This window comes from Bradyrhizobium sp. (genome assembly GCF_049519115.1).
In the GTDB taxonomy this organism is placed as follows: Bacteria; Pseudomonadota; Alphaproteobacteria; order Rhizobiales; family Xanthobacteraceae; genus Bradyrhizobium.
The window spans coordinates 1-111378 of the sequence record NZ_JBEKRB010000001.1; the positions used below are offsets into that span (position 1 = coordinate 1).

General features: G+C 60.9%; 117 protein-coding genes (1 of these 117 only partly in view). 62 read left to right on the forward strand and 55 right to left on the reverse strand.

The window, feature by feature from the left end:
* On the reverse strand, window positions 1–413 hold a 413-nt coding region (locus tag ABSE61_RS00005; protein ID WP_423868994.1), incomplete at its 3' end, for a LabA-like NYN domain-containing protein.
* Between the two features lie 157 nt (window positions 414–570).
* Window positions 571–777, reverse strand: a complete 207-nt coding sequence (locus ABSE61_RS00010; RefSeq protein ID WP_423868995.1) for a hypothetical protein — start codon at window positions 775–777, stop codon at window positions 571–573.
* A gap of 24 nt (window positions 778–801) precedes the next feature.
* Here ABSE61_RS00010 and ABSE61_RS00015 point away from each other — a divergent pair, with 24 nt between their 5' ends.
* On the forward strand, window positions 802–963 hold the full coding sequence (locus ABSE61_RS00015; protein WP_423868996.1) for a hypothetical protein: 162 nt from the start codon (window positions 802–804) through the stop codon (window positions 961–963).
* A 27-nt stretch (window positions 964–990) separates the two neighbouring features.
* Here the strand turns inward: ABSE61_RS00015 and ABSE61_RS00020 are convergent, their stop codons facing one another.
* Both ABSE61_RS00020 and ABSE61_RS00025 read right to left on the reverse strand, forming a co-directional pair.
* Window positions 991–2280, reverse strand: coding sequence for a cytochrome P450 (locus ABSE61_RS00020; protein WP_423868997.1), 1290 nt, complete (start codon window positions 2278–2280; stop codon window positions 991–993).
* Window positions 2240–2899: an acyl-homoserine-lactone synthase gene (locus ABSE61_RS00025; protein ID WP_423868998.1), complete on the reverse strand. Its 660-nt coding sequence runs from the start codon at window positions 2897–2899 to the stop codon at window positions 2240–2242. The genes ABSE61_RS00020 and ABSE61_RS00025 overlap by 41 nt, the downstream gene beginning before the upstream one ends.
* 79 nt (window positions 2900–2978) lie before the next feature.
* Between ABSE61_RS00025 and ABSE61_RS00030 the strand changes: the two genes are divergently transcribed.
* Window positions 2979–3746: a helix-turn-helix transcriptional regulator gene (locus ABSE61_RS00030; RefSeq protein WP_423868999.1), complete on the forward strand. Its 768-nt coding sequence runs from the start codon at window positions 2979–2981 to the stop codon at window positions 3744–3746.
* A 475-nt stretch (window positions 3747–4221) separates the two neighbouring features.
* Here the strand turns inward: ABSE61_RS00030 and ABSE61_RS00035 are convergent, their stop codons facing one another.
* From ABSE61_RS00035 to ABSE61_RS00045, 3 genes are all read right to left on the reverse strand, one after another.
* Window positions 4222–4503, reverse strand: a complete 282-nt coding sequence (locus ABSE61_RS00035) for a phasin family protein (RefSeq protein ID WP_423869000.1) — start codon at window positions 4501–4503, stop codon at window positions 4222–4224.
* Window positions 4504–5171: 668 nt separating this feature from the next.
* Window positions 5172–5393: a hypothetical protein gene (locus tag ABSE61_RS00040; RefSeq protein WP_423869001.1), complete on the reverse strand. Its 222-nt coding sequence runs from the start codon at window positions 5391–5393 to the stop codon at window positions 5172–5174.
* Between the two features lie 187 nt (window positions 5394–5580).
* Entirely contained in the window at window positions 5581–6576 is a 996-nt protein-coding gene (locus ABSE61_RS00045; protein ID WP_423869002.1) for a hypothetical protein, read from the reverse strand.
* Between the two features lie 567 nt (window positions 6577–7143).
* Between ABSE61_RS00045 and glgA the strand changes: the two genes are divergently transcribed.
* Both glgA and ABSE61_RS00055 read left to right on the forward strand, forming a co-directional pair.
* Complete coding sequence (gene glgA, locus ABSE61_RS00050; RefSeq protein ID WP_423869351.1) at window positions 7144–8637, forward strand: glycogen synthase GlgA; 1494 nt, start codon at window positions 7144–7146, stop codon at window positions 8635–8637.
* 308 nt (window positions 8638–8945) lie between these two features.
* Window positions 8946–9455: a hypothetical protein gene (locus ABSE61_RS00055; RefSeq protein ID WP_423869003.1), complete on the forward strand. Its 510-nt coding sequence runs from the start codon at window positions 8946–8948 to the stop codon at window positions 9453–9455.
* Window positions 9456–9582: 127 nt separating this feature from the next.
* On the opposite strand, the gene ABSE61_RS00060 is transcribed toward ABSE61_RS00055, so the two are convergent.
* A complete protein-coding gene (locus tag ABSE61_RS00060) occupies window positions 9583–9729 on the reverse strand; it encodes a hypothetical protein (RefSeq protein ID WP_423869004.1) in 147 nt (48 codons plus the stop codon).
* Between the two features lie 344 nt (window positions 9730–10073).
* Between ABSE61_RS00060 and ABSE61_RS00065 the strand changes: the two genes are divergently transcribed.
* On the forward strand, window positions 10074–10364 hold the full coding sequence (locus tag ABSE61_RS00065) for a hypothetical protein (RefSeq protein ID WP_423869005.1): 291 nt from the start codon (window positions 10074–10076) through the stop codon (window positions 10362–10364).
* Between the two features lie 261 nt (window positions 10365–10625).
* Complete coding sequence (locus tag ABSE61_RS00070; protein ID WP_423869006.1) at window positions 10626–11552, forward strand: L,D-transpeptidase family protein; 927 nt, start codon at window positions 10626–10628, stop codon at window positions 11550–11552.
* Between the two features lie 25 nt (window positions 11553–11577).
* Here the strand turns inward: ABSE61_RS00070 and ABSE61_RS00075 are convergent, their stop codons facing one another.
* Window positions 11578–12150 carry a TIGR02281 family clan AA aspartic protease gene (locus ABSE61_RS00075; RefSeq protein ID WP_423869007.1) on the reverse strand — a complete coding sequence of 191 codons (573 nt, stop codon included), beginning with the start codon at window positions 12148–12150 and terminating at the stop codon, window positions 11578–11580.
* Between the two features lie 174 nt (window positions 12151–12324).
* On the reverse strand, window positions 12325–14664 hold the full coding sequence (locus ABSE61_RS00080; protein WP_423869008.1) for a Tex family protein: 2340 nt from the start codon (window positions 14662–14664) through the stop codon (window positions 12325–12327).
* Window positions 14665–14902: 238 nt separating this feature from the next.
* On the opposite strand from ABSE61_RS00080, the gene ABSE61_RS00085 reads away from it, so the two are divergent.
* A complete protein-coding gene (locus tag ABSE61_RS00085) occupies window positions 14903–16156 on the forward strand; it encodes an Hsp70 family protein (protein WP_423869009.1) in 1254 nt (417 codons plus the stop codon).
* 23 nt (window positions 16157–16179) lie between these two features.
* Here the strand turns inward: ABSE61_RS00085 and ABSE61_RS00090 are convergent, their stop codons facing one another.
* Entirely contained in the window at window positions 16180–16479 is a 300-nt protein-coding gene (locus tag ABSE61_RS00090; protein WP_423869010.1) for a UBP-type zinc finger domain-containing protein, read from the reverse strand.
* 295 nt (window positions 16480–16774) lie between these two features.
* Here ABSE61_RS00090 and ABSE61_RS00095 point away from each other — a divergent pair, with 295 nt between their 5' ends.
* On the forward strand, window positions 16775–17638 hold the full coding sequence (locus ABSE61_RS00095) for an aldose 1-epimerase family protein (RefSeq protein WP_423869011.1): 864 nt from the start codon (window positions 16775–16777) through the stop codon (window positions 17636–17638).
* A gap of 34 nt (window positions 17639–17672) precedes the next feature.
* Here ABSE61_RS00095 and ABSE61_RS00100 read toward each other — a convergent pair whose 3' ends face one another.
* Window positions 17673–18746: a LacI family DNA-binding transcriptional regulator gene (locus tag ABSE61_RS00100; protein ID WP_423869012.1), complete on the reverse strand. Its 1074-nt coding sequence runs from the start codon at window positions 18744–18746 to the stop codon at window positions 17673–17675.
* A 216-nt stretch (window positions 18747–18962) separates the two neighbouring features.
* On the opposite strand from ABSE61_RS00100, the gene ABSE61_RS00105 reads away from it, so the two are divergent.
* Both ABSE61_RS00105 and ABSE61_RS00110 read left to right on the forward strand, forming a co-directional pair.
* Window positions 18963–19439, forward strand: a complete 477-nt coding sequence (locus ABSE61_RS00105) for a flavin reductase family protein (protein WP_423869013.1) — start codon at window positions 18963–18965, stop codon at window positions 19437–19439.
* On the forward strand, window positions 19436–19930 hold the full coding sequence (locus tag ABSE61_RS00110; protein WP_423869014.1) for a flavin reductase family protein: 495 nt from the start codon (window positions 19436–19438) through the stop codon (window positions 19928–19930). Before ABSE61_RS00105 ends, ABSE61_RS00110 begins: the two co-directional genes overlap by 4 nt.
* Window positions 19931–19946: 16 nt before the next feature.
* On the opposite strand, the gene ABSE61_RS00115 is transcribed toward ABSE61_RS00110, so the two are convergent.
* Complete coding sequence (locus ABSE61_RS00115) at window positions 19947–21287, reverse strand: NtaA/DmoA family FMN-dependent monooxygenase (protein ID WP_423869015.1); 1341 nt, start codon at window positions 21285–21287, stop codon at window positions 19947–19949.
* A 341-nt stretch (window positions 21288–21628) separates the two neighbouring features.
* Here ABSE61_RS00115 and ABSE61_RS00120 point away from each other — a divergent pair, with 341 nt between their 5' ends.
* The 15 genes from ABSE61_RS00120 to ABSE61_RS00190 all read left to right on the forward strand — a co-directional run bounded on the left by ABSE61_RS00120 (window position 21629) and on the right by ABSE61_RS00190 (window position 34746).
* Window positions 21629–22513, forward strand: coding sequence for a branched-chain amino acid ABC transporter permease (locus tag ABSE61_RS00120; protein WP_423869016.1), 885 nt, complete (start codon window positions 21629–21631; stop codon window positions 22511–22513).
* A gap of 2 nt (window positions 22514–22515) precedes the next feature.
* On the forward strand, window positions 22516–23493 hold the full coding sequence (locus ABSE61_RS00125; protein ID WP_423869017.1) for a branched-chain amino acid ABC transporter permease: 978 nt from the start codon (window positions 22516–22518) through the stop codon (window positions 23491–23493).
* Window positions 23493–24314 (forward strand): ABC transporter ATP-binding protein, encoded by an 822-nt coding sequence (locus tag ABSE61_RS00130; RefSeq protein ID WP_423869018.1) that lies wholly within the window; start codon window positions 23493–23495, stop codon window positions 24312–24314. Before ABSE61_RS00125 ends, ABSE61_RS00130 begins: the two co-directional genes overlap by 1 nt.
* A complete protein-coding gene (locus ABSE61_RS00135; protein WP_423869019.1) occupies window positions 24301–25050 on the forward strand; it encodes an ABC transporter ATP-binding protein in 750 nt (249 codons plus the stop codon). The genes ABSE61_RS00130 and ABSE61_RS00135 overlap by 14 nt, the downstream gene beginning before the upstream one ends.
* 32 nt (window positions 25051–25082) lie before the next feature.
* Entirely contained in the window at window positions 25083–26225 is a 1143-nt protein-coding gene (locus tag ABSE61_RS00140; protein ID WP_423869020.1) for an ABC transporter substrate-binding protein, read from the forward strand.
* A gap of 95 nt (window positions 26226–26320) precedes the next feature.
* Window positions 26321–27604 carry a RidA family protein gene (locus ABSE61_RS00145; RefSeq protein WP_423869021.1) on the forward strand — a complete coding sequence of 428 codons (1284 nt, stop codon included), beginning with the start codon at window positions 26321–26323 and terminating at the stop codon, window positions 27602–27604.
* A 151-nt stretch (window positions 27605–27755) separates the two neighbouring features.
* On the forward strand, window positions 27756–29024 hold the full coding sequence (locus ABSE61_RS00150; protein WP_423869022.1) for an ABC transporter substrate-binding protein: 1269 nt from the start codon (window positions 27756–27758) through the stop codon (window positions 29022–29024).
* A gap of 49 nt (window positions 29025–29073) precedes the next feature.
* Window positions 29074–29958: a branched-chain amino acid ABC transporter permease gene (locus ABSE61_RS00155; RefSeq protein ID WP_423869023.1), complete on the forward strand. Its 885-nt coding sequence runs from the start codon at window positions 29074–29076 to the stop codon at window positions 29956–29958.
* 3 nt (window positions 29959–29961) lie between these two features.
* On the forward strand, window positions 29962–30975 hold the full coding sequence (locus ABSE61_RS00160; RefSeq protein WP_423869024.1) for a branched-chain amino acid ABC transporter permease: 1014 nt from the start codon (window positions 29962–29964) through the stop codon (window positions 30973–30975).
* Window positions 30972–31700, forward strand: coding sequence for an ABC transporter ATP-binding protein (locus ABSE61_RS00165; protein WP_423869025.1), 729 nt, complete (start codon window positions 30972–30974; stop codon window positions 31698–31700). The genes ABSE61_RS00160 and ABSE61_RS00165 overlap by 4 nt, the downstream gene beginning before the upstream one ends.
* Window positions 31693–32397: an ABC transporter ATP-binding protein gene (locus ABSE61_RS00170; protein WP_423869026.1), complete on the forward strand. Its 705-nt coding sequence runs from the start codon at window positions 31693–31695 to the stop codon at window positions 32395–32397. Before ABSE61_RS00165 ends, ABSE61_RS00170 begins: the two co-directional genes overlap by 8 nt.
* Before the next feature lie 2 nt (window positions 32398–32399).
* A complete protein-coding gene (locus ABSE61_RS00175; protein WP_423869027.1) occupies window positions 32400–33377 on the forward strand; it encodes an amidohydrolase family protein in 978 nt (325 codons plus the stop codon).
* A 1-nt stretch (window position 33378) separates the two neighbouring features.
* Entirely contained in the window at window positions 33379–33939 is a 561-nt protein-coding gene (locus ABSE61_RS00180) for an amino acid synthesis family protein (protein WP_423869028.1), read from the forward strand.
* A gap of 15 nt (window positions 33940–33954) precedes the next feature.
* Window positions 33955–34419: a RidA family protein gene (locus tag ABSE61_RS00185; RefSeq protein ID WP_423869029.1), complete on the forward strand. Its 465-nt coding sequence runs from the start codon at window positions 33955–33957 to the stop codon at window positions 34417–34419.
* A gap of 126 nt (window positions 34420–34545) precedes the next feature.
* On the forward strand, window positions 34546–34746 hold the full coding sequence (locus ABSE61_RS00190; protein ID WP_423869030.1) for a hypothetical protein: 201 nt from the start codon (window positions 34546–34548) through the stop codon (window positions 34744–34746).
* Between the two features lie 34 nt (window positions 34747–34780).
* Here the strand turns inward: ABSE61_RS00190 and ABSE61_RS00195 are convergent, their stop codons facing one another.
* Both ABSE61_RS00195 and ABSE61_RS00200 read right to left on the reverse strand, forming a co-directional pair.
* The gene (locus ABSE61_RS00195) at window positions 34781–34975 is read right to left on the reverse strand and encodes a hypothetical protein (RefSeq protein ID WP_423869031.1); all 195 of its coding nucleotides are present in this window, start codon (window positions 34973–34975) and stop codon (window positions 34781–34783) included.
* A 130-nt stretch (window positions 34976–35105) separates the two neighbouring features.
* Window positions 35106–35390: a hypothetical protein gene (locus tag ABSE61_RS00200; protein ID WP_423869032.1), complete on the reverse strand. Its 285-nt coding sequence runs from the start codon at window positions 35388–35390 to the stop codon at window positions 35106–35108.
* A 258-nt stretch (window positions 35391–35648) separates the two neighbouring features.
* Here ABSE61_RS00200 and ABSE61_RS00205 point away from each other — a divergent pair, with 258 nt between their 5' ends.
* The gene (locus ABSE61_RS00205) at window positions 35649–35834 is read left to right on the forward strand and encodes a hypothetical protein (RefSeq protein WP_423869033.1); all 186 of its coding nucleotides are present in this window, start codon (window positions 35649–35651) and stop codon (window positions 35832–35834) included.
* Window positions 35835–35913: 79 nt separating this feature from the next.
* Here ABSE61_RS00205 and ABSE61_RS00210 read toward each other — a convergent pair whose 3' ends face one another.
* Window positions 35914–36255 carry a non-heme iron oxygenase ferredoxin subunit gene (locus ABSE61_RS00210; RefSeq protein ID WP_423869034.1) on the reverse strand — a complete coding sequence of 114 codons (342 nt, stop codon included), beginning with the start codon at window positions 36253–36255 and terminating at the stop codon, window positions 35914–35916.
* Between the two features lie 126 nt (window positions 36256–36381).
* The gene (locus ABSE61_RS00215; protein ID WP_423869035.1) at window positions 36382–37566 is read right to left on the reverse strand and encodes an NAD(P)/FAD-dependent oxidoreductase; all 1185 of its coding nucleotides are present in this window, start codon (window positions 37564–37566) and stop codon (window positions 36382–36384) included.
* Window positions 37567–37769: 203 nt separating this feature from the next.
* Here ABSE61_RS00215 and ABSE61_RS00220 point away from each other — a divergent pair, with 203 nt between their 5' ends.
* The 7 genes from ABSE61_RS00220 (at window position 37770) to ABSE61_RS00250 (ending at window position 45961) form a co-directional block, all read left to right on the forward strand.
* Window positions 37770–39185: an aminotransferase-like domain-containing protein gene (locus ABSE61_RS00220; protein WP_423869036.1), complete on the forward strand. Its 1416-nt coding sequence runs from the start codon at window positions 37770–37772 to the stop codon at window positions 39183–39185.
* Between the two features lie 167 nt (window positions 39186–39352).
* Entirely contained in the window at window positions 39353–40693 is a 1341-nt protein-coding gene (locus tag ABSE61_RS00225; protein ID WP_423869037.1) for an MFS transporter, read from the forward strand.
* Between the two features lie 115 nt (window positions 40694–40808).
* On the forward strand, window positions 40809–41921 hold the full coding sequence (locus tag ABSE61_RS00230) for an amidohydrolase family protein (protein ID WP_423869038.1): 1113 nt from the start codon (window positions 40809–40811) through the stop codon (window positions 41919–41921).
* On the forward strand, window positions 41905–43332 hold the full coding sequence (locus tag ABSE61_RS00235; RefSeq protein ID WP_423869039.1) for an MFS transporter: 1428 nt from the start codon (window positions 41905–41907) through the stop codon (window positions 43330–43332). Before ABSE61_RS00230 ends, ABSE61_RS00235 begins: the two co-directional genes overlap by 17 nt.
* 51 nt (window positions 43333–43383) lie before the next feature.
* Window positions 43384–44448, forward strand: coding sequence for an amidohydrolase family protein (locus tag ABSE61_RS00240; RefSeq protein WP_423869040.1), 1065 nt, complete (start codon window positions 43384–43386; stop codon window positions 44446–44448).
* Entirely contained in the window at window positions 44445–45551 is a 1107-nt protein-coding gene (locus ABSE61_RS00245) for an amidohydrolase family protein (protein WP_423869041.1), read from the forward strand. Before ABSE61_RS00240 ends, ABSE61_RS00245 begins: the two co-directional genes overlap by 4 nt.
* Entirely contained in the window at window positions 45548–45961 is a 414-nt protein-coding gene (locus tag ABSE61_RS00250) for a Rieske (2Fe-2S) protein (protein WP_423869042.1), read from the forward strand. Before ABSE61_RS00245 ends, ABSE61_RS00250 begins: the two co-directional genes overlap by 4 nt.
* 64 nt (window positions 45962–46025) lie before the next feature.
* On the opposite strand, the gene ABSE61_RS00255 is transcribed toward ABSE61_RS00250, so the two are convergent.
* A complete protein-coding gene (locus tag ABSE61_RS00255) occupies window positions 46026–46685 on the reverse strand; it encodes a TetR/AcrR family transcriptional regulator (RefSeq protein ID WP_423869043.1) in 660 nt (219 codons plus the stop codon).
* Window positions 46686–46829: 144 nt separating this feature from the next.
* Here ABSE61_RS00255 and ABSE61_RS00260 point away from each other — a divergent pair, with 144 nt between their 5' ends.
* The 8 genes from ABSE61_RS00260 to ABSE61_RS00295 are packed head-to-tail and all read left to right on the forward strand — an operon-like array spanning window position 46830 to window position 54697.
* The gene (locus tag ABSE61_RS00260) at window positions 46830–48071 is read left to right on the forward strand and encodes an ABC transporter substrate-binding protein (RefSeq protein WP_423869044.1); all 1242 of its coding nucleotides are present in this window, start codon (window positions 46830–46832) and stop codon (window positions 48069–48071) included.
* Window positions 48072–48098: 27 nt separating this feature from the next.
* On the forward strand, window positions 48099–48974 hold the full coding sequence (locus ABSE61_RS00265; RefSeq protein ID WP_423869045.1) for a branched-chain amino acid ABC transporter permease: 876 nt from the start codon (window positions 48099–48101) through the stop codon (window positions 48972–48974).
* A 2-nt stretch (window positions 48975–48976) separates the two neighbouring features.
* On the forward strand, window positions 48977–49969 hold the full coding sequence (locus tag ABSE61_RS00270) for a branched-chain amino acid ABC transporter permease (RefSeq protein ID WP_423869046.1): 993 nt from the start codon (window positions 48977–48979) through the stop codon (window positions 49967–49969).
* Entirely contained in the window at window positions 49956–50720 is a 765-nt protein-coding gene (locus tag ABSE61_RS00275; protein ID WP_423869047.1) for an ABC transporter ATP-binding protein, read from the forward strand. The genes ABSE61_RS00270 and ABSE61_RS00275 overlap by 14 nt, the downstream gene beginning before the upstream one ends.
* Window positions 50717–51430, forward strand: a complete 714-nt coding sequence (locus ABSE61_RS00280) for an ABC transporter ATP-binding protein (protein ID WP_423869048.1) — start codon at window positions 50717–50719, stop codon at window positions 51428–51430. Before ABSE61_RS00275 ends, ABSE61_RS00280 begins: the two co-directional genes overlap by 4 nt.
* Window positions 51427–52284, forward strand: coding sequence for an amidohydrolase family protein (locus ABSE61_RS00285; RefSeq protein WP_423869049.1), 858 nt, complete (start codon window positions 51427–51429; stop codon window positions 52282–52284). Before ABSE61_RS00280 ends, ABSE61_RS00285 begins: the two co-directional genes overlap by 4 nt.
* Window positions 52281–53057 (forward strand): SDR family NAD(P)-dependent oxidoreductase, encoded by a 777-nt coding sequence (locus ABSE61_RS00290; protein WP_423869050.1) that lies wholly within the window; start codon window positions 52281–52283, stop codon window positions 53055–53057. Before ABSE61_RS00285 ends, ABSE61_RS00290 begins: the two co-directional genes overlap by 4 nt.
* A gap of 11 nt (window positions 53058–53068) precedes the next feature.
* The gene (locus tag ABSE61_RS00295; RefSeq protein WP_423869051.1) at window positions 53069–54697 is read left to right on the forward strand and encodes an AMP-binding protein; all 1629 of its coding nucleotides are present in this window, start codon (window positions 53069–53071) and stop codon (window positions 54695–54697) included.
* Between the two features lie 243 nt (window positions 54698–54940).
* Here the strand turns inward: ABSE61_RS00295 and ABSE61_RS00300 are convergent, their stop codons facing one another.
* The 7 genes from ABSE61_RS00300 to ABSE61_RS00330 form a co-directional block, all read right to left on the reverse strand.
* Window positions 54941–56422, reverse strand: coding sequence for an aldehyde dehydrogenase (locus ABSE61_RS00300; protein ID WP_423869052.1), 1482 nt, complete (start codon window positions 56420–56422; stop codon window positions 54941–54943).
* Window positions 56423–56486: 64 nt separating this feature from the next.
* A complete protein-coding gene (locus ABSE61_RS00305; protein ID WP_423869053.1) occupies window positions 56487–57188 on the reverse strand; it encodes a GntR family transcriptional regulator in 702 nt (233 codons plus the stop codon).
* Between the two features lie 134 nt (window positions 57189–57322).
* On the reverse strand, window positions 57323–58558 hold the full coding sequence (locus ABSE61_RS00310; RefSeq protein WP_423869054.1) for an ABC transporter substrate-binding protein: 1236 nt from the start codon (window positions 58556–58558) through the stop codon (window positions 57323–57325).
* A gap of 25 nt (window positions 58559–58583) precedes the next feature.
* Window positions 58584–59822 (reverse strand): ABC transporter substrate-binding protein, encoded by a 1239-nt coding sequence (locus tag ABSE61_RS00315; RefSeq protein ID WP_423869055.1) that lies wholly within the window; start codon window positions 59820–59822, stop codon window positions 58584–58586.
* 45 nt (window positions 59823–59867) lie between these two features.
* Window positions 59868–60575, reverse strand: coding sequence for an ABC transporter ATP-binding protein (locus ABSE61_RS00320; protein ID WP_423869056.1), 708 nt, complete (start codon window positions 60573–60575; stop codon window positions 59868–59870).
* Window positions 60562–62340 carry a branched-chain amino acid ABC transporter ATP-binding protein/permease gene (locus ABSE61_RS00325; RefSeq protein ID WP_423869057.1) on the reverse strand — a complete coding sequence of 593 codons (1779 nt, stop codon included), beginning with the start codon at window positions 62338–62340 and terminating at the stop codon, window positions 60562–60564. Before ABSE61_RS00325 ends, ABSE61_RS00320 begins: the two co-directional genes overlap by 14 nt.
* 4 nt (window positions 62341–62344) lie before the next feature.
* Complete coding sequence (locus tag ABSE61_RS00330; RefSeq protein WP_490338362.1) at window positions 62345–63280, reverse strand: branched-chain amino acid ABC transporter permease; 936 nt, start codon at window positions 63278–63280, stop codon at window positions 62345–62347.
* A 349-nt stretch (window positions 63281–63629) separates the two neighbouring features.
* Between ABSE61_RS00330 and ABSE61_RS00335 the strand changes: the two genes are divergently transcribed.
* Complete coding sequence (locus ABSE61_RS00335) at window positions 63630–64016, forward strand: carboxymuconolactone decarboxylase family protein (protein WP_423869059.1); 387 nt, start codon at window positions 63630–63632, stop codon at window positions 64014–64016.
* Window positions 64017–64121: 105 nt separating this feature from the next.
* Here the strand turns inward: ABSE61_RS00335 and ABSE61_RS00340 are convergent, their stop codons facing one another.
* The 3 genes from ABSE61_RS00340 to ABSE61_RS00350 form a co-directional block, all read right to left on the reverse strand.
* Window positions 64122–65459, reverse strand: a complete 1338-nt coding sequence (locus ABSE61_RS00340) for an MFS transporter (protein WP_423869060.1) — start codon at window positions 65457–65459, stop codon at window positions 64122–64124.
* A gap of 54 nt (window positions 65460–65513) precedes the next feature.
* Window positions 65514–66410 carry an NAD(P)-dependent oxidoreductase gene (locus ABSE61_RS00345; protein ID WP_423869061.1) on the reverse strand — a complete coding sequence of 299 codons (897 nt, stop codon included), beginning with the start codon at window positions 66408–66410 and terminating at the stop codon, window positions 65514–65516.
* Window positions 66411–66615: 205 nt separating this feature from the next.
* Window positions 66616–67650: an LLM class flavin-dependent oxidoreductase gene (locus ABSE61_RS00350; protein WP_423869062.1), complete on the reverse strand. Its 1035-nt coding sequence runs from the start codon at window positions 67648–67650 to the stop codon at window positions 66616–66618.
* Window positions 67651–67756: 106 nt separating this feature from the next.
* Here ABSE61_RS00350 and ABSE61_RS00355 point away from each other — a divergent pair, with 106 nt between their 5' ends.
* Both ABSE61_RS00355 and ABSE61_RS00360 read left to right on the forward strand, forming a co-directional pair.
* Window positions 67757–68569 (forward strand): tetratricopeptide repeat protein, encoded by an 813-nt coding sequence (locus ABSE61_RS00355; RefSeq protein WP_423869063.1) that lies wholly within the window; start codon window positions 67757–67759, stop codon window positions 68567–68569.
* Window positions 68570–68575: 6 nt separating this feature from the next.
* Window positions 68576–69091, forward strand: a complete 516-nt coding sequence (locus tag ABSE61_RS00360; protein WP_423869064.1) for a GrpB family protein — start codon at window positions 68576–68578, stop codon at window positions 69089–69091.
* A gap of 19 nt (window positions 69092–69110) precedes the next feature.
* On the opposite strand, the gene ABSE61_RS00365 is transcribed toward ABSE61_RS00360, so the two are convergent.
* From ABSE61_RS00365 to ABSE61_RS00405, 9 genes are all read right to left on the reverse strand, one after another.
* Window positions 69111–69818 (reverse strand): hypothetical protein, encoded by a 708-nt coding sequence (locus tag ABSE61_RS00365; RefSeq protein ID WP_423869065.1) that lies wholly within the window; start codon window positions 69816–69818, stop codon window positions 69111–69113.
* Between the two features lie 369 nt (window positions 69819–70187).
* On the reverse strand, window positions 70188–71981 hold the full coding sequence (locus ABSE61_RS00370) for an ABC transporter substrate-binding protein (RefSeq protein ID WP_423869066.1): 1794 nt from the start codon (window positions 71979–71981) through the stop codon (window positions 70188–70190).
* 76 nt (window positions 71982–72057) lie between these two features.
* Window positions 72058–72384 carry a DUF2160 domain-containing protein gene (locus ABSE61_RS00375; protein WP_423869067.1) on the reverse strand — a complete coding sequence of 109 codons (327 nt, stop codon included), beginning with the start codon at window positions 72382–72384 and terminating at the stop codon, window positions 72058–72060.
* A 66-nt stretch (window positions 72385–72450) separates the two neighbouring features.
* Window positions 72451–73257, reverse strand: coding sequence for a carbohydrate ABC transporter permease (locus ABSE61_RS00380; protein ID WP_423869068.1), 807 nt, complete (start codon window positions 73255–73257; stop codon window positions 72451–72453).
* Window positions 73257–74159: a carbohydrate ABC transporter permease gene (locus ABSE61_RS00385; RefSeq protein ID WP_423869069.1), complete on the reverse strand. Its 903-nt coding sequence runs from the start codon at window positions 74157–74159 to the stop codon at window positions 73257–73259. Before ABSE61_RS00385 ends, ABSE61_RS00380 begins: the two co-directional genes overlap by 1 nt.
* Window positions 74159–75244 (reverse strand): ABC transporter ATP-binding protein, encoded by a 1086-nt coding sequence (locus ABSE61_RS00390; protein WP_423869070.1) that lies wholly within the window; start codon window positions 75242–75244, stop codon window positions 74159–74161. Before ABSE61_RS00390 ends, ABSE61_RS00385 begins: the two co-directional genes overlap by 1 nt.
* A gap of 8 nt (window positions 75245–75252) precedes the next feature.
* Entirely contained in the window at window positions 75253–76392 is a 1140-nt protein-coding gene (locus ABSE61_RS00395) for an ABC transporter ATP-binding protein (protein WP_423869071.1), read from the reverse strand.
* A complete protein-coding gene (gene glpD / locus ABSE61_RS00400) occupies window positions 76389–77933 on the reverse strand; it encodes a glycerol-3-phosphate dehydrogenase (protein WP_423869072.1) in 1545 nt (514 codons plus the stop codon). The genes ABSE61_RS00395 and glpD overlap by 4 nt, the downstream gene beginning before the upstream one ends.
* A gap of 115 nt (window positions 77934–78048) precedes the next feature.
* Window positions 78049–78876, reverse strand: coding sequence for a DeoR/GlpR family DNA-binding transcription regulator (locus ABSE61_RS00405; protein ID WP_423869073.1), 828 nt, complete (start codon window positions 78874–78876; stop codon window positions 78049–78051).
* Between the two features lie 260 nt (window positions 78877–79136).
* On the opposite strand from ABSE61_RS00405, the gene ABSE61_RS00410 reads away from it, so the two are divergent.
* The gene (locus ABSE61_RS00410) at window positions 79137–80747 is read left to right on the forward strand and encodes a thiamine pyrophosphate-binding protein (RefSeq protein WP_423869074.1); all 1611 of its coding nucleotides are present in this window, start codon (window positions 79137–79139) and stop codon (window positions 80745–80747) included.
* A 125-nt stretch (window positions 80748–80872) separates the two neighbouring features.
* Here the strand turns inward: ABSE61_RS00410 and ABSE61_RS00415 are convergent, their stop codons facing one another.
* The 6 genes from ABSE61_RS00415 to ABSE61_RS00440 form a co-directional block, all read right to left on the reverse strand.
* Window positions 80873–81667, reverse strand: coding sequence for an HpcH/HpaI aldolase family protein (locus ABSE61_RS00415; protein WP_423869075.1), 795 nt, complete (start codon window positions 81665–81667; stop codon window positions 80873–80875).
* A gap of 33 nt (window positions 81668–81700) precedes the next feature.
* On the reverse strand, window positions 81701–82633 hold the full coding sequence (locus tag ABSE61_RS00420) for a hydroxyacid dehydrogenase (protein ID WP_423869076.1): 933 nt from the start codon (window positions 82631–82633) through the stop codon (window positions 81701–81703).
* Between the two features lie 41 nt (window positions 82634–82674).
* A complete protein-coding gene (locus ABSE61_RS00425) occupies window positions 82675–83703 on the reverse strand; it encodes an ABC transporter substrate-binding protein (protein WP_423869077.1) in 1029 nt (342 codons plus the stop codon).
* Between the two features lie 29 nt (window positions 83704–83732).
* The gene (locus ABSE61_RS00430; RefSeq protein ID WP_423869078.1) at window positions 83733–84599 is read right to left on the reverse strand and encodes an ABC transporter permease; all 867 of its coding nucleotides are present in this window, start codon (window positions 84597–84599) and stop codon (window positions 83733–83735) included.
* Window positions 84583–85419: an ABC transporter ATP-binding protein gene (locus ABSE61_RS00435; protein ID WP_423869352.1), complete on the reverse strand. Its 837-nt coding sequence runs from the start codon at window positions 85417–85419 to the stop codon at window positions 84583–84585. The genes ABSE61_RS00430 and ABSE61_RS00435 overlap by 17 nt, the downstream gene beginning before the upstream one ends.
* Window positions 85420–85563: 144 nt before the next feature.
* Window positions 85564–86457, reverse strand: coding sequence for a LysR family transcriptional regulator (locus ABSE61_RS00440; RefSeq protein WP_423869079.1), 894 nt, complete (start codon window positions 86455–86457; stop codon window positions 85564–85566).
* 140 nt (window positions 86458–86597) lie between these two features.
* On the opposite strand from ABSE61_RS00440, the gene ABSE61_RS00445 reads away from it, so the two are divergent.
* From ABSE61_RS00445 to ABSE61_RS00490, 10 genes are all read left to right on the forward strand, one after another.
* Window positions 86598–87950, forward strand: a complete 1353-nt coding sequence (locus ABSE61_RS00445; protein WP_423869080.1) for an acyclic terpene utilization AtuA family protein — start codon at window positions 86598–86600, stop codon at window positions 87948–87950.
* Window positions 87947–88264, forward strand: a complete 318-nt coding sequence (locus tag ABSE61_RS00450; RefSeq protein WP_423869081.1) for an AtuA-related protein — start codon at window positions 87947–87949, stop codon at window positions 88262–88264. The genes ABSE61_RS00445 and ABSE61_RS00450 overlap by 4 nt, the downstream gene beginning before the upstream one ends.
* A gap of 22 nt (window positions 88265–88286) precedes the next feature.
* Window positions 88287–89087, forward strand: a complete 801-nt coding sequence (locus tag ABSE61_RS00455) for an HpcH/HpaI aldolase family protein (RefSeq protein WP_423869082.1) — start codon at window positions 88287–88289, stop codon at window positions 89085–89087.
* Window positions 89084–90088 carry an ABC transporter substrate-binding protein gene (locus tag ABSE61_RS00460; RefSeq protein ID WP_423869083.1) on the forward strand — a complete coding sequence of 335 codons (1005 nt, stop codon included), beginning with the start codon at window positions 89084–89086 and terminating at the stop codon, window positions 90086–90088. Before ABSE61_RS00455 ends, ABSE61_RS00460 begins: the two co-directional genes overlap by 4 nt.
* Before the next feature lie 33 nt (window positions 90089–90121).
* Window positions 90122–91231, forward strand: coding sequence for an Ldh family oxidoreductase (locus ABSE61_RS00465; RefSeq protein WP_423869084.1), 1110 nt, complete (start codon window positions 90122–90124; stop codon window positions 91229–91231).
* Between the two features lie 9 nt (window positions 91232–91240).
* Entirely contained in the window at window positions 91241–91939 is a 699-nt protein-coding gene (locus ABSE61_RS00470) for a maleate cis-trans isomerase family protein (RefSeq protein ID WP_423869085.1), read from the forward strand.
* 7 nt (window positions 91940–91946) lie between these two features.
* Window positions 91947–92837, forward strand: coding sequence for an amidohydrolase family protein (locus tag ABSE61_RS00475; protein ID WP_423869086.1), 891 nt, complete (start codon window positions 91947–91949; stop codon window positions 92835–92837).
* Between the two features lie 45 nt (window positions 92838–92882).
* On the forward strand, window positions 92883–93887 hold the full coding sequence (locus ABSE61_RS00480; RefSeq protein ID WP_423869087.1) for an ABC transporter substrate-binding protein: 1005 nt from the start codon (window positions 92883–92885) through the stop codon (window positions 93885–93887).
* A gap of 198 nt (window positions 93888–94085) precedes the next feature.
* Window positions 94086–95114: an ABC transporter substrate-binding protein gene (locus ABSE61_RS00485; RefSeq protein ID WP_423869088.1), complete on the forward strand. Its 1029-nt coding sequence runs from the start codon at window positions 94086–94088 to the stop codon at window positions 95112–95114.
* 170 nt (window positions 95115–95284) lie between these two features.
* Entirely contained in the window at window positions 95285–95764 is a 480-nt protein-coding gene (locus ABSE61_RS00490; protein WP_423869089.1) for a nucleoside deaminase, read from the forward strand.
* Here ABSE61_RS00490 and ABSE61_RS00495 read toward each other — a convergent pair.
* The 6 genes from ABSE61_RS00495 to ABSE61_RS00520 form a co-directional block, all read right to left on the reverse strand.
* On the reverse strand, window positions 95761–96990 hold the full coding sequence (locus ABSE61_RS00495; RefSeq protein ID WP_423869090.1) for an MFS transporter: 1230 nt from the start codon (window positions 96988–96990) through the stop codon (window positions 95761–95763). The two genes, ABSE61_RS00490 and ABSE61_RS00495, sit on opposite strands and share 4 nt — an antisense overlap.
* 133 nt (window positions 96991–97123) lie before the next feature.
* Window positions 97124–97843 carry an ABC transporter ATP-binding protein gene (locus ABSE61_RS00500; protein ID WP_423869091.1) on the reverse strand — a complete coding sequence of 240 codons (720 nt, stop codon included), beginning with the start codon at window positions 97841–97843 and terminating at the stop codon, window positions 97124–97126.
* The gene (locus ABSE61_RS00505; protein WP_423869092.1) at window positions 97843–98598 is read right to left on the reverse strand and encodes an ABC transporter ATP-binding protein; all 756 of its coding nucleotides are present in this window, start codon (window positions 98596–98598) and stop codon (window positions 97843–97845) included. The genes ABSE61_RS00500 and ABSE61_RS00505 overlap by 1 nt, the downstream gene beginning before the upstream one ends.
* A gap of 8 nt (window positions 98599–98606) precedes the next feature.
* Window positions 98607–99440, reverse strand: a complete 834-nt coding sequence (locus ABSE61_RS00510; protein WP_423869093.1) for a branched-chain amino acid ABC transporter permease — start codon at window positions 99438–99440, stop codon at window positions 98607–98609.
* A gap of 2 nt (window positions 99441–99442) precedes the next feature.
* Window positions 99443–100321 (reverse strand): branched-chain amino acid ABC transporter permease, encoded by an 879-nt coding sequence (locus ABSE61_RS00515; protein ID WP_423869094.1) that lies wholly within the window; start codon window positions 100319–100321, stop codon window positions 99443–99445.
* Window positions 100322–100548: 227 nt separating this feature from the next.
* Window positions 100549–101772 carry an ABC transporter substrate-binding protein gene (locus ABSE61_RS00520; protein ID WP_423869095.1) on the reverse strand — a complete coding sequence of 408 codons (1224 nt, stop codon included), beginning with the start codon at window positions 101770–101772 and terminating at the stop codon, window positions 100549–100551.
* 157 nt (window positions 101773–101929) lie between these two features.
* On the opposite strand from ABSE61_RS00520, the gene ABSE61_RS00525 reads away from it, so the two are divergent.
* The 3 genes from ABSE61_RS00525 to ABSE61_RS00535 are packed head-to-tail and all read left to right on the forward strand — an operon-like array spanning window position 101930 to window position 105233.
* Complete coding sequence (locus ABSE61_RS00525; RefSeq protein WP_423869096.1) at window positions 101930–102523, forward strand: amino acid synthesis family protein; 594 nt, start codon at window positions 101930–101932, stop codon at window positions 102521–102523.
* Window positions 102524–102545: 22 nt separating this feature from the next.
* Complete coding sequence (locus ABSE61_RS00530) at window positions 102546–104024, forward strand: 4-hydroxyphenylacetate 3-hydroxylase family protein (protein WP_423869097.1); 1479 nt, start codon at window positions 102546–102548, stop codon at window positions 104022–104024.
* 12 nt (window positions 104025–104036) lie between these two features.
* A complete protein-coding gene (locus tag ABSE61_RS00535; RefSeq protein WP_423869098.1) occupies window positions 104037–105233 on the forward strand; it encodes an amidohydrolase family protein in 1197 nt (398 codons plus the stop codon).
* 224 nt (window positions 105234–105457) lie between these two features.
* Here the strand turns inward: ABSE61_RS00535 and ABSE61_RS00540 are convergent, their stop codons facing one another.
* Together ABSE61_RS00540 and ABSE61_RS00545 are read right to left on the reverse strand one after the other, a co-directional pair.
* Entirely contained in the window at window positions 105458–105838 is a 381-nt protein-coding gene (locus ABSE61_RS00540) for a cupin domain-containing protein (protein WP_423869099.1), read from the reverse strand.
* A 42-nt stretch (window positions 105839–105880) separates the two neighbouring features.
* On the reverse strand, window positions 105881–106411 hold the full coding sequence (locus ABSE61_RS00545; protein ID WP_423869100.1) for a flavin reductase family protein: 531 nt from the start codon (window positions 106409–106411) through the stop codon (window positions 105881–105883).
* A gap of 144 nt (window positions 106412–106555) precedes the next feature.
* Between ABSE61_RS00545 and ABSE61_RS00550 the strand changes: the two genes are divergently transcribed.
* Both ABSE61_RS00550 and ABSE61_RS00555 read left to right on the forward strand, forming a co-directional pair.
* Window positions 106556–107233, forward strand: coding sequence for a DUF2848 domain-containing protein (locus ABSE61_RS00550; RefSeq protein ID WP_423869101.1), 678 nt, complete (start codon window positions 106556–106558; stop codon window positions 107231–107233).
* Between the two features lie 89 nt (window positions 107234–107322).
* Window positions 107323–107928 (forward strand): MarR family winged helix-turn-helix transcriptional regulator, encoded by a 606-nt coding sequence (locus ABSE61_RS00555; protein WP_423869102.1) that lies wholly within the window; start codon window positions 107323–107325, stop codon window positions 107926–107928.
* A 21-nt stretch (window positions 107929–107949) separates the two neighbouring features.
* On the opposite strand, the gene ABSE61_RS00560 is transcribed toward ABSE61_RS00555, so the two are convergent.
* Entirely contained in the window at window positions 107950–109044 is a 1095-nt protein-coding gene (locus ABSE61_RS00560) for a D-alanyl-D-alanine carboxypeptidase family protein (RefSeq protein ID WP_423869103.1), read from the reverse strand.
* 84 nt (window positions 109045–109128) lie between these two features.
* On the opposite strand from ABSE61_RS00560, the gene ABSE61_RS00565 reads away from it, so the two are divergent.
* Together ABSE61_RS00565 and ABSE61_RS00570 are read left to right on the forward strand one after the other, a co-directional pair.
* The gene (locus ABSE61_RS00565; protein ID WP_423869104.1) at window positions 109129–109461 is read left to right on the forward strand and encodes a hypothetical protein; all 333 of its coding nucleotides are present in this window, start codon (window positions 109129–109131) and stop codon (window positions 109459–109461) included.
* A 212-nt stretch (window positions 109462–109673) separates the two neighbouring features.
* Complete coding sequence (locus ABSE61_RS00570) at window positions 109674–109895, forward strand: hypothetical protein (protein ID WP_423869105.1); 222 nt, start codon at window positions 109674–109676, stop codon at window positions 109893–109895.
* 77 nt (window positions 109896–109972) lie between these two features.
* On the opposite strand, the gene ABSE61_RS00575 is transcribed toward ABSE61_RS00570, so the two are convergent.
* The 3 genes from ABSE61_RS00575 to ABSE61_RS00585 all read right to left on the reverse strand — a co-directional run.
* The gene (locus tag ABSE61_RS00575; protein ID WP_423869106.1) at window positions 109973–110158 is read right to left on the reverse strand and encodes a hypothetical protein; all 186 of its coding nucleotides are present in this window, start codon (window positions 110156–110158) and stop codon (window positions 109973–109975) included.
* Complete coding sequence (locus ABSE61_RS00580) at window positions 110145–110390, reverse strand: hypothetical protein (protein ID WP_423869107.1); 246 nt, start codon at window positions 110388–110390, stop codon at window positions 110145–110147. Before ABSE61_RS00580 ends, ABSE61_RS00575 begins: the two co-directional genes overlap by 14 nt.
* 166 nt (window positions 110391–110556) lie before the next feature.
* A protein-coding gene (locus tag ABSE61_RS00585; protein ID WP_423869108.1) for an FUSC family protein crosses the window boundary here: on the reverse strand, window positions 110557–111378 show its 3' portion. The gene runs 288 nt beyond the window's last position; the window shows 822 of its 1110 coding nt (coding positions 289–1110); the start codon falls outside the window, past its right edge; its stop codon occupies window positions 110557–110559.

Below are 111378 nucleotides of genomic sequence, written 5' to 3' on the forward strand. Positions count from 1 at the left end.
GTCACCCGCACGCCCCGCCGCTGCACGGCTTCGACCAGCGAGCGGAAGTCGCCGTCGCCCGAGAACAGCACGATTTGATCGACGTGCTCGGCAAGCTCCATCGCGTCGACCGCAAGCTCGATGTCCATATTGCCCTTGACCTTGCGGCGCCCGCTCGCATCGATGAATTCCTTTGTCGCCTTGGTGACGACGGTGTAGCCGTTGTAATCTAGCCAATCGATCAGCGGCCGGATCGACGAGTATTCCTGATCCTCGATGATGGCGGTGTAATAGAAGGCCCGCACCAACGTTCCCCGACTCTGGAACTCCTTAAGAAGGCGCTTGTAGTCGATATCGAAGCCGAGAGTCTTGGCGGTCGCATAGAGGTTGGCGCCGTCGATCAACAGTGCAATCCTATCGGACGAAGATTTCATGTAGGAACTGACCTTTTGAAACGAATACCGATGCAAGGGATCGCGCATTCAGTGGCCACTTTTGATGGTTCGGTCGCCGGTTGAGATTGGGTCTCGCAATCTGAAGCGAAGCCATGATCATTTGCCGTCTGCAATCCATTGAGGGGCGTCACCCGTTCTATGTTGCCTTGGGTCTTTGCGGCGGCTTGCCGAAAGGCGCAGTAGTTGGCATACTGTCTCTGTTGTAATTAGTTGATTGATCAACTTCGAGGCGTGCTATATCCAGAATAAGGACGACGAGCGCTAAGCCCGCCTCGTCTGCACAGGCGATCGCTTCTTCAATAGCCTCGCGCAGCTGCTTAATTTTTGTATGCCGTTCCATCATTAGTGCCGCGTCAAAGAGTGTAAAATGACAGAATCTCGTCTTGCCGAATTACTTCGGATCAAGGAAGGGCGAACGATATCCCGCGAGGCTATCGAGAGCTGGCGGTTGCTCAAGATGTTCAACCAGCTGTCACCCGCCGAGCGCCTCGAAATACTCGAATTGCTCGAAGAATACCTGCGGCGCTGATGCCGCACTTGCGCAGCGATTTCGAGGTTATGCGACATGCCGCCATTTCCTTCCCTGAGTTAGAGGTCGCAATCGCAGTTTGATGCGAGGCGGCAACAACGTGACTTGAGGCGTTGGTTTACCCGCTGGAACACTGGATAGGATCTCCAGCTCGCAGGAAGAGGAGAGCTCCAACGCCATCAGTTGTAGTTCGAGCAAGCCGAGGCCAATGCCGACGCAAGCCCGCGGACCGAGCCCAAAAGGCATGAAAGCGGGCGTGTTATATGTACGGTCGAGTCGGAAGCTGTCGGGATCAGTCCAGTAGCGTTCGTTACGCTGCATTTGCCATGAGCTGATGATAAGTGAAGTTCCGCGCTTCAGCCGAATTCCGCCAAGCTCCTGTGGCGTGCGGACCTCTCGCGACAGCCAATAAAACGGCGGATAGAGCCGCAGAACCTCGCGTGCCACGCGAAGGCTGAGATCGGCCTTCGGCAGTTTCGACGGGTCGATCTCTCCGGAATCGCCCATCACGGCCTCCGATTCTTCGGCGAGACGGGTAGCAAGTCCTGGCTCGGTCGCGAGGTAATAAAGCAACCAGGCTGCGGCGTTTCCGGTGGTGTGGTGACCCGCCAGCAACAGCAATAGGATTTCGTCTCGCATATCGCCCGGAGATAAATTGAGGCTCTGCAGCGCTTGCAGCAAAGTCGCCGAACTGGCGCGATTGCGAAGGCGGTCGACTATTGCCCCCATAATCGCACGGCTTTGGCTTAATTCGCGGCGCTTGATGAAACTGCGCCACGGCGTTCGCGGCAAAACGCGGAAAAGGCTATCCGCCATTTCTTCTTCCGCTACATGCACGGCTTCCATCAACGCGGATTCATCGGCCGCCGTCAGCGCGCCGTTGCCGAACAGGAGTGCGACGATAATCCGAAGAGCAAGCGGCGCCGTGACCTCATGAGCGTCAAATGACGGCTCACGGACCAACAGCGACGCGTGCCGGCGGATCAGGCCAGCGATTTGCGGCACGAAGTCGTTCATGATGCCGCGCGCCAGATGCTGATGGATAACTCCCCGCCGTCGTTGGTGCTCTGAGCCGCTCAATGTGATTGAGCTCGCGCCGATTACAGTCCGAAGCTTATGGACCAGGCGCCCCTTGTCGATCGCCGATTCATCCGCCTTGAGAACACTCTTGGCGAGTGCTGCGTCGGTTACCAGATAAACCGGAGAAAGACCCAGATCGAGCCGGACCAAAGGAGCAGCGTCGGGCGAACTGTGCTTCTTAAACAGCTCGAGTGGATTATGCAGAAAGACGCTCACGTCCGAAAATGGATGCTTCATCGCTTATCTCCATGGCTTGTGTCAGTTCGAGCAGCGCCCTGACAGTGGGCGAGAGCTTTCGGGGAATCGGTATTTCTCCGGCAACGGCAAGGATCCGTCGCCCGTCGTCGCGAAACCCGACAATCTGAACGTCGCCGTATCGCGACGTCGAAAGACCGATCCGATTGAGCAGTCTTTCGTGAGATAACTCGGCCAGAGCCACTAAAGCCGCGGCGTTGCGCGCGATCGCGAAGCGGATCATGAGGCTGTAGAGGACAGCGCTGGCCTGCCGGTAGGCGGCAAGAACTCCGAAACGGCTGATCTCGACGTAATCGGCCGACATCGGAAATGGCCGTCTAGTCGCCAAGTGTGAAAATATCGTGTGCGCAAGATACGGGCGGTCGCAGCTTATGGCCCGGAAGCAACCGATCATTTGGCCGTCGGCCGACAGAGCGCAATAGACTGCATCGTCTGTGTCAAACTCGTCGCGTTCGTAGCCGTTCTCGACCGCTAGCGCCCAGCCCAGTTCGCGCACGAACAGCGCATGACGCAACCGGAGTAGCGACCGTGTCAGGTCTGGGTTCGTCGCGGCGGAGAAAAATACCGCCTTGTATTTTGGTTGCTGCACTTCCCGCCCCAAAGCCGTATTGCGTCAGCCGGGGGAAGATGATGGGATCAGCCTGGGTTTTATATTGGGAATTTTCCCAAGGTTTGGGTGGATGAGCGTTCTTGAGGATGATTTGAACGCGCTAGAGGCCTGCGGCTCCGTCGCGGGAATTCGTGAGGTTTTCCAACGTATTATCGAGGATTATGGATTCAGCTCGTTCGGCTTTATGGACGCCTCCCATCCATGGGAAGACAACCCGCTCCTCGTCTCCACGCATAGCACGGCCTGGATCGATACCTATCGGGCGGAAAACTTCATCAGCACTGATCCTTGCTTGGCTTTGTCTCGTCGCACCAATCTACCCTTTCATTGGGGGAGCGTGCCACTTCCAACGGTGATAGGCAAACGTAAGCCCGGAGCGATCAAAACCATGGAGGCGGCTCGCGACTTTGGTGTCAATGAGGGACTTACTATCCCGGTCCATTACAACGATGGACTAGGCCGCCGCTACACCAGTGTCTGTGCGCTATTCTGGAAGGATTCCGCCGACTGCTTCTATGCGAACCTCAAGCATAACAGCGTACAGCTGCATGTGATCTTGCTCTATCTCGCCCAGAAGATCGTGGATTTGTATGCCGTCGAAATAAGAGCCCGTACTCGAAACTTTGGCGAACTTCACGCGTCACCTCTGACGGATCGTGAGAAGGAGGTACTCAAATGGGCAGGAATGGGAAAGACCTCCGACGAAACGGCGGTCATCCTAAATGTTAGCTCCAAGACCGTTGAAGCTCATATCAAAAGCGCAACTATCAAACTTGGCGCAAATAATAAGACCCAGGCAACGGTTCAGGCTGTTTACCGTGGCTTAATAGATATCTAACTATTGAAGCCCTTGTGGCAGGTACTGGTTAGCGTTCGAAGTTTTGCTCGCTCCAAAACAGCGATATACAGCTTTAACGGTTACATATTATCTTGAGAGTTGCCGGGATTTCAGCGCCCGACCTCGACGTGCCAGCGCCGCCAATCGACGATACTCCGATTGAGCGGCGTTGTGCGTTTCTTAATTTGCCGTTGCTGGTTCTGGTTCAATCGCTTGAACTCGCGCCGGAGAGGTCAGGTCCGGCCACCAGCGCCTAACGCGCGCCTTCAGGTCCTATTTGACTCGTCTCGCTTCGAGTGCGAGCGACCGTTGCAAAGTGAAGCGGACCTCAGCTTTTGATCCCAATCGGGTCTTCGTACGAACGCAGGTCAACTACCACGCCGCTGCAAGGCGTACCACCTGCGGTCCTGAGCGAGGACCATAAAGAAAGACCCGCCCTTCAGGCGGGTAATTCGTCTCGAGCCGGATCGCGTTTCTAACTGACAACCTTAAGCTTCGGCATGGCTTCCGTGACCGGCAGCAACGCTGTGGTGAAAAGGTTGTTGTACATATCACCGATTTTCTGCGCCTCAGCGACGAACGTTTCATAGCTGATCTTCATGTGACCGGTCATCAACTGCATAGCCTGATCAGGTGCTTTCAAAGTTGCAAGCTGTTCGAGGTAGGACTTGTTGGCTTCAAATGATGATTTAGCGTAGTCGGTGTGAGCCGTAGCAATTGCCTTCATTTGATCCTGAATCGCCGTCATATCGGTCATTTAAAAAAATCCTTTTGCTAATCTTCCGCGCTGACTGGAAACATACCACTATTAGAGGGCTAAAACACACAAAAATTGTGCGATGCAGCAAGATATTATTTTGCGGGGTTTCCGAAAGTCGCGTTGTCTTTTCTACAATCGCAATGATATTCGAGCCGCTCGGCGCCGAAGTGCCGAGCTGTATTTAGATTGAGGAGATTTTCGACGTCGCGAGGGCGGCGTGAAGCGGTTCAACGCAACTGAGGGCTTTGGTTTCATACAGCCCGATGATGGCGGCCGGGCCCCAGCTTCACCCGAAGCTGCAGCCTTTAGTGCTTTATCCTGCGATCCTGCGCCGCTCTTGTTAGTCAACAAAGAAGCGCCGCCAGAATTCAAACCGCCATTCTGAATAGGCGGTGTAAACGCTCGTGCGACCAATGCCCATTTTCTGCCGGATAAGCCCACAGGTGCGACCCGCAAGTCATTGATTTTTCTCAACCGGTGGCTGTCTCTTAATCAGCGGGTCCCAGGTTCGAGCCCTGGTGCGCCCACCAAGAAAAAATCAATCGGACGGAAAAACACGCGATTTTTCCGGGCTGCAGCGCGCACAGGTCGATCCGGGAATTTTGAAATTTCCGGACCTCGGGCTCAGAAGTTCATTTTGAGCGGGCGGCCAAATATGTGGTCGCCTAGGCACCCAGGTAAATCTTCCTGCTGTGAACGTCCCTGATCCCCTGCTTTACACTCAGCATGGCCACAACAGCGAGCTTGCGGCTTGCAGCCCATTCGCCGGCCTTGCCGATCGCCTCTTCGTCGTTTGACGCCTCGATGACTTGATTGTCATAGGGCACGCACCTGTCGTCTTCATTGTCGGAAAGTTCGGCAAAGTATCGCTTCTCGAAGGTGATCACCGTTGATCCTCCCAATTTTCTTTCCACAGGATCGACCGCGAAAGTGGACGGAAGTAGGCATTTTCATGCGCAAAAGCGGCAAACTCCGTGCTCTGTTGGCGACACGAGGGCCGCGGATGAAGCTGCCAAGAATCCGGGACGGTCAGGCGCCGATGCGCCTCTCACACCTGACCGTCGACCAAGTCTTTCAATATCGACCACCGCCCCAATAACAGCCGCCGGCGCCCCCGGTGCAGGGTCCCGCCAGCCGCGAGTTTCGGCGCAAGCGAGCCGGCATCAGGTCGTCGAAGACGCGCGACCGGGCCGTTCGAGGCGTGTCGTTCGCCGTCGGAGCCGAAGGCGAGGCGCTTTTCTCGGTGCGGGGTGGCGTCGAAGTCGGCGGGACGGGAGCCGATGGACTTGCCGTGGCAGAGGGCGGCGGTGTGGGAGGAGCCGATTCATTTGAAGAGGCGGCCGTGCCGGGAGCCGGCGAGGTCGCTGGACCGGCTGACGGCGATGTAGGCGGCGGCTGTTCGGCCGACGAAGCTGACGAGATGGAGGCGGGCGGCGTCGGTGGCGTGCCGGCTTCCTCGGTCGGCCGCATGACGCGCTTCACCGACGACATCGCCGCGTCCACGTGCTGGCGGGCGGCGATGCTGGCGCGATATCCGGGAATCTGCCGGCCGGATGTAACGAGATCACGCAGGGCGTTGAACAGCATGACACTCAGCACTGCGATCACGAGGAAACGGATAGGATGCCGCAGAGGATAAAGGGCAGCGTGCGTCATAAGCGGCGGGGCGCTCGGCGATGCCGGATCATCTCGCTCACCGTCAAATTCCACCCGATGCAGCAGCTCACCGCGGTGCGCCGGCTCCTCGTAGCGGGACGCGGTTGCGCCAGTTAGCTCGAGTGCATCGGCGATCTGGCGAAAGCTCTGGCCTTCCTTGCGCAACGACGCACCGGTATCGCGGAATGCCGCGTCTCCGAGCGAGGCCGGCTGATCCATGCGTTTGATGCTAGCCAGGATTCTTGGCCGCAGTAGCAGCCGACGCTGCTCGATCAGTTCGGCCAATTTCGCGAAGTTCAGCCCGGCCTCGGAAAGGATATGCGCCGCGCGGTCCTTGGCGGCCTGGGCAACCACAACATCGTCCGCGTCCATTTGCTCCATGGCCTGTTTCAGGGATGCCATGTCGTTGATCATCGCAAAACCTCTTTGGGCGTGACCGTCGTGAGAATGACGCGGCTTCCAGGCGGTAACCGCTCTCTCGGAACGTCAAGCTCTCCAATTATCAATCAGCCTTCGCGAGAGCCGAGTGAGCCGGGCGCGAGACCGCTTTCTGCGGTGGTTCCGATCAATATTTCTATAGCTGTAGACCCAATCAAATATATCGGGGTGTCGTCTTCTTTCAACGACTTCAAGCCAGACGGTGACATTGTCGATAATGACGGGGTGCCAGGCAAACCATTTTCGCCAGTGCACTCTGTCCTTGGGCCTTATTCTCATGTCATGCCCCTTCATTGCTTCACGGGTGCATCGCAATCTAGTTGCGCCGAAAACCAAGCGAGCAATGCCTCGCGCGTGCGACGTGGTCACCGGCGCAACCATGGCACTATAGCGTCAACAGCGGGCCGGCGCCACGAGGGTTGACCTCCTTCACCAATGCCAAATTTGCGGGAAGCTCTCGACTCAATATCGACACCATCGCGAGCTACGAATCACCGCAGTGAGTCTGCGTGATCACGCAGCCGATGGTCGACAGGCTGGATGATGAAGTCCATTCGCGTACTCTCGATTGCCTCGGAAATAAATCCCCTGATCAAGACTGGTGAGCTCGCCGATGTGACCGGCGCGCTTCCGATCGCCTTGAAGGCGGAGGGCATCGAGGTTCGCACCCTGGTACCGGGATATCCCAGCGTCATGAACTCGCTCGGGGTGGTTGAAGGGGTGCTTCATCTGCCAAACCTGTTTGGTTCAGAAGCCAGGCTTCTCCGGGCGACATCTTGTGAGCTCGGCCTGTTTGTTCTCGATGCGCCGCATCTGTTCGCGCGTACCGGTAATCCTTACCTCAGGCCGGACGGCGTGGAATGGCCTGACAACGCGTTGCGCTTTGCAGCTTTGGCGCGAATAGCCGCCGATATTGCGCTCGGAGGTGTCTCGGTCTTTGCGCCCGACATCGTCCACGCCCATGATTGGCACGCAGCTCTTGCCTTGGCGTATTTGCATTACAGCAATCGGCGACGTCCGGCCACGGTGATGACGGTTCACAACCTTGCCTATCAGGGCGTGTTTCCGCGGGAGATGCTTGCTGCGGTCGGTTTGCCGCCGGAGTCGTTCGACATTCACGGGGTCGAATATTTTGGGCAGATCGGGTTCTTGAAGGCCGGTCTCTATTTTGCCGATCACATCACGACGGTCTCCCCGAACTATGCCACGGAGATCGTGAGCCAGGAGGGGGGACTGGGGCTTGGCGGCCTCTTGCGCGAACGATCCCGTGACCTCCAGGGAATCCTCAACGGAGTTGATACGTCGGTCTGGGATCCTTCAATAGATCCTCATATTCCCGGCTGTTTCTATCCAGACCTTCCGAATGGCTTTGAATCGGATGTGCTGAAGAACAGGGCACTGAATAAAGCGGCCCTGCAGTCGCGGCTCGGTCTTGAGCCGGCGCCTGAAGCATTTTTGCTTGGCGTCATTGGTCGCTTTTCCAGTCAGAAGGGACTCGATCTCCTTGTCGAAAATATTCCGACGATCGTAGGCGAAGGAATGCAACTGGTGGTGCTGGGAAGCACCGGCGATCGCAACCTGCGATATCGTTATCAGGCCGCCGCGCAAGCCCATCCGGGACAAGTGAGCGTCACAGTTGGATATGATGAAGGCCTGGCTCACCTGATTCAGGCTGGGGTGGATGCGCTCGTGATGCCGTCGCGGGCCGAGCCATGCGGTCTGGCGCAGCTTTGCGCCTTGCGCTATGGCGCGGTTCCAATCGTGTCCCGCGTCGGCGGCCTGGACGATACGGTCGTCGACATCAGCGATTCAATTCTCAACGGCGGCAGACAAACCGGGTTCAAGTTTGGACCGGTCACCACCGAAAGTCTTGGAAGCGTCCTCCAGCAAGCCCGCGCCACGTTTCACGACGTGGCGGCCTGGCGGCGGATTCAACGCAACGGCATGTCGATCGACGTGTCGTGGCGCAATCCGGCGCGTCATTACGCCAATCTCTATCGAAGCCTGGTCGAATTTTCTCAGGAGAAAGTTGCCTAGTGGAGCGGATTTGACATTCGCTACGTCACGCAGGCCGCGTCCCGAAGAAAGTTCCCGAGAAGATAGTTAATGCCAATCGCGCATGCCCCGCGTCGGCCGTTCATGCATCGAAGCTCACGCTGAAATCGTCGTGTTTGCTGTCACTTAGATAAGCGCTCGCCGCAAGCTCGTCGCGAGATCACGAGCCGCTTCGTTGTCGGCATGGAGCGAAAGAAGACTTGGCGATCAACTCGCCGGAGCAGCCGGTCGCACTTTGGTCCACTTTTTTTTGTCACGGTGGTTCGATCAGCGCGCGCATGGAGATTTCGATGAACAGTACAGTTAGCGCTCTACCGTCAGCGCGTCGCCGACGGACACCGATCATGGCGGGCATGCTCGCATTGCTCGGTTCGTTCGTGGTCGTGGCGCCAGCGCAAGCTGGTTACTACGAGGACTCCTATTACGGGTCCAATCCTTGTTCGTACCGTTGCGGTTATCCGGCCTATCGCTACTACCCCGCCTATCGCCACCGTCACCACTACGGGCCGCACCTTGTTTACGAGCGCCGCTACATCGAACGTCAATATGTCGAGCGGCGCTATGGTTATAGTAATTATCGCCGCCACTACGGTTGTTATTCCTACGGCGGTTGCCGCCCGCGCTACGGTTATTATTCAGACGGTGACTATCGGCCCCAGCCGAGGTCCTATGACTACGGCTATGGATACGGCGGCGTTGGACGCCGCTGGCCGGCACCGTATCTCGATGGGTCCTATGGCGACGGATATGAACCGCCGCCGCGGCCGCCCGCGCCTGTTCTGGATGAGGGCGAGTACTAGGATCGGGCCATTGGAATGAAGCGCAATGCTGGTCCGGGACCAGCATTTGCCGCCATTGCTACTTCACCGGGAGTAGCAGGGGCATTGCGGGCGGCGCGGCTGAACTCGCGTCGACCGCGCCGATCTCTCAATCGCCGAACGCCGTACCCGCAAGCAGGATGTAGGCGCCGACAGAGAACCAGAAGGCGTAGTTGCTCACGATCGGTATCTCGATGAACACGCTCAGGACCGCGAGAATGATCACAATGAGCGAAGCGACAAAACCAAAATTCACTGCGCATATCTCCGGGGCTAAGACGAAACGCTCAAAAACCTTGCCTGTATGGCCACACACGGCAACGAGCGCGATCTTTGCGGCAAGCTCAACGCCACCGTGTAATTCAAGTGACCTGCCGCTCGTAATGCGTGTGTGCTCTTCGGATTGTGATGCCAGAACTGGACTCTATTCCTCGAACCCCCGCCCGCAACCGGTTGGGTGTTGCGGCTAAGCCCGATTCGCGAATTTTTCAGGGCTAGAGTTGGAACGTTTCAAGGCTCGTCTTTTGTTTTGGCGGCGACGAGATGGCACGCGCATCGATAAACACCGTCATCCCATCGCCACGTGAATGGAGAATTCCAATGTTGGTGACCGAAGAAGACGCCGTGATGAAGAAGTGGTGCCCAATGATCCGCCTTCGTTGGGAAGAAAGAACCTTTGCCTTCAACCGCTCCAATCCAGGACCCAAAGCCCGCGTTAAAAACATGTTGTACCGCATGTTTTTCCCGCGTCTGCATCACGAGATGAGAGGGCACTTCTTCCGATGCCAGGGAGCCGGCTGCATGATGTGGCGATGGGAGGCGAAAGATGCGCGTCCACCGGAGACCCGCAAAGGATATTGTGGTTTGGCCGGCTCGCCCTTCGCGCAGTGACGCATCGCGCAGCCGAAATTTCGACACACATCGGTCAGTGACGGGGCAACAGGACCGCGTGTTTCGCAACAGGACGAGCGATTCGGAACACGGTAAACGATTAGCACCTGTCGCGAACTGACGGTCGCACAAGAGGTTAGCGGCCTCGAAGCACGCGTCCATCTTGCGCCCAGATTTCACTCGCAGTTTGGCCAAAAAGACACCCCGAATCGTCCCCGATTCAATTGCTTTATCAACACACACGATTCGGTGGAGCTCGACATGCATGGCCACGCGGTCATTCTAGCTGCAGCGCTGGCATGGTTCATCAGCAGTGGCACCGCCGAGGCCAAGCTCGACATCCTTGTCGACAAGGCCACCCAGCGCATGCTCGTCATCCAGGATGGCTATGTTCGCTATATGTGGCCTGTTTCCACGGGCCGCGACAACATGCAGACCCCAAACGGATCCTATGCTCCGCAGCGGCTGGAGCGAAACTGGTTTTCTTCAGCGTATTACGACTCGCCGATGCCATTTTCGATCTTTTTCCATCATGGCTACGCGATCCACGGCAGCTACGCGATCGATCGGCTTGGGGGCCCCGCATCGCATGGATGCGTCAGGCTGCATCCACATCATGCCGCAATTCTGTTTGACCTCGTGCAACAGGAAGGCGCGGACAGGACGACGATCGAAATAACAGACCAGGGACGCCCCGCCGAGCGATCGCCGATCGGGCGTGAGATGCCGCCGCCAGCAGGCATGAACCCGCCCGCGCCGAAGCTGATCCGCTACCCGGAAGGCACTGACATGCCTGATCTGCCCCCGCCTCTTCGCAGCAATCGACCGCTTTATGTGAAGAATGGCCCACCACCGCCCCGGCCGGCGGTGGTCGCAAGTCGCCTGGCGCCCGATGTCGGACCGCGCGCACCCATCGGTGCAACGGAGGCCGATACAGCCAACGGGGCTTCAAGGCTACCAAAAGAATCTCTCAGCGCCCGTTCCAAACCGCCGGTCATTGAGGCGCCCAAAGTGATCGAAGCACCGAAAGTGATTGAAGCACCGAAGATTGCCGAAGGATATTCTCCGGAGACGCCGCAACCGGCGGCACCGGCTTCCAGCTTCAAACTCCTGCCCGCATCGTGTTGGTCCGGCGGCGCTTCGCGATGGCAGTGGTGGGCGTCGAGCCGGCAAAATCCATGCAGGTAATTTTCGCGGTGTTCGCTGAGAAGTTCTATTTGAGGACCGAACGGCCGTAATCGCTGCGCAAGGTGATCGGCTCCTGGAAGCCGCGCAGCATCAGCTGGTCGGCGCGCACCTCGAAGCCTTCAAGCCGGTCGAGAAAGCTCATGCCGAGCAGGTTGGTCTTCATCATGCCGTGTGGGACCACCAACGCCGGCACGTTACGTTCGACCAGCTTGCCGATTGTCAGCCGATCGATCCAGAGCCGCGCCGCCTTGGTGTGCCCGCCCGCGGTTTGAACGTCGATATTGTATTCCAAAAGCTCCAGCGGGAGACCGACAGCCTTCGCGGTTTCATACGTCAGGACGACCGAAGTCGCCCCCGTATCGATCACCATCGGAGCCGCAACCCAATTGATTCTGGCCTGGACCGCAAACTCGCCGCTCGAACTGCGGGGAATTTGCACGACGGAGGTTGGCTCGCGCTGGCGCCAGGAATCCGAGACCGTGTCTTTTGTGATCGCGGCTCGCTGCGGATCCTTGTAAGCGAAAACCGCGCCGACGGTTGGAACCAGCAGGAATGCCAGAATCCAGAGGCGCCCCGTGGTTGCTCTTTTCTGAGGCACCGGTGGCTCATTTATTTTCTGATTCCGTCGACCGACTTTACGCATCACGCACCGCAGATTTAACCGCTTTCTGCGGGCCGTATTGCATCGCCTATCTCTGGCAACAAATTCTTAAAAGCGGCCTTAAGAGGCGTGAAATTTCAAAGCGGGATGTCTGAGAACGTTCCGCACGCGTTACTTCGCTTTCCCCGGCCCGCGTTCCGCGGCGCGGCGCATGGCTTCCGCCAACGCACCGCCGCCGCTGTCCTGCTTGGCCGGCCCACGTGACGTCATCTGCCGGTCGTTGAAACGCGGGCCAAGATCGGCTTGCGGGCGATCGGCCTTGGCGCCTACGGGATCATCCATGCGCAGCGTCAGCGCGATGCGCTTGCGGTCGACTTCGACTTCCAGCACCTTCACTTTGACGATGTCGCCGGGCTTCACGACTTCGCGCGGGTCCTTTATGAAGGTCTTCGACATCGCCGAGATGTGGACCAGCCCATCCTGATGCACGCCGATGTCGACAAAGGCGCCGAAGGCGGCGACGTTGGTGACGGCGCCTTCCAGGATCATTCCCGGCTTCAGGTCGCTCAGCTTCTCGACGCCTTCCATGAACACCGCAGCCTTGAAGGCGGGGCGGGGATCGCGGCCGGGCTTTTCGAGTTCGCGCAGGATGTCGGTGACGGTGGGCAAACCGAACTTGTCGTCGACAAATGTTTTCGGCTGCACTTGGCGCAGGATCTCGGCGTTGCCGATCAGCGCCTTGATGTCGCTCTTGGTGGCCGCCAGAATCCTCCTCACCAGAGGATAGGCTTCCGGATGCACGCCGGATTTGTCGAGCGGATCCTCGCCGTCATTGATGCGCAGGAAGCCGGCACATTGCTCGAACGCCTTGGGGCCAAGCCGCGGCACGTCCTTGAGCGCCTTTCGCGATTTGAACGGGCCGTTCGCATCGCGATGCTGAACGATGCTTTGCGCGAGGCCGGCGCCGATGCCCGACACGCGGGCGAGCAGCGGTGCCGAAGCGGTGTTGACATCGACGCCGACGCCGTTGACGCAGTCTTCGACCACGGCATCGAGCGAGCGGGCGAGTTTGGATTCGCCGAGATCGTGCTGATACTGGCCGACGCCGATCGCCTTCGGATCAATCTTCACCAGTTCCGCCAGCGGATCCTGCAGGCGCCGCGCAATCGACACCGCGCCGCGCAAGGTGACATCGAGCTCGGGCAGTTCTTCGGAAGCAAAGGCCGAGGCCGAATAGACCGACGCGCCGGCCTCTGACACCACGATCTTCGACATCTTCAGGTCGGGCAGCAGCTTGACCAGATCCGAGGCCAGTTTGTCGGTTTCGCGCGACGCCGTGCCGTTGCCGATCGCGATCAGGTCGACCTTGTGCTGCACGGCGAGCTTGCCGAGGGTTGCGAGCGTTGCATCCCATGCCCGCTGCGGTTCGTGCGGAAAGACCGTCGTCGTCGCGACCACCTTGCCGGTGGCGTCGATCACCGCGGTCTTTACGCCGGAGCGATAGCCGGGATCGAGGCCCATGGTGACGCGTGCGCCGGCCGGCGCCGCCAGCAGCAGGTCGCGCAAGTTGGACGCGAACACGCGCACGCCTTCTTCTTCGGCTGATGTCCATAGCCTGATCCGAAGGTCGACGTTGAGATTGACCTGGATCTTGGTCTTCCAGGCCCACCGCGCCGTTTCCGTCAGCCACTTGTCGCCGGGGCGGCCCTGATCGGAGATGCCGAAACGGTGCATGATCTTGAGTTCGTGGGAACTCGGCACTCCTGCCGGGGCGGGTGTCGCAGGCACGGGCTCCGGCTGCATCGCCAGGTCGAGGATCTCTTCCTTCTCGCCGCGGAACAGCGCCAGGATGCGATGCGACGGCAGCTTGTGCAGCGGCCCGCTGAACTCGAAATAGTCCTTGAACTTCTCGCCTTCTGTCTTCTTGCCGGCGCGTACGGTGGACGACATCACCCCGTTTGACCACATCTGCTCGCGCAGCGCGCCGATCAGGTCGGCGTCTTCCGCAAAGCGCTCGACCAGAATGGCGCGCGCGCCTTCGAGCGCTGCGGTGACGTCGGCAACCTGCTTGTCGGCGTTGACGAAGCTTTCCGCAACTTTCTTCGGATCGTTCTTTGGCTCGGTGAGAAGCAGATCCGACAGCGGTTCGAGCCCGGCTTCTCTGGCGATCTCCGCCTTGGTGCGGCGCTTCGGCTTGAACGGCAGGTAGATATCCTCAAGCCGGCCTTTGGTATCGGCCGCCATGATGGAGGCTTCCAGCGCGGCGTCGAGCTTGCCCTGTTCGCGCACCGATTCCAGAATCACAATGCGGCGTTCTTCGAGCTCGCGCAGATAGGTCAGCCGCTCATCGAGCGTGCGCAGTTGCGCGTCATCGAGGCCGCCGGTAACTTCCTTGCGGTAACGCGCGATGAACGGCACCGTCGCGCCGCCGTTGAGCAGTTCCACCGTTGCCGCGACCTGCTGTTCGCGGACGCCAAGTTCGTCGGCAATCTGTCGATTGATATTTGCCACGCGAGAGTCTTCCTTCGAAATCCAGGCGGGCAATGCCGCCGTCACAACAGCTTATGGACCGATGCCGCGTGATTCATCAAGCCTGCGCCGAGCCGCGAAGCGTTCTGTAGATCGCGTTGTTTTGCTTCGAAATGTCCTTCAGACTCAGCGTTTGACATCACATATTGCTGTGCAAAAAAATAAAGCTAGATCGCACGCCGCGAAGTGTGTAGACGGACGTTTCGTTTGCGGAGCGGTCATGTCGATTTGCGGTCTGGATTTCGGGACGTCGAACACGACGCTTGGCACCATCATCAGCGATGTTCCCGTGCTGGCTGCGCTCGAGGGCGATCACGTCACGATTCCAAGCGCCATCTTCTACCGGGCCGACGCCGGCGTCCATATCGGTCGTCGTGCCATCGAGGCTTATGTCGAGGGTGACGCCGGGCGGCTGATGCGCAGTCTCAAATCGGTCCTCGGCACGTCGCTGATCGACGAGACCACGCGCGTCGGCCGGGAGCGCGTCAGGTTCCGCGATGTCATCGCCTATTATATCGGTGCGGTGAAGCGGCGTGCCGAACAAGTCGCCGGATGTCAGTTGTTGCAGGTCGTGCATGGCCGTCCCGTGCATTTCGTCGAAGACGATCCGGCCGGCGATGCCAAGGCGGAGGCTGTGCTGCGCGACATCGCCGAGAGTGTTGGTTTTCGGGACATCTCATTCCAGTTCGAGCCGATTGCTGCCGCTCTCGATTACGAACGCCAGATCAATTCCGAAGAGATCGCGCTGATTTCCGACATCGGCGGCGGAACGTCGGACTTTTCGATCGTTCGGCTGTCGCCGGAACGCCATCGCCACACCGAGCGCAAGGACGATATCCTGGCCAATGACGGCGTCCGCGTCGGTGGCACTGATTTCGATCGCTATCTCAGCCTTGGTGTCGTGATGCCGCTGCTCGGCTACCGCTCGGCGATGAAGCGGGCGGAGCTCGACGTTCCCTCGGGCTATTTCCATGACCTCGCGACCTGGTCGAGCATCAACCGCATGTATGACCCGAAGGTCATCGGACAGGTCCGCCAGGTGCGTTACGAGGCCGAGCGGCCGGAATTGCTCGACCGTCTGGTGCGGGTGCTCGACGAGCAGCGCGGCCATACGATTGCGATGGATGTCGAAGGCGCCAAGATCAGCCTCTCGGAGAAGCCGAAATCGAGCATCGCGCTGGGCTGGATCGAGAAGGGCCTGGAGATCGACGTCAAACGCAAAGACCTTGTCAATCACACCCAGCGTCTCGCCGATCGCATCGAGGCGCGGATCGACATCTGCCTGCAGCAGGCCGGTCTCGCGGGCGCCGATATCGACGCGGTGTTCCTGACCGGCGGTTCGGTTCAACTGGCCCATGTCCGCAAGGCGATCACGTCGAAACTGCCGGCGGCACGGGCGATCGATGGCGATACGTTCGGGGCGGTCGGCAAAGGACTGACCATCGAGGCCGCGCGACGCTACGGGACTTCCTGACCTTCCGCCGATAGCGCCAACCTTCAGACGTAGCGCGGGATTGGGCCGTTGTGCGGCGTTTGGTCGGGAAGGTCGACTTCAATGTCATCGATATAGCACCAGCCCCAGCCTTCCGGAGGGTCGTAGCCCTCGATGATGGGATGGCGGCTCGCTTCAAAGTGCCTACGGGCGTGACGGTGGGGCGACTGATCGCAACAACCGACGTGCCCGCACTCGCGGCAGAGTCGCAGGTGTATCCAGCGCGATCCGATCCGCAGGCATTCCTCGCAACCCAGCACGCTGGGGGTGACGGTCCTGATGTGATGGGTGTGTGAACAGGGCACTTCCGGACTCCTGATTTCCGCAGATCAGATTTCACAGGTCGTGCTTTTAAAGCAAGAGCAAAAACGCCGGTCGAAAACCGGTGAACGCTTCCAGGTTCCCCCTGAAAGGAAGCTTGAGCCGAGCCGTTCAAACCCCGGTCTCGACAGGGCGGGGTCGCGCGCTCATAGGGCGGCGTCGAGATAGCGAGCTCTGGCTTAAATAACCCAAAATGGTTCGTCAAAAAAATCCCGGGCCGGCCACGTCTCGCGATATGAACTTGCTACGGCTTCCCCGGAACAGAGGACGAGCAGGATTGTGAAGCATACGCTCCAGAGCGACGGCATTTCGGCAATGATCAATGCGGACGGCGCAGAACTATGTTCGTTGAAGAACAGCGAAGGACGTGAGCTGTTGTGGCAGGCCGGACCGGCGTGGCCGCGGCGCGCGCCGATCCTGTTTCCAATCGTTGGCCGGCTCAAGAACGACCAACTGCGAGACCGCGGCAAGGCGTTCCCGATGACGCAGCACGGTTTTGCGCGGGACCGCGAGTTTACGTGGCGCGAGCGTGGCGCGAAATCCTGCACGCTGGTTCTCACCGATGATTCGGCAACGCGTTTGCACTTTCCCTACGCGTTCCGATTGGCGGTGAGCTATGAGGTGGAAGGCGCTCACCTGGATGTTGGTTTCGAAATCACCAATACCGGCGATGTGACGTTGCCGGCATCGCTCGGCGCCCATCCGGCATTTAATTGGCCATTGCTGCCGGGGCTGGCAAAAGAAGCCTACAGCATCCACTTCTCCCGCGAGGAACCGGAGCCCATTCGCCGCTTGAAGGACGGCATGTTGCGCGAGAAAGGTGAACCCACGCCTGTTCAAGGCAAAATCCTTGCTCTTTCAGAACAGCTTTTTTGGGATGACGCGGTCATCCTGGACCGGCCCGCGAGCCGCAGCATCCGCTACGCCGCCGATCGCGGTCCGGCGATCAACATGGAATGGGAAGGTTTTCAGGAGCTTGGAATTTGGTCGAAACCGCCAAGCGCGGCGTTCCTCTGCATCGAACCCTGGCGCGGGTTCGCTTCCCCGGCCCACTTCGACGGCGAATTTTTGGACAAGCCGGGCATCATGAAACTGGCCCCGGCCGAAACCAAAATCCTAAAATGCCGCATCGGCATCGGCTAAGGGCGATGATGATTCAACCAAACCTCATCGCGCTTTAGGCCGCCGTCTCTTTCAAATGACTGACGGCGCGCCGGTTCTTGGTCGATGAACGGGTGATCAAGGTGCCGGGAATAAGCCGCGTTGTCGGTTCGGATCGCGCGCGTTCGCCAGTGAGCCCGAGTATCTCCATGGCGGTTTTCGCCATTTCACGAACCGGCTGCCGGATGGTGGTCAGGCCGTAGCTCGGCAACGCGGCCATCGGCACATCGTCATAACCGATGATGGATACATCTTGGGGAACGCTCAGGCCGATTTCGCGTGCGGCGTCCATGCCACCGAAAGCCATGACGTCGCTGGCGAAAAAAAGCGCATCCGGACGCGACGCCTGTCGCAACAACCGCTTGGCGGCGGCATATCCGGCCTCATAGCTGAATTCGCCGCCATCTTCCTGCAGGCAGGAAGTTATCTTCAGCTGCTTGAGGCGGGTCATAAAGCCCGACCGTCGGTCGCGATTGGTCGTGGCGTCGCGCTGCGCGGAGATGAACGCAAGCCGCTCATGGCCGGTGGCGACCAGATAGTCCGCAACTTGCCGTCCCCCGCCGACATTGTCGCTCGATACCGCATGGATATTGAGCCCCGGCACATAACGGTTGAACGAAACCACAGGCGTGTCGCGCGCGGCGCAAATGCGAGCCATGGCCGACGAGATCGTGGCCGAGGTCAGGATGATGGCGTCGACCTGGTATTGCAGCAGGTTCGGCATGATGTCGTCGACCTTTTGTCCGGCCGACGGGACGAACAGCAAAGTCTGAAACCCGCCGGCCTGAACCTGCTGGACGAGTTCATCCAGCACCACCGGATAAAACGGGTCGACAAGGTTCGCCATCACGATCGCGACCATGTTGGTTCGCCGGGTGATCAGACTGCGCGCGATGACGTTCGGCTGGTAGCCGAGCTTGTTGGCCGCCTTGATGACGCGAAGCTTCATGTCCTCGGAAATGCTTGCGGTCATCGAAAAGGCGCGCGAAATCGTCGATTGCGAAACGCCAAGGGTACGGGCAACATCCTGGGCAGTCACTTGGGCGCTAATTTTCTGGGCGCCGATTTTCGGGATTGCTCGTTTGGCCATCGTCTTATAGGTCTCACAAGAAGTATGCGTGGGCAGGTTCAATACTATAGGATGCAACGGGCCGGTTCGTTTGCTCAAAACTTCGGCAATTCGGTCTTGCATACGCATGCAATTTGATCTTGCCTCCGCAAGTACTCTCGTCTCAACGTCGGAATTTAAGGGCGTCGCAGGGCAAAAGACTTGCCCGCGATGGAAGTGATGTCGGATAATTCTGCAATGATCGACGTAAAACAGTTTTGGCAGGCGATCGGCCAGCGCGCGACCGGAAGCACGATCGTGACGGCTCGCTCTGAAACCGGGCCTGCCGGCCTCCTTGGCCTGTCAGCAACGCATCTTTGCGCAGATCCGCCGACCATGATGGTGTCGGTCGACAAGCGCACTTCCGCCTTGCCGACGATCCTTCAGGCCCGGCATTTCGCCCTCAATTATCTCTCTTCGGCACAGCGGGAGCTTGCGGATATTTTTGGCGGAAAATCCGATCTGAAGGGCGCCGACCGCTTTGCGACCACCTCCTGGAGCAGTCTGGTGACAGGCGCGCCGACCCTTGCCGAAGCGGCAGGCGTCATCGATTGCGAACTGGTCGAAATCATCGAGCGATATAACGTCGTCATCATTTTCGGCCGCGTCGTGGCGACCTCCGGCAATCCCGATGCCGCGCCGCTGGTGCACTTCCGGGGCGGCTATATGCCATGATCGACGGCGCGCTGTTTAAACGCGGGATGCGGCGGCTCGCTGCCGGCGTTTCCATCATCACAACGCTCGACGAGGACGTGCCGCATGGACTGGTGGCGACGTCGGTCAGCTCCGTCTGCGCCGAGCCGGAGCCGACGCTGCTGGTTTGCGTCAACCGCAATTCGAGCATTCACGACGTCATCCATCGCCGAAAAATTTTCTGCGCCAACCTCCTCAGTGCCGACGATGTCGAACTGGCCCAGCGCTTCAGCGTGCCGGAATTTCGCGCCCGCCGTTTCGAGCATGGTTCCTGGGTATCATTGGTGACCGGAGCGCCGGCGCTCGCCAGCGCGCTGGCTAGTTTCGATTGCAAGGTTACGCAGGTGGTCGCGGTTCATTCCCACACGATATTTATCGGTGTGGTGCGCGAGCTCAAGCTATGGCAAAGCGACATCGACGCGCTTTTGTATCTCGACGGCCAATATCAGCTACGTTCGCCAAGCGCCGTATGAACGAGGCGCGCTCGCCTCATTCCGCCAGATTATCGCGCAGGGTTTTTCCCTCATATGTCGTCCGGTAACGTTCGCGGCGCTTTAGTTCCGGAACCAGCTGGTCGACGATGTTGAGCATGATCGCCCGCGGCGATCCCGGTGCGATCGAGAGCATGAACCCGCCGCGGCTACCGGTGGCCTCGAACATCTCTTCCATCTGGTCCGCCAATTTACCGGCGGTGCCGGCGAAAGTGATGTTGTAGCCGGTCGAGGCGCGCAGCGCGTATTGAAAGAATTCATCGCGCTCGATCTCGGCCGTTTCGCCATGCTGCTTGGCGAGCAGGCTGACAAAGCCGACCGGCGAGGCGTTGGCGGCAACGATGCGATCGTTCAACTCTTTCAGTGAAAATCGCGGTGGAAGCTGCGACATGTCGTAACCGGTATTGTGCGACAGCCAGGCGCCGACCGCGCCTAGCGGGACATCGGCGATCATGGTTTCGCGAAGCGCCTGCGCCTCGGCTTCGGTTTCTCCGACTATCGCCCGGCTCGACCAGAGGATTCCGACCTTCTGCGGATCGCGGGCTTCCGCAACCAGCGCCTTGTCGAGATCGTTGCGCTGCTGCTGCATCAGCGGAATGCTCTTCGTTAGACCAAAGACATGATCGGCGACGTGCGCGGCCGCGCGAGTGCCCCGGGGCGAGCCGCCCGCCTGGATGATCACGGGATGCACCTGGGGCGAGGGCACGACGCTCAACGGTCCTTTGACCTTGAAGAACTTGCCCGTGTGATTGATCGCCTTCACCTTGGCAGGGTCTGCGACCATGCCGGTCTTGCGATCCCAGACAAAGGCATCCGGCGCCACGCTGTCCCACAGCCGATGGCAGACGTCGATGAATTCCTCCAGACGCTCGTAGCGCTCGTTGTGATCGACCAGCTCGTCATAGCCGTAATTCGCGTAGTCGGCCTTGCGCTGCGAGGTGATCACGTTGAAGGCGATACGGCCGTTCGTGATGTGGTCGAGCGAGTTGAGCAGGCGCGCCGTATAAAACGGATGCATGAAGGTCGAGGCGTAAGTCAGCCCGAAACCCAGGTGATGCGTCACGCGTGACATCGCCGTGATCCACGGGCTCATCTCGAAACGAGGCCAGGCGACGCCGTAGCTGACGGCATCCTCGATCGAATCCTGCCAGGTCGATGGAATGCCGGTGCTGTCACCGAAAAAGATCATATCGAGGCCGCCACGTTCGGCGACGCGGGCGACTTCCTCGAACATGCCGATATTGGGATGCTGCCGGTCGAGCCAGGAACCGGGGAGACGCCACTGCGTCTCGACATGGGTCCAGGAAAAGTCGAAGGCGAGGTGAATTCGTTTTTTCATACGTTGGCTCCAACCGGCGCAACTTGAGATTTGGCAGCAAACTTTGGCAGCAGGCTTTGGCATCAGAAACTGGCAGCAGGTGCTCCTTGCACGCTTGATGCCAAACGGCGGAAAGGCCACCGGTGAACTCCGATATCGCCGTGACCACGGTGAAAGTATCTGATTTTGTTGAATACGCATGCAAAAGCTTTAAGTGCGGCATTTTGTCGATTCCAGCGCGTGGTTGAACTGCTAAAAAGAGCTGCACAAAACATAGGCCAATTGCCCTTGCATTCGCATGCAATTTGATCTTGCCGCTTTGGCTGCGCGAGCGTTAGCTCATGTGAAGAGAGAGCGCGCCGATGACACTCGATCAATTCGTTCAGACCACGCTTGGCGGGCTAGCGATCGGCTGCATCTACAGTCTGATTGCGCTCGGCATCTCGATGATCATCCGCGCCACCGACATTCTTCATTTCGCGCAAGGCGAAATGTTGATGATCGGCTCGATGATGGGTCTATCAGCCTATTGGCTGCACGGCATGCCGTTTGTGCTGGTGCTGCTCGCCGGCACAATCGGCGGCGGTCTCGTGTCGATGGCAATCGAATTTTTCATCTATCGCAGGCTGCGCCTGCGCCGGGTCTCGCTGATCAACATCATGATCGCGACGCTCGGCGTTTCGATCGTCCTGCAGAACGTTGCGCGGCTGGTGTGGGGTTCGGAGCCGCTGCGTTATCCCAGTCTGTTTGCGTCGAGCGGGCTCGTCTTTGCGGGCTTCGTGGTCTCGCCGCAACTCGTCTGGATCGTGGTCCTCAGCGGCCTGATCATGGGCGCCCTGATCGTCTTCTTCCGTTACACCCGCCTCGGCATCGCCATGCAGGCGGCAGCGCAGGATCCGGACGCCGCCCGGCTGATGGGCGTTAATGTCGATCGCACGACGACCTACACCTTTGCGCTGTCCGGCATGATGGCGGGCGCTGCCGGCGTATTGCTGGGATCGCTATTCTTTGCGTCGTTCAATATGGGCTTCATGACCGGCATCAAGGCCTTTGTCGCCGCGACGCTGGGCGGCCTTGGAAGCGTCGCGGGTGCGATGATCGGCGGGCTGATTTTCGGAATCATCGAGACGTTTTCCGGAATGCTGATTTCGACCGCTTACAAAGACGCGGTCGGCATGGTGGTGCTCATCGCCATTCTTCTTTTCATGCCGTCCGGGCTGTTTGCCCGCGATGGCCGGGCCGTGTGAACATGCGCGCGGTTCCGATCGCCCGACTTGTCCTGTTGCTCATCCTCGCTGCCTTGCCGCTCGTGCAATCCAATGCCTATTGGGTACACATCTTTAGTCTGGCGTTGATCAGCGTCATCCTGGCATTTTCCCAACAATTGCTGGTTGGATCGGCCGGTATCGTATCGCTGGGGCAGGGCGCTTTCTTCGGCATTGGCGCCTACTGCGCCGGCTCGCTCTCGATCTCGCTCGGCTCGCCGTTTCTGTTGGCGATCGTGGCTGGCGGTCTGCTCGCCGGTATATCAAGCCTGCTGCTGACCCCGATCGTTCGCCTCAGGGGCTCGAGCCTTGCGGTGGCGACGCTCGGCTTTGCGATCATCGTCCACCTCGTCATGCTCAACGAGGACTGGCTGACCGGCGGCAGCATCGGCATGATGGATATCCCAGCCCCAACTCTGTTTGGCGTGTCGCTCGGCGGCGAGACGCGGTTTTACTACGTCTGTCTGATTGCCGCCGCGGGCGTATTTCTGGCGCTCGACAGGATCACGCATTCGCGGTTCGGACGCGCCTTGACCGCGATGTCGCAGGATGAAGAGGCGGCGCGCGCCAGCGGGATCGCGATCTCGCTCTACAAGAGCAAATGCTTCCTGGTCGCCGCGATCGTGTCGGGCATCGCCGGCGGTCTGTACGCCTATCATTCCCGTTATCTCAACCCGAACGATTTCGATTTCCAGAAATCCATCGATATCCTGATCATGGTGGTGATCGGCGGCATCCGAAGCCTGCCGGGCGCGGCGCTCGGCGCGGTAATCGTCGTCCTTATCCCGGAACTGCTGCGCGCGTCCGGAGAATTCCGGCTCCTTCTTTTTGGCGTCATGGTGATCGTGCTGGCGGGAACCGGCAGCCGTGGCCTGAGCGGCATTCTGGTCGATCTTTTCAGGCGCTTTTCGTCGCCTCGGCTTTGGCCGGTCTTGCGGAAGCCGGGAGCGGTGAGGCTGTAATGTCCGCACTGTTGGTAATCGGTGGGCTTACGCGTCGTTTCGGCGGTCTCGTCGCGGTCCGCGACGTTGCGATGGAAGTCGAAGCCGGATCGGTGCATGGGCTGATCGGTCCGAACGGCGCCGGAAAAACCACGCTGCTCAATCTGATTTCGGGGCACATTCCATCGAGCAGCGGCCGGATCGGGTTTGCGGGTGGTGATATCACGCGCTGGTCGGTCGATCGTCGTGCACGCGCCGGCATCCGGCGGACTTTCCAGAACCTGAAACTGTTCCGCGACATGACGGTGCTCGAAAACGTCATGGTCGGAATGCACGGGGAGACGCATTGCGAAATCTGGCGCGCGCTGTTGCGCACGCGCACACAACAAGCCGAAGAAGCCGCCATTGCCGAGCGCGCCCGCGAAGCGCTCGATTTCGTTGGCCTGTTGAGTCTGGCCGACACAAGGGCGGATGATTTGCCCTATGGCTCGCAGCGGCTTGTCGAAATTGCCCGCGCAACCGTGGCACGGCCGAAGCTGCTTTTGCTGGATGAGCCGGCGGCCGGCCTCAACGGGGTCGAAAGCCGGCGCCTTGTCGATCTGATCAGGGCCATTCGTTCGGGTGGCACGACCATCCTTCTGGTCGAGCATCACATGGACGTGGTGATGCCGTCCTGCGACCGCATCACCGTGCTGAATTACGGTCAGCGGCTTGCCAACGGGACGCCAGCGGAAATCAGGGCCCATCCGGAGGTGATCAAGGCCTATCTCGGCGGCGGGCTCAAGCGGCGAGAAACGCGCACACCGAAACAAAAGGCGGAGCTTCTCCATGCTGCGTCTTGAAAATATCAGCGCCGGCTATGGCGCGGTGAGCGCCTTGCGCAACGTCGACATGGTCGTCGCGTCAGGCGAAGTGGTCGCGCTGATCGGTTCGAACGGGGCCGGAAAATCGACGACGTTGCGCACGATTTCCGGACTGGTTCGCCCGAACACCGGGAAAATCGAATTTCAGGGCGAAGCGATCACAGAATTGTCGCCCGAACAGATCGTCGAGCGCGGCATCATCCATGTGCCGGAGGGACGCCACGTGTTTCCGCGGCTGTCGGTTCGTCAGAATCTGACCGTCGGCGCTTATTCGTCTCGCGCTCACGCCAAGAAAAATGAAACGCGCGAACGCGTCTTCGAGTTGTTTCCGCGGCTTTACGAGCGCCGCCAGCAGCTCGCGGGCTCGCTGAGCGGAGGCGAGCAGCAAATGCTGGCCTTTGGCCGCGCCATGATGGCGCAACCGGTTCTGCTGATGCTTGATGAGCCCTCGCTGGGCCTCGCACCCATCATGGTCGAGGACGTGGCGCGCGCGATCGACTATTTCCGCGAAAGCGGCGTCACGATTTTGCTGGTCGAACAGAACGCCGAGCTTGCGCTCGAACTCGCCACGCGTGGCTATGTGATCGAGACCGGCTCCATCGTGCTCGCGGATACCAGCGAGCGGCTTCTCGAAAATCCAAAGGTCTGGGCGAGCTATCTCGGCGAACAGGATTGGGAGTTTGAGGCGGCCGAAGTTGCGCAAAGCCCGCAGTGAATGAGTTTTTCGCCAACAAGGGAGTTTGAACCATGCGTTTCCTAAATGCCCGCGGCGCGATCGCCATAGCCGTCATGATCGCGGCCTCTGTTCAGCCATCGTCGGCCGAAACCATCAAGATCGGCGTGTTCGGCCCGTTTTCCGGCGACGCCGCCGCGATGGGTGGCAGCGAGAAAGACGCGGTCAGCCTCGTCATCCAGGAAAAGAATGCCGCCGGAGGTATCCACGGGCAACAGATCGAGCCGGTCTATGCGGACGATAGCGGCAAGCCGGAGGAAGCTGTCAACACGATCAAGCGGCTGATATCGCGTGACGAGGTTCTTCTCAACATCGGCAGCATCTCCAGCCCCGCGAGTCTCGCGGCTTCGCAAGTCAGTCGTCAGTCGGAGACCGCACAGATCGTGGTCGGCGGCACCGCGCAAAGGATCACGACCTCGGGCAACAAATGGGTGTTCCGTTCGCCGGTGCCCGATACGAAGCTCGTCGCCGACCTCGTCGATTTCATTCATGAGAAATTTCCGAAGGTGACCAAGTTCGCGTTCCTTTACGTCAACGACGATTTCGGCCGCGGCGGCTTTGAGGCCTTCAAGGCGGCCGGCGCCAAATACGGCTTCGAAATCGTCGACGAGGAACGCTATACCCGTGGCGACATCGATTTCACCGCACAGCTCGGCCATATCAAGGCGAGCCCGGCCCAGGCCATGGTCGAGTGGTCGCGCTATACTGAAGGCGCGCTGGTCGCCAAGCAATTCGTCCAGACCGGATTGAATTTGACGCGATTTGGCTCCGACGGCATCGCCACGCCCAAATTCATCGAGCTCGCGGGGCCGGCGGCGGACGGCATCTATTTCACGGCGCATTTCAGCGTCGCGACGACATCAGATATCCCGGTCGCCAAGGACTTCGTCGCCAAGTTCCGCAAGGCCTATGGCCGCGACCCGGACTCCTATGCGGCGGAGGCCTATGACGCCGCCACCATGGCCGTCATGGCGGTCGAAGCCGCCAGCAAGCCCGATCGCGCCTCGGTTCGCGATGCGCTGGCGAAGGTCAGCTTCGAAAGCAGCCGCGGTTCGTTCAAGTTCGATGAGAAGGGCGATCCGCTGCTCGTCACCCATGTCGTGAAGATCGTGGACGGCAAGGAGACCAACGCGCGTAACATGCCCGTTCAGAACTAGGTTGCGCTCGCGCGTCGCATTCATCGGCTAGGCGATGGTCGATACCATTCGCTTAGTGCAGTGATGGCGACGAGGGCCAATGGGAGGATAAAGCGATGAACGCAAAAATCATCAAGTCGGACAATCCGCAGCCGCTCGCGGTCTACACCGAAGCCTTCGACGTCGGCGGCTTGATCTTTGCCGCCGGCCAGTTGCCGACCGATTTCAAGACCGGCATTCCCCCTGAAGCCAAGAAGGATCCGAACTTTCCGTTCTATGGTTCTGACATCAAGAAGCGCACGCATTACATCATGAAGAATCTCGCGCGGACCTTTGAGGCCGCGGGAGGTTCGCTCGATCACATCGTCAAGGCGCAGGTGTTTCTCGAGGACCTGCGCGACTTCCATGCCTTCGATGAGGTGTGGAAGGAATATTTCAAGATCCCACCCGCGCGCACCACCGTCGGGACGACGGGCTTGCTGGTCAAGGACGCGCAGATCGAAATCGATCTGATCGGCTATGTGCCAGGCAAGCTCAAAAGCCAGCTGATCAAGTCGGAAAATGCGCGGCCGATCGCGCACTATACCGAAGCGTTCATGGTCGGCGGGTTGATATTTGCCGCCGGACAATTGCCGTCGGACTTCAAGACCGGCGTTCCGGCCGAGGCCAAGAAGGACCCGAACTTTCCGTTCTATGGTTCGGACATCAAGAAGCGTACGCATTACGTCATGAAGAACCTTGCACGCACCTTCGAGGCCGCGGGCAGCTCGCTCCATCACATTTGCAAGGCGCAGGTCTTTCTCGAAGACATGGCGGATCATGACGCTTTTCAGGAAGTGTGGCGCGAATATTTCAAGGAGCCACCACCAACCACCGTGGTCGGCACCTGTGGTGTCGAAACCAAAGGTCTGCTGGTGAAAGACGCGCAGATCGAGATCGATCTGATCGGCTACATCCCGGACAAGATCAAGGCGCGCACCGTGAAGACATCGAATCCCAAGGGATCGGCGAGCTACACCGAAGCGGTTGTCGCTGGCGGGCTGGTGTTCGCTGAAGGCGCGCTGCCGACCGATTATGCGTCGGGCATTCCGGCTGAAGCCAGGAAAGACCCGAACTTTCCGTTCTACGGTTCGGATATCAAGCTGCGGACGCGCTATGTGCTGAACAAACTGGCGCGCACGTTTGAAGCGGCCGGCAGTTCGCTGGACCACGTTGTCAAGGCGCAGGTGTTCTTAGACGATCTGAACAATTTCAGCGCCTTTGACGAGGTGTGGAAGGAGTTCTTCAAGACACCGCCGGCGCGGACCACGGTTGAAACCAGCGGACTTCCGGTCAAGGACGCGATGGTGGCGATCGACCTGATCGGCTACGTGCCCGGCGAGGTCGCGTTGACGGGGTGACGTCGCGATCCGCGAGATATGCCGCGAACGCGCAAGATGTCGCAGCAAGATGCACGTCGTGATCAAGATGGTATCGCCAAGAATTCGATTGCTGCTTAAAGACACCGTTGTTAGGCTTTTGTTTTCATTGGTAGCGCGCAGCGGAGATATCATGAGACGCCTCAAGCTAGTCGGGATTATCTTCGCGTGTCTGTGTCTTGTGGCGCAATTGCCGGCGAAAGCGCAGGAGAATATCCGGATCGGCGTGCTGTTGCCGTTGACCGGGCCGCTCGCCAAGAACGGTCTCGAAAACTGGGAAGCGATGCAGATCGCCCGCGACATGATCAACGAGCGCGGCGGGATCAACGGCCGCAAGGTCGAATATCTTCAAGGCGACGCCAACACGCCGAACACCGCGATCAGCGAGACCGAACGGCTGATCACCAAAGACGACATCAAGATCACGACCGGCTCGTTTGCTTCGCCGATTGCGATCGCGGTGAGCCAGGCGGCGGAACGTCATGGCGTGTTTCATTGGGAGACGACGGGGGCAGCCGAAATCATCACGCGCCGCGGCTTCAAGCACACGTTCCAGGTCGGCGCGCCGGCGCGCAAGTACGGACAGGCCGCGGTCGATTTCATCGTCGACGACCTCGCCAAGCGCCTGAACAAGCCGGTCGATGCGCTGAAGATCGCCTTGTTGTGGGAAAATCGCGCGTTCGGAAAATCCGTCGGCGACGGCATTCGCGCCTACACGCAAGCAAAAGGCATCAAGCTCGCCTATGACGAGGGCTACGATCAGACCGCGACCGACATGACCCCGATCGTGCAGAAGCTGAAAGATGTCGCGCCCGACATCGTGATCGCGATCTCATTCCCGAACGATGCGATTTTGTTTCAGCGCAAGGCCAAGGAGTTGGAATTCAACGTGGCGGCGTTCATCGGCGTCAGTGCCGGCTACTCGTCGCCCGACTTACGGGAATCGATCGGCGATGCCGTGAGCGGCATCTTTGTCGCCGATTTCCCGCCGAAGGTGAACGCCGCGGTGCTGACGCCTGAGACCAGGAAGGTCGCCGACGAATTCTACAAGCGCTATGAGGCCAAGCTGAAGCGGCCGCCGGCCGGGCACGCCGCCGCGGGCTTCTCGGCGGTCTGGGCGCTGTTCACCGAAGTGTTGCCGAAGGCCAAGACTTTCGAGCCGGACGAGTTGCGCGAGATCGCGCTGAAGCTCGATCTACCGGAGGGGTCGCTGGTCAACGGCAGCGGCATCAAATTCACCAATTTCGACTGGCCCGACGATCCCAAGGATGCCGGACAGAATCTGCGCGCCTCGATCGGCGTCTGGCAGTGGACCAAAGCGGGCAATGAGGAAGTCTATCCGGGCGAACTCGCAACGAAGCCGCCGATCATGGTGCCGCTGCCGGATTGGAGTGAGCGTTGATTCCGAATCCGGCTGACGAGGTGGATCGCCTGATCGGCGGAACGCGCACGTGAACACGATCATCCAGCTCGTTATTTCCGGCCTTCTGATCGGCAGCGTCTACGCGCTGATGAGCATCGGCCTGACGCTGATCTTTGGCGTCTTGCGCGTCGTCAACTTCGCCCATGGCGAATTCCTGATGATCGCGATGTATGGCGCCTGGGCGTTCAGCAAATTGCTCGGCCTCAATCCGTATATTGCGGCGATCGCCGTTGTGCCTGCGATGTTCCTGTTCGGCGCGCTGGTCTATCGGCTGGTGATCGGCTCGGCGCTGGAGAAGCCGCATCTGGTCGTGGTGTTCGCCACCATGGGGCTATCGATCTTCCTGCAAAACGCAGCACTGATGGCGATGACCGCCGACCTGCGCGATGTGCCGCCGATCTTCGGCCGATCGATTTCAGTGGGGCACGTCTTCATCAAGGGCGAGCTTTTGCTCGGCTTTGTTATTACGCTCGCTTGCACTGTCGCCCTGCAATGGGTGATCAAGTTCACGTTTCTCGGCAAGGCCATTCGCGCCACCGTGCAGGACGGCGAAGCGGCAAAACTGATGGGGATCGCCGTGCCGAAGATCTTCCTTATCACATTCGCCGCCGGTTCGGCGCTGGTCGGGCTTGCGGCCTGCGTGATGCTGCCGCTGTTTTCGGTGTTTCCGACCGTTGGGTTGAATTTCGTGCTGATCGCCTTCGTGATCGTGGTGCTCGGCGGCATGGGGAGTATCGAGGGCGCGCTGCTGGGAGGTTTCTGCGTCGGCGTGGTCCAGTCGGTCGGTTCTTACTATGTTGCGCCCGCGTTTGGGCAACTGTTCTTCTTCGTGCTGTTCCTGCTGGTGATGATTTTCCGCCCCAACGGCTTGTTCGGTCAAAAGGGTGCGGCGACCCTCGGCATGAACGAGTAGCGCATGACGGCGATGCCGGCCAGGACGACAGGGTTCTCGCGAATTTCCGCAATGCCGCGGCGCGGACAGATCTCATGGTTTGAGATCATGTTGTTCACGGGCTGCGTCGTCTGGGTCGCTTTCGGTCTTGTGCCGGCCCTGCAAGACGTCGTGGTGCTCTCGTTTCTTTTTGCCGGCCTTGCGCTTGCCTGGAATATCGCCGGCGGTTGCGCCGGATTGATCTCGTTCGGCCACGCCGCGTTTTTCGGAATCGGCGCCTACACGTCGACCATCCTGTTTCAGAGTTACGGCCTTACGCCGTGGCTTGGAATCTTCGTCGGCGCCGCGGCTGCGGCCATCGCCGGCGCGGTGCTCTCGCTGATCTGCGCCCGGCTCAAGGGACCGTTCTTCATTCTGTCGTCGCTGGCGTTTGCCGAAGTGGTGCGCATCATCGCGCTGAACTGGTCCTCGGTGACCGGGGGCGCCGAAGGCCTGTCGATCCCGCCGGTGCCCGATTTGGCCAATATGGTGCTGGGTTCGAAGCCCGCTTATGAGGCGCTGACCCTGATCTATTTGATTCTCGCCTATGCGGTCATGCGTTGGCTCGAGGCATCGCGCTTCGGATTTTATCTGTTCGCGGTTCGCGACAATGACGAGGCGGCCGCCGCGGCCGGTATCAACCCACTGATGGTCCGCTCTTCGGCGATGGCGCTGAGCGCGGCGTTGACCGGGGTAGGGGGCACGCTTTTCGCGCAATATTTCCTTTATCTCGATCCGACTTATGTGATCTCGCCCGAACTGTCGTTTCAGTTTGCGCTGTTGCCGGCGGTCGGCGGGCTCGGCACCGCCATCGGCCCGATCCTCGGCTCTTTTCTGATCACGCCATTGTCGGAGTTGTTGCGCGCCAATCTCGGCAATGCCGCGGCGGGACTGCATCTGGTGATCTACAGCGCCGGGCTCATCGTCGTGATGCTGTATTTCCCGACGGGCGTTGCCGGCGCGCTCGAAAAACTCAAGTCGCGAAAGCCGCAACCATGAGCGCGTTGTTGGAAGTCCAAGGCGTCAGCCGGACCTTCGGCGCCACCCGCGCTGTCGACAACGTGTCGTTTGCGGTTCGGCCGGGCGAATTGCTGGGGCTGATCGGGCCGAACGGTGCGGGCAAAAGCACGCTGTTCAATCTGATCGCGGGCGTGATGCCGCCGTCGGGCGGCAAGATCGTGGTCGATGGCACGGACGTGACCGGATGGAAGTCGTATGACATGGCGAGGGCCGGCATTGCCCGCACGTTTCAGATCCCGAAGCCCTACAAGCAATTGTCCGTCATCGAGAACGTGATGATCTCGGCGTTTCTGCGCGAGCGTTCGATGGCGGGGGCGCGCGATCTGGCAGATTTGACGCTCAGCGATCTTGGATTGGCGCCTTACCGAGACCGGCCGGCAAGCGAATTGACGATCGGGCTGTTGAAGCGGCTGGAAGTCGCCCGCGCGCTCGCGGTGCAGCCGAAACTCGTTCTGTTTGATGAGATCATGGCCGGTCTAACCCCGACCGAGGTCGGCGCGATGACCGAAATTGTCGCGAGCCTGCCCGCGAAAGGGATCACCGTAATCTGGGTCGAGCATGTTCTCTATGCGATCATGAAGACGGCCAGGCGAATGGTCGTGATTAACCGCGGCAGCGTGATCGCCCAAGGCTCACCGGCGGAAGTGGCGCGCGATCCGGCCGTGGTCAAAGCCTATCTCGGTGAGGAGATGCAGCTTGCTTGAGGTCAAGAACCTCGATGCGTTCTATGGCGCGGTGCAGGTGCTGCACGGCGTCAATCTCGTCGTGAACACCGGCGAGATCGTGGGTCTGGTCGGCGCCAACGCGGCCGGCAAGAGCTCGCTGATGTTTTCGCTCGCAGGCTTGCGAACCGTCTGCCGCGGTGAAGTGCTGCTGGATGGCGCGTCCATTCAGGCGTTCGCCCCCTGGGAACGGCCGTCGAAGGGTCTTGTGCTGGTGCCGGAGCGGCGGCGGCTATTTCCTTTCATGACCGTGCTCGAAAATCTCGAAGTCGGCGCCTACGCGCCCGCGGCGCGCGCCGTGATCTCGCGATCCCTCCAGGCGGTGTTCGTATTGCTGCCGACGCTGTCGGAGCGGCGCAGCCAGATCGCGGGGTCGATGAGCGGCGGCGAGCAGCAGATGCTCGCGATCGGCCGGGCGCTGATGGCGCGGCCGCAGGTGCTGTTGCTCGACGAGCCGACCGAAGGGCTGGCGCCAATTTACGTAAAGCTTCTGTTCGATCTGATCGTCGATCTGCGCCGCCAGGGTCTCACCATTCTGATTGTCGAACAGAACGTCCACCACGTGCTGCGGGCGGCGGACCGCGCCTATGTGCTCGAAAACGGGCGGATCGTCATGGAAGGTGAGGGCCCCGCGCTCCTGAAAGACGAACGGCTCAAAACGGCCTATCTAGGACTCTAATCATGATCACCGATATCCACTGCCATTACGTTCCGGATGCCTTTTTCAAGTTCGCGCAATCGCGCCCGGAGTTCGCAACCACGATCAAGCGCCGGGAGGGCGATGCGGTCGATCTCGATATCCGCGGCATGCACTTTGGCCTGAACACGACCTTCTTCGACATGGAAAAGCAGGTCGAACGGATGCAGCGGGACGGTGTCGAACGCGCGATGCTGTCGCTGGCGACGCCGTTCATCGACTATCATCTCGATGCTGCGATCGCCGTGGAAGCGGCCGCGGTTTTCAACGACGGCTTGGCGGCGGCGATCGCGCCGGATCGCAAACGCTTCGGCGGCTGGGCGTTGCTGCCGATGCAAGACCCCGAAGCGGCCGCGCGCGAGTTACGCCGCTGTGTTTGCGATCATCGTTTCATCGGCGGGCACATCGCCTCCAACGTGCGCGGCCTCTATTTGAACGACAGCCGGTTCACGCCGATCTTCGAGGCCGCGGTCGATCTCGGCGTTCCCCTCTTCGTGCATCCGGCCGATCCTCTGGGCAAGGACCGGACGCGCGACTATGAACTCACGATTGTCGCGGGCTATCTGTTCGACAGCACCATCAACATCCTGAAAATGATCTGTTCCGGCTTTCTCGACCGCTGGCCGACGCTCAAGCTCGTCTGCGCCCATGGCGGCGCGTTCAGCCCGGCCTTGCGGGCCCGGATGCAGCGCGAGGTCGACACCAACGCCCAGCTCAAACGTACCCTCACCAAGCCGGTCGGCGATTATCTGCGCCAGCTCTATGTGGATTCGATCTGCTTTGAGCCGGCGATGTTGCGCTATGTCACCGAGGTGATCCCGCCCGAGCAGATCATGTTGGGCAGCGACGCGCCATTTCCGCTCGGCGAACCCCATCCGGTGACGTTTGTGCGCAATGCCCTGCCGGCCGAGCAGACCAAACTGGTGCTGGAAGACAATTTCGAGCGGCTGGTCGGAGGCTGACATGGACATCAGGCGTATCTGGCTTTGCAAGGACGTCGTGTTCGCCGAAGGCGGCTTGCCCGCGCTCAAGCCGGTGACGCGGGTCGCGGCCTGCGCGGTTATCGCGAACCCGGCGGCCGGTCAGGCGCTGGACGATCTTTCCGAGCTCGTCGGTTTCGGGACCGATCTCGGCGCGCGGCTGGTCAAGGAGGCGCAGGCGTTATTGCCGGGGCCGGCTATTTCCTACGGCAAAGCCGCGATCGTGGGGGCGTCGGGCGATATGGAGCATGCAGCCGCGATCCTGCATCCGCGGATGGGCAAGCCGATGCGCGACGCCATCGGAGGCGGGCAGGCGATCATTCCGTCGAACGTGAAGATCGGTGGCGTCGGCTCAGTGATCGATATTCCCTTAGGGCATAAGGACGACGTCTGGGCGTTCGATCAAATTGACACGCTCAGCGTCATGGTTCCCAATGCGCCCCGGCCCGATGAGATCGTGGTGATCGTAGCCCTTGCCGATGGCGGCCGCCCGCGTCCGCGCGTTGCGAAGTCGGGCGCTGTGCCGCCGACATCTGTTGTTTAAAGTTTTGGAGTTATCATGACCCGGAAACCCGCTTTTCAGGCTTCGCCCAGCAACCCGAATATCCAGGAAATCCAGACCGAGCCGGAACGGCGGGTGGACATGCCCTATGCGCCGGCGATGCGGGTCGAAAGCCCCTGCGGACTGTTGTTCATCTCGGGCGCCACACCGTCGCCGCTCTATCACAAGCATCCGCACGTCATCTCCGAACACGATCATCCGAACCGGATCGAAGATCAGACCCGGCGCGCGATGGAGACGATCAAGACGATTCTGGAGCATCAGGGGCTGACCTGGACCGATGTGGTCAAGGTGACGAAATACCTGACCGACATTCGCGACCAGGACGGAATGGTCGCCGTGCTCAAGGAGTATTTCGGGTCGTGGACACCCGCGAGCACGACAATCTGCATTAACCAGCTGTCGACGCCCGGCGCCCGCATCGAACTCGACATGATCGCGGCCTTTCCGCCGGGAAAATGAGGGTCCTGGGCCGCCCCCGGCGGCCGGCCCCTGCCACCGGTCTGGGGCCGCTGAGGCCGAAATTGCGGATTTTTTCCAACCTTCGCAATTCGTTTCGGTGTACAAGGCTCCAAAAAGGAACCCAGAATGTCACATGCCTACCAACTAAACGACGAAGTCCTTCATCGCGGTCAAGGGCCGCAGGGGCGGGTGCATGTCGATGTGCCGAAGATTTACACCGTCGTTCAGTGTATGCCGGTCGAGGCGGATGGCCGTCTGAGGTACCGCATCAAGTGCGACAAGGTCGAGCGCGTCGTGACGGAAGATGAGCTTTCGTACTGTCAGTGAGGCGCGGGACCGGGCGGACGCTGATCCTCAATATTCAATATAGCGTCTGTTGAATGACCTTCGGCTCGCCTTTCGCCGTGGACTCTTGGCTGCCGTTCCGGATCCTCGACATCGCAAATCCGGCCAACCCTCGCAACGACAGCACCAGAACCACCTCGTGGTGCCGGAGACCCTTGCCACCCTTGACCAATCCGAGGTCCCGGATCAGGCAGTGTTGCCCGCTGCTCATTCGAGCCAGTCTGATATTTGCAAAACGCGACATTGCGCGCAGCATGCATTGTAGAGCGAGCGCGTCAATTCTTGACAGGCCGAGCTGCTTCCGCTGGTCGAATATTGATTCGGCAGCACCGATCGCACGACTATCGGCGGCGGCCGCCTCCCGCTGCTCCTCCGGTATTTGGCATCAATGTCGATCCGCTCGGCGAAGTGTTGATGAAGGTGTTGCCCGAGGGGTTCGCGGCGCTGTCAGCCGCGGCGGCCACGCTGCCGGCTCCGTTGCTTGGGTTTCCCACGCCCGTCGTCGTGCCGGCTGTGGCTCCGGGAATCGGAGACGCTTGAGGTCCAATTCCAACCGCGTTCGATGCAGGCAGCATGGTCGCCAGCATCAAGCCGGCTACTGTCGCTGTGATAAAAGCTTTTGGCATGTGTGACCTCCGTATCTAGCGACAAGATAAGCTTTTCGTCAGCCGAACGTTCGAGGAATACGCCGATTTGATTGGCCGTTGCTCGATCGATGATCTGCGCGTAGCGCGATGACGATGTTCACGGGCGCGTGTTGAATTATAGCGATCTCGCTCGTCGAAATATCCGGCAATATCCAGCAGGGGGACATGAAGGAATAGTAAGTTGGCGCACGCCACTTCCCGATTACACTGCTTCCATCCGGGCATCGAGGATTGGCCATGGACGCAAAGAAACGATTCGAGGCATTCGAGATGATGTGCCGAGAGCGTGCTTGCGTTGCCGGGGAAGATGAAAAATATTGGCTGGACGAGGCGGACGAATGGGCTCGGTTCGCGCGGTCTGCCGATCCTATGATTCAAAGCCCGCCGCTACAGCTTGACCTACTCAAACGCGACTATCGTTAGTCGTCGAATGGATCTGGATTTGCGAAACGCCTGATGCGGAAAACCGGAGATTCGCCGCCGTGGTGATTTGCCGGACGCTTCAGCTGCCGGCATCGGGCACGAGCACTTCGATCCGCCCTTCGACCACGCGCACTTGATAGGTGCGCAGATCGGCTTCGGCCGGCGAGCAGACGGCCTTTCCGGTGCAGACGTCGAACTGGCCGCCATGCAGCGGACACTCGATGATGTTGTTGTCGAGCCAGCCGTCGGTCAGCAAAGCGTAGGCGTGCGTGCAGACGTTGTCGGTCGCAAAGATCGTCCCGTCGATATTGTAAAGTGCAATATTTATATCGCCGACCTCATGGGAGCTCATCTTGCCTGCGGGAACATCGTCGAGCGTGGCGAGAGCGCGCCATTGCGAACCGTCCGTATTTGCAGCCATCACGCCAGCTCCACGATCTCTTGTCTCGAGCCTGTTCGGTTCTGATGAGATCAGAACCGGGCTCTGCTCTTTTGTTTTAACGCGTTTTCTTCCCGCGAACCGGCGCCCACTTCGCTTGAAAACGCTCTACGCAACCTTGTTGGATTGCATGAATGTCGAACCGGCTCTCTGCTTGATCGCGCGCCGCAGCGCGGACGCGTCCCGTCCGCGGTTGATCGCGACGCCTCCGAAGACGGACCCATCCTCGCCAAGCGACACAAACGTCCATGCGCCCGATGCCGGGTCGCCGAGAATCTCATGTGCGACACCCAGATCCGGAAACCCGATCGACTGAATGTTTATATCGAACTGGTCGGACCAGAGCGAGGGGATTTCGTCAAAGGTGACATCCGCGCCGGTCATGACCTGTGCCGCGATCGCGCCTTGCTCGGCGGATGATTTCCAGGATTCGACGCGCCGCGATGGGCCGTGCATGACAGGATGACACGTGACTTCGCCCGCAGCGAAAATCAGGGGATCGGAGGTCCGGCACTGCGCATCGACGACGAGCCCGTTATCGGTCATGAGCTCCGCGTTGGCCGCGAGTTCGATATTCGGTTCGGCGCCGATGCCCGCGATGACGACATCGGCGGCGATGACCCCTCCCGCGATCCTGACCAGGATTTCAGTCTGGTCGCAACGCAAAGCCTGCACGTCTGTCGAGGTCAGGATGTCGATGCCTTGGTCGCGATGCTGGCGTTCGATCCACCCGCTCACCTCCGCGGGCATCCCGCGTGCGAGCAGGCGCGGCTGGGTCTCGAGAACCGTGACGCGGCAATTCTTGCGCGCGGCGGCGGCCGCGACTTCAAGGCCGATGAAGCCGCCGCCGATTACGACGATGCGCCTGTTCGCTTTAAGCTGCGGCGCCAGCGCAACCGCATCCTGCAATGTTCGCAAGTAGTGGACGGGCGCATCGCTGGCGCATTCCGTGGACAGCCGGCGCGGACGGGAGCCGGTCGCGAGCAACAGCCGGTCGTAACCGAACTCGGCGCCGTCAGCGGTGACGACGGTCTGCCGCTGCCGGTCCATCGCAGTTACGCGCGTTCCCGCACGATAGCGGATGTTGTTCGCATAATTCGTCGCGCCGGAGAGAACGATCTGCTCGGCGGTCTTGCTGCCGTGAAGCAATTCCTTGGAGAGCGGCGGGCGGTCGTAAGGCAAGCAGGGTTCTTCCGACAACAGATCGATGGTCGAGGTTGGCGCGCGGCGCGCGAGTTCGAGCGCGGCCCGATGTCCGGCGACGCCTCCACCGACCACCACGAAGCGCTGCATCTCTCGTTCCTCTCCCCTGCGCTTGCCGATCGATCGGGTCTCGAAACACCAGACATTGAAACCGCAAGCTGCGCGGAGCCTCGTGCGCCGCTTGCTGCAGACCCTTGCTTGCCATTGTGGTTTCTGTCCTGATAGAGACAGTCTATCGCGAAGGTAGTCAGTACACATTGGCCGGCACAGGCATGCGGCGATACGAACAGATCGTGTCCTATATTCGCCGCCGGATCGAGGCGGGAACGCTGAAGCCTGGCGAGCGGCTGCCGTCGGTCCGCACCTTGAGCGAAACCACCAGCTTCAGCATGGTCACCGTGCATCATGGCTACGCGCTGCTGGAGAGTGAGGGCATCATCGAAGCGCGCCCCCGCGCCGGTTTCTTCGTCGCGGCCCGCGCGCCCCAGGCGCGAAATTTTGCCGATACGCCGTCGTCGAGGCCGGGTCTTTCGGACGCGCCGATCTTGATCGACAGCCTGAATTTCAAGGTGATGTCGGCCTGGCACAGCCGGGACGTCGAAGCCTTTGGCGCCGTGTACCCGAGCGGCGATATCTTTCCACGGCGGCGGATCAATCAGACGCTGCGACAGGTGCTGCTGCGCGATCCGGAGCGCGCCTCGGAAACCGACGCGCCGGAAGGCGATCCGCTGCTGCGGGAGATTATCGCCAAGCGCATGGCCCAGCGCGGCGTGATCGTGCGGCAAAGCGACGCGCTGGTCACCGGCGGCGGACTGCAAGGCCTCGACATCTGCGTCGGCGCGCTCACCCGGCCGGGCGATACGGTTCTGGTCGAGACGCCGACGTTCTTTCCCATTCTCGATGCTTTGCGGCGCCGCCATCTGCTGGCCCTGGAAATCTACTCCCATCCCAAGAACGGCATCGATCCCGATCAGTTCGCGCACCTGCTGGCCAAGAACCAGGTCGCGGCCTGTCTGTTGATGCCGGTCAATCATTATCCGACCGGCGTCACCTATAGCGAAGACACCATGCGCCGGGTGGTGCAGATCGCGAGCCAGCGCCAGATCCCGATCATCGAAAACGACATGTTCGGCAATCTCTCTTACGCCAGCGAATTCACGCCGAGCCTGAAGACCTTCGACACCGACGGCTATGTCATCCAGTTCTCCAGTTTTCCGGGGCTGGCGCCTTCCGGTTACGGCATCAGCTGGATCATCGGCGAGCGCTATCACAGCGCGCTGCTGGAGCAGAAGTTCTTCACCAACCTTTTCGGCGGCGACGGGCCGTTGCAGCGCGCCGCGGCCGAATTCATCTCGAAGGGCTATTACGAGCGTCCGCTGCGCAACATCCGCGAGACTTTGAGCAAACGGATGCAGCAGGGCTTGCGCCTGGTGACGGAACTGTTTCCGAAGGATTGCGCGATCTCCAGTCCTTCCGGCGGGTTCGTGTGCTGGGTGAGGGGGCCGCACAGCTTCGATGCGGTTGCAGCCTCGCGCCTGGCATTGCTCGACAATATCAGCCTGGCACCGGGACCGATGTTCTCGCCCGCGGCCTCGTTCAAGAACTTTATCGCGCTCAATTTTTCGTTCGACTGGACGGCTGAGCGTATCGGAAAGCTCGAAAAAATCGCCTCCTTGATCCGCTCGCCGGTGGCGGCATTGACCGCCTAGGCCTTTGCGGGCGCGCATGGCCGCTCTGTACTGATTGCGTTTGCGCCTTCTTGCCGCTGTTAGAACAAACCGGCAAACCATCCTAATATGCCTCAGGGATCAAAAAGACAGCGGAACGGCCGGGGCGATAGTCCTGGATCTGCCGCGCAAGACGGTCCGGAGGAAACATGGCGGGTGCAGAGCTGCCGGGTTCGAAGCCGTCGGCACGGTTGCGGGCGATCCAGTGGACCGCGGTCGCCCTCGTCACGGTCGTGATCGCGCTCAATTACATCGACCGGTCGACGCTCTCCGTCGGCAACCTTCTCATTCGCAAGGAATTCGGCATCAGCGCCACCGCGATCGGCGCGTTGCAGTCCGGCTGGTCGCTCGCTTATGCGTTTGCGCAAATTCCGGTTGGTTTCATGCTGGACCGGCTGGGTCCGCGCTATCTCGTCGGCGGCGCGCTAATCCTGTGGTCGATCGCGCAAGGCGCGGGCGGCTTTGCGTTCGGCTATACGCAACTTCTTTGGACGCGCATTGCGCTCGGCATCACGGAATCGCCGGCCTATCCCGCCGGCGTCCGCGTCACCAGCGACTGGTTTCGGGTGCGCGACCGCGGCATGCCGACCGGCCTTTACAACGCCGGCGGCAATATTGGCCCGGCGATCGCGCCGCCGTTATTGACCGCGCTGATGCTCGCCTTTGGCTGGCGGACGATGTTCGTGACCATGGGCGTGGTCGGCCTGCTCGGCGCGGTGGTGTGGTTCATGCTTTATCGCAATCCGCACAGCACTGTCCTCGAACCGGACGACAACGCTTACCTCGCGGAAAATCGCGCCGCGGTGACGCCGGTGCGCGGCGAGCAATGGGCGAAGCTGTTCACATTCCGCACCAGCTGGGCCATGATCGTGCTGGCATTCTGTGGCGGCTATTCGATCTGGATGTATCAGACCTGGATCCCCGCTTATCTCGAAATGCAGCAGCATGTCAGCATCGCGAAAACCGGCATCCTCGCCTCGATCCCTTTGATCGCCGGCGTTGCCGGTTGTCTCCTTGGCGGCTGGTTCTCCGACAAGTTGGTGCGCCTCGGTGTCAATCTGATGGATAGCCGCAAGCTGCCTTGTGTCGGTGGCCTGCTGATCTGCGGCCTGTTTACCGGACTGACGACGACCGCCTCCAACGCGACCGAAGCGGTGTTGTTGATGTCGCTGGCGCAGTTTTTTCTCAGCGCCGGCATTGCCGGGAAATGGGCGTTGACCACGGTCACCGCGCCGCAATCCTATTGCACCTCAATCGCCGGCCTGATGAATTTCGGTGGCTATCTCGGCGGAACCGTCTCGCCTGTCGTGACCGGCTATGTTGTCGACGTCACGGGTTCGTTTGTCATCGCCTTTGCGATCGGCGCGGGCATGTCCCTGATCGGCGCCATGGCGCTGTATTTCATGCTCAAAGCCCCCATTACCGCGGCGGATCTGGCGCCCGAGGCCGCGCTCCCTGCGGGAGCGGAACCGGCGAAAGCGCTGTACTGATCGCGTTTCATGGTGACTGTTCCTTGCAGAACAGCCACACTCCAATACTAGGTCTGGTAACGTGCCGATAAGTCGCGGACCAGGCTGCGGGACCAAACCGCAAAGGGAGGAGCCGATGAACCTGCAAGTGCCGAATCCGGCCGCCGGCGCCGCCTCCGCCAGCCGACTGGCCATCGCCGATTGCGACATCCACCACAGCCCGCGCGATTTCAAGCTGCTTTACCCGTATCTGGAAAAGCGCTGGCGCGATCATATCGACCTGTTCGGCAATCACAGCCGGCAGGGCAACAGCAGGGGGCCGCAATATCCAAAGGGCCAGCCCGACGCCTCGCGGCGCGACGCGTGGCCCCCGGGCGGTGGCCGCCCGGGCAGCAATCTCGATTTCATGCGCAGCCACCATCTCGACGCGAACGGCATCCAGCTTGGCGTGCTGACGATGATCCGCCCGCATCCGGGCGGCATGCCGAATCTCGATCTCAGTGCAGCGTTGTGCCGCGCCATCAACGACTGGCAGGTCGCCGAGTGGACGACGCCGGAGCCGCGGCTGAAGGCATCGATCGTGGTGCCTTACGAAGACGCCGACGCCTCGGTTGCCGAGATCGAACGCTGGGCTGGCTCGCCGCATATGGTTCAGGTGCTGCTGCTCTCGCGCACCGTGGAGCCGCTCGGCAATCGCCGCTACTGGCCGATCTATGAAGCAGCAGCAGCGGCGGGATTTCCGGTCGGCATCCACGCCTTCGGCAATGGCGGCAACCCGACCAGCAGCACGGGCTGGGCCACCTATTACATCGAAGACATGGTCGGCCACTCGCAGTCATGCCAGGCGCTGATCAGCAGCATGGTGCTGGAGGGCGTATTCGAGCGCATTCCGAAATTGCGGGTGGTGCTGATCGAGGCCGGCTTTGCCTGGATGCCGTCGCTCGCCTGGCGGCTCGATAAGATCCGCTCTTCGCTGCACAGTGAAACCCCGCACCTCAAGCGTCTGCCGAGCGAATATCTGCGCGATCACGTCTGGATGACAACGCAACCGATGGAAGAGCCCAATCCATCTGTTCATCTGCGCGACACGATCGACTGGATCGGGCTCGATCGCCTGTTGTTTGCAACCGACTATCCGCATTGGGACTACGACGATCCCTTGACCGCGATGCCGCTGAAGCTGGCAAAGGAAGAGCAGGCCGCCTTCCTGTTCGGCAATGCGCACCGGCTGTATGCGCCGCAGGCGTGAGGCGCGCGGATCGACAGAAGACGAGAAGATCAAGAACAGCGGCGAACGAACCGCGGCGAGAGACGACAAGGGAGTTTCTGAGGTGAACGGGAGGTTCCGATCGGCTGCGGATCGCGAGGCGGTCGGTTATCGCAGGCGCTGGGCGCGCATCCTGCCGAACGTGTTCATCGTCTACACGATCTCCTATCTCGATCGCGTCAACGTCGGCACCGCGCTTCCCGCCATCTCGCAGGATCTTCATCTGTCACCGACCGAGGCCGGCTTCATCGGCGGCGTGTTCTTCTGGGGTTATCTCGTGAGTTTCCTCGCGGGCGGCTGGCTCGCCAACCGCTTTGGCGCCAAGCGAGTCACGTTGTTTTGCCTTGTCGCCTGGGGCTTCTTTGCCATCGCCGGCGGCTTCACGACGAATTTCTACGAGCTGGTCGCAACCCGAGTTCTGCTCGGCCTGTCCGAGGGTCCGATCTGGTCATCGGTGTCGGCACTTCTTTCGCAATGGTTCCTGAAGAGCGAGCGGGGCCGCGCGTTCGGCATCTGGAACATCAGCATTCCGATCGGCGCGCTGCTGGCCGGTCCGCTTTCGGGTCTGGTGCTGACCTATTCGAACTGGCACGTCATGTTGATGCTCGAAGGCTTGCCGGCCTGGATCTGGGCGCTGGTGTGGTGGCGCACGATTCCGGATTCGCCACAGTCTGCAACGTGGCTGACGACGGAAGAGCGCCATGTGCTGTTGGGCGGGCTCGCGGCGGAGCAGGCAGAATTCGATGCGACGGTGGGCGCCATCGACTGGTGGGGAATGATCGTTCATCCCGGCGTGTGGCTGCTGCTGGTCGCCAAAACCTTCAACAACATAGTCGAGTACGGCTTCACGCTGTGGCTGCCGACCGCGATCAAGGACGCCAGCGCATTGCCGATCGGGCTGGTCGGTCTCCTGAGCGCGCTACCGTATCTGGCGAGCGCCATCGGCATCGCGGCCGTGGGCCTTAGTTCAGATCGAATGCATGAACGGCGCTTGCATGGCGCCATTCCGCTGATGGCGCTGGCGGTGCTGCTTTATGTCAGCGCGCATTTGGGATCGCAATCCTTCTGGGTCTTGATGCTGTTTTTCACGCTGAGCGGCTTCTTCCTGTTCATGACGCTGCCGCTGATCACGGTGATGTATACGGCGATCCTGCCGCGCACGCAGGCGATCGCGGCCATCGCCTTCAGCGGCGGGATCGCCAATCTCTTCGGTGGATTTTTCGGGCCGATGCTGGTCGGCTGGATGAAGGCGAGGACCGGTGACTTTTCACTGGCCTTTTCGGTCCTGGCGCTGTTCGGCCTGATCGGCGGCGCGCTGATCCTGGCCGTGCGCTTGCCGGCAAGGACCGACGAAATTGCGGCCGACGGCGTCCATGCGGTGGCCGGTGAATAGAACGCAGGATTTGAACGTAAGTCTGAAAGCGATGACAAGGAACAGACCGAAATGATCGAAGCAGGCGCAATCGATTGCGATGTTCACCCCTCGGTGCCGAGCCTCGAGGCGCTGGTGCCCTATATGAGCGAGCACTGGCAGGACATGGTGAAGACACGCGGCCTCGATGAGCTGGTGTCGATCAGCTATCCCGCGAACTCGCCGATCACGGCGCGCGCCGATTGGCGGCCTGCCAAGGGTAAGCCCGCTGGGACGCTGGAGCAGATGCGGACCGAATGTCTCGATCCGTTCAAGACGTCGATCGCGATCTGCAATTGCCTCTACGGCGCGCAGCTTCTATTCAGCGAAGACATGGGCTCGGCGTTTGCGAGCGCCGTGAATGACTGGATCGCGAAAGAATGGCTCGATCGCGAGCCTCGCCTGCGCGGCAGCATCGTGGTGCAGACACAGAACGTGGAAATGGCGGTCGACGAAATCGAGCGCTGTGCGAAAAATCCGCGCTTCGTGCAGGTGCTGTTGCTGGCAAGCGGCGATCATCCGCTCGGCAAGCGCTTTTACTGGCCGATCTATGCCGCCGCCGAACGCCACGGTCTTGCCATCGGCATTCACGCCGGCAGCAATTACCACAATCCGCCGACGGCGGTCGGATGGCCGAGCTATTACACCGAGGACTATGCGGCGCAGGCGCAGGCGTTTCAGACCCAACTGACGAGCCTGATCTGTGAAGGCGTGTTTTCGAGCTATCCGAAATTGAAAGTCGTGCTGCTCGAATCCGGCTGGACCTGGCTGCCGGCGCATCTGTGGCGGCTGTCGAAATACTGGCACGGCCTGCGAATGGAGATTCCCTGGGTCGATCGTTCGCCGATGGAAATCGTCAAGACCAATGTCCGTCTGTCGTTGCAACCGACCGACGCGCCGCCCGATGCGGCCAGCCTGGAAAGGATCATCGAGCACATGCAGTCGGACGAGATATTGCTGTTCTCGACCGACTATCCACATGGTCAGTTCGAGGGCATGGAAGTGCTTCCGCAAGGGTTGCCGAAATCCCTGGTCCGGAAGATGATGGTCGATAATCCGCGCGCGACCTATGCGCGACTTCTGGAGACTGTGACATGAACGTCAACGTCAAACCCGAAGCAGCCAAGCGGACGAGCCCCCGTCTCGCCATCGCCGACTGCGATATCCACCCCGTACGCAGTTCACCGAACGCGTTCGATCCGTGGCTGTCGGCGCGCTGGCGCGATCATCTCAAGACATTCGGTAGTCCGCGCCGGCTCGCGATGCAGGTGGGTCCCGCTTTTCCGAAAGGCCAGCCGGATGCGGCGCGGCGCGATGCGTTGCCGCCGGAAGGCGGCAGGGCCGGCAGCAGCTTCAGTTTCATGCAGGCTCAGCATCTCGATCCGAACAACGTTATCTTCGGCGTCCTCAATCCGCTCCAGAGCGGGCAGGGCGTCGCAAATCCCGAGCTTTGCGCGGCGCTTTGTGCTGCGACGAACGAGTGGCAGGTCGCGGAATGGACCTCGAAGGATAGCCGTCTCAAGGCTTCCGTCGTGGTGCCTTATGAGTCCGCGGATGTTTCCGCGGCCGAAATTCGCAAATGGGCCGGCCACAAGGATTTCGTTCAGGTGCTGGTGTTGTCGCGCACCGGCGAGCCCTTGGGCAACCGCCGTTACTGGCCGATCTATCAGGCCGCGGCCGAGGCCGGGCTTCCCGTGGCGGTCCATGCCTTCGGTTATGGCGGCGGCCCGATCACCAGCACCGGCTGGCCGAGCCATTACATCGAGGAAATGGCTGGTCACGCCCAAAGCTGCCAGGCGGGATTAGCGAGCATCGTGATCGAGGGCGTGTTCGAGCGGTTTCCGAAACTGAAGATCGTGATGGTCGAGGCGGGGTTTGCCTGGGCTCCCGCCTTTGCGTGGCGGCTCGACAAGACGTGGAAGGCGCTGCGCGCCGAGACGCCGCATCTCAAGCGGCCACCGAGCGAATATCTGAGGGAACACGTCTGGTGGACGACGCAGCCGATGGAGGAGCCGGAGCCGCGAAGCCACGTGCTCGATACGATCGGCTGGATGGGATGGGACCGGCTGTTGTTCGCGACCGACTACCCGCACTGGGATTTCGACGATCCGTCGCTGGCGATGCCGTTGCCGATCAGCGAAGAGCAGCGCCGGTTGTTTTTCCGCGAGAATGCATTGGCCGTGTACGGAGTGAAAGCATGAGCCGCCACGTCGTGGCCCCGACACGCGAGATTCCGCCGGGATCGCGCAAGCTCTTTACGATCAAAGGCCGTCCGATTGCGATCTTCAATCTCAACGGCGATTTTTACGGGATGTTCAATCGCTGTCCGCATCAGGGCGGAAGCCTGTGCGAGGGCGCGGTGACCGGTCTTGTGGAATCCACTTCCGCGGGCCATTACAGCTACAGCCGCCGGGGCGAGATCATTCGTTGTCCGTGGCACGGATGGGAATTCGATATTCGCACCGGCAAGTCGTACTGCTCTCCCGACAAGGTGAAAGCGCGGTCTTATCCGGTCGAGACGGCGCACGGCGCCGAACTCGTCGAAGGCCCTTACGTCGCGGAGACCGTGCCCGTGCATGTCGAGGAGGATTACATCGTCGTCGAGATGTGAGAGGGCCCAGGGACGCGTCAGGCCACGCTATTCGCCGGGCTCTGAATCGTGATCGCGGCGACGACTACACAGTGCCGCCTGGTTTATCCAAACCGAGCCCGCGCATCATGAATTCGACGAGCCAGTCGGTATATTGATCGTGGGTAAGGTCCTTCGGCAGCGACCAGCCGCGCAGCGCGATGAGCGTCGGCAGGAACGTCACGATATTGGTCAACAGGCCCCGCTTCGTCTTCGGAAGGTGATCCGGGCCGAGGGCGTCGACGATCAACTCCTCGAACCGTCTGATCCAGCCTTGGACGCGCGCCAGCAGGCTTCGCAGCGAGCGGCGGTCGAGATTATGGGTCTCGTGATAAACCAGCAGGATCGCGCTGCTCTGGTCGATCATCACCCGCGTCACCCCGCGCAGGGCTGCGCGTAGCCGCGCGGCCGGATCGCCGGCCGCCGCCACGGCTTCTTCCATGCTGGAAATGTATTCGGCAATCACGCGGTCGCAGACCAGGAACAGGATGTCTTCCTTCGAGCGCACGTAATTGTAGATCGTGCCCTGGGTGAGGCCGGCCACGCGGCCGATGTCGCGCACCGTCGCGGCATGAAAGCCTTTCTCCTGAAACACCGCGAGTGCGGCGCGAATCAGCTGCTCGCGCCGATCGCGAATGAGATCGGGGTCCTTGGTGTTGGTTCCGACCGAGCGGAGGGCGGTGGTGCGAAGGGTTGCTGCTTTCATGGCTTAGCCGTTCTCTTTGTTGGCTCTTTTTGCGGCCTTGATCGTGCCTTTTGCGCTTGAGGGGGAAGGAATGTCGCATTGACATTCAAGGTTGTCTGGACTTGACTGAGCGCTCAGTCAGAAGAAAATATAGGGGAGGTTCTGATGTTTGGGAAGGGGCTTCGTGGCGCGCTTTGGGCGGCCGTCGTGCTCGGCGGGTTCTTTGGCGTGTCCTTTGGCGCGTTCTCCACTCAGGCACGTGCCGACGAACCCGGCATGACGCCGGACAGCATCACGATCGGCGCCTTCGGTCCGATCACCGGTCCCGCCGCCTATATCGGTCTTGCCGGCCGTGACGGCGCCAACCTCGCGATCAAGGAAATCAATGCGGCCGGCGGCATCAACGGACGCAAGCTCTCGATGATCTTCGAGGATGACGGACATTCGCCGACCAAGGCGCTTGCGGCGGTGAAGAAGCTCATCGATCAGGATCATGTGTTCATGATCTTCTGCGTCGCCGGCAGTAACGGCACGTTGGGCGCGATCGATTTCGTGCGCGAGAACGGCCGCGTAATGTACGTGTCCTTTGCGTCGGCGCCCGGGGTCACCTGGCCGTTCGCGCGTAATCTGTTCCGCGGCGGCACCACCGAAGTGCCGCGCTACGGCGAGCTCTACGCCGAATATTTGCACGATTATCTGAAGGCGACGAAGATCGCGATTCTCAATGGCCGCGAGGAATATCCGAAGAACGAGGGCGACGCGCTCACCGCGCAACTGAAGAACTGGTACCAGACCGCTCCGGTCAAGCGCGCCGAATTCAATATCGGCGACAAGGATTTCACCCCGCAGCTCCTTGATATTCAGGGCGCCGATCCGCAAGTGATCGCAATCTTCGGCAATCCGGCGGAAGCTGCGATCGCCATGCGTCAGGCAAAGGAACTGGGAATCAACGCCTCGTTCTTTCTTGGCACCACCATGGTCGATCAGAGCCTTCTGAATGTCGCCAAACAGGCGGCGGAAGGCGCGAGCGGCTTTGCGCTGCTCCCGCTATTGCCGTCATCGTCGAATCCGGAAATGAAATCCTGGGTGGCGAAATGGAAGCAGGAATATCCCAACCTGCCGGCCGGGCGTCCAAACGTCTTTGACGTCCTCTCCTATTCCGACATGTACGCGGTGTCGGATGCGCTCAAGCGCGCCGGCAAGGATCTCACGACCGACAGGCTGATCGACACGCTCGAAGCCACGCATGATTACCGCGCCGGCGCGATCGCCTCGCCGCTCACCTTCACCAAGAAGCATCACATCGGCAATCTGCGCTTGCAGGCGATGCAGGTGAAGAATGGAGAATGGGAACCGGTCGCTTTCGAGGGCAAACGCGAGAGCGACATTCTCAAGCGCTACCAGTGAGGTAATGGTGCGAACGAGAACGGCGTCATGACCTGGCGGATCATCCTCCAGCTTGCTTTGTCGGGCTTAAGCATCGGCAGCATCTACGCGCTGGTGGGTCTTGCGCTGGTGCTGCCGTTCAAGGCAAGCGGCATCGTCAATTTCGCGCAAGGCGAGATCGTCACCTTCGGTGCTTATCTGGCTCTGATCCTCTCCGGCCTCGGTCTGCCTTATCTGGCGGTGGTGCCGCTTGTTCTGGTCGGCGCCGCGATGTTCGGCATGGCGACCGAGCGATTGTTGATCCGCCCCATTGCAAATCAGTCGGAGTTCACGCTGGTCATCGTCACCTTTGCGATCGGGTTCATCATCAAGGCTGCGATCCGCTTGCATTGGCAGGACAACACGTTTTCGATCGACGCGCCCTTTGTCGGACCGCCTCTGGCGCTCGGCGCGCTGCGGCTCAATCCGGCCTATTTAGTGTTCATCCTCAGCACCGTCGTGGTGGTCGCCGCGCTGTTTCTGTTCTTTGGCTACAGCAAATTCGGCAAGGCCATGCGGGCCACCGCGCTCGATCCGATCGCGGCCAAGCTGATGGGAATCCGCATCGGCTCGGTATTCTCCGCCGCCTGGGCGCTCTCGACTATGCTCGGCGCCTTCGTCGGCCTGTTGTTGGCGCCGGTGATCGGAATCAATCCCGAGATCGGCCATCTCATTCTTAAAGGTCTGGTCGCAGCGGTGATCGGCGGCTTTTCCAGCCTCGGCGGCGCGGTCGTCGGCGGGTTGTTGCTCGGTCTGCTCGAGACCTATGCCGGCGCATTCTTTGGCGCGACCTTCAAGAACCTGGTGCCGTTCGGCGTGCTCATTCTGCTGTTGTTGCTGCGCCCGCAGGGGCTTGCCGGCGCCTCCAGCGTACGACGGGTGTAGCGGTGCGCGGGCGTGTTCTATTGATCCTCGTTGGCCTTGCGTTTCTTGCGGCGTTGCCGCTGGTCGCGACCAGTTACTATTTGTATCTCGTCGAACTCGCGATGATCAACGTCATCGTCGCCGTCGGCCTCAACCTCCTCAGCGGCAATTGCGGCCAGATCTCGCTCTGCAATGCGTCCTTCATGGGGATCGGCGCCTATTGCACGGCGCTGTGCGCGACCCATTTCGGGTTGCCGACGTTGATCGCGCTGCCCGCAAGCGTTGTCGTTTCCGCTTTGTTGGGGGCGGCGCTCGGCTATCCGGCGCGACGGCTTTCAGGGCTATACCTCGCGCTGACGACGCTCGGTTTCCTTGAGCTTGTCGGCATCGTCATCGAGGAGTTTCCCGACTACACCGGCGGCATTCGCGGGCTCAAGGTGCCGAAGCCGGATATCTTCGGCCTCACATTGCAGTCCAACGGCGCGCTCTATTTCTTTGTGTTTGTGCTTACGACGGCTGCCGTCGTGGTGGGCTATAACGTTCAGCGTTCGCGCTATGGCCGCGCCTTCGATGCCGTGCGGCAGAGTCCGTTTGCGGCGCAAGCGCTCGGTATTCCCGTGGCTCGCGTCAAGGTGATTGCGTTTTCGCTCAATGCCGCCTTTGCGGGTTTCGCCGGCGGCCTGCTCGCCAGCGTCGTCGGCTTCATCGATCCGCCCGAGTTCGGCATCCTGGCGTCGATCCAGCACATCACCTTCATCGTCGTGGGCGGGCTGGGCTCGATCGCGGGTTCGATCGTCGGCGCTGTCGCGCTGACCGCGTTGCCCGAAGCGCTGCGCGGCGTTCAGGAATACGGCGAGTTGATCTACGGCCTCATCCTGCTCGGCACGCTGTTGTTCCTGCCGAAAGGACTGGTTGGTCTCGCAGCCAGACTGGAGCTGTTGCGGCCCGCCAAACCGCTTGCCGAACCTCCGCCCGCCAAGCCACCTGCCAAGGAGCCCGTCTATGGCGCTTCTTGAAATCAACGCACTCTCGGTCCGCTTCGGCGGCGTTGCCGCCGTCACCGATGTCTCGCTCGTGATTAACTCCGGCGAAATCCACGGCATCATTGGGCCCAATGGTGCGGGCAAGACGTCGCTGATCAATGCCGTCACCGGCATGGTCGCCGCGCATTCGGGATCGATCCGGTTTGCGGATAGAGAAATTGCCGGCGTCGCGCCGCATCTGATTTCGTCGGTTGGGCTTGGCCGCACCTTCCAGCATGTGGAGTTATTCGGCGATCGAAGCGTCTTCGATAATGTCCTGACCGGATTCTACCGGCATCAATCCTATGGCCTGTTGGCCGCCGCGCTTCGATTGGGAAAAGCCGGTCAATCCGAGCGCCAGACGCGCGAGCAAACGCGCCTGCTGTTAGAGGCCTTCGATCTCACGGTCTATGCCGACACGCGGGCAGGGCTGTTGCCCTTCGGCATTCAGAAACGCGTCGACATTGCGCGCGCGCTTGCCGCCGAACCGAAGCTGCTTTTGCTCGACGAGCCCATCTCCGGCATGAGCGAGGCGGAAGCGGAAGCGGCTGTGACGACCATGCGCATGCTTGCCCGCGAACACGGCATTACATTAGTTGTGGTCGAACACAACATGCACGTGCTGATGAACCTGGCCGAGCGCGTCACGGTGCTCAATCAGGGACGATGGCTGGCGAGCGGAACGCCCGCGGAGATGCAGGCCAATACGGCCGTGATCGAAGCCTATCTGGGAGACGCCGCATGAGTTTGCGTCTCACCGGATTCTGTGCCGGCTATGGCCGCGTTCCTGTGGTGCGCGACATCAACCTCGAAATTGCAACGGGGCGGATCGTCGGCCTGCTCGGCGCCAATGGCGCCGGCAAGACCACTCTGATGCGCGCGGTGTCTGGACTTGCCACGATGCAGGGCGGCCGCATCGAATTTGCCGGCAACGACGTCACAAGTCTGTCTTCCGCCGACCTCGTCGCACGCGGTCTCATTCAGGTGCCGCAAGGAAGGCATCTGTTCGGCGAGATGAGCGTGCGCGAGAATCTCGAAATGGGCGCTTATCTGGTGGCGGGACTGGACGAAAAAGCGCGGATGCAGGAGGTGTTCTCGCTGTTTCCGATCCTGCGCGAACGCGAGCGGCAGGCGGCAGCGCTCCTCTCCGGCGGCGAACAGCAGATGCTGGCCGTCGGGCGCGCGCTGATGTCGGGGCCGCGTTGCCTGTTGATGGACGAGCCGTCGCTTGGGCTCGCGCCCAAAGCGTTCGACCTCATCCTCGACGTCATCAAACGGATCAATGCCGCCGGCACGACCGTCTTCATCGCCGAGCAGAACGCGCGCAAGGTGCTGCGCGTCGTGCATTATTGTTATGTGCTGGAAAACGGCCGCATCGCCGCCGAAGGCGAAAGCAGCCTGCTTCTCGCCGACGATCGCATTCAACGTTCCTATCTCGGAGTTGCTCACGCATGAAAATCATCGACGTGCATTCGCATTGGGGCACCAAGCGCGGATACCCCCTGCAAACTCCGGCCGAGCGGGAACAACAAAAGGCGACCTGGAATTCGCAGGTCAATTACCATTCCGAAGCCGAGATGGCGCAGTATTTCCGCGACTCCGGCGTGCAGGCCATTCTCGATTTCGGCTTCTCGAAATTCCTGCCGATGGACGAGGCCCGCGCGCTGCACGATTATGCTTTCGAGACCGAAGCCGCGCATCGCGACGTCATTCTCGGGCACTGGATCCATATCGATCCGCGTTCCGGCGAGGCAGGATTGCGCGAGCTGCGCCGTTGCATCGACAAGCGCATCGGCTTTCTCGGCTATGGCGTCTCGGCGTCGCTGAGCCCGCCGGCCAGCGATCCGCTATATGCGCCGTTTTACAAGCTCTGCATCGAGGCCAATATCCCGGTGCTGATCTTCGTCGGCACCACCGGGCTTGGGGCGGGTCTGCCCGGCGGCGCCGGCGTCATCCTCGATGACTGTCATCCGCGCCACCTCGACCGCGTCGCGGCGACCTATCCCGAGATGAAGATCGTCGCCGCGCGGCCGGGATGGCCGTGGCAGGCGGAAACGATCGCCGTTCTCATGCACAAGCGCAACATCTGGTACGAGCTGCACGGCTGGTCGCCGAAATATCACACCGCCGATCTGCGCCACGAGATTCCGCGCCGGCTCAAGCACCGCATCATGTTCGGCGCCGATTATCCCTTGCTCAGTTACGAGCGGCTGGTCGGCGACTGGAAAGCGCAAGGCTATCCCGATGAGGTGCTGGAGGGGATCTTTCACCGGAACGCGCAAGCCTTTTTCGAAAGCCTGAAGACATGAACCTCGATCTCAAAGGCAAGTGCGCCATCGTCGGCGGTGCGAGCCAGGGCATCGGTTACGGCATCGCGCATGTTCTCGCTGCCGAAGGCGCCCGTGTCGCCATCACCGCACGTCGGGAAAAGGATCTACGTGCCGCTGCGGAAAAGATGGCGGCCGAGACCGGTGCGGAAATCCTCCCCGTGCAGGCGGATTGCCGTCAGGCGGCGGATTGCGAACGCGTCGTCAATACGGTCAGCGAGGCGTGCGGCCGCATCGATATCCTGGTCAACAACGACGGCGCGCCGCCGCTCGGAGATATCGCGACGTTCGATGATGCCGCCTGGCAGAAGGCGATGGAGCAGAACTTCATGTATGTGGCGCGCATGTGCCGCGGCGTGCTGCCGCATATGCAAAAGACCGGCGGCAGCATCCTCAATATTACGGCCATCTCGGCCATTCAGCCGATCCCGCGCTTCGGCCTCTCCGTAGCGAGCTGGGGCGCGGTGATCGGCTACGCCAAGACGCTGGCGCTCGAGACGGCGCGCTTCGGCATCAACGTCAACACCATCTGTCCCGGTTATATTGACACCCAGCGCCTGGAGAAGGTGTTCTCGGCGAGCGAGAAGCCGGCCGAGCAGATGCGCAGCGAACTCGAGCAGGAAGTGCCGCTGGGGCGCATCGGAACGGTGAGCGATATCGCGAGCCTCGTCGCTCTCCTGGTGTCGCCGCGCGGCAGCTACATCACCGGCACCGTCATCCCGGTCGACGGTGGTCTTTTCCGCGCCGTGCGTTGAGGGAGGAAGTCATGACTTACGTCAATATGATGCCTGCCGAACTCGCCGAGAAGTATACGCGCGAAAAACTCTGGATGCAGAAGACCGTCTTCGACATCCTCTCCGAGCAGGCCGCCAAGCATCCGGGCCGCGTGGCCATCAGGGATCAGCGGGGTTCCATCAGCTACGGCGCACTCAGGGACCGGATCGAACGAGCCGCGCAATTTTATCGTTCCATCGGCATAGACCGTGGCGATGTCGTCACGATCCAGCTTCCCAACCGAATCGAATTTGCGGTCGCGTTCATTGCGCTTGAACTGCTGGGCGCGATCGCCAACAAGGTCAATCCGGATTTCCGCGCCCGCGAGCTCAGCTACATGCTGAAGTTCTCCGGCAGCTCCGCCTATGTTTTCCCGAAGGAATGGAAGGATTTCGATTACGCCGGCATGGCGCGCGGCCTGCAGCGGGACAATCCTGAGATCAAGCGGCTGATCGTCGTCGGCGGCGCGGTCGATGGCATGCACGATTTCGATGCGGGCGTTGGGGCTGCCGCGCCGATCGCCGCCACCGACAAAGTGCACATGGATCCCAATGAAGTGTGCCGGATGTGCTTCACGTCGGGCACGACGGGCGATCCGAAGTGCGCGCTGCATAGTTTCAACACCACGCTTTATGCGGTCGAGCTGCTCAATCACGACATGGAAGTGACCGAGCGCGAGGTGTTCCTGGCGTTTCTGCCGCTCGGTTTGAACTGGGGCTATATTACGCTGTTGCAGAGCATCCTTGCCGGCGGGACGCTGGTGCTGATGGAGCGCTTCAGTCCCCGTGCGGCGCTGGAGCTGATCCAGAATGAGCGCGTCAGTTATATCCCGACCGCGCCGGCAGGCCTCGTTGGCCTGTTGAATGCGCCTGGCGCGGAGACGTTCGACGTATCGTCTTTGCGTGTCGTCATCACCGGCGGAGCCTCGGCGGCGGTCGAGACCATCCGCGAGTATCAGAAGCGGATGAAGGGCCATCTGATTGAACTCTACGGCATGCTGGAGGCCGGCTTCCAGACCTATACCCGCTTTACCGACGATCCGCAGAAGGTCAACGGCACCATCGGACGGCCGGTTCACGCGATGGAGCTGCGCATCGTCGATGCCGAAGGAGGCGACGTGCCGGTCGGCGAGATCGGCGAACTGATGTCGCGCGGTCCCTCGATTCATCTCGGCTATCACAACAATCCGAATGCCAATGCGATCGCCTTCAACAAAGAAGGCTGGTTCCGCACCGGCGATCTCGGCCGGGTGGTCGATGCCGACGGCAATGTGCAGATCACCGGCCGCAGCAAGGAGATCATCAACCGCGGCGGCAAGAAGTTCTTCCCGCGCGAGGTCGAGGAAATTCTCTACACCCATCCCGCCGTGATGCATGCGGCGATGATCGGCATGCCGGACGCCCGTCTCGGTGAGCGCAATTGCCTGTGCGTGGTTCCAAAAAGCGACAGCGTCCCCACGCTCGACGAGTTCGTCGCCTTCCTGCGCGATCAGGTCGCCGATTACAAATTGCCGGAGTCGATCGAGCGGTTCAGCGAACTACCGATGACAGGCAGCGGAAAAATTCAACGCCACGTGTTGCGCGATCTGGTTTCGCAACGACGTGCAACGACGAGTCAATGAAGGCATCCCGCCAACAACAAATTTCAGTAAGGACCTTGAAAATGCGTGGAAAGAAAGCTGAAGAAGAGATTGATTGCGAAGCTTGCAACGGCACTGGATTTCCTCCGGTCGCCCAGCCGGTCCCAGGTCGACGGGTCTATCCTGCGCCGTGCAAGAAGTGTGGCGGCAAGGGTCGTCTAAAGGCCGAGGCGTCAGAAAAAGCGGGTTAGGACCTTTGCCGGTCCGTTACCCGCGGTAGAGGCGTCAGCGCATGACAAACGGGTTGGCTGGAACGTCCGTCGCGGTCGAAATCCAGACGCTCTTCGTTTCCAGATATTCGTGCACGGCGTCGATGCCGCTCTCGCGCCCCAGACCCGAATGCTTCATGCCGCCAAACGGCATCATGTAGCTGATGGCCCGGTAGGTATTCACCCAGACGGTTCCGGCGCGCAGCAGCTTCGGAACGCGCACGGCGCGCGAGAGATCGCGGGTCCAGATGCCGGCCGCAAGGCCGTAGATCGTGTCGTTGGCGATACGAATGGCGTCTTCCTCGGCGTCGAAACCGATGATCGAGAGCACGGGCCCAAAGACTTCTTCGCGCGCGATCCGCATGGTGTTGTCGACATCGGTAAAAATGGTCGGCTCGACGAACTGGCCGCCGACGATGCCGTCGCCTGAAGCTGGCTTGCCGCCAAGGAGGCAGCGCGCGCCCTCTGCCTTGGCGATGTCGATATAATCAAGAATCTTCTTGTACTGCGCCGGCGTCGTGACCGGGCCGATATTGGTGTCAGATTGCATGGGATCGCCGATCTTGGCGGATTTCGCCAACTCCAACAGGCGCTCGACAAACTTGTCCTTGATCGAGTTCTGCACGAGCAACCGAGATCCGGCGATGCAGGTCTGACCGGTTGCTGCGAAGATTCCGGAGACGGCGCCGGCCGCGGCTGCGGCGAGATCGGCATCCTCGAAGACGATGTTCGGAGATTTTCCGCCGAGTTCGAGCGAAACCCGCTTGAGACTGCGCGCGGCGGTCTCATAGACCTTCGCGCCCGTCGTGTCCGATCCTGTAAAGGTGATCTTGGCGACGCCGGGATGCGAGATCAATTCGCTGCCGATCTCCGGTCCAAAGCCCGTCACCACGTTGAAGATTCCATCGGGAATGCCGGCCTCTTTCGTTAGCGCGGCGAACTCAAGCGTGCTGGCGGATGTAAATTCCGATGGCTTGACGATGACGGCACAACCGGCGGCCAACGCTGCGGCGCATTTCCAGGCGACGAACAAAAGCGGCGAGTTCCACGCGGTCAGCGCCGCGACAACGCCGACAGGCTCGTGCGTGGTGTAGGCAAAAGTGTCCGGCTTGTCGATCGGCACAAGGCCGCCTTCGAGTTTGTCGACGAGCCCGCCGAAATACCACCACCATTCCGCATGGTAGCGGAGCTGGCCCAGCATCTCGGCCATCAGCTTGCCGTTGTCGCGGACCTCGATTTCGGCGAGACGTTCGGCATTTGCGGCGACGAGGTCGCCAAGCTTGCGCATCAATTTGCCGCGCGCCGAAGCCGTCATTTTCGACCACGGACCGCGCCACATCGCCTCGTTGGCGGCTTTGACCGCCTTGTCGGCATCGGCGGCAGATCCGCGCGGAATCTTCGCCCAAGGTTGGCCACGATAGGGATCGATGGAGTCGAACCACTCGCCGTTGGCGGGATCGACGTACTGGCCGTTGATGAAAAGCTGGTAAGTCTTCACGGGTCATCTCCAGTCCGGAAAAGACGGTAGCGCCGGGATCAAGTCCGGGCGCTCGGTCCTGAGGTTAAGCTTTTTCCTTGGCCATGGACCGCTCGATCATGTCGAGGGCCGCGACCGCTGCGGCCTTGATGTGGTCAACGCAGCAGCGTTCGGCAAGATCCTCGTCACCGCTCTGGATCGCGCGCCAGATCGCCGTGACCTCACGCAGGCTCTTGTTGACCCGTTTGGGGTGCGACATCGACGTGATGCGCAGCAACGTGATCCGGTCATGCAGCGGTCTCAACATGCGCTCGATGAAGGCGTTCTGGCAGCCCCCGATCAGCGCGGCGTAGAAATCCGTCTTGGCCTCGAGGACTGCGATCATGTCGGACTCGGCAAGGGCCACTTTCAACCGGCCAAGGGCTTCTCCGATTTTCCGCACGACGGCGGGATCGTGCAGGCGGGCGCATTCGCGTCCCGCAAATCCTTCCAGCACAGCACGGGCGGCATAGAGCTGCCGGGCTTCCTCCAGGCTGATGGTTGAGACCATAGGGCCGCGATGAGGGACGGTGTTGACCAGCCCGTCGGCTTCCAGCAAGCGCAGGGCTTCGCGGATCGAAGGCCGGCTGACGCCCATCATCTCGCACAGCTCGCGCTCAACCAGCCGCTGTCCCGGCTTCAGATTGCCGGACATGATGGCCTCACGCAGTTTCCGCGCGACGATCGCCCTCACGGTCGGGACGTCTTCGATGCGAAGCGTGGATTTCAGTTCGATGGGTCGGTCCATTGGCGAGGCGCCTTCGGTCTGTTCCAGTCTCACCCTACGATTTACCGGCAGATCAGCATTTAAGCAATTTACGGCGACAAGAGCCCATTTGCCTGCTCACGTCGACATCCATTCTCTCTGAAGCAAACCCAAGACTAGCTCTTCGGCCACAAGGGTTGCGCCAACGCCAACTCCGGCGGAAACACCGTGACGGGGACTCCAGACTGCCATTGAACGATGGTCATGCCGGCACCAAGCCGGCGGCCTTTATCGTCGAACTTGATCTCGCCGAGCGGATAATATTTCGAGGGTCCGGCATCCATCGTCCGAAGCGCGTCGGCCACTGCCGCGCGATCGGCTTTTCCGGCCTTTTCCAGCGCGTCCTTGATCACCCACATGTCGCCATAGGTGGAAATCGCGTTCTGCGTCATCCATGGTTCGTTGTAGCGTTTCTTCAGTTCGGCGATCAACGCTTCGTGACCCTTGGCGCCCCAGCTTGCGACGCAGGTCAAAACCCCCTGAAGCAGCTCGGGGCTGACAGTCTGCAACATGTCGGGCTCTGCGATCGCAATGCCAAAGGAGATGGTCGGCACCTTGCCCTGGCCCATGCCGAATTCGTTCATCTTTTCCAGCACGAGCTTGGCGTCCGAAATAACCGTTGGCAGGAAGAACAACAGATCCGGCTTTGCAGCGCGGACTTTCTGCACCAGCGACGTCGCATCCGCGAGCGGCGGCGTAAATGTTTCGTCCATGACCAGTTGCAGACCGTTGGCAGCCAGCAAGCCCTCCCGCATCGATTTGGCGGAAGCGATGGAGGCGCCGGTATTGTCGGTGACGATCGCGACCGTCTTCGGCTTCTTGCCGGAGGCGCCTTCCGCAAGCGCGATGATTTGCGGCAGCGCTTGTTTGGCCTGCGATCCAGCCGTGGCGGAGGTCTGGAATACATATTTGAAACCGCGATCGGTGATGAGGTCGGAATAGGAGAGGGTGAGCACGGGAAGGTTGGCCCGTTCGGTCACCTCGGTGACGGCCAGCGTGAACGACGACAGATAGGCCGCGCTCGCCGCGACCAGGTCCGGTTCCTGCGCCACCATGCGCTGAGCGGCGCTCTTGGCTTTTTCGGTGCTGTCGCCGGAATCGAGCACGACAAGCTTGAGCTTGGCGCCACCGAGCGCCTTCACTCCCCCTTGCGCGTTGATGTGATCGACCGCCATTTCGGCGCCCTCGCGCATCACGGTGCCCGGCCGCGCATACATGCCGGAGATCGGCACCAGCAATCCGACTTTGACTTCAGTTGGTGACTGCGTCCAGGCACGGGACGCAACAAGACTCGCTGATGTCCCGGCGAGCAAAGTACGTCGTGTCAGAACGCCTTTCTTGATCTTTTGCATGATGAATCCCTCCCGAATTTTATGATTAGGCTTTTTTGGGCCAGAACGGCTGCGCCAGCGCGAGGTCCGATGGATACACCGTGACGGGAACGCCGTTCTGCCATTGCACGACCACGACGCCCGCGCCGACGCGCCGGCCTTTTTCGTCGAACTTCAATTCGCCGCCCGGATAGTATTTGGCAGGTCCCCCATCCATGGTGCGGAAGGCGTCGGCGACCGCGAGACGGTCGGCTTTGCCCGCCTTCTCGAGTGCCTCCTTCATCAACCACATATCGCCATAGGTAGAGATCGCGTTCTGCGTCATCCACGGCTCTTTGTATTTTGCCTTCAACTCGGCGATGAGGTCCTCGTGGCCCTTGGAGCCCCAATTGGCCACGATGGTCATGATGCCTTGCACGGCCTCAGGCGTAACGCTTTGCAGCATGTCCGGCTCGGCGATCGTGATGCTGAAGGAGACGGTCGGAATCTTGCCTTGGCCGAGGCCGAACTCGTTGATCTTTTCGAGGCCGAGCTTGGCATCGGATATGGCGTTGGGCATGAACAACAAAAGATCCGGGCGAGCCGACCGCACTTTCTGGATCAGCGGCGTGGCGTCCGACAGCGGCGGCGTCCAGACTTCATCGACCACGAGCTGGAGGCCCTCCTGCGCCAGGAGCTTGTCCTTGAGCGCCTTGGCGGTTGCCACCGACGTCGCGGTGTTGTCCATGATCATCGCAACCGTTTTTGGCCGCTTGCCGGCGGCGGCCTCAGACAGTTTCATCAGCTCCGGCAGTCCGATCTCAGACTGGCGGCTCGCGGTTGCCGCGGTCTGGAAAATGAACTTGAAGCCGCGGTCGGTAATCAGGTCCGAATAGGACAGCGTCAGCATCGGCAATTGCGCGCGCTCGGTGACTTCAGTGGTCGCCAGCGTAAAGGAGCTGAGATAGGAGCCGGTTGCCGCGACCAGATCGGTCTCCTGCGCCACCATGCGCTGGGCCGCGTTCTTGGCTTTTTCGGTGGTGTCGCCGCAATCGATGACGACGAGCTTGAGCTTGGCGCCGCCTAAAGACTTGATGCCGCCTTTGGCGTTGATATGTTCGATGCCCATTTCGGCGCCCATGCGCATCACCTGGCCGGGCCGGGTGTAGATGCCGGACATCGGCACGATCAGGCCGACTTTCACCTCAGCGGGGGCTTGCGCGCGCGCCACGCCCGATAGGCCGATCGCGGCAGCGCCCGAGAGCACCGTGCGCCGTGTCACCAAACCCTTCGATGTCTTCTTCATGGTTATCCTCCCGAAATTCTCGTCTTTTTCTGCATTCCAAGATTTCTACATACCAAGATAAGCTCGCCGGACGCGGTCATCCGCGCGCAGCGTCTGCTTGTCGCCTTCGAGCGCCACGCGACCGGCTTCCAGCACATAACCATGGTCCGCCGATTCCAGCGCTTCGGCCACGCGCTGCTCCACCAGCAGGATGGTCAGTTTCGTTTGTTTGCGAATTTCAATCAGCCGGTCGAAAATAAGATCGGCGGTGGTCGGCGCCAGCCCCATCGACGGCTCGTCCAGCATCAGAAGTTTCGGAGAAGACGCAAGCCCGCGGCCGATCGCGAGCATCTGCTGCTGCCCGCCGGACAGCGTTCCGGCAAACTGGGCGCGGCGTTCGGCCAGGATCGGAAGCCATTCAAAGATGCGCTCGATATTGTTTTTCCAGTCGCGTCGTCCGGCTTCGGTCACCGCGCCCATTTCGAGGTTTTCCATCACGGTGAGCGACGGAAACACCTGCCGCCCCTCCGGCACATGGGCGATGCCGAGATGCGGGCGGCGCGACGGCGGGGTCGACAAGAGATCGTGGCCTTCGAAGGCGATGGTGCCCGCGCTCGGTTTAAGGATTCCGGAGATCGTCTTGAACAGCGTGGTCTTGCCGGCGCCGTTGGGGCCGACAATCGCGACAAACTGGCCGGCCTCGACATTGATCGACACGCCGCTCAGGACGGGGCGCGCGGAGTAGCCGGTCGAGAGCCCCTCAATGCGCAGCATGGGCCACCCATTTTTTGCCGAGATAGGCTTCGATCACTCGCGTGTCGCGCGTGACAGTTTCGGGCTTGCCCTCGAGCAGCACCGCGCCGTGATCCAGCACCAGGAAGTTGTCGACCAGGCGAACCATCGCCTGCATCGTATGCTCGATGATCGCGATGGTGATGTTGTCCCGTGCCAGGCGCTGGATCACCGCGACGACCTCGTCGGCCTCATCGTGGCCGAGACCGGCGAGCGTTTCGTCGAGCAGGAGAATCTTCGGCTGGCCCGCGAGCGCGCGGGCGAGTTCCATCAGCCGCAACTCCTTGGTCGAGAGTTCGCCGGCGATGCGATCCGCGATTGGTGAAAGGCCGACGCGCGCGATCGCGTCGGCGGCCAGCTCTCTCGCCTTGGTGTCGGTTTTGGCCCGAACATAGGCGCCGACGACGACATTGTCCGAGATCGACATGCGCTGAAACGGCCGCATGATCTGGAATGTCCGCGCCACGCCGGCTTCGCAAAGTTCATGCGGCTTGCGGGCGAACACGTCGCGGCCCTCCAGCAGGACTTCGCCGGTATCGGGCCGCAGGAAGCCATTCAGCAGGTTGAACAAGGTGGTCTTGCCGGCGCCGTTGGGGCCGATGATGCCGAGAATTTCGTTGCGCTGAAGCTTGAAAGAGACGTTCTGGACCGCCTTGAGGCCGCCGAAGGAGCGCGACAGATTGCGGACCTCGAGGATGATGTCCTCCGACGCGGCCGGCCGATCGCGCCGCGCCGGAACCGGCAACTGCGTCACCGTTGCCGTCGCCGGTGCAGCGGGTGAATCGGATGACGGTTGTGACAGTTGACGCCGGCGCCAGATATCGCGGACCTTCCAGAACAGGCCTTCCGGTGCGAGCAGGATCACGCTGATGATCGCGAGCCCGAAGATGACGCCCTGGATGCCGGGGAAGCGCGTTCCCGCTTCCGCGTTGAGCGTTTCGGCGAGCGGAATCAGGATCACGCTTCCGATCACCGGTCCCCAGACCGTGCCGACACCGCCGAACATCGCCACCGTCAGCGCCTGCGCAGAAACCAGCATGCCGAACACGGATTGCGGCGTGACCACCAGCAGCACCACCGCATAGAAGGCGCCGATCGCGCCTGCAATCGCGCCGCTAAGGCTGATCGCGCGCAGCTTCCAGGCCAGCGTGTTGATGCCGGCGGCTTCCGCCGCCGCCTGGTTCTGCTTGATCGCCAGCAGCGCCATGCCGAATCGACTTCGCTCGACCGCGCGCGTCAGCAGGATCGTGCCGATCAGCATCGCCAGCGCCAGCAGGGTGTAGAGCCGGGGATCGCTGAACTGCATGTAGGCGATCGGGTTGTCGCGCTTGATCGGCAGCGTCACTTCCTGAAAGCCGAGCCATTCAAAGACATAGAGAATGGCGAGCGGGTAGGCGAGCATTGCCAGCGCAAAGTAATGCCCCTGCAAGCGGAATGTCGGAAAGCCGACCAGCAGTCCGGCAAGGCCGCCGAGCATCGCGGCGATCGGAATCGAGAACCAGGGCGACAGGTCGAAATAGATCTGGCCGAGCGCGGTGGTATAGGCGCCGATGCCGAAGAAGGCGGCGTGGCCGAACGAGATCAGCCCGGTGTAGCCGCTGAGCAGATTCCAGGAGAGGCCGAAGATCGCCCACACCAGGACCAGCGTCATAATCAACTGGTAGTAGGAATTCGTGATTGACAGCGAGACCGCGGCATAGATCACGGCGAAGGCGACGACGGCGACGATCGGGCGCTGGAATGACATCGCTTTACGTCCTCTCGACCATCCGCCCGAAGAAACCTTGCGGACGGAAAAAGATGATCAGGAGGAAGACGGCGAAGATCGCGGCATTCTGCAACTGCGTCGGCAGTACGATGGTCGACATTTGCTGCACGAGGCCGATGGTCATGCCGCCCCAGAACGCGCCGATGATGCTGCCCATGCCGCCGAGCACGACGCCGGCATACATCACGATCACGTAGTCGAGGCCGACGAAGGGATGGAACGGATAGTTGGTGGCGAGCAGGCCGCCGGCGATAGCCGTGACGCCGGTGCCGATCGCAAAGGCAACGCCGTGCGCGCGATCGACATCGATCCCCATGTAGGTGGCGGCTGTCGGATTGTCGGCGGCGGCACGCAATGACTTTCCGATGCGCGAGCGCGTGATCATCAGGCTCAATAATGCCATCGTCACGAAAGCGACGATGGCGTCGATCCCCCGCGCCTTGTTGACGAAAATGCTGATGTCGAAGAACGGGCCGAGTTCCCAGGCCGAACTCGACAAGGGGGTTCGGATCGAAGCGAGCACCGATCCGAACACGATCAGTCCGCCATTTTGCAGGATCAGAGCAATCCCGAGCGTCAGGATCAGTTGCGCATAATGCCCTTCGCCTTCGAGCGAAGCGGTTCGGGTGCCGGATACACGCGAAATCAACAGGCCGTGGATGGCATAGCCGAACACCGCAAGGATCGGGCCTGCCAGCAGAATCGAGATGAATGGCCCGATCGTATTGCCGAAGACGGTCTGCACGCCGGCCAGCGTGAACAGATAGAACGCGGCGTACATGCCGATCATCATGAAATCGCCATGGGCGAAATTGATGACGCGCATGACGCCGAAGATCAGCCCGAGCCCGACGCACATCAGGCCATAGACCGCGCCGATCAACAGCCCGGCGGTCATGGCTTGCAGAAAGCTTTCGATGAATTGGCTCATCGGCGGCCTTGGGCCTCCTGGTTTGGCCGGCCAGTCGCCGCACTCAGGTTGCGATGTTGGTGCATCGCCCGAGGCCGCGCGCTGTCCAGCCGGTTTCACTCCCGATGGCGTCCCGTTGTTTCGAGGCGCCTTTTCGCGGCCTTTTATGCATGGCCATCGGTTCCGACTGTTGAGATTGTCTGTCAATCTGTCAAGCGGGAGAATTTGCGGTCGACAGTAGGTCGCACCCCGGACTAGGATTGTGGGCAGCAATTCGAGGAAATCGCATCGTTGGGAATAATACTCAGGCGACACATTTCCGGATGCGCAAAAATCAGCTCAACCAAGGAAGGAAATCATGAGCAAGACCGAACTGTTCGAAAAGGGCCTCAAAGTCCGCAAAGAGGTGCTCGGCGAAGACTACGTCAACAAGTCAATCGCGGGCGCGGACGAATTCACCCGTACCATGGCGGAATGGTCGACGGAATTCTGCTGGGGCGCGCTGTGGACGCGGCCGGGGCTTGATCGGCGTACGCGCAGCATCATCAATCTGGCCATGCTCGGCGCTCTCGGCCGCCCGCACGAACTGAAGCTTCACGTTAAAGGCGCCTTGAAGAACGGGCTCACCGTCGAAGAGATCAAGGAGATATTCCTGCAGGTTGCGGTCTATTGCGGCGTGCCTTCCGGTATCGACGCGTTCCGTAACGCGCGCGAAGCCCTGAAAGAAGTGCAAGAAGGGAAGTGATCGCGCAATTGAGCGGATAGCAGCCGAATTAGCTATCCGCCGAGACAGTAGACATGAGGGCCGCAGGTGACTGCGGCCTTCTTTGCTTTGGGTACCTAGAGCGCTTTATGCGCTTGCGAGTTCCTCCAGCGAACGCCCTTTGGTCTCGATGCCCATCGTTGTCAGCATGATCATTTGAAGTAATAGCGCGGCGCTGATCAGTCCGAGTACGCCATAGAGGCCGAATTCGTCGAACGTGGCCGCGATGGCGTAGGGGACGGCGATGTTGACGGCACGCCCGGCCGTGTTGGCGATCCCGCTGCCGCGCAACCGGACTTCGGTCGGGAACAGTTCCGGCACGTAGCAGGCGATGCTCAGCGACGACAAGATATAAATCACGCAACTCACCAGGAAGCCGAAGGTGACCACGAGCGTCACGTCGGTGACGCTGACATAGGCCGCGCTCACCGCGATGCCGACCGCCGAAAATGCAACGATACCCCATCGCCGGCCAATCTTTTCACAGAGCAACAGACCGATCAGCGAGCCGAGCGGACCGCCAGCGAAGATCAATGCCGAGACGCCGAGCGAGTTCGAGATGCCAAGTCCCTGTTTGACCAGGAAGGTCGGAACCCAGCTCACAAAGGCAAAATTGAAGGTGAGAAGGCACACCGTCACGACGACGGCCAGGATCGTGCGAACCAATAGCGGCGGACGAAAGAGATCGCCGAGCGTATAGGTTCGGCTTGCGGCAGGTGCCGGTGGTGTCGTCGGCGCTTCCTTGCTGACGGTCGATTCCGCCTCGGCCCGGCTGACGATTTTCTCGGCTTCTTCGAGGCGGCCTTGGGCAACCAGCCATCGCGGCGATTCCGGCAAGGAACGGCGCAGGAACCAGACGACGAAGGCGCCGACGGAGACGATCGCAAACATCCAGCGCCAGCCGAATTTCGGGATCACGAGCCAGCCGATCACCGTTGCCAGGAACAAGCTGCTGTTGATGATCAGGTTGAGCAGTGCGGCAAAGCGCCCGCGGTGGCGCGCGGGAATGAACTCGCTGATGGTGCCGTAGCCGACCACGATTTCAGCACCAAGCCCCAGGCCCATGAAAAACCGCGCGACGATCAGCCATGGCATGGAGGGACAGAACGCGCCCGCCAGCGATGCTCCGCCGAATAGCATCAGATTGAACTGGTAGCTGAATTTGCGGCCGAACCGGTCGCCGAGCAGCCCGGCGCACCAGGCTCCGATCATCATGCCGAGAAAAGTTGCCGAGATGAATGTCGCATTCAGGGAAATGGTCGATTCCCCCGACTGCACCAGGGCGCCGAGAACGCCGCTGGCCAGATAGAGGTCGAACGAATCGAAAAACATGCCGGCCGCAATCAGCGCCAGCACGCGCCAGTGAAACCGTGAAATATTCAAGCGGTCGAGCCGCCAGCCAATATCGACAGCGCTATTCGCCACAACTTCCCCCCGTCTGACTTTTGTTTTTTATAAGTTCGGTATCGCGCCTTAGGTTTATTTGGGTCGCGAGCGTATCTTCACGCCGGCCCATCCCTCCAGCACCCGTGCCACCGACGTAAAGTCGCTGTCTGGGCCAAACGTGGCGTTGGTCACGGCCATTAGCTGCCGCACCGCCGCGCCGACTACCATCGGCACGCCCATGGCTTCCGCCTCATCGACGCAAAGGCGAACGTCCTTGTAGGAAAGGCCGGTGGCAAAACCGAAATCGAAGGTACCGGTGAGAACGGCCTTGGGGAATTTATCGCGCAGCGCGACGTTGCCGCCGCTCGAGGCCATGATGGTGTCGATCATGATCTGAGGATCGAGACCGGCCTTGGCGCCCATCGCCATCGCTTCCGAAGAGATCGCGAGCGCCGCCACCGCAATGATGTTGTTGGCGAGCTTCAGGGTTTGTCCCATGCCGGGCTTGTCGCCGCATACGAACACCTTGCCCAGCACGCTCAATACCGGCCGCAGCGTCTCAACGGCCTCTTTTTCGCCGGAGACCATGACGGCGAGGGTGCCTTTCTCGGCACCGGCTATGCCTCCGCTGACCGGTGCGTCGAGCAAGGTGATGCGTCCGGCCTTGTCCAGCTCGGCGGCGATTTGCATCGCCATCTTTGGACCGGTGGTCGAGAGATCAACCAGTTTGGTCGTGCGATTGGAATCAGTGACCCCGTCGGGGCCGAATACGACATTGCGGACGACGTCGGGCGTCGGAAGGCTCATCAGCACGGTTTCGGAAGCAGCCGCGACTTCCGCAGCACTGGAGGCCCGCCGCGCGCCGCGCGCCACCACCTTCGCCATCGCCGCTTCGTCACGGTCGAACACCGTGAGGCTGTGGCCGGCGTCCAGCAGCCGGATCGCCATGCGGCTGCCCATCTGGCCGAGACCGATAAATCCTAACTCCATGTGCAACTCCCCTGATTTTCTTGGACCATTTCTTGGGCCATTCGCCTCGGCCGCATTTTTGCCAGCGCCGAGGATCTTGGCCGTCGCGATAATATTGACAGACAATCTGACGGAGATCAAACGCAGGGCGCTCTTCTCCCGGGAGATGGCTCCCGCGGGTCAAACGACTTGCTGCGTTGCAGCCGTCCTTCAGGAGGCCAATATTTCACGAGGCCAATATTTCACGTACACGAGGAATGACCTTTTCCCCGTAGAGCGAAATGCAGCGCATGATCCGCTCGTGGGATAACGCTCCCGCGCTGTACTTCATGTCGAATCTGGAAAGACCGAGCGCCTTCGCGGTCGCTGCGATCTTCCGCGACACGGCTTCGGGCGATCCGACATATAGCGATCCATGCTCGATCTCGCGGTCGAACTCGGCCCGTTGCATCGGTGGCCAGCCGCGCTCCGCGCCGATACGGTCGCGCATGACTTTATAGTCGGGCCACAGCTCATCGCGCGCCTGTTCGTCCGAATTGGAAATATAGCCGTGGGAGTGGACGCCAATGGGCAACACCGGCTTGCCGAGTTGGCCGAGGGCCTGGAGATAAAGGTCGACGTAAGGTTTGAAGCGGTTGGGATCTCCGCCGATGATCGCCAGCATCAGCGGCATCCCGTATTTTGCCGCGCGGATCACCGATTGCGGACTTCCGCCGACACCAACCCAGGTTTTCAAGGGCGCGGAATCAACTCGCGGAAACACGCGCTGATCCCTCAGAGGCGGCCGCGTCGTACCCTTCCAGGTGATCGGCTGCTGTTTGATCAATTCTGCAAACAGATCGAGCTTCTCCTCGAACAGCGTTTCATATTGGCTGAGCTCGTATCCGAACAGTGGGAAAGACTCGGTGAAGGAGCCGCGTCCGAGAATGACCTCGGCACGGCCATCGGATGCCGCATCGAGCGTGGCAAATCGCTGAAAGACGCGGATCGGATCGTCCGAACTGAGCACGGTCACGGCAGATCCCAATCGGATACGTCTCGTTCTTCCTGCGATCGCGGCCAATATGATTTCCGGCGAAGAGATCGCGAAATCGGCGCGATGATGCTCACCAAGCCCGATGAAATCGACACCGACTTCGTCGGCCAGCACCGCTTCGTCGATCACGTCGCGAATGACCTGCGCGTGGGTCTTGGCCTTTCCATCCTCATTGTTCGTAACGTCGCCGAATGTGTCGAGGCCGAGTTCGAGAATATCAGTCACAGCTCTGTCTTCCTTATTTGCCGATGCGGGCCGATCGCTTTCTCCGGTGATTTATTGGGCCGAAGGCCGCTTCGCAATGGCTTGTCTTTTGTTCTAATCTGTCCGTATGGCCCAGTCTTCCGAAGACATCGTTCGCCGCGCAACCGCAGCCTTCAATGCGGGCCGGCGCGACGAGGCGAGGGTACTCTGCGAACAAGGCCTGATCCGCTCACCGGGCGAGTCGATGCTGAGCCATCTGCTGGCAGCCGTGCTGTTTGCCTCAGGCGAGACCGAGGCGGCGCGCGGATACGTCGAAACCAGCCTCGTCCAGCGGCCCGACAATGCGTCTGCGCGACTCCTGGCGGCGCGCCTTGCGAGGGCGGCCGGAGATTTCGACCGCGCGCTGTCGCATCTGGATCAGGCAATCGCGCTTGCGCCGCAACGCGAGGCGTTTGCCGAAAAAGCGCGCACGCTCGATCAGGCCGGCCTTCGGCCGCAAGCGCGACAAGCCTGGAATGCGATCCTTGACGCCGTTCCGGGTCACGTCGAAGCGGCTGCAAGATTGGGCCGGCTCGCATGGGAGGATGGCGAGATCGCGCTTGCGGCAAAACTCCTGGAACGCGCCACGCAAACGGAAGTGCCGGCGTCGGTCTGGTTCGATCTCGGCCTTGTCAGGCAGGATTTGCGCGATGATGCGGGTGCGGCTATCGCCTATCGCAAGGCGATCGATCTCAAACCCGATCATGCAGAAGCAACCTTCAATCTTGGCGTCGTGCTTCAGGAAGCAGGCGATCTCGATGAGGCCATGCGCGCTTACACACAAGCCTATCGCTTGCGGCCTTCGAGCTTCGGCCAAATCGCGATGGCGCTGACTTCGGCATCGCATGGCGGCCTGTGGCTCAGCGGGGCTTCACTTCGCCGCGTACTCGATGAAGAATGAGCTCACATGGATGAAATCGAGATCGTCGATTATGATCCCCGATGGGCTTTCTTGTTCAACGAAGAGGCCGCGCGCTTACGGGCCGCCCTTGATCCATCGCTGATCGTGGGGCTGGAGCATTTCGGAAGTACTGCGATTCCTGGCCTGGCTGCCAAGCCCATCATAGATATCCTGATCGCGGTCCGGTCGTTGGCTGCTGCGCGGGCCACGTTCGTCGAAGCGCTTCAAAAACTCGACTACATCTACTGGGCCGACAATCTAAAGAAGGACCGAATGTTTTTCGTCAAAGGCATGCCGCCCTTTGGTTCAAAACGTTCCCATCAGGTGCATATCACCGAGCCAACTGGTGAGCTGTGGCACCGATTGGCATTTAGGGATTATTTGCGCGCTCACCCCGACGAATCCGCAACTTACGAGCGGTTCAAAAAGCGGCTTGCTGTTGAATACCAGACAGATCGCGAGGCTTATACCGACGCTAAATCTGTCTATGTCGAAAGCGTGATGCGGAAGGTGAGCAAGTAGAGATGTTGTCGGCCGGCAATCACGCTCGTCCGCGCCGCGCGCGAAAATGCTTCCTGTAGACGTTGGGGCTTTCGAGAACCAGCGCGAGGGTCTTCTCATATGCCTGCTGGTGCGGCTCATCGAAGCTTGCAAATTCCAGTTCGAGTGCCGTGCGCGGCACCGCAAAGACCTGCGCCACCGGCGTGCCTTTCGGCAGCACGCCGGAAAAATTCGGCTCGGTCCAGATTGCCGGAAAATTGATGCCGCCGTCGTGGAAGAGGTCGGCGTCCACCAGGCCCGTGATCAGACGAAACGGAAGATCGTCGCGGTTGACCGGATGGGTTGCAAACAACGACCATCCGCGTTCGAGTTCGATGGTCCAGAAGCTGTTGAACTTGATCGCGGCCTGTTCGCCCCGCGCAAACGGCGCGCCAACGAACTGCGAGGGCACATGAAAGCTCAAAGGCGCGCGCGGGTGGCCAGATGTCTTGGGCTCCGGAATATCCCAGGCCCACGAAAACGAACCTCGCTCGACGCTGACGTCGCAGGGCAGCGGAATCAAGACGCCGTAGGCCATGGCATCGACAAAGGGTGGGCATTGTTTGACGGTGCGGATGTCACGGCCGTGGACGTCCGAATGCGCCTTGGCCGGCATCGCGCGCAACCAGTCCGGCAGGCCGCCGCGTGCTGAAGCCGGTCGCGGCAGATGATCAGCCAATGCCGGATCGCAGCGAAAGATCATGCGCATGTGTCTACTCCGAAGTCGCAGTTTCTCCCTCTCCCCGTTCTTCACGGGGAGAGGGTTGGGGTGGGGGGCTCTTCCACGAGTTGGACTCGCGGAGATTCCCCCTCACCCGGCGCTTTGCGCCGACCTCTTCCCGCAAGCGGGGCGAGATGATCCGAACCTGTCGCGCGCCTTGAAGTCAACCGCTCAAACGAAAAAGGGCCGGGATTGCTCCCGGCCCTTGGTTGTTGGCATTCCCCCACGCTGCGCAGCGCGGCGCCTTTTGCGGCGCGGTGCGCTGCTGATCCGGGGCCTACTCTTCGGCGACGTTCAGGTCCAGGCTCCGCGATGCGCCACAAGCGCGCCGCATCGCGTCCGGGACACGCCTGCGCCTCAGTTCAGCGACGCCCGCTTCGGCGGCGAGGCCGGCCACGACTTGATCAGCGTGTCGTAGTCGACGGTTTCGCCCTTCGGCTTCTCGTTCGCCAGCTTGCGCTGGGGCGCGATGTTGCCGTCCTTGGCGGATTTCGCGAACCAGTATTCCGCGCTCTCCTTCTTGTTCAGCTTGGGTCCGCAGGCGCCCTGGACGCCGGACTTCTCAAGACGCTCCATCACCGAGTCCTGAGCTGCTGCGAGCGAATCCATCGCGGCTTGCGGCGTCTTCGCACCGGACGACGCATCGCCGATGTTCTGCCACCACAATTGCGCAAGCTTCGGATAATCCGGCACGTTGTTGCCGGTCGGGGTCCACTGCACACGCGCCGGCGAGCGGTAGAACTCGATCAGGCCGCCGAGTTTCGGCGCACGTTCGGTGAACGACTTGTCCCAGATATCGGACTCACGGATGAAGGTGAGGCCGACATGGCTCTTCTTCAAGGACACCGTCTTGGAGACGATGAACTGTTGGTAGAGCCAGGCTGCCTTGCGGCGATCGATCGGAGTCGACTTCAACAGCGTCACCGAGCCGACGTCCTGATAGCCGAGCTTCATTCCTTCCTTCCAGTACGAGCCGTGCGGCGAGGGCGCCATACGCCACTTCGGCGTGCCGTCCGCGTTCATCACGGCAAGACCCGGCTTCACCATGTCGGCGGTGAAGGCGGTGTACCAGAATATCTGCTGCGCGATATTGCCTTGCGCCGGCACCGGTCCCGATTCGGAGAAGGTCATGCCTTGCGCCTGCGGCGGGGCATATTTTTTCATCCAGTCGAGATATTTGACGATCGAGTAGACCGCTGCCGGACCATTGACGTCGCCGCCGCGCTCGACCGACGAGCCTACGGGGCGGCAGCCTTCCATGCGGATGCCCCATTCGTCGACGGGAAGTCCGTTGGGAATGCCACGGTCACCATTGCCGGCCATCGAGAGCCACGCATCGGTGAATCGCCAGCCGAGCGAGGGATCCTTCTTGCCGTAATCCATGTGGCCGTAGATGCGGACGCCGTTGATTTCCTTGATGTCGTTGGTGAAGAACTCGGCGATGTCCTCGTATGCCGACCAGTTCACGGGAACGCCGAGGTCGTAGCCATATTTGGCTTTGAACTTGGCCTTGTAGTCCGGATTGGAGAACCAGTCGTAGCGGAACCAATAGAGGTTCGCGAATTGCTGGTCCGGCAACTGGTAGAGATGGCCGTTCGGCGCGGTCGTGAACGACTTGCCGATGAAGTCATTGACGTCGAGGCCGGGGTTGGTGACGTCCTTACCTTCGCCCGCCATCCATTCCGTCAGGTCGACAGCCTGACCGTAGCGGAAATGCGTTCCGATGAAGTCGGAATCGTTGATCCAGGCATCGTAGACGTTCTTGCCGGATTGCATTTGGGTCTGGATCTTTTCAACGACGTCACCTTCCTGGATGATGTCGTGCCTGACCTTGATGCCGGTAATTTCCTCGAACGCTTTCGCCAGCGTCTTGGATTCATATTCGTGCACGGTCAGCGTTTCGGAGACCGCGTTGATCTCCATCCCCTTGTAGGGTGCAGCGGCCTTGATGAACCACTGCATCTCCTTCATCTGGTCGTCTTTGGATAGCGTCGACGGTTGAAATTCGCTGTCGATCCACTTCTTGGCGGCAGCTTCGTCCGCGAAAGCCGGTGAGTTGATCGCGGCCGACGCCGCCATCAGCGCCACCGCGCTTGTCATCATCAGGATGCGTGTCCTTGCAGGACTCTTCCTTGTCTCCACGTGTCGCATGATGCTTCCTCCGTTGCAGCAACTGACAATTAATTCAGGTCCAGGTTGATCCCGGATCTGCTCTTTTTCGCTTCCTTCAGACGGTGCGGAAGATCGCAGCCGCTGAAACAAACGAAATTGCGGTGGCGAACCATAGGCTCGACAATTCGATTCCTTCTCCGACCGGCAGCGTCGCAACTGTGTCGGTGCCGACAAAGCCGATCCAGGCGAGATGAATGACCGCGGCCATGATCAGCGAAATGAACAGGCGATCGCCGCGCGTGGTCGGAATCCGAAGGATTCCGACCCGTTCGGCTTCGGGATAGGCGATGGCCAACCAGGTCATGACGGCGAGCGTCATTGCCAGCAGCACAAAAAAGATCGCGGTTGGCAGCGTCCAGGCCATCCATGCGAGGCTTTCCATGGCTCTACTCCTTGCGCATGATCTGGTCCGAAAACTGCTTCACACTTTTCGGGATCATGAGCTCTCCTACACCCTGCCGAGCGCAAAACCGCGCGCGATATAGTTGCGGACAAACCAGATCACGAGCGCGCCGGGAATAATGGTCAAGACGCCGGCGGCGGCCAGCAGGCCCCAATCCATGCCGGCGGCCGAGACGGTCCGGGTCATCACGGCCGAGATCGGCTTGGCGTCTACTGAGGTCAGCGTCCGCGCCAGCAACAACTCGACCCATGAGAACATGAAGCAGAAGAAGGCCGCGACGCCGATGCCGCTCGCGATCAGCGGCATCAGGATCTTGATGAAGAAGCGCGGGAACGAATAGCCGTCGAGGAACGCGGTCTCGTCGATCTCGCGCGGCACGCCGGAGACGAATCCTTCCAGGATCCACACCGCGAGCGGGACATTGAAGATGCAATGCGCCAGGGCCACCGCCCACGGCGTATCGAACAGGCCGATCGCGGAATAGAGATTGAAGAACGGCAGCGCGTAGACCGCGGCCGGCGCCATCCGGTTCGACAACAGCCAGAAGAACAGGTGCTTGTCGCCGAGAAAACGATAGCGCGAGAACGCGTAGGCCGCGGGTAACGCGACCGAGATCGAGATCACGGTGTTGATGACGACATATTTTAGCGAGTTGATATAGCCGGAATACCAGCTCTCGTCGGTGAAGATGCGGACGTAATTGGCGAGCGTCGGATCGTGCGGCCACAGGTTCATGGTCGAGACGATCTCGACATTGGTCTTCAGGCTCATATTGACCAGCCAGTAGATCGGCAGCAGCAGAAACACCAAAAACAGCGACAGGATCAGGCGGCGGCCGGGGATCGAATGCATCACACCGCCTCCTTAGCCGGGCGGCGTTCGGCGCCGGCGTTGGTCATCACGGTGTAGAACACCCAGCAAACGATGATGATGATCAGGTTGTAGACCAGCGAAAGCGCCGCCGCCTTGCCGAGGTCGAACTGCCCAAGCGCGATCTTGACCAGTTCGATCGATATGAACGTGGTCGAATTGCCCGGTCCGCCGCCGGTGACGACGAACGGCTCGGTATAGATCATGAAGCTGTCCATGAAGCGCAGCAGAACCGCGATCAGCAGCACGCGTTTCATCTTCGGCAGTTGAATCGCGGTAAACACCGCCCAGCGCGATGCGCCGTCGATCTGGGCGGCCTGGTAATAGGCTTCCGGAATCGACTTCAGCCCGGCGTAGCACAACAGCGCCACGAGGCTGGTCCAGTGCCAGACGTCCATCACGATGACGGTGGCCCAGGCATCGAATTCGTTGGAGACGTAATTATAGTTGATCCCGATGTGGTTCAGCGTATAGCCGAGCAGGCCGATATCCGGGCGGCCGAAGATCTGCCAGATCGTTCCGACCACATTCCAGGGAATCAGAAGCGGTAATGCCAGGGTCACGAGGCAGGCGGCCACGCTCCAGCCTTGCCGCGGCATCGACAGCGCGACCACGATGCCGAGCGGCACTTCGATCGCCAGGATCACAAAAGAGAAGAACAGGTTCCGCCAGAGCGAGGCGAAAAATCTTTCGCCGAGGTCGCTTGAGGGATCGAGCAATTCCTTGAACCAGCCGACACCGTTCCAGAAGAACTGGTTGTTGCCGAAGGTGTCCTGCATCGAATAGTTCACCACCGTCATCAACGGCAGGATCGCGGAGAACGCGACCACCAGAAACACCGGTGCTACCAAAAGCCAGGCTTTCTGGTTGACGGTCTTGTCCATCAAGCCTCACCCTCGACCAGGAGACTGTCGGCATAAATGTGCACGCGAGATGGATCGAACACCAAGCCAGCGCTGTTACCAGGAACCGAAAATCCAGGCGGCACTTTCGCGGAGAATCTGGTGTCGCCAACCCGGACATGGGCAAAGCGAACGCGGCCGAGATCGTCGATGCGCTCGATATTGGCGGCCAGGAGGTCGGGAGCAGGGGCGACGACCTGGACAAATTCCGGCCGCACGCCGATTTCGATCTTGGCGCCCGCCGGCAAGCGGTCGTAGCTGCGTTCGAGCGCAATGGTGTGGCCGTCGATCCGCGCCTGCCGTCCCTTGACCTCGGCGGGCACGATGTTCATGCCGGGCGAGCCGATGAAATAGCCGACAAACGTATGGGCCGGTCGGTCGAACAGGTCGGCCGGCGTTCCGCTCTGCACCACCCGGCCATCATGCATCACGACGACCGTATCGGCGAACGTCAGCGCCTCGGTCTGGTCGTGGGTCACATAGATCATGGTCAGATCGAGGTCGCGGTGCAGCGCCTTCAGTTTCGACCGCAATTGCCATTTCAGTTCGGGGTCGATTACCGTCAGCGGCTCGTCGAACAAAACAGCAGCAACATCGGAGCGCACGAGGCCGCGGCCGAGCGAGATTTTCTGTTTGGCGTCGGCGGTGAGACGCAGCGCTTTACGCGATAGATACGGCGTGAGGTCCATGAGCGCCGCGATTTCCTTCACCCGCGCATCAATCGCAGCTTTCGGCATGCCGCGATTTTTCAGCGGAAACGCGAGATTTTGCCCGACCGTCATGGTGTCGTAGATCACGGGGAATTGGAACACCTGCGCGATGTTGCGCTCCCGCGTGGACTGCGTCGTGATGTCGACGCCGTCGAACAGGATCTTGCCGCGCGACGGTGTGACGATGCCGGAGATCAGGTTCAACAGCGTGGTCTTGCCGCAGCCGGACGGTCCGAGCAGCGCATAGGCGCCGCCGCGCCGCCATGTCATCGTCACCGGCTTCAGCGCGAAGGTTTCTCCGGGCGCATCGTTGCCGCCGTAGGAATGCGCGAGGTCGACGAGGTCAATGCGCGCCATGCTTCACCTCACGTATTTCTCGTTGACGCGTTTTCTTCACGCGAACCGCCGGGCACTTCGCTTGAAAACGCTACGGCACTCGGCGATGCGACGAGACGGCCCGCCGCATCGAACACAAAGACATTGTCCGGATCGAGCACGGCATCGAGCACATGTCCGGGCTGGTATTCGTGCACGCCCGGCAGCACGGCGACCCAGTTGGAGGCATCGCGATTGAGATGCACGAAACTTTCCGAGCCGGTGATTTCCGTCACGGTCACGGTGGCATGAAACGCGTGGCGGCCGGGGATGCCGTTGGCAATCTCCAATTGATGGGCGCGGAAGCCGACCCGGTAGGCGCCATCGGCAAGGCCGGCGTAAAGTCCACCCGCGGGCGCCGCGATGCCGCCGGCATATTGCACGGAGCCGTTTTTCTTTTCGATACCGACGATGTTCAGCGGCGGATCGGAAAACACTTGCGCAACGCGCAACGTGTCGGGGCGGCGATAGACCAGCGGTGTCTCGCCGGCCTGCAGCGCCTCGCCCTCCCACATGCAAATGGTGCGTCCGCCGAGCAACAAGGCTTCTGACGGTTCGGTCGTTGCATAGACAAAGATTGCGCCGGATGCCTCAAAGATACGCGGCAACTCGGTGCGAAGTTCCTCGCGCAGCTTGTAATCGAGATTGGCGAGCGGCTCATCGAGCAGTACCAGGTCGGCGCCCTTGACCAGCGCGCGGGCGATTGCGGTGCGTTGTTGCTGACCGCCGGAAAGTTGCAGCGGCGTGCGGTCGAGATATGGCTCGAGCTTAAGAAGCCGCGCGGCCTCTCGCACCCGCGTTTCGATTTCGTTCTTGGGCTTGCCCTGCACCCGCAACGGAGAAGCGATATTCTCGTAGACCGTGAACGAGGGGTAATTGATGAATTGCTGATAGACCATCGCGACCGAACGCTGCCGCACGTCGGCGCCGGTCACGTCCTTGCCATCGACAAGGACCCGGCCCGAGGTTGGTTTGTCGAGACCGGCGAGTAATCGCATGATCGAGGTCTTGCCGGACAGCGTCGGCCCCAACAGAACGCTCAAGGTGCCGCGCTCGAGCTTGAGCGTGACGTCGCGAATGGCGGCGACGCCATCGACCGACCGCGAGACACTGACAAGTTCAACGCTCATGGTTGCCCTCCCGCTCCGGTCATGAGAGTCTTCGAGGAGATTTGCTGGGCGGCAATCCAGAGATCGAGGGCTGCGATCTCTTCCGGCGTCAGACGCAGGCCGAGCTTGGATCGCCGCCAGACGATGTCTTCGGCGGTGCAGGCCCATTCCTCCGAAATCAAGTATTTGACTTCGGCCTCGGTCAAGCTCGCGCCGAATGCTTTGCCAAGTTCGGCAAGCGTCTTCGCGGTACCCAATTGCTTGACGGCGCGCGTGCCATAGGCGTGCGCGAGCCGGTTGGCATGAGGCGCGCTGAGAAACGGATAGTCGCGCATCAGTTCCGCTGACAGGGCCGGGATGGCCGAGACGTCCATATCGCCGCCGGGTAGCGGCGCCTTGCCCGTCCAGCCTTCGCGCGCCTCGTCGCCTTTCAGATAGGGAGCGAGTTTTCCCAGCGCTTCTTCGGCCAGACGCCGATGGGTTGTGATCTTGCCGCCATAGATCGACAGCAGCGGCGCGCCGCCGGGCAGATCGAGCTCGAACACATACTCACGCGTCGCGGCCTTGGCTTCGCTGGCGCCGTCATCATAGAGCGGGCGAACGCCGGCATAGTCCCACACCACGTCGGCAGGCTTGACCGGCTTTGCCAGATATTCGCTGACGGAGGCGCAGAGATATTCGATCTCTTCGGTGGTCGCCTTCACCTTGGACGGATCGCCGTGATAATCGCGATCGGTGGTGCCGATCAGCGTGAAGTCGTCCTGATAGGGAATCACGAAAACGATGCGGCCGTCGCTGTTCTGGAACATGTAGGCGCGGTCGTGATCGTAGAGTTTACGCACCACGATGTGGGAGCCCTGCACCAGCCGCACCTTGGCCCGCGCATTGACGCTCGATCCCGCCGCCAGCACCTGCTCGACCCATGGCCCGCCGGCATTGACGAGGACGCGCGCGCGAACCGTCGAGCGTTCGCCGCTCAAGGTATTTTCGAGGGTGACTTCCCAGATGCCGTCGACCTGGCGGATTTCGACCGCGCGGGTGCGGGTGCGAATCTCCGCGCCGCGGTTGGCGGCATCGCGCGCCGTGAGCGCCACCAGCCGCGCATCGTCGACGAAGCAGTCGGAATATTCGAAGCCTTTGGTGTAGCGGTTCGGAACCAGCGGATTTCCGACTTCGTCACGGGAAAGATCGACCGATCGCGTCGGCGGCAGCCGATGCCGGCCGCCGATGTGGTCATAGAGAAAGAGGCCGAGCCGCAGCAGCCAGGCCGGGCGAAGCCCGTCGTGATGGGGCAGTACGAACCGAAGCGGGCGGATGATGTGCGGCGCGATTCCCCAGAGGATCTCTCGCTCGATCAGCGCCTCGCGGACCAGCCGGAACTCATAATATTCGAGATAGCGCAGGCCGCCGTGCACGAGCTTGGTCGACCAGGACGACGTCCCACTCGCCAAGTCGTTCATTTCACAAAGAAAAACCGAATTGCCCCGTCCGACAGCGTCGCGCGCGATTCCGCAGCCGTTGACGCCGCCTCCGATGATCAAGAGGTCGAAAATCCGATCCAAGCGCTTCCCCGGCTCGCCTGTTGAGATTGGCGATTTTACTTTCGTTTTCGATTAAATCACAACTAAATGCGAAAGCAACACGGATGGTCCGTTTTCCAGCTTTGTTCTCGTGAAATCAGCGCACCGACGTCGCGGCCGGGGGAAGCTCGGTGTCGGGCTCGTCGGCTTCGAGCGATCCCGGCAACGCCTCGATCACCTGGATGTCGCGCGCCCGGCAAATCTCGGCGACCCGCGCCGGCAGCGCCACGTCGGTGATAAAGGTGTTGATCTGGCTGATATCGGCGATGCGAACCGGCGCGCTGCGACGGAATTTCGTGGAGTCCGCGACCAGCATCACGCTTCGCGCGTTGGAGATGATGGCCTGCGCCGCCTGCACTTCGCGATAATCGAAATCGAGCAGCGCGCCGTCCTCGTCGATCGCGGACGCACCGATGATGGCATAGTCGACCTTGAACTGTTCGATCAGGCTGGTCGCAGTCGAGCCGATCACGGCGCCGTCGGCACGGCGCACGGCGCCGCCCGCCACGATCACCTCAATGCGCGGATAGCGATACAGCAGCATCGCGACATTGAGGTTGTTGGTGATAACCAGCAGATCTTCATGCGAGGTCAGCGCGCTCGCCACCTCTTCGGTGGTGGTGCCGATATTGATGAACAGCGAACAGCCGTTGGGGATCAGGCTTGCTGCCGCCGCACCGATCGCCTTCTTCTCCTCGGCGGCGACGAAGCGGCGCGCCTCATAAGCGAGGTTTTCGACGCCGGAGGCGATGATGGCGCCGCCGTGAATGCGCGTCAGCACGTGGTGATCGCAGAGATCGTTGAGATCTTTCCGGATGGTCTGCGCCGAAACCTCGAAGCGCCGCGCAAGATCCTCCACCATCACGCGGCCCTGGCCGCGTGCGATGTTCAAGATCTCGGTCTGACGATTTGAAAGATCGGTCAACCCTGCACCCGGCAACCAGTAAGAGCAACGAGAACGCGTCCATGGTGCGGCGGTTCGTGCGGCCGGTCAACGGTGGTGATCAACTCTTGCCCGGATGAAGCGGGTCCATGAGAGAACGAAATCGGCGGGAAAGAGCGTATTAGTATAGTAATGGATGACAGCGATATAGCTATTGGCGTCGCTGCTGCCCGCAGTTGGAAACCCCGGAGAGTTCTGCCATGGTGGCGGCAACAGAAGAAAATATTCGGGAGACGTTTGCCATGACCACCACTGTCGAAGTGCTCGCCGCGGCGTTCAGGGACGCCGGCACGCCCTTCATTGTCGGCCACCCCGGCGGTGAATCGGTGGAACTGATGGAAGCGGCACGCCAGCGACAGATGCGGTTTCTCCTCATGAAGCAGGAAGTCGCCGGCGCGATGCTGGCTGCGACCTGGGGCGATCTCACCGGCAGTCCCGGAATATGCCTTTCCACCCGCGGCCCCGGTGCGGCCAACATGGTCAACGGCGTGGCGCACGCCTTCCTCGATCGCTCGCCGCTGATCGCGATCACCGACACGTATTCGCGCTCGACCTTCGAGACCGGTTTGCGCCAGCGCATCAACCAGCAGGCGATCTACGAACCGATCGTGAAGTGGAGCACCGTCGTCGACGCCAAGACCGTGCGCCAGCAGGTGCGGCGTGCCATGCGCACGGCGACCGCGACGCCGCCGGGCCCGGTGCATTTCGAGTTTCCCCAGAGCGAGACCACGCGCGAAGCCGGCGACTATGTTTCCGAGCCACCGCTGATGCCGAACTGGATTACGTCTCGTCCCGACCGCGTTGACTTGAAGCCGGCGCTCGACATGCTGAACAGTGCCAAGCGGCCGATCCTGATCGCCGGCATGGGCGTCTACTGGTGCGGCGCATCGGCGGAGTTCGTCAAATTCGCCGAACGGCTGGGCGCGCCGGTGCTCACCACCACCAAGTGCAAGGGCATGATCCCTGAAGATCATCCGTTGCGTGCCGGCTGCATCATCGGCGGCTTGATCGAGCGTAAGCTGGTGACGGAATCCGACCTCATCATCACCATCGGCCTCGATGCGGTCGAGCTGCAACCCAAGCCCTGGCCCTATACGCTGCCGGTGCTGTCGCTGGCCTCGGTCCCGAGCACGGATGCGCTGGTGCCGGCCGATCCGGAAATCATCGGCGACCTCAAGGCGCTGCTCGCGGGGTTGGCGGAATGGGCGCCCGAAGGCACCAACTGGGGCGAGAAGTCCGCCAGGACGTTCCGTAGCGAAGTGCGTGATGCCCTCAACACGCCAGCCACAGGTCTGTCGCCACAACGAACCATGGAAGTCGCGCGCGCGATCCTGCCGCGCGATACGATTGCGACCTGCGATGCCGGCGCCAGCCGGTTGCTGGTGGTGCAGAAATGGGAATCCTACGGTCCGCGCGAATTCCTCACCTCCAACGGTCTGGCCTCGATGGGCTATGCGGTGCCCGGCGCGCTCGCCGCGCGCATGGCCTTTCCGGACCGGCCGGTGGTGGCGTTCACCGGTGACGGCGGTTTCCTGATGACGGTTGCGGAATTGCAGACTGCGCAGATCGAGAACCTGCCGATCATCGTGATCGTGTTCGACGACCGCGAGATCGGGCTCATTCGCGTCAAGCAGGAGATCAAGGGTATTCCACGCAACGGCGTCGCGCTCGGCGGTGTCGATTGGGAAAAGCTGGCGCAGTCGTTCGGCGCCGACGGCGTGACGGTTGAAACCGAACAGGCCTTCAGCAACGCGCTCTCCAGCGCGCTGAAGACCAAAAAGACCACTGTCATCGGCGTGCGGATCGACGCGTCCGGCTATGTCGCGCAGTTCAACGCGCTGCGGGAGCTGTAAAACTGGTCATTCCGGGATGGTCTCAACGGGTCGCGCGAATGCGCGCCCGATGACAGGCTCCGGACCACACCCGGAATCTCGAGATTCCGGGTTCGCTTCGCGCCCCGGAATGACGGCATCGGCCGTCACTTGAGGCCGTCGCGAATCTTCGTGGTCCATGCGGAGGCAGCGGCCGACAGGAAGCCGATATCCGACTGCGTCGTGATGAACCGACAACCCTTCTGGATCAGCTCGAGTTGACGCGCCGGATCGCGATTTCCGCCGCAGCCGGCAAAGATGCCGTTGTTGCGACAGGCGGCGATCACCCGCTCTTGCGCGGCGACCAGTGCCGGGTCGTCGAATTTTCCAGGCTTGCCCATATTGGCCAGCAGATCGTTGCTGCCGACATGCAGGACGTCGACGCCCTTCACTGCGGCGATGGCTTCGACGTTGTTCAAGCCCTCGACTGTCTCGATCATGCATACCAGCAGGCAATTGTCGTTGAGCTGCGGCACACAAGTAGCCAGCGGCATCGAACGATAATCGAAATGCGGATAGCCGCCGCTGACCGAGCGCTTGCCAACGGGTGCGAACTTGCAGGCATCGACCGCGCGTTGTGCCTCTTGGGCCGTGTTGATATCGGGATAGACGATTCCCATCGCGCCGTTATCCAATAGCAGCGATACGTCGGGATCGTTGATGCCGCGTACGCGCACCAAGGGCGCAATCCCGCACGACATCGCCGTGCTGGTGATGTGGCCGATGGTCTCGAGATTGAACAGCGAATGCTGGCAGTCGATAAAAAGAAAGTCGTGCCCCGTGGATTTGGCGATGCGGGCAATGTCGCCGGAGCGTGAAAGCCGCACCGGCATGCCGAGCGCGACATCGCCCGCTTGCAGGCGTTGCTTGATCGGATGGGCTAATTCGTTCGCAGCCGCCATGACGCTTCCCTCAGGCCAGTTCTAAGCCGCTTCTCAAGCGACTTGGCCGAGCGGCTGACCGCCCGCCAGTGCTTCAAGTAGCTGCGAGGCTGCCAGCATGGAACTGCGCGCCTGGGTTTCGATCGTACCGGCGGCCGCGTGTGGCGTTCCTACAAACGTTGGCAGCGACATCAGCGGATGGTCCGAGGTCGGCGGCTCGACCTCGAACACATCGAAACCGGCGCCGAATAATTTTCCGGATGAGATCGCCTGATAGAGTGCAGCTTCATTGACAATGCCGCCGCGCGAAGTGTTCACCACGATCGCGCTCGGCTTCATCAGCGCCAGCCTGGTGGCGTCGATCATGTTGCGGCTTTCGGGAGTCAGCGGCAAATGCAGCGACAGGATATCGACCTGCGGCAGCATTTCTTCGAGCGAAACGGCCCGCTTGTGCGGCAGCTCAGACCAGCGGTTCGCCGGAACGTAAGGATCATAGCCAATGATTTTGGCGTCGAACGCACCGCGCCATTTGCGCGCAACTAGAGTCCCGATATTGCCCATGCCGACAATGCCGACCGTCTTCTGCCAGGACTCGTAGCCCAGGAAATTCGCGCGCTGAACCTTGCCGTCGGCTCTCGTCATCCGGTCGAATTCGGTCACGCGCCGCACCACGCTGAGCCCCAGCGACAACGCCATTTCCGCAACTGCCTCGCTGTTAACGCCTGGCGTTCTGCACACCGCAATTCCGTGGGCCTTTGCGGCCTCCAGGTCGATGTTGTCGAGCCCGACGCCTTGCTTGGAGATGACGCGCAGCTTTTTGGCGCGCGCCATGTCTTCGGCAGCAACCTTCTTGCCGCGAACCATCAGTCCATCGGCGTCTTCGTGCCAATTCTTGGCTCTCGGGTCGTCCCACCGGATGACTTCCGCCTGCTTTTCGGCCAATTCGACGCCGCTGAGGTGAAATGCATCAAGCACATATATCTTCATTTATCGTCTCCTAGGCGCTCAGTATTGTGCGGGATCCGTCTTCAGCTACCCGCGAGTTCATGGCATTCGGGCATGTACAGGTCCTTCCACGATGAAGGCTGTCGTTTCATGGTGCCGACCTTATGCATGAAGCCGGCAAAGGTCATGGTTTGTTGCGGCGTGGTGGTCCAGATGTTGTCGGGATCGGAAATGAACCTGGTCATTTCTTCCTGATTGCTGCGCTTCTCGCTGGTGGTCTTGATGTAGATCTGCGCGGCGTCGCCCGGGTTCTTGTTGATGAATTCGTGCGCCTCGGACAGCGCGGCATTGACGGCCTGCGTCACCTTCGGATTGGCGTCGCGGAATTTCTTGCTCATGAGCATCACGCCATTGGTGGCGGGACCGCCCAGCGTATCATAGGATTTCAGCACGTTGTGCACGCCTGCGGTTGCGAGTTCGTAATAGTAATAAGGCGCGACCGAATAGTGGGTGTCGATTTCGGTTTTCGCCATGATCGAGAGCGCTGCGTCCGGGTGCGAGCGTGTGATCGTGTAGGCATCCAGCTTGGCGTATTGGTCGTCGCCCCATTCTTTCGCAGCCGCCATTTGCAGGCAGATCGCCTGGCTCGATACTTTGATGGCCGGAACCGCGATCTTGTCCTGATTTGTAAAGTCCTTGATCGTCTTGATCTCGGGCTTGTTGGTCACCAGCATGAACGGCATCGATTGCACCGCCGACAGCGCGCGGACTTCGTTCGGTGTGCCGGCGGTTTTGTCCCACAGCGTGGCGAGGCTCGGCACGCCCGTGACGCCGAAATCCATTTGCCGGCTCAACAGCGCATCGATCAGCGACTGCGTGCCCCCTAAGCTTTTATATTCCGGCTTGATCGTGGCAATGCCGAGCTGACCCGCGTGTTTTTGCACAAGGGCAAGCGCATCCATCACCATCAGCGGCAGATAGGGCAGCCCTGTCTGGCTGATAATCACAATGCTCGATACTTCGTCCGCGAAAGACGATCGCATCAGCATCGGCGACGCCAAGGCAATGGGCGCGGCGGCGAGCGCCTTGCAGAAGCTGCGCCGGTGCAACATGAGAGTTTTCTGACTTCGCGGGGCCGTCATTACGTCTGCATGCCCCAGCGCTGAACGGTCCGGGCTTCGATCAGGCGAAACACCCCGTTCTCGACCGCGAGTCCAATGAGGATGATGGTGAGCAAGCCGGCGAAAACCTCGGGAATATCGAGCTGGTTCTTGCTCTCGAAGATGTACCAGCCAAGCCCGCCCTGACCGGACGAGACGCCGAACACGAGTTCGGCCGCGATCAGCGTGCGCCAGGCAAAGGCCCAGCCGATCTTGAGGCCGGCCAGAATGCTCGGAAACGCCGCCGGAATCAGAATCAGGCAAACGAAACGCAAACCTCTTAGATTGTAGTTGCGGCCGACCATGCGCGCGGTCGTCGATACGCCACGGAAACCGGCGAGCATGTTGAGCGAAACCGCCCACGTCACCGAATGAACCAGCACGAAGATCAAGCTGCCATTGCCGAGGCCGAACCAGATCAGCGCCAGCGGCAACAGCGCAATCGCCGGCAAGGGGTTGAACATCGCGGTCATGGTATCGAGGAAGTCGGTGCCGATCTTGGTACTGATGGCGAACACCGTCAAAAAGCCGGCGAGGACCGTGCCGATGGCAAAGCCGACCAGCAGCACTTCGATCGAGCTTAAAGCGCGGCTTGGGATGATGCCGTTGGCGACGTCGGTAATCAGCGCGTGGACCGCGGCGCTGAACGGCGGCACCAGCAGCGGATTGTCCAGCCATCGGCCGTAGATTTCCCAGGCCAGCGCCAATACGACGAGGATCATGACCTTGCGCAGCCAGGCCTTGTTATAGATCTGCTCGGCAAGCGTCAGCGGCTTCTCGATGATGCCGAACTGATCGGGTCCCAGCGTTTCGCAGTAGATATTCGGACGGTCAGTCGCCTGAAGCATTGGGAGCCTTCTTGATCTGGTCGGCGAACAGCATCTCGTGAATTTCGCGCCCGAGAGCGGCGGCTTCGTTGGAATTTTCCTCGCCGCGCGGCACGCTGTTGATCTCGGCCTTGACCTGGCCCGGATGCGGCGACAGCAACAGAATGCGGTTGCCGAGCTTGATCGCCTCGGGAATCGAGTGCGTCACGAACAGCACGGTGAAGCGGGTTTCGTCCCACAGCGATAACAACTCGTCCTGCATGCGCGATCGCGTCAGTGCGTCGAGCGCCGCGAACGGTTCGTCCATCAGCAGAATATCCGGCTCCATCGCCATGCCGCGTGCGATCGCGACGCGTTGTTTCATGCCGCCGGACAGGGTGTGCGGATAGCTATGGGCAAAATCGGCGAGCTTGACCTTTTCGAGATATTGCATGGCGCGATCGGTCGCCTGCTTGCCGCGCAATGCTCCGGTGGTCTTGAGCGGAAAGGTGACGTTCTCAAGTACCGTCTTCCACGGCAGCAACTGGTCGAACTCCTGGAACACCATCATCCGGTCTGGACCGGGGCTGGTGACCGGCTTACCCTTCAAGGTGATCTCGCCTTCGGTCGGGCTTAAGTAACCACCGACCGCCTTGAGCAGGGTGGACTTGCCGCAACCGGACGGACCAACCACGACAAAGCGATCGCCTTGCAGCACGCTGAAGCTGACGCGGTAGGTTGCGGTGATCAGGTGGGCTTGCGTCTTGTAGCGCATGGTCACGCCACGGACGTCGAGCAGCGGCCGGCCGGCCTCGCTGTCAGGCACGGCGCGGCCACGCGGCGCTGATAGCGCCGGCTTCATTCTTGCCGTGTCCGGGGCCGTCTTTGGCGCGAGTGCTGGTCCACCCGTCATCCGCTATCCTCCCGAGGACTTCTTTTTATTGAGACTTCGCTACACTAGGTCATAACTGTCCAATAACAATTTGGCCGGTTTCCATAACCCTGTCTATTGGCTTGGCTCGGCGGCGATCACCCGGCCGAGATGACCGACGAATTCGTTCATGATTTTCGATTGTGGCGCCGTCTTGTGCCGGATCAGCAGGGTTTTGACGTCGATGCGCGGCTTCAGCGGCCGCGTCACGACGCCCGGCAGGCCCATCGACGCCACCAGCAAGGGTTCCACCAGTGCGACACCGGCGCCGTGGCGCGCCAGCATGATACCGGTCAGCGACAGGCTCACCTGCGCGACAATATTGGGCACGATCCCGGCGGCGCTCAGCGCGCGGTCGACATAGATGCGCGACAGCGCCTGCGGCAGGTAGGTGATGATCGAATAGGGTTCCAGATCAGGCACCGCGACTTCCTTGCGGCGGGCGAGCGGATGGCCCGCCGCCATCACGCAGGCGATGCCGGTGCGCATCAGCACTTTGGTTTCGACTTCCGAACTGACGACCGGCTCATAAGCGATCCCCAGTTCGACCTCGCGATGGACCACCCGGTCGAGCACCTGCGGCGAGGTCAGCGATTGAAGCGCGACACGCACATTGGGCCGCTCGACGACGAAGGTCGCCACCGCCTTGGCCAGATAGCCATTGGCAATCGGGAAGGCGGCTGCAACCGACAGCGTTCCGAGGCGGCCGCCGACCAGGTCTTGCGTCAGGGCGTTGACCGCGTCGACCCGGCCGAAAATCGCGTCGATTTCCGGAAAGATCGCTTTCGCTTCGGCCGTCGGCTGCAACCGGCCGGATACACGCGCGAACAGCTTCATCTTGAGCTGGCCTTCGCAGTGCTTGAGGATGGCACTGACCGCCGGCTGCGTGACGTTGAGCGCGCGCGCAGCCCCAGTGACCGATCCGGTCCGCATAATGGCGTGGAACACCTCCATATGCCGCAAGTTCATGGTGTGCGAAGGCTTTTACCGTTGACCTCATCGGACATAAGCAGAGCTTATGGACTATGCCAAGGTCCTGATTGGACGCGGTTGACCTCTGGCGCCCAAACTCGCTTTCAAAATAGAAAATAACACGAGGAAACGCCCCCATGAGCTCGAAGGACACGGTGCGTGTCGGCTCCGGCGCGGGAACATCTGACGACCGGATGCTGCCCGCACTGGAACTGGCCGAACGGGGCGATATCGATTACCTCGTCTTCGAATGTCTCGCCGAACGAACCGTGTCGCGGGAAAACCTGTCGCGCAGCAAGGATCCCGAGCAGGGCTATGCGCCGTCTCTGCACGCACGCCTGCGGATGGTGCTGCCGGCCTGCATCGAGAAGAAAATCCGCATCGTCAGCAACATGGGCGCGGCCAATCCGGTCGGTGGCGCCCGCGCGGCACGGAAGGAAGCCGTCGACCTCGGTCTCGGCGATGTTGCGGTCGCGGTTGTGCTCGGCGACGACGTCTCGAGCCTGGTCAAGCACAAGGGCGACTTGCGCCTGATCGAAAACGGTGAACCGCTGGAATCGATCGTCCCTAAGATGATTTCTGCCAATGCTTATCTCGGCGCCGACGTGGTGTGCGAAGCGCTCAACACCGGCGCGCCGATCGTGCTGTCTGGTCGCGTCGCCGATCCGTCCTTGTTCCTGGCGCCGATGATGCACGAGTTCGGCTGGGCCTATGACGATCTGCCCAAGATCGCGCAAGGCACCGCGGCCGGTCACCTGCTGGAATGCACGGCGTCCGTGACCGGCGGCTGCTTCGGCTGGCCCGGCAAAAAGGACGTGCCGGATTTGGCCCGCAACGGCTTTCCGTTTGCGGATGTGAAGGCCGATGGATCGATCGTGATCAGCAAGACGCCCGGTTCCGGCGGCCGGCTCGATGTCATGACCTGCACCGAGCAACTGATCTACGAAATCCACGATCCGACCGCCTACATCACGCCGGATTGTGTGCTCGACATCTCCACCATTGCGCTGACGCAGGAAGCTTCCGACCGCGTGCGCGTCACCAATGCCACGGCGCGGCCGGCGACGCCGACCTATAAGGTCAATGTCGGCTATGCCGACGGCTATATCGGCGAGGGCGAGGTGTCCTATGGCGGCATCGATGCGGTCGCGCGTGCCAAATGGGCCGCCGAGATTGTCAAGGAGCGGCTCAAACTCCAGGGCTTCACCTACGACGACTTCCGCGTCGACCTGATCGGCATGTCGAGCCTGCACGATAACCTGGAGAGTCGGCCCGAGCCCTACGAAGTGCGCTTGCGGATGGCTGGCCGCACCCATAACCGCAAGGCGGCGCATGCGATCGGTTTTGAGGTTCGCGCCCTGCACATGCACGGACCGGGCGGGGCAGGCGGTGCCTGCGAGCCGCGGGTGCGCGACGTCCTCGCGGTCAAATCCGTGCTGCTGCCCAAGAGCATGGTCAACCCGCAGGTGGTCGTGGAGGGCACGCTATGAGCGTTCGCGTCTATGACCTTGCCCATTCGCGTGCCGGCGACAAGGGCAATACGTCCAATATCTCGGTGATCTGCTACGACGCCAAACACTGGGAATTCCTCGAGCGCGAGCTGACCGTCGAACGCGTCGCGGACGCGTTTGCCCGTATCGCCAAGGGGCCGATCCGGCGCTATCCCCTGCGCAATCTCAAGGCGTTCAATTTCGTGATCGAGAATGCGCTGGCCGGTGGTGTCACGATTTCGCTGGCGCAGGACATTCACGGCAAGAGCTACAGCAATGTGATGCTGGCGATCACGTTGCCGGATCCGAAGTGACGGCATTCAAGGAGTTGATCGGGTGAAGGCGAGCGAGGTCGTCCGCAACATCGTCAAGGAGAAACTGGCGCGTGACGAGGTCGTTGCGTCCATCACCGTTCGCCTCGTGCGCGGGGTCGAGATCGTGCGCCTCGCCGCCACTGCCGGTTTCGACATGATCTATATCGATCTCGAACATTCGACGCTGACGCTGGAGGCCACGGGGCAGATCTGTCAGGCGGCGCTGCATGTCGGTGTTGCGCCGATGGTCCGACTGCCTGCCAATACGCCGGAATATATCCAGCGGGTGCTCGATGCCGGCGCGCTCGGCGTCATCGCGCCCGGCGTTCGATCCGCTGCGGAAGCGCGTGCAGTGGTGAAAGCGGCGAAATTCGCCCCGCTCGGCGAGCGCGGTGCCGGCGGTGCGTTGCCGCATCTGGAGTATCGTCCGTTTCCGACCGCTGAAGCCAATGCCGCCATCAACGACGCCACCATGGTCATCGTGCAGTTCGAATGTGCCGAGGCCGTGGACAAAGCTGACGAGATCGCCGCTGTCGAGGGCGTCGACATGGTGCTGGTCGGTGTCAATGATCTGCTGGCTGATCTCGGGCTCGCCGGCCAGCATGAGCATCCCAAGGTGCGCGAGGCCTATGCGCGGACCATCGAAGCCTGCCGCAAGCACGGCAAGCATGTCGGCGTCGGCGGTCTCTCGACCAAGCCGAAACTGGCGGCCGAATTCATCGCCATGGGCGCGCGGATGATTTCGACCGGAACCGACATCCAGTTCCTCTTTGCCGCCATGAATGAGAAGGCAAAACAAGTCCGCGAGATTTCCGCGACATGAGGACCTTGCTCAAAATTGTCGGCGTTGCGCTCGCAGGGTTACTCGTTGCCGGTAGCGTTCAGGCTGAAGTTGCGAAGGTGCGGGTGTCGCGGCAATTCGGTCTGCCGTATTTGCCGATGATCGTCATTGAAGCCCAGCGTCTCCTGGAGAAGAACGCCAAGGCATCAGGAATCGACGTCGAAGCGGAATGGAGCCAGCGCGCCGGGCCCGCGGCCGATCTCGATGCTTTGCTGGCGGGACAAGCCGATTTCATCGGGCCGGGCATTCCGACGCTGGCGACAGTTTGGGACAAAACGATCGGCACGCCGCAGGAAGTGCGCGCACTGATCGCGATGCAGTCGATGCCTTACGTGTTGGTGACGCGCAATCCTGCCATCAAGACCATCGCGGACTTCACCGACAAGGACAAGATCGCACTGCCGGCGGTCAAGCTGACCGGCCACGCTATCGCGCTGGAAATGGAGTCAGCCAAGATCTGGGGGCCGGAGCATTACAACAAGCTCGATTCCATCACCATCACGCGCTCGCACGCCGATGCCGCGGCCGCGCTGATGTCAAACCAGTCGGAGATCGACGCGCATTTCGCCAGCGCGCCGTTTTATTATTACGAACTCGCGACGCCCGGCATTCATCAGGTGCTCAAGTCGTATGACACGCTCGGCGCCAAGCACACCAACGGCGTGCTTCTGACCAGCAAGAAATTCCACGACGCCAATCCGAAATTATGCGCCGCGATGGTTGCCGCGTTCGAGGAGGCTGATACGTTCATCAAGGCGCATCCGCGCGAGGCCGGGCAGATCTACCTTGATGTGACCAAGGACAAGATCGCGCTCGATGCGCTGGAAAAAATGGTGGCCGATCCGGACGTCGAGTATACCACGACGCCGATCAACGTGATGAAGGTCGTCGACTTCATGCACGAGGTCGGACGTATCAAGAAGAAGCCAGCGTCGTGGAAGGACATGTTCTTCCCCGAGGCCCACGGATTGAATGGTAGTTGAGCAGGCAGTTGAGCGGCAATAAAGCGGATAGCGATGAGATCAAAAGATCAGGCAAATGCCGAAACGATACAGGGCCCGCTTTACGTTGACGAAGAGGCGGCGGAAACGTTTGGCCGCAGGCTTCTCGTCGCGCATGATTTGCCGGAGGAAGACGCGGCGACAGTTGCGCGCTGCCTGGTGAAAGCGGATTTGCGTGGCGTCGATACCCATGGGTTGCAGACGCTGCCGCATTATCTCGATCGCGTGCGGCGCGGGTTGATCAATCCGCGGCCGAATTTGAAAGTGGAGCGCGTCACCCCGATGGTCGGCTCGCTCGACGGCCAGGATGCGTTCGGCTTCGTGGTTGCGACCAAGGCGATGGCGGAGGCGATCGATATGGCGCGCGAGTTCGGCGTCGGCATCGTCTCGGCGCGCCGCAGCACGCATTTCGGGGCGGCCTGCAATTACGCGCTGCAAGCGATGGACGCCGGCTATATCGGTATCGTCTTCACCAATGCCTCCAAGGCGATGCCGCCATGGGGCGGTCGTGTCGGTCTGCTCGGCACCAGCCCGATCGCAGTGGCCGCGCCTGCGGGCAAGGAAACGCCGTTCGATCTTGATATGTCGCCGGCGGTCGCCGCGCGCGGAAAAATCCGGCGTGCGGCGCGGCGCGGCGAGACGATTCCGCTCGGTTATGCGCTCGATGCCAAGGGCCGTCAGACCACCGACCCGAACGTTGCGCTGGATGGCGGTACGGTGCAGCCGATCGGCGGCCCGAAGGGGTCGGCACTGGCGATGCTAATGGACGTGATGGGTGGCGTGATTTCCGGTGCGGCGTTCGGCGGTGACGTGCGCAATCATTTTGAGGAATATGACAAGCCGCAGAACGTCGGTCATTTCATCATGGCGATGAGGCCCGATTTGTTCGTCAGCCGCGACGAATATTTGCAGCGTATGGATACGCTGGCGCAACGCGTGCACGCCAACCCGACCGCGGAGGGTTTCGACGAGGTGATCATGCCCGGTGAACGCGAGCGCCGGCTGGAAGCAAAGCATCGCCGCACCGGGGTTCCGTTCCACGCCAAAGAGGTGGCGGCGCTGCAGGAGGCTGCTGCCAAAGCCAACCTGCCGCCGCTGGCGGTCTCAACCGCGCCATTGAAATAGGTTTCCTTCATGCCCACCCACATCAAGACCTTGATCGTGGTGCCCGAGAACAACTCGACCATGGAGCCGGAGATTTCGGCGCTGTGCCCGGCGCTCGCGCCGCTGGCAGTGGCGCGCGTCAAGCGCCCGCCACGCACGCTGCTGCTCGAGGATTTGCCGGCCTATGCCGGGGCGACCTTGGACGCCGTCGCGCCGTTTACATCTGAGCGTTGGGACCTCCTGATCTACGGCTGCACCGCCGCCGGCTTCCTCGGCGGTCCCGGCAGCAACGCGGTCATGGTCGAGTCCCTGCGCGAGCGCACCGGCGCGCCCGTTGTCTCGACCGCCGGCGCCGTGGTCGACGTGCTGCGCGAAGGCAAAGTCGCTGAGACCGCGGTGGTGACGCCGTATCTCCAGCCGGTCAATGACGGCTTGCGCGCCTATCTCGAGGCGTCCGGCATCCGGGTCGAGACCTTGAACAGTTTTTTCTGCAAGACCACTGCGGAACTCGGCTCCGTCACCGAAGAAGAAGTGCTTGACCTCGCGCGACGGACTGTGACGAAACAAAGCAAGAGTCTTTTCCTCGCCTGCTCGCAATTGCCGACGCTCAACGCGATCGCTCAGTTGCGCCGCGAGCTTGATATCCCCGTCTGGTCGTCGATCCAGGCGACGGCGTGGGCGAGCGCCAGAGCGATGATCAGCAACGGATTTGAAGTGCGGACCACGTGAGACAAGCATGATTGAGACGACCACGCACGATCCCGACGCCGGTTTTGAACCGGCCTTTGCCGCGCCGCCAAACGCCTGCGATGCGCATTTCCATGTATTCGGCCCGGCCGACAAATATTCGTATGGCACCGACATCCGCTACAAGCCGCCTTACGAACCGGTCGAACGCTATCTTAAACTGGCCCGGCGCCTGGGGCTGGTGCGTTATGTGTTCGTCCAGCCGAGCGCCTACGGTTTTGATAATTCCTGCATGCTGGATGCGATGCGCGAACTCGATCCGGCGATCCGCCGCGGCGTCATCGATCTCGATGAGAATCATACGAGCGATCGTGAATTGGGCGAATGGGATGCCACCGGCGTGCGCGGGATCCGCGTCAACATCTCGCCGATCCGAAAACCCGAAGCCGGGCTCGCCGATTCAATGCGGCCACGGATCGCGCGGCTCGCCAAGATCTGCGTCGAACTCGGCTGGCATCTCGACTTCCTCACGCCAGGCTGGCTGGTCAGCGAGTTGATGCCGACGCTGCACGAATTGCCGGTCGAGTTTTCGGTGGCGCATATGGGGCTGTTTCCGTCCGAGGATGGTCCTAACCAATCCGGCTTCCGGGAATTCCTCGATCTGGTCGATGACGGTTCAGCGCGATGTTTTGTCAAGCTCACCGGCATCTATCGCTTGTCCACCGCGCCTGATTTTTCCGACGTGAAGCCGATCGCGCAGGCGCTAATGGCGCGGGCGCCCGGCCAGTTGATCTGGGGCAGCGATTTTCCGCACTTGTCATTTCATGATCGGGTTGGCACCATCCAGCTCTATAATCTCATCAGCGAATGGGCACCCGATCCCGGCTTGCGAAAGCTCATTCTTGCCGATAATCCCGCGCGCTTGTTCGGGTTCGAATAAAGCTCGCGACAAGCCTCGCAACATCGGGGGCCAGGTGATCAAGCCATGGTGAGCAGACGCGAATTCGTCGGCGGTCTCGTTGCGTTGCCGGCACTGGTGCGCCCCGCACGCGCCGAAGTAGCAGCAATCAAGCTCGGCAAGCAATATGGCTTGCCGTTCCTGCCGCAGATGGTGATGGAGGATCGCAGGCTGATCGAGGCGCATGCGGCCAGCCTCGGCATCAATGGCCTTAATGTCGTCTGGCAGACTATGGGCGGCCCGGGTGCACTGAACGACGGGCTCTTGAGCGGAAATATCCAGTTCGTCAACGTCGCCTCGCCGTCACTCGCCACGTTATGGGACAAGACGTTTGGGACACCGCAGGAAGTGCGCGCGGTCTGCGCGGTGCAATCGATGCCTTACATTCTGACCACGCGCAATCCGGCGGTGAAGACGATCGCCGACTTTACTTCCGCCGATCGTATCGCGGTGCCGACGGTGAAGATTTCCGGCCAGGCGATGGCGCTGCAAATGGCCGCCGCCAAGTTATGGGGTTTTGAAAAATACGACCGGCTCGATGAATTCACGGTTTCGATGGGCCATCCGGACGCCATGCAGGCGGTCGTCTCCGGCCAGACCGTGAACAGCCATTTCAGCGTGGCGCCGTTCGACACTTACGAATTGCGGCTGCCCAACATTCACCAGGTGCTGTCAAGCTACGAGACCGACGGCAAGCACACCAATGGCCTTCAGGTGACGACCAAGGCTTTTCATGATGCCAACCCGAACATCTGCAAGGCGGTGCGGGCGGCGCATGAAGAGGCCAACGCGTATATCAAGAGCGAACCGAAGGCCGCCGCCGAAATCTACCTGAAGCTCGTCAACGACAGGAAGAACTCCGCCGACGATCTCGTCGCGATGATTACCGATCCCGACATCGACTACACCACGACGCCGGCCAATCTGATGAAACATGCCGCGTTCATGCACAAGGTCGGCCGCCTCAAACATTTGCCGGCGTCATGGAAGGACCTGTTCTTTGCCGAGGCCCATGACCTCAGCGGAAGCTGAGACGCCGCTTTGGTCGGCCCTCGCGGGCGCCTTATGAATTCTTGGTGATGTTCGTCTGATGTTCGTTTCCCGGCCGGTCTGCTCTGCGGGAGCCGGGGTCTGGAATGGCACACAATGGTCCGAAAAGTGCATGAGCGTGGAAGGCCATTCTTGGCTAACATCAGCTACCTTTCGATATCCACGACCGGAGTTATTTGCATGAAGCGTTTGTTCGTTTGGGCCCTGGCCTGCCTCGCGGTCGCAGCGATCCCCGGGGCGGCAAATGCCGATCCGGTCAAGATCCGCTTCATCCTGGACTGGAAGGCGCAGGGACCGGGCGCATGGTTCTATGTCGCCCGCGACAGCGGTTATTTCGCGGCTGAAGGGCTGGATGTGACGATCGACCAGGGCGATGGATCGGCCGCCGCCGTCAGTCACATCATGACAGGCACCTATGATGCGGGGTTTGGCGACATCAACGCCGTCATCCAGAACGCCGCTCTGCATCCGGGCGAACAGCCGCTGATGGTCTACATGCTGTACAACCGTGCGCCCTACGCCTTGATCGTCAAGGCGGATGGCCCGATCAAGACCTTGAAAGACATCGAGGGCCACATCCTGGCGGCACCGGCCGGTTCGGCAACCGAGCGCATGTTCAAGCCGCTCGCGCTCAAGAACGGCGTTGATGCTTCCACGGTCAAGGTCCTGAACGCCGCGCCCAACCTGATCGAGCAGCTGCTGGTCACCGGACAGGCTGATGCGATCGCGCAATTTGCGCCGACCAGCTACATGAATTTTCTCGCCATGAAAAAATCACCGGAGAAGGATTTCCGGTGGTTCTTCTACAGCGAGAACGGTCTGGATCTTTATTCCAACGGCATCCTGGTTTCCCAGAAGCTGCTCAAGGAAAAACCGGAAGCCGTTCGCGGTCTCGTGAAGGCCCTGAACCGGGCGATCATTCAGGTCGCGGCCAATCCCGATATCGGGATCGCGATCCTGCAAAAAGTCGAGCCGCTCACCAATTTCGACCTAGAAAAGCAGCGGCTGATCTATACCGTCGATCAGCAATTGCGAACGGAAGAAGTCGCAAAGCTTGGGCTTGGCGATCTCGACGACAACAGGCTCAACGCCGCGATCAAGACGGTCGCGGATGCGTATGCGCTCAGCCGTACGCCTGCAATCGACGAAGTCTTCAGCCGTGCCTTCCTGCCGCCAAAGGCCGATCGCATTTTGTCGGCGGGCCACTAAAGCGCGATGAGATTTGGTTGAATCATCATCGCGCTTTAGTTCTTTGATGAAGCATGATCTTTTCGGAAAACCGCTTCACACTTTTCCGGGTCATGCTTTAGCCGAGACGGTCCACTAATCGAAACGATCGCCGGGCCGGCGAATAGAAAAGTAAACGATGGAGAACGACATTGGAACTCGATCATAACCGCTTCATGGCGATCGCCATCGAGGAAGCGAAAGCCGGCGGGGCACAAGGCGAACAGCCGTTCGGCGCGGTCGTGGTCGACGGCAACGGCGAGCTTGTTGTCCGCAGCCGCAGCCTCAAGGTGTCGGCATGCGACGCCACCGCCCATTCGGAGACGCTGGCGGTCAAATACGCGACGCAGAAGCTTGGACGGCGTATGCTGCCGGATTGCACGTTCTATGCGACCTGCGAACCCTGTCCGATGTGTCTGGGCGCCATTCTCAACGGCGGGTTCAATACGCTTGTGCTCGGCGCCCGCAACCGGGATATCAAGCAACTCGCCAAGATCGCGTTCAATTTCAAGGATTATACGGTCGAGCGTTTCGCCGAAATGACCGGGTGGAATTTGAAAGTGATCGAGGGGATCAGAACGGCGGAGTGCGTCCAGCTGTACGCGACCTCCAAAGTCGAACTGACCCGCTAGGACGGTGCGGTTTTCGCCTTGGCAAAGGCAATGCCTTTGGCCTCGGTACCGACCGCCGTCAGAACAGCGATCACGAGAGCAACCGATCCGGCGACGACCGCCAGCGCCAGTCCGTAATTGCCGTTGTAATGCGCAGCGATGCCGGCTTGGAGCGTCGCGTTCACCGACGCGATCAGGTTGCCCAATTGATAAACGAAGCCGGGAAACGTCCCTCGCGCATTGTCCGGCGACAACTCGTTCAGATGCACGGGAATGACGCCCCAGGCGCCTTGCACGGTGAACTGCATCAGAAACGCACCGACCGCGAGCAAAGCGGGGCTATCCGAGAAAGCCCAAAGCGGAATCACCGGAAGGGATAGAAGGCTCGCGATGATAATGCATCGCCGTCTGCCGAAACGCTCGGACAGCGTGCCGAACAGAATGCCGCCGCAGATGGCGCCGATGTTGTAGATCACCGCGATGATGCCGACGGCGTGCGGCGACAGCTTGTGTTCTACTTCCAGAAATGTCGGATAGATATCCTGGGTACCATGGCTGAAGAAATTGAACGCCGTCATCAGCACGACCGCGTAGATGCCAAGCTGCCAGTGCGATTTCAGAACCGCTAACGTGCCGCCTCGCTCGGCGGCCGCGGCCTTGCTCCAGCTTGGCGATTCCGGAACGTTGCGGCGTATATACAAAACCAGCAGGGCTGGAATGACGCCGACCATGAACATGCCGCGCCAGCCGATGTAAGGGAAAAGAAGCGCGTAGACGATCGAGGCCATGAAATAGCCGGCGGGATAGCCCGATTGTAGCAGGCCGGAAACAAATCCACGCGCATGGGGCGGAATGGTTTCCATCGTGAGTGAGGCGCCGACGCCCCATTCGCCGCCCATCGCGACGCCGTACAGCGCGCGCAGGATGATCAACACCGTCAGGCTCGGTGCAAAGCCCGATGCGAATTCGAGGATCGAATACAGGAGAATGTCGACTATCAGAGTTGGCCGTCGGCCCCAACGGTCGGCGGCACGGCCAAAAATAAAAGCGCCGATGGGGCGCATCGCCAGCGTCAACAGGATCGCAAGCGTAACGTTCGAAATGTCGGTGTGGAATTCTTCGGCAATATCTTTCAGCACAAAAACCAACAGGAAGAAATCGAAGGCGTCCAGCGACCATCCGAGAAAGCTCGCCGCGACGACATGCTTTTGTTCACTGGTCCAGCCGGACAACGCTGCAATGGCCATCGGGTTTGCCTCGAGCTAAAATGAAAAAATATCACTCTTGCGGATCATTGGGTTATGCCGAAGCGATGGCAAGTGAATTAGAGGTGACCCTGGCTTACCGTTGGTATGAACCTGTTTGCAATGCAACAGACGTTCAGCCTGCGTTGGTGACGCGGCCGCCGAGGAACGTTTCCGACACCACGGGATCGCCGATGAGTGCCTCGGCCGGACCTGACGTGACGACGCGGCCGGTCTCCATCAGATAGGCGCGGTCGGCGATCTTCAGCGTTTGCCGGGCCTTTTGCTCAACCAATAACACCGTGAGCCCTTCGCGCCGCAGCTCCTGAATCATCTGAAACACAGCTGCAGTCATTTTGGGCGCGAGCCCGAGCGATGGTTCATCGAGCAGCAACAGCCGGGGTTTTGACAGCAGTGCACGCGCAATCGCCAGCATCTGCTGTTCGCCGCCGCTCAGCAGGTTCGCAAGGACGTGGCGTCGCTCGCCAAGAATTGGAAAGCGCTCCAGCATGGCGGCGAGGTCCGACAAGCCCTGCGCCTTGTCCGCGCGGGTGTAGAGGCCCATCAGCAGATTCTCTTCCACGCTCATGGAGCCGAGAATGCCGCGCCCCTCGGGCACCAGCGCAATGCCGCGCCTGAGGTTGCGTTCGGCGCTGTTGGGCCTCAAAGTGTCCTTCTCGAACGCAATCGTCCCCTGGTAAGGCAGGAGCCCGGCGATGGCGCGCGCGACGGTGGTCTTGCCGGCGCCGTTGGCCCCGATCAGCGCCACGATCTCGCCGTTGGCGATGTCGAGGTCGATGCCGCGCACCGCCTGAATCGCGCCGTAGCGAACGCTGAGATCGCGAACAGTCAGCATCAGTCGGCCTGTCCCAAATAAGCGTCGAGCACGGCGGGGTTGACCCGGATTTCGTCCGGCCGTCCTTGCGCGATCAGGACGCCGAAGTCGAGCACATAGAGGGTGTCGCAGAGGTTCATGACAAAGGCCATATCGTGTTCGATCAGGAGAATACTGAGGCCGTCGTCCCGAAGCTTCAGCATCAGGGTTCGGATGGTCTCGGCTTCGTCGTGATTCATGCCGGCGACCGGTTCGTCCAGCAGCAGCAGTTTGGGTCGCGCGGTGACCGCGCGCGCCATCTCGACTTTGCGTTGCAGCCCGTAAGGCAGCGAGCGGGCGAGGCGGTTGCGGACCTCACCGAGCTCGAAGAACTCCAGCACCTCTCGCGCGCGAGCGATGGCTTGCGGATTGGAAAGGCGGGTCGGCAGCAGCCTTTGCAAGGCGAATCCGGTACGTGGCTGCGCCACCAACAGATGTTCCCACACCGTCATGTCGGTGAATAGCCGGATGTTTTGAAAGGTGCGCATAATTCCGGCCCGCGCGATTTGATACGACGGCTCGTCGGTCACGGCCTTGCCGTCGAGCATGACGGCGCCGGAAGAGGCGCGATAGGCGCCGGTGATGACGTTGAAGGTCGTGGTCTTGCCGGCGCCATTGGGGCCGATCACACCGACGATCTGGCACGGTTCAACTTGAAGCGAAAGATCGGTCAAGGCGTGGACGCCGCCAAACAGCTTGGAGACGCGATCGAGCTGCAAACGGGGAGGCGTTTCCATCACCGCGCTCATGCCGGCAATGAAGGCAGCGCAAAGCGCAGCAGCGCGCGGTCGAGCAGACCCTGGCGGCGCACCACCAGCATGCCGATCAGGAGCGCGCCGAACGCAGCAAAGCGCCAGTCGGCGAGAAACCGCAGATATTCCGGCAGCACCACCAGGATCACCGCGCCGGCGAGCGCGCCGGGTGCTACCGTCGACCCACCGAGGATGACGGCGAGCACGAAGTCGATCGAGCGTTCGAATGAGAAATTCCCTGGCTCGATATAGACGTGGTGATGCGCAAACAGCCCGCCGGCGATCGCCGCCACCGCGGCGCCAAAGCCGAAGGCGCCGACCTTGATGCTGGTGGCATTGAGACCGACCAGACCCGCGGCGGTTTCGTCATCGCGCACCGCGCGAATCTCGAGCCAGATCTGCGATGTCTCGAGCACCATGACCAGCACAAGCACCAGGAGCGCCCAGATCCAGATCGTGCCGGTGGAGACATGCTGCATGCCGTGAAAGCCTTCCGGTCCTCCCATGGCGGAAAAGTTCAGGAAGAAGCTGCGTACCATCTCGCCGAAGCCGAGCGTCGCCATGGCAAGATAGATGCCTTTCAGCCGCAGCGCCGGAAAGCCAACGACCACGCCGATCACGCCCGCGACAAGCGCTGCGATCAGGAGCGAAGGCGTCAACGGCAGGCCGGCTTTGACCGTCAGCCAGGAGGTGAGGTAGGCGCCGATCCCCATGAAGCCGGCATTGCCGAGCGACAATTGCCCGGTCGACAAGATGATGTAGACGCTGAGCGCGCCCAGCAGGAGAATGCCGACGTCGGCAAAAATCCCTGCGTAATACACCGACATCGTTACACCCGCTGATCTTGATTGCGGCGGCTGCCGCCGAGCAATCCTTGCGGTCGAAGCAACAGGATCAGGATCATAAAGCCGTAGACCACGAAGTCGCGGATTTGCGATCCGCCATAGGCAACCGTCATCACTTCCACCACGCCCATCAGAGGTCCTGCGATCAAGGCGCCCCAGATGCGCGTCGTGCCGCCGACCACCATCACCGCGATCGCTTTCAGCCCGATCTCGACGCCGATATAGGGCGTGATCGCCGCATAGTGCAGGCCGATCAGGACGCCGGCAGCACCAGCCAGCGAACCGGACAACATGAATGCGATCAGCGTGATCCGGCCGGCCGAGACGCCGAGCAGGCGTGCGACGTCGCGGTTTTCGGCGACGGCGCGTAGCGCGCGTCCGATCGACGTGCGCTGGACCAGAAATGCAAGCAGCGCCACCAGCACAATGGTCACGCCGAGCACCGTGAGCTGGATGGCGCTGATGCTCACCGCGCCGATGTTGAAGCGCTCGGCGAAGACCTCTTCGGTCAGTTGCAGCGGATCGGAACCCCAGATGTTGGTTGCGACATTTTGCAGGATGATCGAGAAGCCAAGCGTGGACAGCATCGGCGTCACCACGGGCGCGGTGCGGAACGGCTGGTAGCCGACGCGTTCGATGACGGCCGCGACCAGTGCGGCGCCCGCCATGCCGGCGATCAAGGCGAGCGGCAGCGGCAGTTGCGCCAGCACCACGGCGAACCCGAAATAACCGCCGAGCATGAAGAGTTCGGCGATCGCCAGATTCAGGACGCCCAGGATTCCCATGACCAGCGAGTAGGACAGGGCGATCAAGGTGTAGACCGCCCCGAGCGTCAGGCCGTTCACGAGTTGCTGGATCAGCACTTCAGGGGCCCCCAGAGGAGAGGTTCGCGGATTGTGTCGTTTGGCTTTGCAGTCATCGCCCGGCTCGACCGGGCGATTTAGCAGTGCGCAGCTTCAATGGAATATTCAGTGTTTGAGGCGTGCAGGCCTCACCTCTCGATGGTCGTGGTTACTGGGTCGCCCGGTCATAGGCGAGCGGAAGCGACGCCGTTCTTCGAACGGCTATGCCGGGCGACGACGGGTGATCCTCAACACCCTTGTTTGCCGTCCGGCGCGCTGCAGCCGCGCACCTTCGACTGCCAGGCGCCATTCTGGCCCTGCACGATATAGAAGGCCTTGATGGCATCGCCGTCTTCGTTGAAGCCGATCGGACCTCCAAGCCCGGCAAAGCCCGCGAGCTTCGCCATGTAGTCGCGGATCTTGGTGCGGTCGGCTTCGAGGTCTTCCGGCTTGCCGGTGACGCCGGCCTTTTTGATCGCCTCGATATAGATGCTGCCGATCTCATAGATATTGGCGTCATACATGCTCGGCTCGATCTCCGGCGGCAGGCCTGAGATCTTGCGAAGGACCGGCGTCAGTTCCTTGACGAATTTCTCCGGCTTGTCGCCGGTCATGCTGGCGTAGAAGGTCGCCGGCGCCACGATCGGAATTTCCGGCGCAGCTTTCAGGATCGCCGACGAAATCAGTTGCGTCGAGCCGACCACCGGCTTGATGACGCCCTGCCGCTTCATCTCGCGAATAACAGTGACGGCCTGGCTATAGTCGGCGCTGACCACGACGCCGTCGGGGTTGAGCGCCTTGATCTTGGTAACTTGCGCGCTGACGTCGAGATCGCCGGTGTTGAAGGAGAGCGGATCGCTGGCGTTGGCGACTTCGATGCCGTTGTCCTTCATCAGCCCCGGCATGATCTTGCTGCCGACAGTCGCGGCGGTCGCGTCCTTGGCGTCGAAGATGATCGCGACCGTCTTGATGCCGAAGGCCTGCTTGTAATACGGCACCGTGGTTCGGCCGAGCACGCCTTCGTCGATGGTGTTTCGGAAGGCCCAGGGGCGGTTGAGCTTGGCGACGCCGGGCTTTGAGGAGGCCTGCGAGGTCGAGACCACCTTCATCTCGTTGGCGACGGGGAAGGTGACTTCGGCGGCGCTCGACGTCAGCGGCCCCGCAACCGCGAGCACATGGTCGTCGCCCGCGAGCTTGCGAAGGTTGTTGGTCGCCTGCGCCGGTTTGGTGGCATCGTCGAGAATCAAAATGCGTAGCTTGGCGCCGTTGATGCCGCCGCCATCGTTGACTTGTTTCTCCAGCATTTGCAGCGTCGCCGTATTAGTTCGTCCCCATTCGGCGAAGGGGCCGCTCGACGGCACGATCGCGCCCAGCACGATCTCGGCGTCGGCCGCTTTGGCCGTGCCGCTTGCGATTGCTCCCGCCGCCATCAGACCGGCGGCCATCAACACGCTCATTGATTTAGACGTCATGCGGAAACTCCTCATTAGCCTCGCCAATCCGCCAGCCCCGAGGTCCCCTAGCATCTTCCCTCCGGGCTTACCTTGCGAGAAGCTAGCACTAGAAAGCGAGCTTGAAAAGCTTCGTTAGTTATGTAATCTTAGAAGATAGTTTAAAGGAGGGAGAGCGATGACTGAGCCGGGCGCCAAGATGCCGATCAAGCGGGTCCTCACTTTTCTCGACGAGATCAGGAGTGCCGACGGGCGCGACGTCGTGCCGCCGCTTCGTATGGCAGCGGCGGTCGCAATCATCGACAACCCGTTTGCCGGGCGTTTTGTCGAAGACCTTTCGCCTCTCACGCGCGCCAGCGAAGCGATCGGCCGCGAAATCTGCGCAATTGCTGTGCGGCTGTTGGCGCCGGATCAGGCAGTCAGTTACGGCAAGGCCGCCGTGGTCGGCACCAATGGCGAGCAGGAGCACGGTAACGCGATGCTCACCACCGTATTCGGCAACGTCATGCGCGAGGCGGCCGGCGGCGGCAAGGCCTGGATTTCGTCGATGACCAAACGCGCCGCGCCCGGTGCGGCGATCGACATCCCGCTCGCGCACAAGGATGCGCTTTACGTGCGCTCGCATTACGATGGCATGACCTTGACGCTATCGGATGCGCCGCAGCCGAACGAGATCGCGATCATCGCGGTCTATGCCACGCGTGGCCGGCCGAACCAACGCGTGGGCGGCCTGTCGGCATCTGACATCAAGGGCCAGGACGGATTGGTTTAAAGACCAAGAAGTGGAGCACAACATGACGGTTGCAAAGACAGGCGCGGAGCACATTGCCTCGCTGCGGGACGGGCGCACAGTCTATATCGATGGCGCGCTTGTGGAAGACGTCACCACGCATCCTGCGTTCAGGAATGCAGTGCAGTCTTCGGCCTCACTCTATGACTTTCAGGCCAGGCCGGAGAATATCGAACTCCTGACGTTTATGCCGGAAGGATCCAACCGCCGCGTCAATCGCGGCTGGCAGATGCCGAAGAGCTATGAGGAAATGGTGACGCGCCGCAAGGCGCTGCAGGCCTGGGCGCGAGTGCATTACGGCTTCATGGGCCGCTCGCCGGATCACGTCGCCTCGGCCCTGATCGGGCAGCGCATGGGCATTGAGGTATTTCGTAAGCACGGTCCGCAGCGTGCCAAAGCGCTGGAAGATTACGTCGACTATGCCACCAAGAACGACCTGTTCCTCACTTACGTGATCATCAACCCGCAAGCCGAGCGCGCCAAGAACTGGGGCGACCAGACCCAGGACCTTGTCGCGCGCATCGTCGATGAAGATTCCACCGGGATCACCATCCGCGGCGCGAAGATGCTCGGGACGTCCTCGATCATGGCCAATGAGGTGCTGGTCGCCAATTTGCAGCCGCTGAAGCCGGGCGAGGAAGACCTCGCCTTTTCCTGCGCGCTGCCGATGAACGCCAAGGGCATCCGTGTGCTGTCCCGCAAATCCTATGAAGCGTCGGCGGTATCGGTGTTCGACAACCCGATCTCGTCGCGCTTCGACGAAAACGACGCGTTGATCTATTTCGACGACGTCAAGGTTCCATGGGACCGTCTGTTCGTTTACCGCGACACGGACGTCTGCCGTCAGCAATTCCACGACACCTGGGGCCATTCCTACCAGAACTACCAGGCGCAGATCCGCCTCTCGGTGAAGATCCGCTTTCTGGCAGGGTTGGCCCGCCGGCTGACCGAGGCCATCGGCACCACCAATATTCCTTCCGTCAGCGAGAAGCTCGGCTACATGGCGGCGCAGGCCAGCATGGTGGAGGCGATGCTGTCGGGTATGGAGGCGAGCGGCTCCAAGGCCGGCGAGTACTGGGTGCCGAACAAGCATTTCATGTATTCGGCACAGGTGCTGACGCAGGATCTCTATCCGCAGTTCATCAATGCGATTCGCGATCTTTCCGGCGGCGCCCTGATCATGCTGCCGTCCTCGATCAAGGACTTCGGCGATCCCATGATCAACAAGATCATCCAGACGACCCAACGTGCCGCAACCCTGGAGCCGGAAGACAAGGTGAAATTCCTGAAAGCCTGCTGGGATGCCGTTGGCTCGGAGTTCGGTTCACGGCATCAGCAATACGAGATGTTCTACGCCGGTGCGCGCTTCGTCACCGCGGGCCACAGCTTCCGCACCTATGACTGGAACGGGGCGACCGCGCTGGTGGAGAATCTTCTGGCCTCGTATGCGCTGAGTGACGAACAAGGCGGGGTGAAACACTAAAGGACGCCGCACATGAAAGTCGCGATTACCAATCTCGGCACCATCGTTTCCGGCGACTGGCGCGCGCCGTTCGTTCAAGGCGACACCGTCATTGCTCATGACGGAAAGATTGCCATTGCTGGCACCGCAAACGCGGCCGAGGTCGAGGCCTGCGACGTCGTGATCGACGCCGGCGGCATGACCGCGATCCCGGGTCTGATCGATTCCCATGTTCATATCACTTTCGGCGATTACACGCCGCGCCAGCGCACGGTCGGTTATCTCGAGAGCTATCTGCATGGCGGGGTCACCACGTCGATCTCGGCGTCCGAAGTGCATGTGCCCGGCCGCCCGCGCGATGTCGAGGGCGTCAAAGCGCTGGCGTTGGCGGCACAGCGCTGCTTTGCGGATTATCGCCCCGGCGGCATGCGCGTGATCGCGGGGTCGGTCATTCTCGAACCTGGCTTGAAGGACGAAGACTTCACCGAGTTGGCGGGTAAAGGCGTCGGCCTTGCCAAAGCCGGTTTCGGCGCGGTGAAGACCGCCTACGATTACGTGCCGCTGGTCGCTGCTGCAAAAGCGGCGGGCATGATCACCACCTGCCACACCGGCGGTTCGTCGATCCCCGGTTCCGGCGCGATCACCGGCGATCATCTGTTGAAAATGCATCCGCACGTCTCGTTCCACATCAACGGCGGACCGACGGCGATGCCGGACCGCGACTTCGAGCGCGTCATTCGCGAAAGCGAGATGGCGCTTCAGGTCTGCACGGCCGGCAACCTGCGCACGACGTTACTATGCGGCAAACTGGCGCTTGAGCTGGACGCCTTCGATCGCTTCATCATCGCGACCGACACGCCGACCGGCAGCGGCATCATGCCGCTCGGCATTCTCTACACCATGGCGCATCTGGCGAGCCTGACCGTGATGACGCCGGAACAGGCGATCTGTGCGGCGAGCGGCAACAATGCGCGCGTCTACCGGCTTGACAGCGGCTTGTTGAAGACGGGTCACGCCGCCGACATCGTGCTATTGGATGCGCCCGATGGCGGTACGCAAGACAATGCGCTTGATGCCATCCGCCATGGCGATATCGCCGCGATCGGCGCCGTCGTCACCGCCGGCATTCCCCGGTTCGTCGGCCGCAGCCGCAATACGCCGGCAACGACGCGTAAAGCGCACGTCGTGAAATCCACGGTGATGCAGGACTTTGCAGCAGCGGCGCATTGAGGGGAGGGGGCGCAGTGTGCGCCCTGACCGATACTGTCATCGCCCGCTTTAAGCGGGAGATCCAGTAAACATCAGCGTTGCGATCAGCCCGATTGTTGCAAGTCGGTACTGCGCTCGACCACGCGCATCGTGGGTACTGGATCACCCGGTCATAGGCGAGCGGAAGCGACGCCGTTCTTCGAACGGCTATGCCGGGCGATGACTGAGAAAAGCGCGACCTCAGTTCACGCCGGATCGAAATAGTGGATTTCGAACAGCAGGCAGCCTTTTTCCGACTTGAACGGTCCGTGCCAGGCGCCGGGCGGCCGCGAGGCATAGGTGTTGGGCTTGAAGGACTCGCCGCCCTCGCCCTGTTCGTCGTTGCCGACCGTGAGATCGCCCGACACGAGATAAACCTCTTCCCAATATTCGTGTACGAACGGCTTGGTCGTGAAGATGCCAGGTTCGAAGCGCAACAGCCGCGAGCGCGAGCCCTTCTTGTTTTTCTCGTCCAGAGCGCCCGACAGGATTTTCTGCTGAATGCCCGCGGGATAACCGGGCAGCGTCTCCCAGCCGCTCGACATGTCGATGGCGTGAAATTCCTTGTGTTCCTTGTTGACGGCCATCCGGTTGTTCCTTTCTTGATCGAAATTGCGAAGACAAATGCCTCACCAGCCGTGCAGAAGCTCGGCTTCCGGCGGTGGCGCGTGGGCGGTCGCAGCACTCGCAAGCTGGCGATAACGTCCTTCGAAGAATACGAGCGGCCGGCCGCGGGTGAAGGCATGTTCGTGCATGGCCTCGACCCGGCCGACGAAGATCTCGTGGTCGCCGCCGTCGTAGCGCGCATGGCTCGTGCATTCGAACACCACGGCGGCATTGGGGAGCATCGGCACGCCGCTGGGCGAAGTGAGCGCGGGCATGTCTTCCCATTTATTGCCGCCCGCGCGCGCGAACCGGTTGGACACCTGCTCTTGATCCTCGTTCAGCACGTTGATGGCGTAATGCGAGACCGATTGCCAGGCCGCAAAGCTCAACGTTCCCCGATGCACGCTGAACAGGATCAACGGCGGATCGAGTGAGACCGAATTGAACGAACTCATGGTCATCCCGATCAGCTCGCCGTTTGGCGTGCGTGCGGTTGCCACCACGACGCCGGTCGGAAACTGGCCAAGGGCATTGCGGAATTTGCGGGAATCCATGCTGGTACCGCCTATTGGTGCTGCGATCGTGCACGAACTTTGGAAAGTGGGCGCTGGCCTCCGGAACGGCCTTGGGTTATATACTCCATAACTTAGCTAGTTTTCAAAGTATTTTACGAAAGTGCGAAGGAGGCGTTTCGCGGCATGCTCGATTTCCACTTGCTCCCGCGGCAGGGCGATAGCGAACGGATCGGCTTCGACGTCGGGACGCTGGTCGTTGCCGGCTGGACCGGCCGCGACGAGGCGGCTTTGCGCCATCATATCGAGGAGCTTGCCGCCATCGGGGTGCCGCGGCCGTCTTCGGTCCCGGTATTCTACCGAAACGCGACGCTGAATGTGACTCAAACTTCGCACCTTCAGGTGCTGGGGCCGGACACTTCAGGCGAGGCCGAGCCGGTCGTGGTCGCGCATGGCGGGCGGCTGTGGCTGACCGTCGGGTCCGATCACACCGATCGCAAGGCGGAGACGATGGGTATTGCACTGTCCAAGCAGCTCTGCGGCAAACCTGTTGGCCGCGAACTCTGGCTGCTGGATGATGTTGTTGCGCATTGGGATCAGATCAAGCTGCGTGCGTTCGCGACCATCGACGGAGATCGTGTTGCGTATCAAGACGGCACATTGGCCGGCATGCGGACGCCGGCCGACCTGATCGCGCGGTGGGGCAAGCCGCTCGCGCCGGGCACCGTGATGTTCTGCGGCACGCTTGCCGCCATCGGCGGCATTCGTCCAGCCAGCCGTTTTGAGGTCGAGCTGGAAGATCCGGTGCTCGGCCGCGCGTTGCGTCACGCTTACGACATCAACGTGCTGCCGGTCGTCAGTTGATCGGCGGCATCAGGACATCGTACTGATTTCTTACGAGCACGATTCGCGCCTACCGATTTCGGGACCTGCCGATCACCTGGAGAATTTCCTTGTCGCGCCAAAAAGCAAAACCTGAGCGCAGTCCGGCGCCGCGTCGCAACGAACCCGTCCAGTCGCGGAGCGGTCTGCCGTTGACGGTGACCCGTACTGAACTGCTGAACGACGGCACCGACCGCGACTTTCGCAAACTCGTGCACAACATCTTCGCCTTCATGGCACGCCATGAGGCGATCCGCGACAATCATGCCAAGCAGATCGGGCTTGCCGGTATCGAATATACGATCCTGATTTCGATCGGCCATCTCGGCCTCGACGGCGATGTCAATGTCAAGACGGTTGCCGACCATCTGCATATGAGCGGCGCCTTCGTCACCACCGTCACCAGCAAACTGCAGACACTGGGTCTGGCGGAAAAGAAGCCTGATAGTGTCGACCGGCGGCGGATCTCGCTCGCCATCACTGAAAAAGGCCGGGCGCTATTGCGCAAGCTTGCGCCTTATCAGCGCGAGATCAACGACGTCGAGTTCGGATCGCTGACGCGCGAAGACTTTCAAACGATGTCGCGGATTCTCGAAGCACTGATCGCATCGAGCGACAAGGCGTTTGCCCTGCAGCGCTACAAGTCCTCGATCAAGGATTCCACGAAGGTGGCTTGAGCGGCCTGAAAACGATTCCAGCTAGCTTGCGGTTCGCGTCCGTTTTCCGGCGCCGCGATGCTCCCGTGAGGCGAGCTTGGCTGACGATTTTTCCTGCCGGGCTTTCATTCCAGGGTGGTGATCGGCGTATTCCTTGCCGTCGACCGGCGCCACATGCGGCGGGTCTCGATCGAGATAAGGCCGGCCGACGCCGAACTCCTTGCCGTGGTCATCGACCCATTTCCACAGGATTTCGCTGGCAACCAGTCGCTGCGCCCGCGTTGTGCCGTTGACGCTCACGATATCGGCCGCAAGCCCGTGACCGTAGCCGCCGTGGGAACTGCCGCCGTGATACGACCTGTCGTTGGCCGCCTTGAGGCCGCTCGCAATCGATTGGCGATAGTCGTCGCGGAAGCCGCTGGTGATCCCCGGCGACAGTCCCGCTTTGTCGGCGGCGCGAAGCATCTGAAACAGCTTCACTTTGAAATCACGATCGATGCCGCCGATCACATAATCCGACGCGGGCATGCCGACTTTGTCGGCGGCCCTCGGATCCTTCCACGAAAAGTCTTCATCGGTCACGGTCGTGAAGGTCCTCGTGACCGTCACCATCCGGCCTTTTCGTTTGACGGATACTTTTCTCTGTTCCGATACCCTGATCGCGTCTTCCTTGGGCGTGCGTTGGTAAAGCCCCCAAAGATAACGGTCGATGCAGGCGTCCTCAGGCGGACACTGATCGAGAACTTCGAACGAACTGGCGACATTCGAACCGGCGGCGTTCGAACCACTGGCTTGATCCACATCGCCAGGCTCCAGAGACGCCACCTTCGTTTCGGCCGCCGGCTTCGGCGGAGCTTCAGCCGGCGCCACTTCCGGTGAATTGGCCAACGCGGCGGTGACGATCGGGTCTATATCGGATTTGTCCGTGTCAGGTTTGATCGCGGCTTTGGCGGGGTCTTCGGTCATCGACCTAGTGACATCACCCACATTGGCGGCGCTAAACGCGATCGGCGGTGGTTGAACGGCGGGCGCCGTTTCGATGGCCGGCGGCGCAGCGCGCTCGGCGACCGACGCGCCGGTGTTACCGACATCAGCAGAACCAAGCACAGCGAGGCAGGCGAGAACCGAAGCCGGCATCGCTATCTCTCGGCACAACGTGGCCAATGCTACTAACCGCGGGTGCATGATCACCGTCTCCAATGGGGTCGGATACCACGTGTCATGCCGGCCATTTTCGAGCGGTGGGTTGGACAAGCAACGGCCAAATCGCTGGAACCACAGTTTAATAACGCGGTGTTGCTCAAATGCAACGCGTCGCTTTTTCATACTTTGGCAAATTACGGGCCCGGCGGAGGGGTTACCGGAGGTATCGAGCAGAAACCATTTTCCGGCCCGACGACATCGATTTTGGCTGGCGACGAAATCGGCCCGCAACACAAGGGCCGCAGTCTTGGTCATGCAATCAACAATGGAGTTGGTGCCATGACATTCATTCTTCGCTTCATCTATCGCGAATATTGCCGGTCCTGTTTCCAGCACATCAGGTACCTCTGAATAGTCATCATATGCCCCGGCGCAAAACGATCGCGATTCCGACCTTTCTTGCGGCGGCGTTTACCGGAATAGCCATCTGGCTGATCGTGGGGCCGGCGCCTCAGTCCAAAGCCGGTCAACGCCCGCCAGTTCATCGTCTCGATCAGATAGCCGCAAGGTAGCTACCAAGTAGCTGCGTCCCATTTCATCGCCCATTCGATCCGGAGATTATTATGCAGCGCGAATTGCCAACCATCGATTTTTCGACCCAGGCCGAAGTGCGGCTGGAAGCCGAACACCGGCGCACCGAGGAAGTCTCTGGCTTGTTGAGGAGCTGGTTCGGCGAATGGCGGGCCAAATTTCGCCAGCTCGCGCGCCCGGTTTTGCAGACCGTTCAGCATTCGCATCGGACGACGGCTGGCGGAAATCCGCTGGCGCGGTTTGACCGCGCCTGATCCTGCCTAACCGGGCAGGCACCACGCACGCAGCATCGAAGTTCGTAAATGAGGGGCCAAACTTCGGAATCGGGACACTAGTCGCCGGACAACAGTTTGGCCGGTTCGTTGGTCGCGGCGGCATTTTTGGAAGCCGGCCAGAAAGTCGAGCCGGTCAAGATGTGCAAAGCAAGAAAGCCGATCGCGGTCGCCACCAACAGCGCGTACTCGCTCAACCGAACAATCGAAATTTTGCGTTCAGAGCGCCGCTCACTCAGCGTCATCGTCAATTCCTTTCAATATGGGATCGCGGGCCTGGTGCGGAGCCGCGCTGTCAATCAAGTGCTGATATCGTCGAAGAATACGTTGCGCCTCCAGGCGCCTTGAATGATGCAAGGCCTCGAGAACGGCGGCTAAAAATCCTTTTCGCTTCGCCCGGCGTTGATTCGTTTGAGGTTGAGATGAAATTATTTCGGAATGGAAAATCTCATTTTTAGGCAATGACGCATCGCTCATGGGGTAAGCTCTGCTTCGTGATCAAGGCATGGATCGTGCCGCTTTTCGTCGGAAAAGCCTGTGAGACACCTCACATATCAAAGGAATGTGAGTGCGATCGACGCGATCGGATAACGACCGAAAATTTTTTCGAAAATAATTGTTCAGCTGGCGCGGTATTGTCGAACTACTCGTGCACCCATTCGCCGACCACGCGATGCACCTCGAACATGTGCTCGCGAAGCTGCTCAAGCGCGAAGCCGAGCGCGAAAAACCTTTCCGCCGCTTCGCTTTTCATGTCGCGCGTCAGTCCCTCATATCGCACCGCGCCGAATTCCTCGATGTAATCGCGGAACGCGGCCTCTACCGCATCCAGCGATGGTGGCGGTTTCTGGTCCCGCAATGCCGCTCCGCTGGCGCGGAGGAAATCGCGCCCGGCGGCCTCGATATGTTCGAGCGGCGGCGTCAGCCGTTCTGTTACTTCCTCCGGCAACTCGCAGCCGACGACGCGGCCGAGCAATACAATGTCATGGCGCAGCCGTAACAGCGTGCGCAGAAGGGGCCCGGTATCGGGGCCTGAGGTGAGGCGCGCATTGCGCTCGTGCTCGGCTTCGGCGCCGGTCATGTTCAACCGCGTCAGCGCCGAGGCAATCCCGTCCTGGATCCGCCGGCGTTCCGCCTGATCCAGCTCGCGGGTGTGGTCTTCCAGAAATTTCGAGAGCGCATCCGCCATCAGGTCGAGCATGTCGGCCGCGGCCTGGATGGTGATCGCATGCGCGCGCGACGGAAACAGCAGAAAGGAGACGACGAAGCCGACAGCCCCGCCGACGGTCACCTCCAGCACGCGATCGAGCGCCGAAGCCGCCGGACTGACATGCTGCATGCTCGGGACCAAGAGCACAATGATCGCGGTCACCGGCAGCACGTTGAAATTGGCGCGAAACGAAGCGATGAAGGCGAGCGGCGCGATTGCCAGCGCCAGCACCGCGAGCAGCGCCCATTCGCTGTC

Bases quoted from the DNA above. Each gene is read 5' to 3' on its own strand.
- ABSE61_RS00010 (WP_423868995.1), bottom strand. From the start codon at position 777: ATGATGGAACGGCATACAAAAATTAAGCAGCTGCGCGAGGCTATTGAA.
- ABSE61_RS00015 (WP_423868996.1), top strand. From the start codon at position 802: ATGACAGAATCTCGTCTTGCCGAATTACTTCGGATCAAGGAAGGGCGA.
- ABSE61_RS00020 (WP_423868997.1), bottom strand. From the start codon at position 2,280: ATGAAGCATCCATTTTCGGACGTGAGCGTCTTTCTGCATAATCCACTC.
- ABSE61_RS00030 (WP_423868999.1), top strand. From the start codon at position 2,979: ATGAGCGTTCTTGAGGATGATTTGAACGCGCTAGAGGCCTGCGGCTCC.
- ABSE61_RS00035 (WP_423869000.1), bottom strand. From the start codon at position 4,503: ATGACCGATATGACGGCGATTCAGGATCAAATGAAGGCAATTGCTACG.
- ABSE61_RS00045 (WP_423869002.1), bottom strand. From the start codon at position 6,576: ATGATCAACGACATGGCATCCCTGAAACAGGCCATGGAGCAAATGGAC.
- glgA (WP_423869351.1), top strand. From the start codon at position 7,144: ATGAAGTCCATTCGCGTACTCTCGATTGCCTCGGAAATAAATCCCCTG.
- ABSE61_RS00055 (WP_423869003.1), top strand. From the start codon at position 8,946: ATGAACAGTACAGTTAGCGCTCTACCGTCAGCGCGTCGCCGACGGACA.
- ABSE61_RS00065 (WP_423869005.1), top strand. From the start codon at position 10,074: ATGTTGGTGACCGAAGAAGACGCCGTGATGAAGAAGTGGTGCCCAATG.
- ABSE61_RS00070 (WP_423869006.1), top strand. From the start codon at position 10,626: ATGCATGGCCACGCGGTCATTCTAGCTGCAGCGCTGGCATGGTTCATC.
- ABSE61_RS00085 (WP_423869009.1), top strand. From the start codon at position 14,903: ATGTCGATTTGCGGTCTGGATTTCGGGACGTCGAACACGACGCTTGGC.
- ABSE61_RS00100 (WP_423869012.1), bottom strand. From the start codon at position 18,746: ATGGCCAAACGAGCAATCCCGAAAATCGGCGCCCAGAAAATTAGCGCC.
- ABSE61_RS00105 (WP_423869013.1), top strand. From the start codon at position 18,963: ATGATCGACGTAAAACAGTTTTGGCAGGCGATCGGCCAGCGCGCGACC.
- ABSE61_RS00110 (WP_423869014.1), top strand. From the start codon at position 19,436: ATGATCGACGGCGCGCTGTTTAAACGCGGGATGCGGCGGCTCGCTGCC.
- ABSE61_RS00115 (WP_423869015.1), bottom strand. From the start codon at position 21,287: ATGAAAAAACGAATTCACCTCGCCTTCGACTTTTCCTGGACCCATGTC.
- ABSE61_RS00120 (WP_423869016.1), top strand. From the start codon at position 21,629: ATGACACTCGATCAATTCGTTCAGACCACGCTTGGCGGGCTAGCGATC.
- ABSE61_RS00125 (WP_423869017.1), top strand. From the start codon at position 22,516: ATGCGCGCGGTTCCGATCGCCCGACTTGTCCTGTTGCTCATCCTCGCT.
- ABSE61_RS00130 (WP_423869018.1), top strand. From the start codon at position 23,493: ATGTCCGCACTGTTGGTAATCGGTGGGCTTACGCGTCGTTTCGGCGGT.
- ABSE61_RS00135 (WP_423869019.1), top strand. From the start codon at position 24,301: ATGCTGCGTCTTGAAAATATCAGCGCCGGCTATGGCGCGGTGAGCGCC.
- ABSE61_RS00140 (WP_423869020.1), top strand. From the start codon at position 25,083: ATGCGTTTCCTAAATGCCCGCGGCGCGATCGCCATAGCCGTCATGATC.
- ABSE61_RS00145 (WP_423869021.1), top strand. From the start codon at position 26,321: ATGAACGCAAAAATCATCAAGTCGGACAATCCGCAGCCGCTCGCGGTC.
- ABSE61_RS00150 (WP_423869022.1), top strand. From the start codon at position 27,756: ATGAGACGCCTCAAGCTAGTCGGGATTATCTTCGCGTGTCTGTGTCTT.
- ABSE61_RS00160 (WP_423869024.1), top strand. From the start codon at position 29,962: ATGACGGCGATGCCGGCCAGGACGACAGGGTTCTCGCGAATTTCCGCA.
- ABSE61_RS00165 (WP_423869025.1), top strand. From the start codon at position 30,972: ATGAGCGCGTTGTTGGAAGTCCAAGGCGTCAGCCGGACCTTCGGCGCC.
- ABSE61_RS00175 (WP_423869027.1), top strand. From the start codon at position 32,400: ATGATCACCGATATCCACTGCCATTACGTTCCGGATGCCTTTTTCAAG.
- ABSE61_RS00180 (WP_423869028.1), top strand. From the start codon at position 33,379: ATGGACATCAGGCGTATCTGGCTTTGCAAGGACGTCGTGTTCGCCGAA.
- ABSE61_RS00185 (WP_423869029.1), top strand. From the start codon at position 33,955: ATGACCCGGAAACCCGCTTTTCAGGCTTCGCCCAGCAACCCGAATATC.
- ABSE61_RS00190 (WP_423869030.1), top strand. From the start codon at position 34,546: ATGTCACATGCCTACCAACTAAACGACGAAGTCCTTCATCGCGGTCAA.
- ABSE61_RS00195 (WP_423869031.1), bottom strand. From the start codon at position 34,975: ATGAGCAGCGGGCAACACTGCCTGATCCGGGACCTCGGATTGGTCAAG.
- ABSE61_RS00200 (WP_423869032.1), bottom strand. From the start codon at position 35,390: ATGCCAAAAGCTTTTATCACAGCGACAGTAGCCGGCTTGATGCTGGCG.
- ABSE61_RS00205 (WP_423869033.1), top strand. From the start codon at position 35,649: ATGGACGCAAAGAAACGATTCGAGGCATTCGAGATGATGTGCCGAGAG.
- ABSE61_RS00210 (WP_423869034.1), bottom strand. From the start codon at position 36,255: ATGGCTGCAAATACGGACGGTTCGCAATGGCGCGCTCTCGCCACGCTC.
- ABSE61_RS00215 (WP_423869035.1), bottom strand. From the start codon at position 37,566: ATGCAGCGCTTCGTGGTGGTCGGTGGAGGCGTCGCCGGACATCGGGCC.
- ABSE61_RS00225 (WP_423869037.1), top strand. From the start codon at position 39,353: ATGGCGGGTGCAGAGCTGCCGGGTTCGAAGCCGTCGGCACGGTTGCGG.
- ABSE61_RS00230 (WP_423869038.1), top strand. From the start codon at position 40,809: ATGAACCTGCAAGTGCCGAATCCGGCCGCCGGCGCCGCCTCCGCCAGC.
- ABSE61_RS00235 (WP_423869039.1), top strand. From the start codon at position 41,905: ATGCGCCGCAGGCGTGAGGCGCGCGGATCGACAGAAGACGAGAAGATC.
- ABSE61_RS00240 (WP_423869040.1), top strand. From the start codon at position 43,384: ATGATCGAAGCAGGCGCAATCGATTGCGATGTTCACCCCTCGGTGCCG.
- ABSE61_RS00245 (WP_423869041.1), top strand. From the start codon at position 44,445: ATGAACGTCAACGTCAAACCCGAAGCAGCCAAGCGGACGAGCCCCCGT.
- ABSE61_RS00250 (WP_423869042.1), top strand. From the start codon at position 45,548: ATGAGCCGCCACGTCGTGGCCCCGACACGCGAGATTCCGCCGGGATCG.
- ABSE61_RS00255 (WP_423869043.1), bottom strand. From the start codon at position 46,685: ATGAAAGCAGCAACCCTTCGCACCACCGCCCTCCGCTCGGTCGGAACC.
- ABSE61_RS00260 (WP_423869044.1), top strand. From the start codon at position 46,830: ATGTTTGGGAAGGGGCTTCGTGGCGCGCTTTGGGCGGCCGTCGTGCTC.
- ABSE61_RS00265 (WP_423869045.1), top strand. From the start codon at position 48,099: ATGACCTGGCGGATCATCCTCCAGCTTGCTTTGTCGGGCTTAAGCATC.
- ABSE61_RS00275 (WP_423869047.1), top strand. From the start codon at position 49,956: ATGGCGCTTCTTGAAATCAACGCACTCTCGGTCCGCTTCGGCGGCGTT.
- ABSE61_RS00280 (WP_423869048.1), top strand. From the start codon at position 50,717: ATGAGTTTGCGTCTCACCGGATTCTGTGCCGGCTATGGCCGCGTTCCT.
- ABSE61_RS00285 (WP_423869049.1), top strand. From the start codon at position 51,427: ATGAAAATCATCGACGTGCATTCGCATTGGGGCACCAAGCGCGGATAC.
- ABSE61_RS00290 (WP_423869050.1), top strand. From the start codon at position 52,281: ATGAACCTCGATCTCAAAGGCAAGTGCGCCATCGTCGGCGGTGCGAGC.
- ABSE61_RS00295 (WP_423869051.1), top strand. From the start codon at position 53,069: ATGACTTACGTCAATATGATGCCTGCCGAACTCGCCGAGAAGTATACG.
- ABSE61_RS00305 (WP_423869053.1), bottom strand. From the start codon at position 57,188: ATGGACCGACCCATCGAACTGAAATCCACGCTTCGCATCGAAGACGTC.
- ABSE61_RS00310 (WP_423869054.1), bottom strand. From the start codon at position 58,558: ATGCAAAAGATCAAGAAAGGCGTTCTGACACGACGTACTTTGCTCGCC.
- ABSE61_RS00315 (WP_423869055.1), bottom strand. From the start codon at position 59,822: ATGAAGAAGACATCGAAGGGTTTGGTGACACGGCGCACGGTGCTCTCG.
- ABSE61_RS00320 (WP_423869056.1), bottom strand. From the start codon at position 60,575: ATGCTGCGCATTGAGGGGCTCTCGACCGGCTACTCCGCGCGCCCCGTC.
- ABSE61_RS00325 (WP_423869057.1), bottom strand. From the start codon at position 62,340: ATGTCATTCCAGCGCCCGATCGTCGCCGTCGTCGCCTTCGCCGTGATC.
- ABSE61_RS00335 (WP_423869059.1), top strand. From the start codon at position 63,630: ATGAGCAAGACCGAACTGTTCGAAAAGGGCCTCAAAGTCCGCAAAGAG.
- ABSE61_RS00345 (WP_423869061.1), bottom strand. From the start codon at position 66,410: ATGGAGTTAGGATTTATCGGTCTCGGCCAGATGGGCAGCCGCATGGCG.
- ABSE61_RS00355 (WP_423869063.1), top strand. From the start codon at position 67,757: ATGGCCCAGTCTTCCGAAGACATCGTTCGCCGCGCAACCGCAGCCTTC.
- ABSE61_RS00360 (WP_423869064.1), top strand. From the start codon at position 68,576: ATGGATGAAATCGAGATCGTCGATTATGATCCCCGATGGGCTTTCTTG.
- ABSE61_RS00365 (WP_423869065.1), bottom strand. From the start codon at position 69,818: ATGCGCATGATCTTTCGCTGCGATCCGGCATTGGCTGATCATCTGCCG.
- ABSE61_RS00370 (WP_423869066.1), bottom strand. From the start codon at position 71,981: ATGCGACACGTGGAGACAAGGAAGAGTCCTGCAAGGACACGCATCCTG.
- ABSE61_RS00375 (WP_423869067.1), bottom strand. From the start codon at position 72,384: ATGGAAAGCCTCGCATGGATGGCCTGGACGCTGCCAACCGCGATCTTT.
- ABSE61_RS00380 (WP_423869068.1), bottom strand. From the start codon at position 73,257: ATGCATTCGATCCCCGGCCGCCGCCTGATCCTGTCGCTGTTTTTGGTG.
- ABSE61_RS00385 (WP_423869069.1), bottom strand. From the start codon at position 74,159: ATGGACAAGACCGTCAACCAGAAAGCCTGGCTTTTGGTAGCACCGGTG.
- ABSE61_RS00390 (WP_423869070.1), bottom strand. From the start codon at position 75,244: ATGGCGCGCATTGACCTCGTCGACCTCGCGCATTCCTACGGCGGCAAC.
- ABSE61_RS00395 (WP_423869071.1), bottom strand. From the start codon at position 76,392: ATGAGCGTTGAACTTGTCAGTGTCTCGCGGTCGGTCGATGGCGTCGCC.
- ABSE61_RS00410 (WP_423869074.1), top strand. From the start codon at position 79,137: ATGACCACCACTGTCGAAGTGCTCGCCGCGGCGTTCAGGGACGCCGGC.
- ABSE61_RS00415 (WP_423869075.1), bottom strand. From the start codon at position 81,667: ATGGCGGCTGCGAACGAATTAGCCCATCCGATCAAGCAACGCCTGCAA.
- ABSE61_RS00420 (WP_423869076.1), bottom strand. From the start codon at position 82,633: ATGAAGATATATGTGCTTGATGCATTTCACCTCAGCGGCGTCGAATTG.
- ABSE61_RS00425 (WP_423869077.1), bottom strand. From the start codon at position 83,703: ATGTTGCACCGGCGCAGCTTCTGCAAGGCGCTCGCCGCCGCGCCCATT.
- ABSE61_RS00430 (WP_423869078.1), bottom strand. From the start codon at position 84,599: ATGCTTCAGGCGACTGACCGTCCGAATATCTACTGCGAAACGCTGGGA.
- ABSE61_RS00435 (WP_423869352.1), bottom strand. From the start codon at position 85,419: ATGAAGCCGGCGCTATCAGCGCCGCGTGGCCGCGCCGTGCCTGACAGC.
- ABSE61_RS00440 (WP_423869079.1), bottom strand. From the start codon at position 86,457: ATGAACTTGCGGCATATGGAGGTGTTCCACGCCATTATGCGGACCGGA.
- ABSE61_RS00445 (WP_423869080.1), top strand. From the start codon at position 86,598: ATGAGCTCGAAGGACACGGTGCGTGTCGGCTCCGGCGCGGGAACATCT.
- ABSE61_RS00450 (WP_423869081.1), top strand. From the start codon at position 87,947: ATGAGCGTTCGCGTCTATGACCTTGCCCATTCGCGTGCCGGCGACAAG.
- ABSE61_RS00460 (WP_423869083.1), top strand. From the start codon at position 89,084: ATGAGGACCTTGCTCAAAATTGTCGGCGTTGCGCTCGCAGGGTTACTC.
- ABSE61_RS00465 (WP_423869084.1), top strand. From the start codon at position 90,122: ATGAGATCAAAAGATCAGGCAAATGCCGAAACGATACAGGGCCCGCTT.
- ABSE61_RS00470 (WP_423869085.1), top strand. From the start codon at position 91,241: ATGCCCACCCACATCAAGACCTTGATCGTGGTGCCCGAGAACAACTCG.
- ABSE61_RS00475 (WP_423869086.1), top strand. From the start codon at position 91,947: ATGATTGAGACGACCACGCACGATCCCGACGCCGGTTTTGAACCGGCC.
- ABSE61_RS00480 (WP_423869087.1), top strand. From the start codon at position 92,883: ATGGTGAGCAGACGCGAATTCGTCGGCGGTCTCGTTGCGTTGCCGGCA.
- ABSE61_RS00485 (WP_423869088.1), top strand. From the start codon at position 94,086: ATGAAGCGTTTGTTCGTTTGGGCCCTGGCCTGCCTCGCGGTCGCAGCG.
- ABSE61_RS00495 (WP_423869090.1), bottom strand. From the start codon at position 96,990: ATGGCCATTGCAGCGTTGTCCGGCTGGACCAGTGAACAAAAGCATGTC.
- ABSE61_RS00500 (WP_423869091.1), bottom strand. From the start codon at position 97,843: ATGCTGACTGTTCGCGATCTCAGCGTTCGCTACGGCGCGATTCAGGCG.
- ABSE61_RS00505 (WP_423869092.1), bottom strand. From the start codon at position 98,598: ATGGAAACGCCTCCCCGTTTGCAGCTCGATCGCGTCTCCAAGCTGTTT.
- ABSE61_RS00510 (WP_423869093.1), bottom strand. From the start codon at position 99,440: ATGTCGGTGTATTACGCAGGGATTTTTGCCGACGTCGGCATTCTCCTG.
- ABSE61_RS00520 (WP_423869095.1), bottom strand. From the start codon at position 101,772: ATGACGTCTAAATCAATGAGCGTGTTGATGGCCGCCGGTCTGATGGCG.
- ABSE61_RS00525 (WP_423869096.1), top strand. From the start codon at position 101,930: ATGACTGAGCCGGGCGCCAAGATGCCGATCAAGCGGGTCCTCACTTTT.
- ABSE61_RS00530 (WP_423869097.1), top strand. From the start codon at position 102,546: ATGACGGTTGCAAAGACAGGCGCGGAGCACATTGCCTCGCTGCGGGAC.
- ABSE61_RS00535 (WP_423869098.1), top strand. From the start codon at position 104,037: ATGAAAGTCGCGATTACCAATCTCGGCACCATCGTTTCCGGCGACTGG.
- ABSE61_RS00540 (WP_423869099.1), bottom strand. From the start codon at position 105,838: ATGGCCGTCAACAAGGAACACAAGGAATTTCACGCCATCGACATGTCG.
- ABSE61_RS00545 (WP_423869100.1), bottom strand. From the start codon at position 106,411: ATGGATTCCCGCAAATTCCGCAATGCCCTTGGCCAGTTTCCGACCGGC.
- ABSE61_RS00550 (WP_423869101.1), top strand. From the start codon at position 106,556: ATGCTCGATTTCCACTTGCTCCCGCGGCAGGGCGATAGCGAACGGATC.
- ABSE61_RS00560 (WP_423869103.1), bottom strand. From the start codon at position 109,044: ATGCCGGCTTCGGTTCTCGCCTGCCTCGCTGTGCTTGGTTCTGCTGAT.
- ABSE61_RS00565 (WP_423869104.1), top strand. From the start codon at position 109,129: ATGCCGGCCATTTTCGAGCGGTGGGTTGGACAAGCAACGGCCAAATCG.
- ABSE61_RS00570 (WP_423869105.1), top strand. From the start codon at position 109,674: ATGCAGCGCGAATTGCCAACCATCGATTTTTCGACCCAGGCCGAAGTG.
- ABSE61_RS00575 (WP_423869106.1), bottom strand. From the start codon at position 110,158: ATGACGCTGAGTGAGCGGCGCTCTGAACGCAAAATTTCGATTGTTCGG.
- ABSE61_RS00580 (WP_423869107.1), bottom strand. From the start codon at position 110,390: ATGAGCGATGCGTCATTGCCTAAAAATGAGATTTTCCATTCCGAAATA.